The following is a 112,404-nucleotide window of genomic DNA, read 5'->3' as shown; positions in this document are numbered from 1 at the left end:
CGGCCGCTGACGCCGCCAAGGCGATCGAAGCTGCCCATGACGCCTTCAAGGAATGGCGCCTCGTGCCCGCCCCCAAGCGCGGCGAGCTCGTGCGCCTGCTCGGCGAAGAGCTGCGCGCCGCCAAGGCCGATCTCGGCCGCCTCGTTTCCATCGAAGCCGGCAAGATCACGTCCGAAGGCCTCGGCGAAGTGCAGGAAATGATCGACATCTGCGATTTCGCCGTCGGCCTCTCCCGCCAGCTCTACGGCCTGACGATCGCCACCGAGCGCCCCGGCCACCGCATGATGGAAACCTGGCATCCGCTCGGCGTCGTCGGCATCATCTCGGCCTTCAACTTCCCGGTCGCCGTCTGGTCGTGGAACACGGCGCTGGCGCTGGTCGCCGGCAATTCCACCGTCTGGAAGCCCTCTGAAAAGACCCCGCTCACCGCGCTTGCATCGCAGGCGATCTTCGAGCGTGCGCTAACCCGCTTCGGCGAAGCCCCGGCAAACCTGTCCCAGGTCCTCATCGGCGACCGCGCCATCGGCGAAGTCCTCGTCGATCACACCAGGGTCGCGCTCGTCTCGGCCACCGGCTCCACCCGCATGGGCAAGGAAGTCGGCCCGCGTCTCGCAAAGCGTTTCGCCCGCTCGATCCTCGAACTCGGCGGCAACAATGCCGGCATCGTCTGCCCCTCCGCCGATCTCGACATGGCGCTGCGCGCCATTGCCTTCGGCGCCATGGGCACCGCCGGCCAGCGCTGCACGACGCTGCGCCGCCTCTTCGTGCATGACAGCGTCTACGACCAGCTCGTGCCGCGCCTGAAGAAGGCCTATACCAGCGTTTCCGTCGGCAACCCGCTGGAAACCTCGGCCCTCGTCGGCCCGCTGGTCGACCGCCAAGCCTTCGACGGCATGCAGAAGGCTCTCGCAGCCGCCAAGGCCGAAGGCGGCGCCGTTACCGGCGGTGAGCGCGTCACCGAGGCCGGCAAGGAAACGGCCTATTACGTCAAGCCCGCCATCGTCGAAATGCCGAAGCAGGCCGGCCCGGTTCTCGAAGAGACCTTCGCGCCGATCCTCTACGTTATGAAATATTCCGACTTCGACAAGGCGCTGGAAGACCATAACGCGGTCGCCGCCGGCCTCTCCTCGTCGATCTTCACGCTGAACGTCCAGGAAGCCGAGCGCTTCCTCTCGGTCGACGGCTCGGATTGCGGCATCGCCAACGTCAACATCGGCACGTCCGGCGCGGAAATCGGCGGCGCCTTCGGCGGCGAGAAGGAAACCGGCGGCGGCCGCGAATCCGGCTCCGACGCCTGGAAGGCCTATATGCGCCGCGCCACCAACACCGTGAACTATTCAAAGGCCCTGCCGCTCGCCCAGGGCGTCTCCTTCGATATCGAGTAAGCCGATATGAACAACCAGACCAAGATCGAGGAGGCGGGCTTCCAGCCCGCCTCGCGCATCGCCGCCATCGGCGTCTCAAAGATCCTGCAGATCGGCGCCCGCGCGAGCGCCATGAAGAAGGACGGCCTGCCGGTCATCATCCTCGGCGCCGGCGAGCCCGATTTCGACACGCCGGACAATGTGAAGGAAGCCGCCAAGGCCGCCATCGACCGCGGCGAGACGAAATACACCGCGCTCGACGGCACGCCGGACCTCAAGAAGGCGATCGCCGAAAAATTCCGGCGCGAAAACAACGTCGACTACGCGCTCGACGAAATTACCGTCGCGACCGGCGCCAAGCAGATCCTGTTCAACGCCTTCATGGCGACGATCAATCCGGGCGACGAGGTGATCATCCCGACGCCCTACTGGACCTCCTATTCCGACATCGTGGAAATCTGCGGCGGCGTGCCGGTGCTGATCCCCTGCGACGCAGAAGCCGGCTTCCGCCTGAAGGCCGACCAGCTCGAAAAGGCGATCACGCCGAAAACCCGCTGGGTGCTGCTGAACTCGCCGTCCAACCCCTCGGGCGCCGCCTACAGCGAGGCCGACTACCGCCCGCTGCTCGACGTGCTGCTCCGGCATCCGCATGTCTGGCTGATGGTCGACGACATGTACGAGCACATCGTCTATGACGGCTTCCAGTTCGTCACCCCCGTCGCCATCGAGCCGCGCCTGAAAAGCCGCACGCTGACGATCAACGGCGTCTCGAAGGCCTATGCCATGACCGGCTGGCGCATCGGCTATGCCGGCGGCCCGAAGGCGCTGATCAAGGCCATGGCGGTGATCCAGAGCCAGGCGACCTCCTGCCCCTCCTCCGTCAGCCAGGCGGCTTCGGTCGAAGCGCTCAACGGCCCGCAGGACTTTCTGAAGGACCGCCAGGCGAGCTTCAAGCACCGCCGCGACCTCGTCGTCTCGGCGCTGAACGCCATCCCCGGCCTCGCCTGCCGCACCCCGGAAGGTGCCTTCTACACCTTCTCCGGCTGCGCCGGCGTGATCGGCAAGACGACCCCCAACGGCAAGCGCCTCGAAACCGACAGCGACTTCACGGATTATCTCCTCGAAGATGCCCACGTCGCCGTCGTGCCCGGCTCCGCCTTCGGCCTCTCGCCCTTCTTCCGCATCTCCTACGCCACGTCGGAAGCGGAACTGACGGAAGCGCTGAAGCGCATCGCGGACGCCTGCGCAAAGCTCGCCTGAGCCGCGAGCCACAAAAAACCCGCCAGCAGCCCGTCTGCGGCGGGTTTTTCTTTGCGCCAAGCCATCCCGCTTGACCCGATCCCTTGACCCAGGCCCTGGGGCCGGCCCCATAGAAGGGCGGTCCATGACAAGCGAGGTGATTCGTGCGCAATTCCGCTCCCCACCTGAACCCGTCCGAGGCGGCAAGACGGCTCGGCATATCGGCAAAGGCCCTGCGGCTCTACGAGCGCCACGGACTGCTTGCGACGCCGCGCACCGCCGCCGGCTGGCGCGCCTACGGCCCCCAGGAAATGGCCCGGGCCGATGAAATCGCCACTCTGCGCAAGCTTGGCCTCAGCCTCGCCCAGGTCAAACGGGCGCTCACCGGCGATGCCGACAGCCTCGACCTGGCGCTTGCAACGCATCAGGCCCATTTGGAACGCCAGCTTCATCAGATCGCCGAAACCGTCAGGACCGTGCAGGCGACGCGCGCGAGCCTTGCCGCCGGAACAGCGCCCGCCATGACGATCGCAGGCTTGCTGCCCAAGGCGACGATTGCGCTGGATCTTCCCTGGCCCTGGGGCGGCGAGCGCTTCGAACTCCCGCACCCCAAGCCGATCACCTACATCACCGGCCCGCTCGGAAGCGGCAAGACCCGGCTGGCGCACGCACTGGCCGAAACGATCCCGCACGCCGCCTTCATCAGCCTCGATCGGCTGGACGATGGTTGCGCGGCCGCGATGGCGCGGCTTGAGGCCGATCCGGCGCTGAAAGCCCGGCTCGAGCCGATCCTCCTCTGGCTCGCCGAAGAAGGCGCGACCGTCTCACCGGCCCTGACGGCACTGCTCGTCACCCTTGAGGCCGCCAAGACTGCCACGCTTGTCATCGACATGGTCGAGCAGGGGCTGGACCAGGCCACGCAGGAGGCGGTGCGATCTCATCTGCGCAACCGGCGTTTTGACGGACCGCCGCTGTTTCTGCTCACCCGGTCGTCCTCCATGCTCGATCTCGACGACATGACGGCCGATGAAAGCATCCTGTTCTGCCCGGCCAACCACGACGTGCCCTTCCTCGTCGTACCCCATGCCGGCGCGCGCGGCTACGAGGCCGTGGCCACTTGCCTCGCGACACCCGCCGTCCGGTCGCGGACGGAAGGCGTCATCGCCTGGCGGCCGAATGTCGCCTGACCGCAAAAGAAAAAGGGCCTCTTGTGAGGCCCCATTTTTATGGTTCGCGCCCTTGCCGGGCGTCTCTCTTCCCCGCGGAGTATGCCGCAGATGAAAAAACGCCCCGGACGATGCCGGGGCGTCTGAAAGAGGCTTTTCGGCTCAGGCAGCGCGGGCGCCGTGGTTTTCCTGGGCGTAGTAGTGGCCGAAACGGTTGGCGAGGAAGGCTTCAAGCGCAATTTCTTCCTGGCGAACGAAACCTTCCGCGCGCAGCGTGCCGTCGGCGAGCATGTCGAGCACGGCGCAGATCGAGCCGGCCGTCGTGATCTGGATGGCCGAATGCAGGACGCCGGCGATCGGCGCGCTGTAGACCTTGTTGGCATAGGTTTCCTGGATCAGGCGACCACCCTTGCGGCCCGAGACGGTCACGAACACGATGACGACGTCCTGCGTGGTGGTCGGCAGGGCGTTTTCAAAGATGTCCTTGAGCACTTCGCGGCGATGGCGCAGGCCGAGGTCGTTCAAGAGCGCCTTCATGATGGCGGCGTGGCCGGGATAGCGGATCGTCTTATAGTTCAGCGTGCGCACCTTGCCCTTCAGCGATTCGCAGAGCGTGCCGAGGCCGCCCGACGTGTTGAAGGCTTCATAGGTGACACCGTCGAGCGAGAACTCTTCGCGCTCTTCGAGGGCCGGAACCTCGATCAGCGCGCTTTCGACGATCGCCTCGCAGGGCTCGATATATTCGTTGATGACGCCGTCCGTGCTCCAGGTGAGGTTGTAGTTCAGAGCATTGGAGGGGTACTGCGGCAGCGCGCCGACGCGCATGCGCACGCTTTCGAGCGAATCGAAGCGGCTGGCGAGGTCGTTGGCGACGATGGAGATGAAGCCCGGGGCCAGGCCGCACTGCGGAATGAAGGCGGTCTTGGCGGTCTCTGCGATACGCTTGACCTGGCGGGTGGATTCGACGTCTTCCGTGAGGTCGAGATAGTGCACGCCGGCAGCGGCAGCCGCTTCGGCGATCGCGACCGTCAGGTGGTACGGCGCGGCGGAAAGCACGGCGAACTTGCCGGTCAGCAGGTCCTTCATGGCGGCAGCGTCGGCGATGTCGACGACCTTGGTGGAGACAGCAGCGTGGCGCTCGACGGCGGCCAGCTGCTCGTCCGAACGGTCTGCGACGGTGACGCTGTAATCCCCGCTGTGAGCCAGCATGCGCGCGATGGTCGAGCCGATCTTGCCTGCGCCGATGACGACGATGTCCTTCATGTGATTTCCCTCCGGCATGAATTGATGCGCTTATTTTGCCGGCGGGAGGTGTCGATTTAAAGCGCCATATCTGGCATAATACATCATCGATATCGGCAGAATGACGACGGATATGAGCATAACGACGCTAGCCGCCAAGGATCGCGAGCTTCTCGCCATCCTCAGCGAAAACGCCCGCGAGCAGACCGCGACCATCGCCCGCAAGCTCGGGCTGTCGCGCACGACCGTTCAGGCAAAGATCGACCGGCTGGAGCGCGACGGCGTGATCGCCGGATACGGCGTCAAACTCTCCGACGCCTACGAAAGCGGCATGGTGAAAGCCCATGTGCTCATCACCATCGCGCCAAAAACGCTCGCCCGCATCACCACCGAGCTGCACGCCATCTCCGCCGTGCGCACGCTGCACTCCGTCAGCGGCAGCTTCGACCTGATCGCAATCGTCGAGGCCACATCAATCGCCGAACTCGACCACCTGATCGACCGCATCGGCGAAATCGAAGGCGTGGAACGCACGCTGTCGTCGATTATTCTTTCGACGCGAATTCGGCGTTAGGCAATGCCATAGGCCTAAACCTCCAACAGAGGCCCACCACCTCTCCTCCGTCATCCTCGGGCTTGACCCGAGGATCCATGCCACAAACTCAAGGCGTGCCGTGGCGCGTGGATCCTCGGGTCAAGCCCGAGGATGACGGAGGGGGTGAGTTTGCCTTCACATCACTGCCGTCAGGCGATGAACCGCTCCGGCCGATACGGACCGATATTGATGACCGTGCGCTCGCCCAGCATCTTCTCCGCCAGCACACGGCCGGTGATCGGCCCCAGCGTCATGCCGTGATGGGCGTGGCCGAAGGCGAACCAGAGGCCGGAATGGCGCGGCGCCTTGCCGATGATCGGCATCATGTCCGGCGTGCAGGGGCGGCAGCCCATCCACGGCTCCTCGTCGCGCCGCTCGGCGAGCGGGAAGAATTCGCGCGCCACCTTTTCCGCCCGGCGCAACTGCACCGGCGTCTTGCGCGTATCGCGCTTGGCGAATTCGGCACCGGTGGTGAGGCGAATGCCGCGCTGCATGGGGGCCAGGAAATAGCCGCGCTCGGCATCGAGCACCCAGTTGTTGAGATGCGCGCCCTCTTCCGCCCCGTAATGCATGTGGTAGCCGCGCTTGACGGCGAGCGGGAAGCGATAGCCGAGCTTGCGCGTCACCGTATCGGCCCAGGGGCCGAGCGCCACCACGACCTCCCTGCCTTCGAGCGGGCCTTCGGGCGTCGCGATGCGCCAGCCCTCGCCTTCCAGCACATGTTCGATCGTCGCCGCGTCACCCGACTGCAGCGTGCCGCCGAGCGACTGGAAATAGGCGAGGTAGCGCTTCATCAGGCTCTGCGGATCAAGGATCGACCAGGGATCGGTCCAGCGCAGGCCGCCGGTCAGCTCCGCGCGGATGGAGGGTTCGGCCGCAGCCACCTCCGCCGTCGTCAGCTTCTGGTGGTTGACGCCGAAATTGGCGGACAGCTTTTCCGCATCCGCATAGGCCGCGTCACGCGCCTTCTCCGTGCGAAACACCTTCATCCAGCCGTCCTTGCGGATGAGATCATCCGCACCGGACGCGGCGATCAGGTCGGCATGTTCGGAAATTGAGTTCTCGATCAGCGGCGCATAGAGATGCGCGATGCTCTGGTGCTGGCGGAAGCCGGAATGCCACCAGTAGCGCGCCAGGAACGGAATGATGCCGGGAATGGCCGACGGATGGTAATGCGCATCGATCGTATTGTTCAGCGCATAACGAAACAGCGCGCCGAAATCGTGCGGGAAACCATAGGGGAAGACGCCCTCGCGCTGGATCAGGCCGGCATTGCCGTAGGAGGTCTCTTCCGCGGCACCGCGGCGATCGACGAGCACCACCGACTTGCCGCGCCGTGCCAGATGGATCGCGGTCGAAATGCCGATCACGCCTGCGCCGAGAACAATGACATCCGTCTTCATGTGCTGCCCCTAGTCCACATTCACGTCCCTGATCCATTGCATGGCCCGAATGCGGGATGCAAGCCGCTTGCTTGCGGCAAAGCGCCTTGACGCAGGCGGCCGGGGCGATAGCCTCGCGCCACGACGAGAGACCCGAAAGGACACGGCATGCGCTTTGGCACGGCAAGCGAACTCTGGCGCTACCCGGTCAGTTCGCTGACGGGCGAAAGGCTGGAAACCGCCGAGCTCGACGACACCGGCATTGCCGGCGACCGGCAATGGGGCCTCTTCGACGCGGACAGCGCCGCGGTGGCCGCGCCGGAAACCGAACGGCGCTGGCGACCCGTCCCGGGCCTTCAATCCCGCTTGGGCGCCGATGGCCCCGAGATAAGCCAGGACGGCACGACATGGCATCCCGTCCCCTCGCCGCCCGCCGACAAGACGGCGTCGGATCATCTCGGCTTTCCCGTCCGCTTCCGGCCCTTCGGCGAGGCGGACGCCGCACCCCGCTACGACCGCGGCCACCTGCACATCCTCACCACCGCATCGCTGGCCCACCTGCAAGCCCTGCTGCCGACGGCGATCATCGACACCAGGCGCTTCCGCCCGAACATCCTGGTGCAAACCGACGACAACGACATCGATTTCATCGAACAACGGCTGATCGGCAAAGCGCTGCGGATCGGCGACGCGACCGTCGAAATCACCGAACCCTGCACCCGCTGCGCCTTCACGGCGCTCGGACAGCCCGGCATCCCCTTCGACAAGGATGTCCTGCACACCATCGCCAAACATGGCGGCGGCGGTTTCGGGGTTCTGGCGAAGGTGGTCGGCCCGGGCCGAATAAGCCGTGGCGATGCCGTGACCGTCGACTAGGTCACCGACTGCCCGGCAAGCCGCAGCAGGTTCTCGATCGCCGCCCGCTCGAAGCCGCCGATGCCCTCGGAAATATCGGCCTTGATCGCCGCCGCCACGGCATCCTCGTCGCGCTTGCGCAGCGCCTCGATGGCTTCCACATGTCGATCGACGAAATAGAGCTGTGCCACATGTTCCATGGCGATGCCGAGGAAGGGGCCGAGCTGGAGCCAGATGCTCTCCACCATCGGCATGATCACCTGCTCGGGATTGGCGCTGTAGAGCGTGCGATGGAATTCCTGGTTCAACAGCAGCGCCGTCGCATTGTCCTTGCGCCTAATCGCCTCGTCCTGCGCCTTGTCGATCTCGGCCAGCCGGTCGATGCGGCGCTCGGTGATATGCGGCACCGCGCGCCGCGCCGCATGCTGCTCCAGCACGGAACGCAGCGAAACAAGCTCGCCGAACCGGTCCGCCGTCATACGCGGCACCATGATGCGGCGGTTGTCGAGCACCCGCAGCGCCCCTTCGGAGCTCAGCCGGCGCAGCGCCTCGCGCACCGGCGTCGGGCTGCTTTCCATGGCTTCTGCAATGCCGCGGATGGTGAGCGATTCGCCCGGCCGGATCGAGCCCACCATGATCGCCTGACGAAGCCGACGATGCGCATATTCATGCGTCGTCATGCCGTCCGGCCGGTCCAGCGGCTCAAGCGCCAAATTGCCCAATCCATCCCTCCTGTCACCGGCTTGCGGATGTTATCCTATCCCTCGAAACAGGTTCTAGCAGCTTGACCGACGACAAGAAAGTGTGCATATTTTCGAAATGTGATCACAAAAATAATTATGTGATATGGAAAAAACGATGACCCCGAGCGAAGAATCCAACTGGCTGATCACCGCCGACGGCGTGGAGAGCATTCAAGCCGTCGTCTGCGACCTGAACGGCATCCTGCGCGGCAAGCGCGTGCCCGTCGGCCAGGCGGAAAAGGTGCTGAAGGGCGGCATCCGCATGCCGCTGTCCATCGTCGGCGTCGATGTCTGGGGCGAGGACATCGTCGGCTCCAGCCACGTCTTCGCCTCGGGCGACATGGACGGCATCTGCGCCGCCACCGGCCGCGGGGCTCTTCCGGTCAGCTGGACGCTGAAACCGTCCGCCGTCGTGCCGCTCTGGCTGTTCAAGGAAAACGGCGAGCCCTTCCTCGCCGACCCGCGCCAGGCGCTCGCCAACATCGTCCGGCAATATCACGAGCTCGGCCTTCGCCCCGTCGTCGCCTCCGAGATGGAATTCTACCTGATCGACGCCGAGCCCGACCATGCGCAGCCGCCGATCTCGCCCTATACCGGCAAGCGGCTGGATTCCGACGCCATCCTGTCGATCGACGAGCTCGACGATTTCGGCCAGTTCTTCTCCGATGTCTATGCGGAATGCGAGCGCCAGAACGTGCCGGCGGATTCGGCCGTCGCCGAAAACGGCATCGGCCAGTTCGAAATCAATCTCATGCATTCCGACGATCCGTTGAAGGCCGCCGACGACGCGCTGTTCTTCAAGCGCATCGTCAAGGGCATCGCGCGCAAGCACGGCTTTGCCGCCACCTTCATGGCGAAACCCTACGGCATGCGCTCCGGCTCCGGCATGCACATGCATTTCAGCCTGATCGACGCCGACGGCAACAATGTCTTCGACGACGGCAGCGCGGAAGGCTCCGACATCATGAAACACGCCGTCGCGGGGCTCACGCGCGGCATGGCGGAATCGACGCTGCTCTTCGCGCCGCATTTCAACTCCTACCGCCGCCTGCGCCCGGACACCCACGCGCCGACCTCCGTCTCCTGGGGCTACGAGAACCGCACCGCCGCCATCCGCATTCCCGGCGGCAGCAACAAGGCGCGCCGTATCGAGCACCGCGTCGCCGGCGCCGACGCCAATCCCTATCTCGTCATGGCCGGCATCCTGGGTGCAGCCCTCGTCGGCATCCGCAACAAGTGGGAGCCGCCGGCACCGGTCTCGGGCCGCGCCTATCTCTCGCAATTGCCGCGTATCCCCTCGGAATGGGGTTCCGCCGTCACCGCCTTCGAGAACGGCTCGATCGTCTCCGAAATCTTCGACGCGGATCTCCGCTCCATGCTGATCGCCTGCAAGCGGCAGGAAATCGCCGGTTTCGCCGAACAGGTGACCGACTTCGAATTCAGCGCCTACCTGGAAATCGTCTGATGGCCACGAATGAATCCTATGCCGGCAACGGCACCTATCCCGACAGCTACTACGCCGCCTCCCGCAACATCGTGCGCACGCCGAAAGTACTCGAAGGCGCGGTGACCGCCGATGTCGCCGTGCTCGGCGCCGGTTATTCCGGCCTCTCGACCGCCATCCACCTTACCGAAAAGGGCTACAAGGTCGTGGTCGTCGAAGGTGCCGGCATCGGCTGGGGCGCGTCGGGCCGCAACGGCGGCCAGATCGTCAACGGCCTCAATGCCAGCCTCGACACCATCAAGCGGCGCTACGGCGACCAGGCCGGCGCCTTCGTCGGCGGTCTCGTGCAGGAAGGCGGCAAGATCATCCGCCGCATCGTCTCGCAATATGACATCGATTGCGACATGAAGGTCGGCAACATCTACGCCGCCTATACGCCCGCCCATATGAAGGACCTGGAGCACAAGAAGGCGCTCTGGAAGAGCTATGGCATGGACGACCACCAGATGCTCGACAAGGCGGCGATCCGCAAGCTCGTCAACACCGACGCCTATGTCGGCGGCATGCTGGACACGACCGGCGGCCACATGCACCCGCTCAACCTCACGCTCGGCGAGGCGAAGGCGCTGGAATCGCTCGGCGGCGTGATCTACGAACAGTCGCCCGTCACCCGCGTCGAGCACGAGGCCGAAAAGCCGGTGATCCATACGGCCAGGGGCAGCGTGACGGCCAATGTCGCGGTGCTCTGCGGCAATGCCTATCTCGGCCATGTCGTGCCGAAGCTCGTCTCGCGCGTCATGCCGGTCTCCACCCAGATGGTCGCGACCGAGCCGCTCGGCGATCGCGCCGACGCGCTCATCCCCTCCGACATGTGCGTCGAGGACGTGCGCTACATCCTCGATTATTTCCGCCTGTCGGCCGACAAGCGCATGATCTTCGGCGGCGGCACCGTCTATGGCGGCACCGACCCCGCCGACGTGCGCGCAAAAATCCGCCCGAACCTCGAAAAGGTCTTCCCGTCGCTGAAGGGCGTGAAGATCGATTATGCCTGGAGCGGCAATTTCGCCCTCTCCTTCTCCCGCGTGCCGCAGATGGGCAAGATCGGCAAGAACACCTATTTCGCCCACGGCTACAGCGGCCACGGCGTCACCGGCTCCCACCTCTTCGGCCGCATCCTCTCGGAAGCCATCGACGGCGACCTCTCCCGCTTCAGCCAGTTCGAAAAGCTCCCGTGGATCCCCTTCCCCGGCGGCCGCATGTTCCGCGCCCAGTATTCGACCATCGGTTCCTGGTGGTATCAGTTCAAGGATGCCTTCGGGCTGTAGTCAGCGTAGATACCCCCCTCTGCCCTGCCGGGCATCTCCCCCACAAGGGGGGAGATCGGCAAGAGGCCTGAACAGCGCCCAAACTCTACCCTCTGTGATGGGCGGGACGTTGCTCCATCCAATCTCCCCCCTTGTGGGGGAGATGGCCGGCAGGCCAGAGGGGGGTTCTCCGCACCATTCCGAAAAATTTACCCTCCCCATTTTCCCCATCCCCAAAACCTCGCCTATCCTGACCATCCTTCCGCCGCCGGACGGATCGCGTAACGTGTCGATGCGGGCGGGAGGAGGCGCTTTCGTGGATGGCCGGTACGTGCGGCAGCAAGCGGAAGAGGCGTGGGACGCGCTGTGGGGATAATCACCCTGTGGCGTGAAAGGCTTCCCCCTTCCCCGGGTCGCGGGGTCGGTTTGGGTCCGCCATGCAAGCATTGCCGGCGCATGCCCCCGAAAAGTGCGTCAGCGGTTTTCGGACAAGGCGCATGCGAAGACAGTGTGCAGCGAAGCTTTCACCACGCCTGAAGGAGGCGAGACCACCTCCGAAGAACGCCTGGGGCCGCGCGAAAGCGAAGCCACCAAACTCCAATTCCCAGAGGCAACGCTTTCGCGCGGTTCTCCGGACTGGATATTTTATGAACCCGGTGGGCACCCCTGCGGGCCGTCCCGCCATGCGCGGAAGGACGGCCATGCGGAGGCGGATATCACCCCATGCGCTCGGAAGCGTAGGAGCCGGGGCTCGGCGGGAAGACGATGGTCTTGTTGCCGTTCATGAACACGCGGTGGTGGATATGGGCGTGCACCGCGCGCGCCAGAACCTGGCTCTCCACGTCGCGGCCGATCGAGACATAATCTTCCGCCGACTGCGCATGCGTGATGCGCGCGACGTCCTGCTCGATGATCGGACCTTCGTCGAGATCCTCGGTGACGTAGTGCGCCGTGGCGCCGATCAGCTTCACGCCGCGCTCGAAGGCCTGCTTGTAGGGGTTGGCACCCTTGAACGACGGCAGGAACGAGTGGTGGATGTTGATGATGCGGCCCGACATCTTCTTGCAGACGGCATCCGACAGCACCTGCATGTAGCGGGCGAGCACGATCAGTTCGGCACCGGACTGCTCGACCACTTCCATCAGGCGGGCTTCCGCCTGCGGCTTGTTCTCCTTGGTCACCTTGATGTGGTGGAAGGGGATGTCGTGGTTGACGATGACCTTCTGGTAATCGAAGTGGTTGGAGACGACGCCGACGATATCGATCGGCAGCGCGCCGATCTTCCAGCGGTAGAGCAGGTCGTTCAGGCAATGGCCGAAGCGCGACACCATGAGCAGCACCTTCATGCGCTCGTCGCTGTCGTTGAAGCGGTAGGTCATCGCGAATTTCTTGCCGACGGCGGCAAAACCGGACTTGATCTCCTCTTCCGACACGCCTTCCTGCGACAGGAAGGTGAGGCGCATGAAGAACAGGCCCGTCACCAGGTCGTCGAACTGCGAACTGTCGGAGATATAACACCCCTTCTCGGCGAGGTAGCCGGTGATCGCGGCGACGATGCCGCGGGTCGATTGGCAGGATACGGTCAGCACATGGCTCTTCATCGGTTCCATCTCGCGTTCGGCCGATGCTGGGGCAAGCATCGGCGATCCCCTTCTCATGCGGCCGCACAAGCGGCATGGCGCATATTTCAGGCCGCTCGCGCCAGCGCAAGCCCCTGCAATGACGAGAAGCTACGCCGCCTCTTGCAAGGAATCCCTCCGGTTCGCGACATCCAATGCGTCGAAAATGCCAAGAGGCCGGCCCTCGCCTGTTTGCGACGCCGGGAAAGGCTCCGCCATGAGGGGTGCGGCGCGCCGATTCTTTCAGCAATGCAAGGCCGCCGAAAATCCATCTGGACACTATTATGGACACATGTTCTATAAAATGGACAGATTCGACAGGAGCCCGCCATGCATCTTTCCATGTGGACCTACCCCTGGGACATCCAGGACCAGGGGCTGGAGGCCTTTGCCGCCGAGCTTTCCGGCCGCGCCGGCCTCAACACGGTGAGCCTTGCGACCTCCTACCACGCCGGCCGCTTCCTGCAGCCGCGCAGCCCGGCGCAAAAGGCCTATTTCCCGGAAGACGGCACGGTCTATTTCCGCCCGGACGAAACGCTCTGGCAGGGCAAGACCATCCGCCCGCTGATGGCGCAAAACGTCGCCGAACGAGGCGATATGCTGGCGGCGCTGACGGCAGCGCGCGAAAAAAACGGCCTGAAGGTCTCGTGCTGGACTGTCTGCCTGCACAACAGCCGCCTCGGCATGCTGCACCCGAACCACGTCACCCGAAACGCCTTCGGCAATGCCAACTATTACAATCTCTGCCCGTCGAGCCCGGCCGCACGCGACTATGTCGTCACCCTCGTGCGCGACATCACCACCAGTTACAAACCCGACATGCTGGAACTCGAAAGCCCGAATTTCATGGGTTTCGCGCACGAATATCACCACGAAAAGGACGGCGTCGGCCTCAATGCCGAGGACGATTTTCTGCTGTCGCTCTGCTTCTGCGACCATTGCACCGCGCGCGCCGAAAAGGCGGGCGTGCCGGTGGAAGGCGCCCGCAGGACGGTCGCCCGCTTCATCGCCGAACTCTGCGAGCGCGCCGTGCCGGAGAAACAGTTCCCGGATTTCCCCGAAGCCGGCATCGACGCCTTCCGAGATCACCCGGACCTGCACGCCTTCCTCGCCTGGCGCAGCGAGCCGGTGACGAGCCTGATCGGCGAGATCAAGGCGGCGGCCGACCCCGCCACCCGCATCGTGCTGATCGACCTCAAGGACGGCTGGCTCGGCGGCGTCGATCTTCAAGCCGTGGGCAAACTCTGCGACGGCGCGATCCTCTGCTGCTACGACATGATGCCGGAGGCTGTCGGCGACGTCATCCGCACCGGCCGGGCCGCCCTCGGTGCGGATAAATTCCTCGGGCTCGGCCTGCGCATCTTCTATCCCGAGGTCGGCGAGCCGGCGATCCTCGCCGCACGCGCCAAGGCCGCCGTCGACGCGGGCGCCGATGGCGTGAATTTCTACAATTACGGGCTCATCCCGGCCAAACGTCTCGACTGGGTCAAGGAGGCCGTCGACGCAATCAACCCATGATCGGCTCGGCGACCTGGATCAGGCAATCGCCGGCCTGGCTGTCGCAATGCAGGCGATGGGAGATGACGATGCCGCCTTCGGCAAAGTGCAGCGCCTCCTCCGCTTGCTCCAGCCGTTCGAGATCGTGATACCAGCCGGCCAGATCGCCCGCCGAAACCACAGCCCCCAGCGCCACCGCCGGCTCGAACCAGCCGCGCCGGCCGGCATAGATGCCCTGGCTGTGGCGGGAGAGCGAAAGCAGTTGCAACGCCGCCGGCGCCGGCAATGGAGCCCGCGACAGAACCGGCGCTTCGACAAGGCCGAGCGCCACCAACAGCCGGTCGATTGCCGCCGCCGTGAAGGCCATGGTCTCCGGCGTCACCGTGCCGCCGCCGCCGAATTCGCCGGAAAGGCCGATCGTGCCGGCCCGGCCGGCAGCGCCCATCGAGGTCGGCGCCGTCGGCCCGTTATCCGCGATGAAGGCATGCGAGGCCCCCATCGCCCGCATCAGCGAAACCGAGCGCTCGAAACGCGCGGCATCCGCCTGCCGCTCGATCAGCGTGCAGGGCAGGTGCGCCATGGACGTGCCGCCCGAATGCAGGTCGAGCACCACGTCATGCGCCGGGAAAAGCGTGTGTTCGAGGAAATGCGCCATCCGCGCCGTCGGCGTGCCGGCCGGATCGCCGGGAAAGGCCCGGTTGAGATTGCCGCCGTCGAAGGGCGAGCAGCGTTTCGCCGCCATCACCGCCGGCAGGTTGGCCATCGGCAGGATGGTGATCGCACCGTGGATCTTGTCGACATCGAGCAAGCGCATCAGCCGCCCGAGCTGGAGCTCGCCCTCATACTCGTCGCCATGGTTGCCCGCCATCAGCAGCAGGCTCGGCCCTGCGCCGTTCTTGAGGCGCAGGATCGGAATGCGGATCTGATAATAGGGCGAACGGTCGACCGAATAGGGAATGGCAAGATGACCGGCCTGCCGGCCATCCTGCGCAAAATCGATCGGATTGACGATGCCGCTATGCATTTACGTCTCCAGTCAGAGGGCGGCGACGGCGGTCATTTCGACGCGCAGGTCCGGGTCCGCCAGCCGCGCCTCGACGCAGGCCCGTGCCGGCGGGTTTTCCGGGTCAATCCAGGCATCATAGACGCCGTTCATCGCCTCGAAATCGACGATCGCCGGCAGGAAGACATTGACCGCAAGCAGCTTCGAGCGATCCGTGCCGGCTTCCTTCAGGAGCGCGTCGATCTTGCCGAGCACGTCGCCCGTCTGGCCCTCGATGCCGGCCTTGCGGTCTTCCGCGACCTGGCCGGCAATATAGACGAGCCCACCGAAGCTGACGGCCTGGCTCATGCGCGAGCCCTTCTGGTAGCGTTGGATCATAGGGGAATTCCTTTCTGCTTGGGAAGATCAGCCGAAGCTGGTGAGATAGGCCGTCGTGACCGTGTGGTCGGGGTCGAGGCCGTAGAGAATGGCGTGCCGGTCGAGGCAGGTGCAGGGATGCGAGATGCCGAACTCGACCACGTCGCCGACACGGACGTCGTTGCCGGCAAGCTGCACGAAGGCATGCTGGTCGTTGAGGCGCAGCACCTCCGCACCGGTGAAATCGCCAAGCTGCGCACCCTCGCGATAGAGCGCGAGCGGCCGCGGCAGGCCCTGGTCGATCGCGACATCGCGAAGCCCCATGCCGCAGATCGCCAGTCCCGGCTCCGGCAGGGAGAGGACTTCCGCCCAGACCCGAAGCGCCGGCTGAAAGCCGTGCGCGGCCGAGATCGTTTCCCCACCGATGCGGAAACCGCCGCGATCATCGAGGCCGGCAAGCCCACGCTCATAGATGCCGTGATCGTGGAAGAAGATCGCCCCGCTACGCAACACCAGACGGCAGGTAGGATCGGCCTCAACGGCGGCGCCTAGCCCGGCGACCACCCGGTCAAAAAAGACCGAGCCGCCGGCCGTCAGCAGAAGCGGGTGCTCCGGGCCGATGCGGGCGCGGACCCGCGGCAGGAAGGCCGCGGTCATCGCCATCAGCGCATCGATCCGGCGCAGGGTTTCCGCCGCATCCGCCGTGGCGGCAGCGCCTTCATAAGCGGCGATACCGCTAAGCCCGAAACGGGCCGTCTTGGCCGTGAGGATCGCGTCAAGGATAACGCCCGCAGCGTCGAGGCTGCGCGCACCGGCGCGGCCAGCACCAAGCTCTACCAGCAGCCCGAGCGGCGGCAGGTCCTGCCGTTCCTGCCAGGCCGCCCGCAAGGCTTCGACGAGGGCAACGGAATCGACGAAGATGTGCACCTCCGCATCGGGACAGGCGGCAAGCATGGACGCCAGCCGGCGCGCCGCAGCGGTGCTGCCGATCTCGTTGGCGAGGATCAGCCGGCGCTGGCCCGCCTTCAGCAGCACGGCGGCTTGGCGGATATCGGCAACCGTCGTGCCCCAGGCGCCGGCGGCGATGAGAGCATCGGAAACAGCCACCGACATCGGCGTCTTGGCGTGCGGCGCGATTTCGACGGCGTGATCCTTCACATAGGCCATCATCAGCGCGACATTTTTCGCAAAAGCCTGCCGGTCGAGCGAGATCAATGGCAATGCCATCACCCCGTCATAGGGCTTCCACCCCTGCCCACCGATCGCATCGAGCGGCAAGGGCGCGTGACCCGGCGGAAAGCCGCGGATACGGTCGTCGATCAAGGGGCCGGTCGTTTGGAAGTCAGACATGCATTTCTCCTCTGACCGCCTCGGCAATTCCGAGGCGGTAGGTATCGTTGGCGGTCGCGAAGAACAAAGCGCGTTGCTCCGCAAGCGAGAGGGAAGCGGCCACCGTGTGGAAGACGCCGTAGACCTCGTCGAAGGAGGCATGCAGGCCGGCGACCGGGAAATCGCTGGCGAACATCGCGCGCGCCGGGCCGAAACAATCGATGCAATGGTCGATCACCGGGCGAAGGCTTTCGAGCGTCCAATCATTGTCATAGGCCACGAGATCGGAGATTTTCAGCCGCACATTCGCTTCCCGGCCGAGCGCCCGCAGGCCATTGCGCCAAAGGGCCATGCCCATGTCCGTGCGATCGATCGGGCTACCACAGTGATTGAGCACGAAAGGCGTTTCCGGGAAGGTGCGCACGAGGTCGAGCGCCTCCTCCATCTGCCAGGGAAAGAGCATCAGGTCGAAAACGAGGCCGAGGCGGGAGAGATGAGCAAGCCCCGCCCGCCAGGCGGGATCGACCATGCGATGGGCGCGTGGCGCAAAGCTCTTAGCCGGGTCCGGATGCCAGCTGACGATATCACGGATGCCGACGACGTTGGGATTTGCCGCTTCGGTTTCCAGCAGGCGTATCGCATCCGGGCCATCGAGGGGAACACGGGCGACGTATCGGTGGGCAATGCCGGTGCTGCGGTCGAGGCCATCGAGCCAGCGGCTTTCCTCTAGCGGATGCGCATCGGACCAGCCGGCTTCCACATGCACGGTGGCAACCACGTTCTGGCGAACCGCATCGGCTCGATAGTCCTCGATGCCATAGTTGCGCAGGATCGGCGCGAGGTCGCCGGTGGCCTTCGCCTTTTCGAGCCAGGGATGGCGCTCCAGCGAAAGGTCCCAGAGGTGATGGTGCGGGTCGATCACCGGGCCGTCATAACGTGCCGTCATCGCCGCGCCTCGCGGCCGGAGATGAGGAGAAGCGCCAGGATCAGCGTGCCGAACATGATCGACCGCCAGCCGGGCGAGGCATTGACGACGGTGATGAGGGCGGTCGTGGTGACGAGCAGAATGGCGCCGGGAATGGTGCCGGCATAGGTGCCGCGCCCGCCGAGGATGGAAGTGCCGCCGAGCACGACGGCGGCAATCGACGTCAGCAGATAGGGATCGCCGATGCCGACGTAGCCCTGCCGGTTCATGCCGAGCACCAGAATGCCGGCGAGCCCTGCGAAGAAGCCCGACAGCGCATAGAGGATCAGCGTGTTGCGCGTGACGCTGACGCCGGAAAGCCGGGCGGCCAGCGGATTGGCCCCAAGCGCCAGGAAACGCGCGCCGATCGGCATGTGGTGGATGAGCAGCAGCACGACGGCCGAGACGACGAGCCACAGGATGACGCCGGCCGGGATGCCGAGCGGCCGTGCTTGGCCGAGCAGGATGACGGCCGGATTGCTGACGGTGACCGCACTGCCGCCGGCGACGATGACGAGCAGGCCTTGGAGAAAGGTCGCCATGGCGAGCGTCATGATAATGGGCGGCACGCGCAGATAGGCGGCGCCCGCACCGTTGAGGAAGCCGATGCCGGTGGCAATCGACAGCGCCAGAACGATGCCGACGAGGCCCGTCGGATCCCAGGCGGGCGAGATCAACGGCAGCAGGATCGCCGTGACGGTGATGACGGCGCCCACCGAGAGATCGATGCCGCCCATCAGGATGACGAGCGTCTGGCCGGCGGCCGCGATGCCGATGACGGCGGCAAGCTCCAGCAGGTAGCGCAGATGGCCATAGGCGCCGAAGCCGCGCAGCGTCAGGCTTGCAACGAGCCAGACGAGTGCCACCAGCAGGAAGGTGAGCAGCGGCGGATTGCGGAACAGGGATTTCACCGCGTTCATCGCCTCGCCCTCCCCTTTGCAAGAAGTTCCGGCACCGCGACGGCGCCGACGATGATCAGGCCCTGCGCGATATATTGCGCGACCGGCGGGAAGCCGAGGAAGAACATCACGTTGATCATCACCGAGAGCAGCAGGCTGCCGCAGATCGCGCCGCGCATCGTGCCCTTGCCGCCAAGAAAGCCGACGCCGCCGAGCACGGCCGCGGCGATGGAATTCAGCGTGAAGGGTGTGCCGATGACCGGATCGCCCGACCCCGTCTGCGCCGCGACGAAGAGGCCGGCGAGGGCCGCCAGCAGGCCGGACAGGGCGAAGGCGACGATCTTCACCCGCTCGACCGGTACGCCGGAACGAAACGCGCCGATCGGGTTATCGCCGGCCGCGTAGATGCCGAGGCCGAGCGGCGTCGCGAGAAACGCCTTCCAGGCGAGAACGATGACGACGAGCAGCAGGAAGGCGACGGGCGTGTGGCCGGCGAGCGTCGTCGACAGCCAATCGGGAATGAAGCCGCCCGGACGCGGCAGCAGGATGAGCGCGACGCCGGTGATGATGAAGGAACCGGCAAGCGTGACGATGATCGCCGGCAGCCGGAGATGGGCGACGATGGCGCCGGTAATAGCGCCGATCACGAGACCCGCGAAGGCGACGGCGAGAATGCCGCCGGGCACGCCGAGCGCGGTGCCCATCGTGGTCGCGGCGATCACCGCGCCGAAACTGACCAGCGGCCCGATCGCCAGCGTGATGCCGCCGTTCAGCATCAGGAGCGCCTGCGCCATGGTTACGAGCGCCAGCGGGAACCAGTTCTGCGTGAACTTGGAAAAGCCGCCGACGGAGAGAATGCCCGGAAAGAGCACCACATACAGAATGAGGAAAGCGGCGACGACCAGATAGAGGCCGCCGAGGCTGCGATTGCGCCGGCGCTGGATGGCGCCATAGAGCCAGCCGGAGGATGAAAAAGCGCTCATGCGGCAGCTCCCTGCGTGTTGATGCCCATGGCCGCGCCGACGATCGCCTCTTCGCTGATCGCCGCGCCCGAAAGGCTCGCGGCAACGCGGCCTTCGCGCAGCACCACGACGCGGTCGCAGAGATGCACGAGCTCCGGCGTATCGGAACTGGCGAGGATGACGAGCCGACCTTCGGCGGCGAAGGCGCGCAGCATCAGGTAGATTTCGCGCTTGGTCTCGATATCAACGCCGCGTGTCGGGTCGTTGAGCAGCAGCACGGATGGATCGAGCGGCAGCCATTTGGCAAGCGCCACCTTCTGCTGGTTGCCGCCCGAAAGCGCCTGAACCGCGCGGTCGACGTCGCCCTTGATGGTTAGCCGGCGCGCCAGATCGGCGATCAGCCCGGCCTCCGCACCACGATCGCGAAAGCCGCCCCGGGCAAGCCGGCCGAGCGAGGGGAGGATGAGGTTGGAAGCGATGGAATGGCGCAGCACCAGCCCCTCATGCTTGCGGTCCGCCGGCACATAGACGATGCCCGCGGCATTCGCCTCGCCGACATGGGCGGGCAGCGCGGCTTTGCCGGAAACTTCGGCGCGCGACGACTTGGCGGGAATGGCGCCGTAGAGACCGAGCAGCAGGTCTTCCTGCCCCTGCCCGACAAGCCCGCCAATGCCGACGATCTCGCCGGCGCGGGCGGAAAAGCCGATATCGCGCACCAGGCCCGCCGAAAAATTCTCCACGCTGATGCGCGTAGCACCAGGATTGGCGGCGGGGCGCGGCGGGAAGAGATCGCCGGTCTCGCGGCCGACCATCAGGCGCACCAGCCCCTCGCCGTCGATGCCGGCAAGCGACTGGTCGGCTGTGACGCCGCCGTCCTTCAGCACCGTGACATGGGAGCAGAGCGCCTGCACCTCATTGAGGCGGTGGGAAATATAGAGAAGGGCCGTGCCGCGATCGCGCAGCGTCCCGATCAGCCGGGCGAGAATGCCGGCCTCATGGGCGGAGAGCGAGGAGGTCGGCTCGTCGAGGATGAGCACGCGGGGTTTGCGGAACAGCGCCTTGGCGATCTCCACCATCTGGCGGCGGCCAAGGGCCAGGTCCGCCACCGGCATGTCCAGCGGCTCGGTGAGGCCCACCATATCGCAGACCTCCCGCACGCCGCGGTGAAGCGCCCGGTAATCGATGAGGCCGAACCGGCGCGGGAAGGCGCCAAGCCCGATATTTTCGGCGATCGACAGGTCCGCCGTGAGGCTCAGCTCCTGCTGCACCACGGCGATGCCGGCCGCGCGCGCGCCGGCCGGGCTGAAACGCCCGACCGGCTTGCCATCGACGGAAATCGTGCCGCTATCCGGTTGGAGGGCACCGGAAAGCAGGTTGATCAGCGTGGATTTCCCGGCACCGTTCTCGCCCAGCAGGGCATGCACCCTGCCGGGGTGAAGGGCGATATCGACGCCCTTCAGAACGGGATTGCCAAAAAATCCCTTGAACACCTGCCGGGCTTCCAGCAGGGGTTTTTGCTCCGTCATCACGGCATCCTTCACGCGAATTACTCTACCCGATTATTGGGCCAGCAGCTTGTCGAACAGCGCCTTATCGTAATCCGAGTAGATATAACCGTCGGCCGGGAAATCAGCGGCGCGGGCGAGATAACCATCGATCGTGCTGTCGTCGATGACCGGCAGCGGCACCTTGATGAAGGCCGGTACGTCCTTGCCTTCAAGCGCCTGCACGGCCGTATAGACCGAAAGCGCGCCAAGCCAGTTCGGCTGCATCGTCGCCCAGCCCTTGAGGCCCTTTTCTTTCCACAGCTCCAGGAACTGGCGGGCATTCTCGCCGCTCGTCGGCACCTGCTCGCGGCCCTGGCGATCGAAGGCCATGACGGAGCCGGCCGAAAGAGCGCCACCGAGCGACAGCACGCCGTCGATTTCCGGATTGGCGAAGAGCAGGCTGGTCATCGCTTCCTGCGCGGGCGCGACGTTGTATTCCGTGTTCGTCTCGGTGATGACTTCAAGGCCCGGATTAACATCGAGCACCGGCTGCGCGCCCTTGCGGCGATCGTCGCTGACGGAAATGCCGGCCGGGCCGTTCATGATGATGATCTTGCCCTTGCCGCCGAGCTGGTCGACCATCCATTTGGCGGCAGTGGCGCCCCATTCGTTGGAATCGGTGTTGATCTTCGCCGTCACCTTGTCCGTGTTGACGAGACTGTCGAAGTTCACGACGGCGATGCCCTTGTCGCAGGCGTCCGAAATCACGCGGTCGAGCGCGTTGGAAGAGCCGGCGATAACCACGATGGCATCGACATTGGCGTCGATCATCGACTGGATATGCTGGATCTGCGTCTGCGCATTGCCCTGCGCGTCCGTGATCATCAGGTCCTTCACGAGGCCGGCCTTCTTCAGCTCCTCCACTTCGGCCGAAATCGTGCCTTCCGTCTGCTTCATCCAGGTCGGCACGGAGTAGATGTTCGCCCAGCCGACCGTATAGGGCGCCTTGCGGTCACCCTTGATGCAATTGGCGGCGGCAGACGCGGTGCCGGCGGAAAACACAAGGAGCGCCGTGGCGGCGGCAGCGCCCGCGAAAAGGCGGCGGCTGTTCTCAAGATTGTTCATTGTCGATCCCCTTTTTGTGCGGCAGCAGGAACGGGCTTGCCATCCGTCTTTGTCCAATATAGCGTACATATGATCTAAATACTGGACGACGCGATCTTATGCCGTTTTTTCCGCCTCGCAAGAGGGGTGCGGAAATTTCGCTCTGCGGGACCGCAGTGGCGCGGATTGACAGATGTCGCGGGCGGCGTGAGAAGCTTCGACGGCAAAAAGACAGGGACCGACGGGAATGGATGCAGTTCTGGATGAAGCAGCCGGCAAGCGCGCCCGCGGTCTCGACCGCGCCTTCGAGATCCTCGATTTCCTGCGCCAGAAGCGCCAGGCGCTGAAGCCGAACGAGATCGCCGCACAGATCGGCGCGCCGCGCTCATCGGTCTACGAGCTGGTGAACCTGCTGCTTCGCAACGGCATTCTCGAATTCACCGGCGGCGAAGGCCGCGTCTATCTCGGGCGCAAACTCTATTTTCTCGGCGCGGCCTACGAGAACCATTTCGACTTCACCCGCGAATGCGAGGCGGTGCTGGAACGGCTGGCCGACGAGACGCGCGAGACGGCGCAGTTCTGCATGCTGGACGGCAACAAATACACCGTCGTGCGCATGCGCGAGGGCGCCCGGCCCTTCCGCATCTCGACGGATATCGGCCAGTCCGTGCCGATCCCGTGGACGGCCTCGGGCCGCCTGCTCGTCGCGCATCGGACGGATGAGGACATTCTCGCTTTCATCCCGCCGCAGGATTTCCGCCTGCCGGGCGGCGAATGGCTCGATCCCCAGCACTTCCTCGCCGAAGTGCGCCAAGCCGAGCGCGAAGGCTTTTTCACCTTCAACAGCATCGTCGACAGTTTTACCCACTGCTTCGCGGTGCCCGTGATGGATGAAGAAGGCCACGCGGCCGCCACGCTCTGCCTCGTCACGCCGCGTGATGATGGCCTCGCGAACCGGGACCGCTATCTCGCCCGCCTGAAGGAGGCTGCAGCCAGCCTCAACCACGCGCCGACACGGCCGAAACGGGGTTGAGGCTCAAGTCTCGGATTGGTTGGATAGCCAGCTATCGATTCCAAAAGCCGCGGCGCGTCCTGTGGCAAAACAGGCCGTGAGCAGGTAGCCGCCGGTTGGCGCCTCCCAATCGAGCATCTCGCCGGCGACGAACACGCCCGGCAGCGCCTTCAGCATATAGGCCGGGTCGATCGCATCGAAGCGGATGCCACCGGCCGACGAAATCGCTTCGGCGATCGGCCGGGGCCGCACGAGGCGGATCGGCAGAGCCTTGATCACGGCTGCCAGCGCCTCCGGCGTCATGGCGGAAACATCGGGAAAACATTCGCGTAGCAGCGCCGCCTTGACCCCATCGAGCGCCGCCCCCTTGCGCAGCCGGCTGGAAAAACTCGCCTTATTGCCTTGGCGCGCAAGATCACCGGCAAGGCGCGCGACGGTCCGCCCCGGCGCCAGATCCAGCATGAGCGTCGCCGTCCCGTTCTGCTCCAGCGCATCGCGCAAGGCGGCAGCATGGGCATAGATTAGGCTGCCCTCCACGCCCGTGTTCGACACGACGAACTCGCCGGGAATGGTGCCCGCCGCCGAATGCGCCGTGACACCCTTGACCGGCGCCCCGGCAAATCTTTCGACGAAGAACGCCGACCAATCCACGTCGAAGCCGCAATTGGCGGGACGCAAGGGCGCGATCCCGACACGCCTGTCCGCAAGTGTTTCGACCCAGGCCGCATCCGAACCAAGCCGCGGCCAACTCGCGCCGCCGAGCGCCAAAAGCACCGCATCGAATTCCATCGTCGTCATGCCTTCCGGCGTCTCGACCAGAAGCCCCTTCGACGCAAAACCGAGCCAGCGGTGACGCACGCGGATATCGACGCCCTGATTTTCCAACCGCGCCCGCCAGGCGCGCAGCAGCGGAGAGGCCTTCATCACGGTCGGAAACACCCGGCCGGACGTGCCGACGAAGGTCTCCGTGCCGAGTCCGAGCGCCCAGGCCCGCAGATCCTCCGGCGTGAAGGCATCGAGCGCCACGCGCAGATGCTCGTTCGCCGCGCCAAAACGGGTGACGAAGCGCTCATAGGCTTCCGAATGGGTGAGGTTGAGGCCCGACTTGCCAGCGAGCAGAAATTTGCGCCCGATCGTCGGCATTGCCTCCAGCACGGTCACCGCATGGCCCCGCGCCGACAGCATTTCTGCCGCCATCAGCCCGGCCGGCCCGCCGCCGACGATCCCGATGCGCCGCTTGTCCATTCCGCGTCCCGCCTTGAAAACCCTGGCCGTCCTCATAAATCGTCTGCAGCGGCTCCGCCAGCCGTGTATGGTCGCGCGAGACGTGAAGGAGACGGACATGGACATCAAGCGCAACGGCACCAGCCCCTCGACGCCCGGCCCGGCGGATTATTTCACCGGCAAGGTGCGCCTCGACACGCCCTTCAAGGCGGAAGCCCCTGGACGCGCCGGCGGCGCAATCGTCACCTTCGAGCCGGGTGCCCGCACCGCCTGGCACACCCACCCGCTCGGCCAACTCGTCATCGTCACCGCCGGCCTCGGCTGGGCGCAGCGCGAGGGCGGGCCGATCGAGGAAATCCGTCCCGGCGACGTCGTCTGGTTCCCGCCCGGCGAAAAACACTGGCACGGCGCCACCGACAGGACAGCCATGACCCATATCGCCATCGCCGAATCGGAAAACGGTTCGCCGGTGACCTGGCTGGAGCAGGTGACGGACGAGCAATATCGCGGCACGGCCTGACGGTCAGGGCGCCGCGTATTTGCGCGTGAAGGGCACGCCGTTGAACGTGTGCGTGCAGCAGGCGCAGCGCGGCTCCATATGCTCGACACGCAAATCCGGATCGACCAGCCGCAGCCGGTTTTCGGCATCGACGAAGAGCCCGCTGTAATAAGAACTTTCGCCGATCCGCACGAAGGGCTTTTTCTCCGCCTCCGAGCGCGCCACCATCCAGGAGATCGGCTCGGCTTTGTCGAGCCGCGCCACCGCCTCAGCATGCACACCATCCCAGTCCTCGCCGACCCGCGAAAGCAGGAATTTGAAGAGCGGCGTATAGTCGAGCCCGTGGCGCTGCCCGCTGCGCATCGCGCCCTCATGCACGCGATCCTCCCGCCGCCGCGACCAGCGATAGTCGCCGCCCGAGCCGTGGTGCACACCACGGGTCCGCGTGTTGACGCGTCGATAAAGCGGTTTCTCTCGCTGCATCCGCGCTTCCGATCAGGCTAGTCGCTCGGATTCATAGCGCAAACGGTCGCAGGCGTCAGCCCGGAACGCCCGGCGCCTCATGCCCGGTCTGGGTGACATATTCGACGTAACCACCCGGATATTGATGTACGTCGTCGCCGTTGAGTTCCAGCACGCGGTTCGACAAGGCGCCGAGGAAATGGCGGTCGTGCGAAACGAAGAGCATGGTGCCCTCATATTCCCCCAGCGCCTTGATCAGCATTTCCTTGGTGTCGAGATCGAGGTGGTTCGTCGGCTCATCGAGGATCAAGAAGTTCGGCGGATCGAACAGCATTGCCGCCATCACCAGCCGCGCCTTCTCGCCGCCGGAGAGCACCCGGCACCGCTTCTCGACATCGTCGCCGGAAAAGCCGAAGCAGCCGGCCAGCGTGCGCAACGGCCCCTGCCCGGCGCGCGGAAACTCCGTTTCCAGCCACTCGAACACCGTCATCTCGCCATCGAGCAGATCCATCGCATGCTGTGCAAAATAGCCGACCTTGACGCTCGCCCCGATCGTCACGCTGCCCGCGTCCGGCGTCGCGGCCCCGGCCACGAGCTTCAGCAGCGTCGATTTGCCGGCCCCGTTGACGCCCATCACGCACCAGCGTTCGCGGCGGCGGATGAGAAAACTGAAGTCCTGGTAGATCGACCGGCTGCCATAGGCCTTGTGCACGTTCTTGAGGTTGACCACGTCCTCGCCCGAGCGCGGCGCCGGCTGAAACTCGAACATCACCGTCTGGCGCCGGCGCGGCGGCTCGACGCGCTCGATCTTGTCGAGCTTCTTCACCCGGCTCTGCACCTGCGCAGCGTGCGAAGCGCGCGCCTTGAAGCGCTCGATGAACTTGATCTCCTTGGCGAGCATCGCCTGCTGGCGCTCGAACTGCGCCTGCTGCTGCTTCTCGTTCTGCGCGCGCTGCTGCTCGTAGAAACCGTAGTCGCCGGAATAGGTCGTCAGCGACCCGGCGTCGATCTCGATGATTTTCGTGACGATGCGGTTCATGAACTCGCGGTCGTGCGAAGTCATCAAAAGCGCGCCGTCATAGCCCTTCAAAAATTGCTCCAGCCAGATCAGGCTTTCGAGATCGAGATGGTTGCTCGGCTCGTCGAGCAGCATGATATCCGGCCGCATCAGGAGAATGCGGGCCAGCGCCACGCGCATCTTCCAGCCGCCGGAAAGCTTGCCGACGTCGCCGTCCATCATCTCCTCGCTGAAGCTCAGCCCCGCCAGAACCTCCCGCGCCCGGCTCTCCAGCCCATAGCCATCGAGCTCCTCATAACGCGCCTGCACCTCGCCGTAGCGCTCGATGATCGTGTCCATCTCGTCGAGCCGGTCCGGATCGACCATCGCCGCCTCAAGTTCGTGCAACTCCGCCGAGACCGTGCTCACCGGCCCCGCCCCGTCCATCACCTCGGTGACGGCACTGCGCCCCGCCATCTCGCCGACATCTTGGCTGAAATAACCAATGGAAACGTTCTTCTCGACCGAAACCTGCCCCTCGTCCGGCTGCTCCTGGCCCGTGACCATGCGGAACAACGTCGTCTTGCCGGCCCCGTTCGGCCCGACCAGCCCGATCTTCTCCCCCCGGTTCAACGCAGCGGACGCCTCGATGAACAGGATGCGGTGGCTGTTGGACTTGCTGATATTCTCGATGCGGATCATGGAAAAACGGGCCTCGTCGTGTCCCGCGCCCTATGCCATGACGCAGTGCACAAAGTCCATGCTATCGCTTGCCTGGCGCATTTACGCATTTCAAACGGCCGGAACACCGCTTTACACCAAAAGCAAAATGAGATGCTATCAGTTCTCAACCAAGGAGCGAGGAGGTTGATAAATTATGCAGAGCCCCAATAGTGATCGGAACGCTGAGCGCCTCTCACTTGTCGACCAACTTCACCAATTCAACCGTAAGGAGCGCTATTGGCTCCTTCGAAATGCGCTGAACAAACCGCATGACGACTGGCAGCTTGCGGAATCGTTTCTCAGGCGCCTTTACGAGATCACCAAAATCGAGATCCCAGTTTCTGCGTGGTGGGCCATGGATTATCATATCGACTGGCTTTTCGCGGCGCTGCTTCTTGATCGTCTAGGCTCGGACGGTTCATCCTCTTTTCCCAACCCTGAAGTACAAGTTAGCGGCGGCACACCGCACAGGCTGATTAGAGGAACTCAGGAAGATTTTGATCTTGTTATCGCCTTTGAACGCACGATTCTTCTTATCGAAGCAAAAGGCGTGACGAGCTGGGGCAGCCAGCAAATGGCCAGCAAGCGGCAACGACTTTGGGATTGGTCGGAATTGTCCGAGAGAATTGCGCCAGAGCCCCTCGACCGTCCTGTTGAAATCGTGATGGTTCAGATATCACCTAGGCCGCCTCAAAAGCTTAAGCCCCTCGAATGGCCGAGCTTTCTTAAATTAAATAATGGAGCTCCGTTCTTTCTGTCACTGGACCTCACCGCCGCCCCAAGCATGTTCATCACACCAGAACGAAGCAGCGATGGTGCAGAATGGCATCTAAGAAAGGATGCGCGCCGGAATTGATCGGAACTTAATGGCGCTTATTGGTTATGAGCCAATGACTCGTTTTCCGATTGAGGAGCGCGAGGGTGGGATTTGAACCCGCGATACCCTTGCAGGTATGCCGCATTTCGAGTGCGGTGCATTCGACCACTCTGCCACCTCTCCGCATAGTCGGTCGGCGCCCTTCGACGCGGGGCGGTTAATAGCGGTGAAATTCTGGGTTGGCACCGAAGTGGACGAAAGCTGATGTGGCCGAAGCGTGCCGGCGAGAGCCTCAGCCAATCCTCGTAGACGCAAGCTCTCCTACCGTTTCACAACCACGCAGTCAGATGCTGGGACAGTTTGCTCCAATGAGAGCGCTCTTATCACCTTGACGGATGTATCGCCGCTCTCCTACTCAAGTCCATAGGAGACTCGGATATGAACATGATTGTCGACCTTCGGTCACTCAGAAAGGATGCTGGGCTTCGCCAGGCGGAGCTAGCTGAAAAGTTGGGGATCACTGTTCGAGCGCTGGCGCGACTCGAGAAGGGCCTGGAGCCCATAGAGAGCGACCTATGCAGTCGGTTGATACAGGTATTCAAATTCGCATCTGCTGCCGAGCTTGACCATCATATGAGACCGATGGAGTTCGGCGAAGGATATGTAACACGCCGTGCCGACACCGATGTAATCCTCGATCGCCAGAGCGTGATCGACGTAGGCAAACTTCCTGTTCTCGACCTCTTCTGTGGTATTGGAGGATTCTCCTCGGGTTTTGAGCAAACCAACAGGTTCCAAGTCGTCGGAGGCGTCGATCTACTTGGTGATCGGCTAGATACCTTCCGCGCCAATCATAAATCTGCGGTGTCGTTCGGTGGTGATATCCGCAACCTATTGATGGATGACATCTACGACAGATGCCCAATTCCTCATATCGTAATTGGTGGCCCGCCTTGCCAAGGATTTTCATCAATACGGCCATTTCGGAATGTCTTGCTACACGATCCTCGTAATAATCTCGCGGAGGAGTTCTGTAGAGTAGTCGCCGGCTTGAAACCCGAATGGCTTGTTTTCGAGAATGTAGTCGGTCTTTTGACGCATGAGGGAGGTAGGACATTTTCTGCATTGTTCGAAGCATTCGAAAGCCTGGGCTACAGAGTCGAAGCCAAGATTCTTAATGCCGCTAACTTTGGCGTGCCGCAGCGACGAGAGCGCCTGATACTTGTCGGTAACCGCCGTAATAAGAGATTCCGATGGCCAGAACCTACGCACCGATTGGCAGGGCAGCGGAGTATGGCCGGGAAACACCCGAAGCTCTCTCGATCATCGGCGACTCCCAGCGAAACCACGACAGCGATCACTGTCGCGGATGCCATATTCGACCTTCCTCCTGTCAAATCCGGAGAGCAATGCAGTCAATATTCGCACAATGAGAAAGCGTCGGATTACGCTCGCCGGATAAGGGATCATGCAACCGAGCTAACGTTGCACGAGGCGACGTCTCACTCCGAGAAAATGCTACAGATAATAAGACACGCTGGAGAGAACATCTTCGCCCTGCCACCAGGGCTGGTCACGAGCGGATTTAGCTCCTGCTACAGCAGATTGTCGTCGCACGAGCCAAGCGTCACGCTTACTGTAAATTTCGTTCATCCAGCATCTAATAGATGCATACACCCACAGCAGGACCGTGCGCTCACTCCACGCGAGGGCGCTAGGTTGCAGAGCTTCCGTGATACCTTCGAGTTTCGTGGCACGAGAGCGCAGACCGTGAAGCAAATCGGTAACGCTGTGCCGCCGCTGCTTGGAAAAGTAATAGCGCAAGCGATCCTCGAAAGTGACTAGGATCCCGCCGCAACCAACTCGGAGTAATTACTGAAAGTCCTGCTCTTGCGCGTAAATGGAGCACGCTCCAAGTCGACATAAACCACCTTCAAGGCCAGCATTCCTTCAGAATTGACGACTGCTGTTTTCCCTGAATCTCCAGCGGTATTGCTAATGTTGAAATGGTTCTCGGCGAGATAACCACATCGGATTTCCCAAACATATGCTGTTGTGCCGCGGTTCTGTTTACCCATTGTGAAAGTTCCATTCCTGTCACAGAGCACGTAGCGGCAAGTTAGGTAATACCCTTCTTTCGCCAAGTGCCCCTTAGGCTTATTCCCCTCCAGAGCCATTTTGATCTCAATATTGGGAAATTTCAGCGGATCATTACTCAGCAAGTCAGGATATTTATGAGGTCCGTTTCTTCGCAAAGCACCTTCAGAATTCTGTGCAACTGCGCCACCTAAAATGTTCCCGATCATAGATGATAAATTTGCTAGCTCGACGGTTTCACTAAGAGGAAAGCCGCCTGCTTCGACAAGAGTATCATCGATTGAATCTAATATTTTATATAAGTCGCCTACAGCCTTCTTCAGTATCCCGTGGCCCAGGCCGACTTCTTCGAGAAGCCCCCCATTCGCAACTAAGCCGTCTGCAGTCCTGGCCATTTAGCACCCTCATAAAAGGGGCTGAGAGTGACCGATTCGGCGCATACTGGTCCACCGCGAATTTCCCGTCACGCGATACTTTTTGTGGACTTCACCAAACCCCTGGGTCTGGTGCTTTTGACGCGAGGACTTGCATTGGCTGGCGTGCCGATCTCAGACATCGCTTTGCAGCACCAACTATGCCAAGCGCGCCAGCGAGTCTCCCTGTCGACTTCGACATGCTATTCGATCCGGGCGTCGCGTAGAACACGAGCCAGCGTTTTCGGGTGGACCTGATACCTCGCAGCCACCTCAGAAATCGGCTCCAGGTCGATCTCGACAGCGTGCTTTGCAGCGTGTGTCTGCACTTCGGTCATTGACGGGCGACGTCCGATACGAGATCCTCGCGCTCTGGCGGCTTCCATCCCCGCCTTGGTGCGCTCGCTAATGATGGCTCTTTCAAATTCTGTCATCGCCCCCATCATATGGAAAACCAGCCGTCCGCCGGATGATGACGTATCGGTGCTCTCGGTCAGCGATCGGAAGTCGCAACCTCGCTTCGAAAGTCCGTTCACTGTCTGGATGAGGTCGACAAGGGATCGTCCAAGCCGGTCGAGGCGCCAAATGACGAGCATGTCACCCCTCTTGATTTGCCTGAGAGCTTTGAGAAGACCTGGACGCTGGAAGTCTGCACCGGAGAGTCCATGGTCGGTGAAGATCGCCGAGCAACCAGCTACCTTCAACGCAGCAGTCTGCATATCGAGGTTCTGCTCGACCGTTGATACACGGGCATAACCGACCAGCTTCATCTTCAATATCCTCGCGCTCCGATAGCTGCTAAGCGATTGACATAAAAGAACTTTTGTCCGATAGAGGTCAGCTGTAAATGCTGATCCGGTCGCGTCCTATGGTTTCAAGGGTTTCCGGAGAAGCTCCATTTAATGGCCGACAGAGCGAAAAGGTTCCCTTTCGCTCTCACCCACGTTCACGGACAAGAAGAGCATGGACCTTACATTGATAATCTTTGTCTCGGGACTGATCTTCGGCGGCGCGTGCTCAATCCTGGCAGCGAACAAGAATCGCGATTCATTGGGCTGGTTTGCGTTGGGGTTTTTCTTCAGCTTGGTGGCTCTGATCGTGATTGCCGCGTTATCGCCTACGGTGACGACGTCGCCAGACGATCAACATAGATCGAAACGGCGCGGAAAAGAGAACGGTTTCGCTTCCAATCCTGCGGACCCGGAGCGGCCTTGGCTCGGCTGACCAAACGCCACTGAGTGAAAACTCTAAACTCCAGAAGAGTTTTCGCTTCTCGAATGGCATTAGAAACACTCATGGAAAGGATTTCCCGTCCGGGAAGAGGAGGTTCCGTTGTCTATTATGTTATTCTTACTAAGTAAGTATATAGTAATAGACAGTGAACGGACGGGAAGGGAATTCGCTTCCGGGCGATTTCTCTCAGGGGAGCTCACCAGCCGGCTTCTCGCTCCTTTGCAGCGACGCTTCATCAGCAGCGTTCGGTGCAAGCCCTGAGTCAACCTTGCTCGATTGGTGGCTTGCTACGGCTCATGTGTTGAGGAGCAGCTATCTCTGCGAAACGTCTTGTCCCGCAGAGACGCAGCCGGGCGAATCTATGCCGCAGTGACCGGCAGCTGCTTCAGTTCCTCCTCCAACAACAACCAATCAGTGCTCGGCCTGTTGGTGCTGCGCGCCTTGTTAACCCACCATCCAGTCGGTGCGCGGGGATCTCCATTCGCCTTCGTCAGATAGTTGTCGATATGCGCTGCAACTGCCCGAGCCGCACCGCCGTAGCTGCCGCTCTTCCGCGCCCAGATCTGATATTCGTGACCGCATACCCGCTTCATCAAATAGTGGAACTGATTCGGGAAGAAGCTTTCATCATCCCATAGATGCCAGCAGATCTGGTGAAGAGAAACGTAGTTATGGCCAAGCGCGCGCCAATTGAGATCACCGGTTTCCAGGTAGCGACCGAGCTGCTTCCAAAAAAACGCCCGGTAGTCGGCCATCAGCTCCTCGGGAACCGGAATTTCATGCATGTTCATCTAGGTATCTCCTCATGCTCTCTGAACATGTGCCTTATAGCGGCAGGGTCGCTGGGATGCCGCAGGTCGTGAGCGACCTCAGAATGTTGTGAAATCTGTTGATATGAAGCTCGCCTGGACGCTAAACGCCGGTTAGCCGCCGACCCCAGGAGCCGAACATGAACTATCCAAAACCAGTCGCGTTTCTGTTCGCCTATGTGCCAAAGATGCCGACGTCCGTTGAGGAGTGGAGCCGGATCAGCGCGTTACGAACGCAATCCGCGATCTTACTTCAATTTGCCCGCAAGATGGGCTTCGAGCCGCCGGATAGGATGCCAGCAGTAACAACCTATCGACACGCAATGTTCACCCGGAGCGCGATCTTCGAACGAGCATCCGCCCAAGCGCGAAGCTACAATACTGCATTATGGGTTGCTGACCTGTGGCAGCTTTTACGTATGACCAGCTCCGGGAATGTAACGAGAGTTCTGGAGGACTTGGACAGGCTGGATATTGATGTTCTTGATTGCCTTACCGGAAAAAAATGGAAGGAGTTCGCGGCAGCGGAACGCGTCGTGCTGGTTCGGGAAGCGTTGTCGCGTAGAATGGTTTCGTCGATATCGTTACCTTCCGAAACTGACCGGAAAGCGCAAGCGCCTGACATCCACAATGCGTTGAAAGGCGCATCCGCCAATAGAAGAAAGGCGGAACGGCGTGCAGAACAGTTACGTCCGGTCGTGGATAAATTCAGAGCCGCGCTTCCTCCCGACCAAGTCCTAACGCCATCTATGTTAATGCGTCACTTGAATGATAAAGGCGTAATGCCGGAACGTGGAAGAGCTTGGTCGCTTAACAGCTGCAAGAACCTTCTGCGTCGATTGCAAATCACCGAGGAGTGAAAACTCTAAACGCCGGAAGAGTTTTCACTTCTCAAATCGCATTAGAAGCACGCATGGGGAGGATTTCCCGTCCGGGAAGAGGAGGTTCCGTTGTCTATTATGTTCTTCTTACTTGATAAGTATATAATAATAGACAGTGAATGGATGGGAACGGAAATTTGCTTCCGGGCGATTTCTCTCAGGGGAGCTCACCGGCTGGCTCCGGTCAACCTAGCAATCAGTTTACATTTCGCCTAACGGAAGCAGCCTGACCTCAACCTCATGCGTTTGGCCAGTGTTTAATGTCTAATTGCGCTGACGCACGAAGGTTTAGACCGAGATCGCTGGCTCAGGAGGTTAGAGCGACCGGATCATCGCCAGCACCGAGAGCATCCCCATCAAGACGATTGATTTTTTCTAGGACTTCGATGTGCGCTGTGCGAGCTTGAGGTCCAGGCCCCTCTTCGTCCAGGCGCAGGAGGCTACCCGGCACCGGGTTGATGCCGACAGAAAGACAGCGCCTTTCCGCCCATCGTCCATCTACTGCACGGGCTAATGAGATCTGAAAGCCACTAGATCGAAAAGGAGCTCAGATCGTTTGCCCGAGCGGCCCCACAATGCGCCGTCGCTTCATGCATCAAGCATGTCATCAGATGAGCGCGGATATGTTTTCGACGCTGGCAACCAAGGCGTTCCGGCGGTGTCAACGCAGTCCAGGTCTGCCTATTCAAAACAATTTCGGTTGAGTGGTTTGTGGTTGCCCTCGTTGGAACCGAGTAGAACGCCGAATACAACTCAGGAGAGTCGAGCGACCTTTGCATTAACGACGAAAACGCTGCTTTTCGATCTTACTGTCAAGTTAATGTAAACTTAGCGTCAAGGTCGGGCAGTATTCTGAGCGATTTTTGGCTTACACGACAAGGTCGGACACAACTTTAAATAGGTATTTTTCAAGGTCCAGGTGCCCCGACCTTTACCTATATTGCGCTTGGAAGCGATTTAGGTAAAGGTCGGGTAAGGTGATTAGGCTGTAAACTTAAGCGAGCAACGAGATCGTCGGCGCTGAGATGAGTGTAACGCTTCAGCATTCTTAATTCTTTGTGCCCTGATATGCTGCTGACTTCGATCATGTTCAGCCCCCGTTCGAACAAGCGGCTGACACCCTCGTGGCGTAAATCGTGGAAGCGGAGACCCTTTATCTCGACTCGTTTCAGAAGACGACGCCAGACCTGCTCAAGGGATCCGGCGGTCATAGGAAAGACCAGGAGTTCATCTACGCCAGCACGCGCCTTCCATTCAGTTAAGGCATCGAACGCTCTTTGTGAAAGCGGCACCTCTCTCCCAGACCCGTTTTTGGTCATCATCAAAGTGATCACACGACGATTGTGCGAGATGTCGCTCCATCGCAAACCCAGGATCTCGCCACGACGCATTCCGGTTTCGATCGCCACGATGATCAGCGTCCTGAAAAACGAGATCTTCCCGCCATCGCACCCGTCGAGCAGGCGTTGCTCCTCGTCGCCTGTCAGACGTCGGCTACGCTCATTTCGAATGATCGGTCGACGCACGAGCTTGACGACATTCTTCGCCAACGGCATCCCCCAGTCCCGGGTTGCGACCTCAAGAACATGGCTTAGGATCGCCATCTCGCGAACGGTCGTAGATGGAGCTACGGACTGAAGTCGTTCGTCGCGAAACGACGCGATGTCTTGTTGGCTTAAGCCTATCAATGTTCGGTGCGAGAGGTCATGGCGACGCAGCACATCAATCCGCTGGTCCTCTTGAACAGCGCCGCGCTTTGTCGGGGTGATCTCTCGCTGGTAACGCTCGAGGAGCTCGCCCAGCGTGGTGGTCTCGAGAATCTTTGTGTCCGGCGCCATGCCAAAGCGATCGACCTGCGTCTCAAGATCTCGTGCCCACTTCTCGGCATCTGCTTTGCTGTCGAAGCTCTTAGCCCGCGGCTTCATTCCCCGACGGCGCACCTGTGCCTGCCAGCGTCCCCTAAGTTTTCTAATTGTTGCCATCTCAATCTCCGTTAATGATCAAGACGATGCGTAGGATGCCCCGAAGAGGGGGCCAAGGATTATCCCAGCACGCGCGGAGTAAGCAACTAGCCTCACTCCAAAGTTGATTTGTCAGTTTCTATAAACCCTTGTTACTTCGGAGCCAATGTAGTTCTATGTCGTATTAAAGACTGATTCCAATTGCCTTGAGCACCTATGCCAATGACATCCCAGCCGCCGCCCCTGCTTTCGCTTTCTCTCAACTCATTCATCAGAATTTACGCCATGGATCCGGCTCGCCAGATCTCGGAAGTTTTACGTCGCGTCCAGCAATCTAGCGGGTATGATTTTTATAGAACTTTGAACTTAGCTATTTCCGCTCACATCAACAGTAAATCTCAAGATGAGATTGCTTACATATTGAATAATTCATCAAGACCTGACGAAATAAGCTATAATAAAGCTGCATTTGACGCATTTGAGAAGAAATTCGGAAGCAAAAAGAAGCTAACAAAGTTTAAGAAAAAAGGATCCTTGAAACTAGCAGATGGAAGAATCGTTATAAATGTATCACCCATCTTCATGGTAGAAACGACGGCATCGATGGATGTCTACCACATCTGGGCAATTCAAAACCCCAAGATGGACAAATCAAAAGCAAATTGCGCTTGTTATGTATTGGAGCAAGCGTTCAAAAAGACAGCGCCGAACTATCAATACAAACTTTTCGACGCCACTTCTTCGAAGACTTATTCTGGATCAAGCAATACTACTGGTTTAGCCGTATCGAGTGTGGCCGACAATATGGCAAGCTGGATTGAGAATAGCTGAAATGAGAAAGCTGTTCATATTCGGAAACGGCCTAGGGATGGCGCTTGCGCCAGACGCATACAATCTAAATTCCGTTATGACGTCGGCTTGGGATAACGAATACCTCACGGATACGCAGAAAAAGCTTATTCTGGCATGTCTTCCAGATGACGTTGGCAAGCCGACATCCGAGGAGCAGTTGGCGAAACTGCAAGAAATAGTGGGGGCTTGCGAGGTTCTGCTCGGGATAAGGCCAGTAGCGTTTGGCCATTGGCTGTCTCCGCACGGTCAAGAATTCCCAAACGCTGTCCATCAGTTCGCATTCGAAGTTGCTAAGCAAATGTTCTTGGCGAGGCACAAACAGGGAAGCCAGGCTGGTGAACCGTTCCGTCTACCTACAGACTTCGTGCAGAGCCTAATTAAGAAGGTCGAGGAGACTCAGTCTCACGTAGCGACATTGAATTATGACGGTCTTCTTTCGTCAGCATTTGAGGTGGCTGGCGTATTAGGTGAGGGGAAAATGCTGCGTGATGGCTTCGTCGATCAAAAATTCGATACGAGAAATCTGTTCCGACATCGCGAAGAAGGAGGTTGGTATCTTCACCTCCACGGCTGCCCGCTATTTGTCGACCGGGAGAAATCGAAACCCTCCAAACTAGCGGCATCATCTCTTACAAGAAATCTCGGTCAGCTGAAGCATGTTGGACGCCACATTGTGCTTACTCACGTCACCCATAAAAGGACGATCATCGCCGGATCAGAAATTTTGAGCACATATTGGGAATTCTTAAAGCGAGCTCTGGATGAAAGCCAGGAGATCGTTATTTTTGGCTACTCGGGAAACGATACTCATCTAAACCAACTGATCGCGCAGAAACGCGGCGATAAACCGGTGCGAGTCGTTGAATGGCTTGGTGCTGGGTATGAAGATCTCCGGGGCCCTTTCTGGGCAGCCCAACTCGGCGGTCCTGTCAAGTTGACATTAAAAGAAGATGTCTTGAACTTCGCCGACTGGTAAGAGCCAAAAATGAAAGTCGAGGAACGCTCCCTCGTGCCGAGAGTGTGGCCCTAGCCAGTTTCGTCACCGGCATCAGAGCCCAGAAAAATTCAGCAGATTGCGGGGAAACCTTACGGCCGCAGGACCAAACTGGCGGAGAGGGTGGGATTTGAACCCACGATACCCTTGCAGGTATGCCGCATTTCGAGTGCGGTGCATTCGACCACTCTGCCACCTCTCCGCATAGTCGGTCGGCGCCCTTCGACGCGGGGCGGTACATAGCGGGTGTGGGACGGGCTTGCAAGGGGGATCGCCCGAGGAATGTTCATCTATTTGTCACGGTGACGGAAATTCCCTTGACAGTTTTCATCGCCTCACCTATTGCGCAAGGTGCAGTGGCATAGGTCTCACTTGTGCCGCGACGCTGGTTCTTTGTGCCATGCCTTATTGGTATTCTGCAAGGAACCGCATGAGCCGGTGATGCGCCAATGCATCGCCATTCCGAGCGACTGATAAAAAGACGGCCTTGCCTTGACGGGCAAAGAGCCGGCACGAACATGAAAGGATATAAAATGTTCGCAGTCATCAAGACCGGCGGTAAGCAGTACCGCGTGGCCGCCAACGACGTTCTGACGATTGAAAAGCTGTCGGGCGACGCTGGTGCAAAGATCGAATTCACCGAAGTGCTGATGGTCGGCGTTGGCGCCGATGCCACGATCGGTGCGCCCTTCGTCGAAGGCGCCATCGTGACGGCCGAAGTCGTCGAGCATGGCCGCGCCAAGAAGGTCATCGCCTTCAAGAAGCGTCGTCGCCAGAACTCGAAGCGTTCGCGTGGTCATCGTCAGCACAACACGACTGTCCGCATCATCGACATCGCAGCCGCCGGCAAAGCGAAGAAGGCTTCCAAGAAGTCTGAACCCGCCGCCGAAGCAGCAGCCGAATAATCCGGACAGGTAAAGGAGAACTCCCATGGCACACAAGAAAGCTGGCGGTTCCTCGCGCAACGGTCGCGATTCCGAGTCCAAGCGCCTTGGCGTGAAGAAGTTTGGCGGCGAAGCCGTCCTCGCAGGCAACATTATCGTCCGCCAGCGTGGCACGCAGTGGCATCCCGGTGCCAATGTCGGCCTCGGCAAGGATCACACGATCTTCGCACTTACGGCTGGCAATGTGAATTTCCGTACGAAGGCCAACGGTCGCGTTTACGTGTCTGTCGCCCCGAAAGCGGAAGCAGCGGAATAAGCCGGTAGCGCTCTAAAACAGCCGGCGTCTCATTGACCCGGCTGACGCTACAGGTTCAGGCCTGAAGAAAAAAGGGGAGATGGGGCAAGACCCATCTCCCCTTTTTGCTCTGGAGGACTGAGCCATGCAGACCGAATTGTTGCGGGACGACCAATCAAGGTCTCCCAAGGAAAGGCTGAGGCCTGAACGGCCAAGGACCGATTGCCCGATCTTACTGTCGCCGCGGCTCGTCATGAGAGCCCCGCACGAAGACGACATCGACGCCCTTGCCCATCTCGCCAACAACGCCAATATCGCCAACATGGTCGCCCGCATGCCCCACCCCTATACGGTGGCGGATGCCGCCGATTTCGTGCGACGCACACGCGCCGGCGCGATTGGCAAGTGCGTCTATGCCATTACCAAAGCCGACAACGGCGCCTTCCTCGGTTGCTGCGGTATCGAGCCGCATGAGGACGGACGCACCGTCGAGCTCGGCTATTGGCTGGGCGAGCCCTACTGGAACCAGGGTTATGTCACGGAGGCGGCCCACGCGCTGATCGACATGGTCTTCCGCACCCGCGATGTCGAGCAGATCGACGCGCGGTGCCGGGTCATGAACATCCCCTCGCGGCGCGTCATCCAGAAGTGCGGCTTCCAGTTCCAGGCGACCGGCATGGTGCAGAGCCTCTCGGTCGGCGGCATGGTTCCCGTCGAATGGTACAGGCTCGACCGCAAGACCTGGGTCTCGCTGAAGAGCTGGGGAGGCATGCGATGAACGCGATGCAGACCCCGATGAACGTCGAGCGCAGCACCGGCCCCGGTGCCTGCCCGACCATCACGACCCCGCGCCTGGCGCTGCGCCCGCACCGCATGTCCGATGCGGATGCGATCGCGCAGTCGCTCAGCGATTTCCAGGTCTCGCGCATGCTGGCCCGCGTGCCCGCACCCTATGACCGGCAGGATGCGAGCGAATGGCTTTCGATCGCAACCACCGATCTCTACGAGGGCTGGGCGCTCGCCATCACGGCGGGAGACGACGTGCATATCGGCTGCGTCGCCTTCGAGCGGCGCGGCAAGGGATGGGAACTCGGCTACTGGCTGAACCGCTTCTATTGGGGGCGGGGCTATATGAGCGAGGCGGTGCATGGGGCGACGGCACGGTTCCTCATGCGCATGCCGGGCACGGATATCCGCTCGGGCATCTTTGCCGACAATCTCGCCTCGCTGAGAGTGCAGGAAAAGACGGGCTTCCGCATCACCGGATGCAGCGACGTGTTCAGCGTCGCCCGCGGTGCCATGGTTCCGCATATCGAAACGCGGCTAGAGCCGGGCGATTTTCGCCCAGCGGCGCCGAGACGCTAAAACAGATCGGGGCGGAGTGATCCGCCCCGTTTTCTTACGAAAGCTCGAACCAGACGGGCAGGTGGTCGGAGCCGAAGGCGGTCTCGTCGACCCAGGCATCCGTCAGCCGTTCGACAAGGCCGTGGCTGAGGAAACAATAATCGAGGAAGAGGCGGTCGGCGTGGTTCTTGGGATCGATCCAGCTGTAGCTTGCGGCGTGTCGCTTGCCGAGGCCGGCCAGCGCATCGACCGGATGGGTGGCGCGAATCTGGCGGCCGTAGAGCGCGTCGACGCTGCCCGCCATTTCGTCATATTCCGGCGATTCCGGCACCATGTTGAAGTCGCCCATCAGCACGTAGTCCTCCGGCACCGGCGGTTCGGACAGGCCGAATTCGTGCGCACCGGAAATCGCGCCGCCCTCGAAACCGTAAAGCTGGGCGCGATCCTTGAGAGTGCGGATCTGCGCGATGCGCTCGTCGCGGTGGACATGGTCGAGATGCGTGGAATAGACGCGGATGGTGCCCTTCGGCGTCGCGATCACCGCTTCGGTGGCGCCGCGCTGCAGGTTCAGCTTGTCGAGCGTTCGCGTGCGCGGCAGGAGGATCGTGCGGGTCGAGAGGATCGGCCAGCGCGAAAAGATCATGTTGCCGAACTGGAAACGGCGGTTGACCGCGCGGCCCTGCTCGATCGCCGAGCCGGCATCGAGATCGCAGGCCGCGCCGAAGACGGAATAATGCGTGGCGAGCAGCGTCTGCAATTCCGCGACCATGTCGACATGGCCGTTGCGGTGAAAATTGCGGGTCACCTCCTGAAGCGCGATGATATCGGCACCGTGAATGCTGGAGACGATGCGCGGCAGGTCGAACCGATCGTCGAGACCGATGCCATACTGGACGTTGTAGCTGACGAATTTCACGATAGTCTTTGACCTCTCAGGCAAGCGGCTATATCGAAGACGGCACTATTAGAAGACGAGAAAAGCGAACGGCGAGCCGATGAAATTCCTGGACGAAGCAAAAGTCTATATCCGGTCCGGTGACGGCGGGGCAGGGGCTGTCTCGTTCCGTCGCGAAAAATTCATTGAGTTCGGCGGGCCGGACGGCGGCGACGGCGGGCGCGGCGGCGACGTGTGGGTGGAGGCCGTCAACGGCCTCAACACGCTGATCGACTTCCGCTTCCAGCAGCACTTCAAGGCTGCGACCGGCACGCACGGCATGGGCCGCAACCGCACGGGCGCCAATGGCGACAGCGTGACGCTGAAGGTGCCGGTCGGCACGCAGATCTTCGAGGAAGACAACGAGACGCTGATCATCGACATGGTCACCGAGGGCCAGCGCTTCAAGCTTGCCGCCGGCGGCAATGGCGGCTTCGGCAACACGCATTTCAAGTCCTCCACCAACCAGGCGCCGAACTGGGCCAATCCGGGCCTGGAGGGTGACGAAAAGACCATCTGGCTGCGGCTGAAGCTGATCGCCGATGCCGGCCTCGTCGGCCTGCCGAATGCGGGAAAATCGACCTTCCTCGCGACCTGCACGCGCGCCCGGCCGAAGATCGCCAACTATCCCTTCACCACGCTGCACCCCAACCTCGGCGTCGCGACGATCGACGGCGGCGAATTCATCCTTGCCGACATTCCGGGCCTCATCGAGGGTGCGCATGACGGCATCGGGCTCGGCGACCGCTTCCTCGGCCATGTCGAGCGCACGCGCGTGCTGCTGCACCTCGTCTCCGCGCAGGAGGAGGACGTCGCCAAGGCCTACAAGACGGTGAAACACGAGCTGGAAGCCTATGGCGGCGGCATCACCGACAAGCCGGTGATCGTGGCGCTGTCGCAGATCGACCTGCTCGACGAGGACGAGTTGAAGAAGAAGACCAAGGCGCTTCAGAAGGCGAGCGGCCAGAAGCCGTACCAGATTTCTGCCGTTGCCGGCGTGGGCATGACGAGCACGCTCCGGGCGCTGCGCGACATCATCGTTGAAGCGAAGAATTCCGGATCCGACGACTGAGATGACGAGACACCGCAAACCGCTCGGAAAATACCGCCGGATTGTGATCAAGATCGGCTCGGCCCTGCTCGTAGACCGGGCGAGCGGCCTGAAAAAGGCATGGCTTGATGCCATGTGCCAGGACATCGCCGCGCTGAGGGCCGGCGGCACCGAGGTGCTCGTCGTCTCCTCCGGCGCCATTGCGCTCGGTCGTTCCGTGCTGAAAGTGCCGTCGGGTGCCCTGAAGCTGGAGGAAAGCCAGGCGGCGGCGGCAGTCGGCCAGATCGCGCTGGCGCGCGCCTGGTCGGAAAGCCTTTCCACCGACGGCATCGTCGCCGGCCAGATCCTGCTGACGCTCGGCGATACGGAAGAGCGGCGGCGGTATCTCAATGCGCGCGCGACGATCAACCAGTTGCTGAAGCTCGGCGCCGTGCCGATCATCAACGAAAACGACACGGTCGCGACGACCGAAATCCGCTACGGCGACAACGATCGCCTCGCCGCCCGCGTCGCCACCATGACGGGCGCGGACCTGCTGGTGCTGCTCTCCGATATAGACGGGCTCTATACGGCCCCGCCGCATCTCGACCCCGACGCACGCTTCCTCGAAACGATCGACGCAATCACGCCGGAGATCGAGGCGATGGCCGGCGGCGCCGCCTCGGAATTGTCGCGCGGCGGCATGCGGACGAAAATCGATGCCGGCAAGATCGCGACGGGCGCGGGCTGCGCCATGATCATTGCGTCGGGCAAGGTCGATCATCCGTTGCGGGCTGTCGAGGAGGGGGCGCGGTCTTCGTGGTTTGCGCCCGCGGGTTCGCCCGTCACGGCGCGAAAGACATGGATTGCCGGGCAGTTGCAGCCGGCGGGACGGCTCGAAATCGATGCCGGTGCGGAAACGGCGCTCGCCTCGGGCAAAAGCCTGCTGCCGGCCGGCGTGCGCGGCGTCTGGGGTTCGTTTTCACGCGGCGACACCGTCTCGATCTACGGCGCGAACGGGCGCGAGATCGCCCGCGGGCTTGCCGGCTATGATGCCGACGAAGCGCGCCTGATCGTGGGGAAAAAATCGGCGGAGATCGCCGCCATTCTCGGTTATGCCGGCCGTGCGGCCATGGTGCACCGGGACGACCTCGTGGTGACCGGCCGTTCGGCAGCGCCGCTTGCCGAGGCGGGAAGGGATGTGAGCCATGCTTGACCAGGCCAAAAAAACCGACATCGACAGCCTGATGGCCGAGATCGGCCGCAACGCCCGTGCCGCCGCCCGGCCGCTGGCGATTGCGACCGCCGAGCAAAAGAACCGCGCGCTCGAAGCGATGGCGGCGCAGATCTTCGCGAACCGCGACGCCATTCTCGCCGCCAATGAAATCGACCTCGCCAATGCCAAGGAAAGCGGCGTCGCCGCCTCCTTCATCGACCGGCTGACGCTAACGGCCGAGCGCATCGAGGGCATCGCCGCCGCGATCCGCGATATTGCGGACCTGAAGGACCCGGTCGGGGACGTGATCGCCGAATGGGACCGCCCGAACGGCCTGCATATCGAGCGCGTGCGCACGCCGCTCGGCGTCATCGGCGTCATCTATGAAAGCCGGCCGAACGTGACGGCCGATGCCGGTGCGCTGTGCCTGAAGGCCGGCAATACCGTGATTCTGCGCGGCGGATCGGACAGCGTGAATTCATCGCAGGCGATCCATTCCTGCCTCGTCGCGGGCCTGAAGGCTGCCGGCCTGCCGGAACATGCGATCCAGTACGTGCCGGTGACGGACCGCGCCGCCGTCGGCGCCATGCTGTCCGGCCTCAATGGCGCCATCGACGTCATCGTGCCGCGCGGCGGCAAAAGCCTCGTCGCCCGCGTGCAGAGCGAGGCGCGCGTGCCGGTTTTCGCCCATCTCGAAGGCCTGTGCCACATCTATGTCGACAAGTCCGCCGAGCTGGAGATGGCCAAAAGGATCGTCGTCAACGCCAAGATGCGCCGCACCGGCATCTGCGGCGCGGCGGAAACGCTGCTGGTCGACCGCGCCGTTGCGGACACGCATCTGGCGCCGCTGGTGGAGGGCCTGCGCGCCGCCGGCTGCGAGGTGCGCGCGACGGCGGAAATCCTCGTCCGCATTCCGGGTCTCATCGCCGCCACCGAGACGGACTGGTCGACGGAATATCTCGACGCGATCATCTCGATCACCCTGGTCGACGGCATTTCCGGCGCGATCGAGCACATCAACCGCTGGTCCTCCGCCCACACCGAAGCTGTCATCGCCGAGGACCCGGCGGTCGTCGAACGCTTCTTCACGGAAATCGACTCGGCGATCCTGCTGCACAACGCCTCCACGCAATTTGCTGACGGCGGCGAGTTCGGCATGGGCGGCGAGATCGGCATCGCGACAGGAAAGATGCATGCGCGCGGCCCCGTCGGCGTCGAGCAGCTCACCTCCTTCAAATACCGGGTGCGCGGCACCGGACAGGTGCGGCCCTGAAGTGACGCCGGACGCCATTGCAGACCGCTACCTGAAAATGCCGCATGTCGAAAAGGGCATGGCGGTCGGCCTGTTCGGCGGCTCGTTCAACCCGCCGCACCAGGGCCACGCGCTCGTCGCCGAAACGGCGCTGCGCCGCCTCGGCCTCGACCAGCTCTGGTGGATGGTGACGCCCGGCAACCCCCTGAAGGACCACCGGCAATTGGCGCCGCTTGCCGAGCGCATTCGCCTCAGCGAAGCGATCGCCCCCAGCCCGCGGGTGAAGGTGACGGCCTTCGAAAAACGCCTCGGCCAGAGTTATACGGCAAAGACCCTGGAGCGCGTGCAGGCGCTGAACCGCGGCGTCCACTTCGTCTGGATCATGGGCGCCGACAATCTCGGCACCTTCCACCGCTGGCAGAACTGGCAGAAGATCGCCTGCACCTTCCCGATCGCCGTCATCGACCGCCCCGGCTCGACGCTCTCCTACCTCTCCTCGCGCATGGCAAAAACCTTCGACTATGCGCGCGTCGACGAGGAGGATGCGATGAGCCTTCCGGGCCGCCGGGCACCGGCCTGGACCTTCATCCACGGGCCGCGTTCGGCGCTGAGTTCGACCGCCTTGCGCGACCGCGCGGCTGTAGAGAAAACCATCCCTCAGAAGTGACGTCTTGAAACTGGCATGCATTGATGCCTACATTTACACTGTACCGGTTAGGTAATGCCGGTACGAGACGTGCTGTCCTGTTACCCAGAAAGGAACGAACCTGACAACAGTGCACGCAAAGGGAAGCGCCCGCAGCGTCTTCTCGAAAGGCCCGGGACGTGGCGACGATGCCGCCGACCGCGCGCTTCAACTGGTCCTCGCAAGCCTCGAGGACTCCAAGGCAGAAGATATCGTTACCATCGACATTGCCGGAAAATCAGCACTGGGCGACTACATGGTAGTCGTGTCCGGACGCTCGAACCGTCACGTCATGGCGATTGCCGATCACCTCATCTCCGATCTCAAGGACGAAGGCCTGGGCAATGCCCGCGTCGAAGGCCTGGAGGCTGGCGACTGGGTGCTGATCGACGCAGGCGATATCATCATCCACGTGTTCCGGCCGGAAGTCCGGGAGTTCTACGCCATCGAACGGATGTGGGCGACTCCCGAGATCGAGGACGGCACCGTCCATTAACAGACGCCGGACGCCTGTCCGGTGAGGAAAAGCGGGTGCGCGGCTTGAGCGCACTCACGAACGGACAGGGTTTGGGCGATGCGGGTTGGACTTTTCGCGGTTGGACGGCTGAAAGCCGGCCCTGAGAAGGATCTTGCGGCCCGCTATCTGGACCGTTTCGCCAAGGCCGGCCCCGCCATCGGCCTGGAGCTCGGCAAGCTTGTCGAAGTCGGCGAAAGCCGCGCCGGCAATGCCGAGACGCGCAAGCGCGAGGAAGCGGTCCTGCTGGAAAAGGCGCTGCCCGACGGCGCCGTGCTGATCCTGCTCGACGAGCGCGGCAAATCGCTCGATTCGCCCGCATTTGCCGACCTGATCGGCAATTTCCGCGACGGCGGAAAACGCGACCTGATGATCGCGATCGGCGGCGCCGACGGGCTGGACCCCGCGCTCTACAACCGTGCCGACGCCACGCTCTGCCTCGGCAAGCTCACCTGGCCGCACCAGCTCGTGCGCATCCTGCTCGCCGAACAGCTCTACCGCGCCGTCACCATCCTCTCCGGCCACCCCTATCACCGCAGTTAGAGCAGTTCCGCGTTTCTTCGAATCGCGAAAACGCTCTCTTTCTTTGTTTTTACGCAATTCCGGACGCAAAACCGCTGCACACTTTTGCTGGAATTGCTCGACGCGCAATCGTCACGCAAGGCTGAGCGCTTAGGGTGGCAGAGGCCGTATTTTTGGCACGGTTTGTTGGCCAAGTGTTTTCCGGCAGCGGGATTTCTTGGCGAAACCGCCAAATCAGCATAGAGCGTTGGAGGAACGGACGTTCGGGAGACGATGAGGAAAGCCGGCACAGTCAATCCGGGTGAGGGGGTCAGTCGCCTGCTGCGACCGGCCCTGCTTTCGGCCGTCCTGTCGCTGGTCCTTGTTTCCCAGCCCGTTGCCGCCGAGCCCGTCGAGGGAAATGTCGCGCTGGAAAAGACCGGCTCGCTGCCGAAGGTCGAGCCGGATCCGGCCGCCGCCCTCGCCCTTCGCCGCGACAGCACGCGCCGCGAGCTCGAAACGCTGTCCCAGTCCATCACGGTTTCGAGCGAGAAGACGAAGGAGCTGGAAGCCGAGATCGCCACGCTCGAAAAATCCCGCCAGAGCCTGCGCGATGCCATCGTCAAGTCCGCCGCGATGCGCAAGGACATGGAAAACAAGATTCTGGCCGGCGAAAAGCGGCTGGAAGGCATGCGCGAGCGCGAAGCGGGCGTGCGCGCCTCGCTGCACGAGCGGCGTGGGCTTTTGGCGGAAGTTCTCGCCGCCCTCCAGCGCATGGGCCGCAACCCGCCGCCAGCGCTGCTCGTCAAACCCGAGGATGCGCTCTCCTCCGTGCGCAGCGCCATCCTTCTCGGCGCCGTCGTGCCCGGCATCCGCAAGGAGACCGAGGAACTCGTCGCCGATCTCAAAGAATTGATGGACGTCAAGACGGATATCGACCGCGAGCGCACCGAGCTTGCCCAGGCGATGTTGCTGCGGGTCGAGGAGGAAAAACGCTCCGAACTGCTGGTCGCCCAGAACGAGGCGCTGACGGCCACGAACAGCCGCACATTGGCCGCGGAACGCCGGCGCGCCGAGGAACTCGCGGCCCGCGCCACCAGCCTGGAAGGCCTGATCGGCAGCCTGGAGCGCGACATCGGCTCCGTGCGCGATGCGGCCGCCCTGGCCCGCACCAAAGAAGAGGAACGGCGCAACCAGACGGACGCCGAACGGGAGCGGGCGAGGGCGCTCGCGCGCGACTCGGTGCCCGACAAAAACCGCATTGCTCCGGCATATGAATTCTCCGAACTGCAGGCAAAACTGGACTTTCCCGTGGCCGGCGACGTTCTGCGCCAATTTGGCGAAGCAGACGGCACCGGCCATGATTCGCAGGGGCTGACGCTCGCCGCAAATCCCGGCGCGCTGGTCACCGCCCCTTCGGATGGCTGGATCGTCTTTGCCGGCACGTTCCGCAGTTACGGGCGCATGATCATCCTGAATGCTGGGGAGGGCTACCATCTTGTGCTCTCCGGCATGGACCGGGTGAGCGTGCGAGAGGGTCAATTCGTCGTGGCGGGAGAACCACTTGCCGTGATGGGTGAAAAAAGGGTCGCGAGTGTCAACGCTTTGACGCTGGAAACAGACAAGCCGACACTTTACATTGAATTCCGAAAGAACGGAAAACCGGTTGATTCCCGGCCATGGTGGTCCGCAAAAAATTCTGGAAAGGCACGCAATGATACGTAGGGCTTCACTTGTGATCGTCGGTGCACTGATGGGTGCGACCGCCATGAGCGTCATCAACACGGCGACATTGCCTGCCGAAGCTGCCGGCTCGTCAACTTATCGTGAGCTCTCCATCTTCGGAGACGTCTTCGAACGCGTGCGCGCGCAATATGTGACGCCGCCGAAGGAAGACCAGCTGATCGAGAATGCCATCAATGGCATGCTCACCTCGCTCGACCCGCATTCGTCCTACATGAATGCCAAGGACGCCGACGATATGCGCACGCAGACGCGCGGCGAATTCGGCGGTCTCGGCATCGAGGTCACGATGGAGGACGAGCTCGTCAAGGTCATCACCCCGATCGACGACACGCCGGCCGCCCGCGCGGGCGTTCTCGCCGGCGACTTCATTGCTAAGATCGACGGCGCGGACGTGCGCGGCCTGAAGCTTGAAGAAGCGGTCGAGAAGATGCGCGGCGCGGTCAACACGCCGATCAAGCTGACGCTGATCCGCAAGGGTGCCGACAAGCCGATCGAACTCACCATCATGCGCGACATCATCGCCGTGCGCGCGGTCAAGTCCCGCGTCGAGAACGATGTCGGTTACCTCCGCGTCATCTCCTTCACGGAAAAGACCTATGACGACCTCGAAGCCGCGATCACCAAGATCAAGGAAGAGGTTCCGGCCGACAAGCTGAAGGGCTACGTGCTCGACCTGCGCCTCAACCCGGGCGGCCTTCTCGACCAGGCGATCAACGTCTCCGACGCCTTCCTGGAGCGCGGCGAGGTGGTCTCGACCCGCGGCCGCAACGAGGACGAAACCCGCCGCTTCAACGCGACGCCGGGCGACATCACCGACGGCAAGCCGGTCATCGTCATGGTCAATGGCGGCTCGGCCTCGGCGTCGGAAATCGTCGCCGGCGCGCTGCAGGACCTGCGCCGCGCCACCGTGCTCGGCACGCGGTCCTTCGGCAAGGGCTCCGTCCAGACCATCATCCCGATGGGCGACGCCGGTGCACTGCGCCTGACGACGGCGCTCTACTACACGCCATCCGGCAAATCGATCCAGGGCACCGGCATCACGCCGGACATCACGGTCGAACAGCCGCTGCCGGCCGAGTTGCAGGGCAAGCTGGAAGCCGCCGGTGAATCCAGCCTGCGCGGCCACATCCAGGGCCAGAGCGAAACGCAGGAAGGCTCGGGCTCCTCGGCCTATGTGCCGCCGGAAGCCAAGGACGACCTCCAGCTTCAGTATGCGCTGGAACTGCTGCGCGGCCAGAAGACGGACAAGGCCTTCCCGGCCAATCCGGAAAAGGCAGAGCTGAAGAAGTAAGCCGCTTGCTCCTGGCCCGTCACCGCACGGGCCAGGATTTCTTCTTGCACCTTCCGGCCAGCACGGACTGACCTTGGGCACAGACATTCACGCACCTCTCGGCCAGGACCGCAAGGCAAGGCCAGGACCGGCAGGACCGTCGCGGTTCTCCGCCGGCAATGTCGTGTTTGCCGTGGCGATCGCCGGCATGCTCGGCTTTTCCGGCTGGACCGCGCTCGCGCCGACGGGCCTGCGCACCGCGCCCGCGGAAGAACTCTCCTCCGAGACGACGACTGATACCAGGCCCGACCAGAAGACGGCCGAGGCGAAGGACGGCGTGCCCCGGACGACCGGCCTTTCCGGCGTGCGCGTCGAGGAGACATTGACCGACGACGGCAATGTCGTGCGCAAATACACGCCGGGCGCACGCGACGGCACCGGCCCGCTCATCATCGAGGCCAATCGCATCGGCCAGGATGCGCGCTCCGCCGCCTTCCCGAACGAAGACCTGCTGGAAGAGACCTCCGATGGCAAGATTCCGGTCATCGGCCTCGACGGCACGCGGCCGATGGACCAATACGCCCGGCCATGGTCCGGCGCGCGCGGCACGCGCATCGCCATCGTCGTCGGCGGGCTCGGCCTCAGCCAGACGGGTACGCAGCGCGCGATCCGCGAGCTGCCCGGCGAGGTGACGCTGGCCTTTGCCGCGAGCGGCAACAGCCTGCCGCGCTGGATGCAGGAGGCGCGCCGCAACGGCCACGAGATCCTGCTGCAGATGCCCCTGGAACCCTTCGACTATCCGCAGAACGATCCCGGCCTCTACACGCTGCGCACCGATCTCGGCGAGACGCAGAACCTTGCCGAACTGCACCGCGCCATGGCGCAGATCACCAACTATACCGGCATCGTCAATTTCATGGGCGGGCGCTTCCTTTCCGATGCCGATGCGCTGGAGCCGGTGATCCGCGATGTTTCCAGCCGTGGCCTGCTCTTCCTCGACGACGGCAGCTCCGCGCAGTCGCTGTCGGGAACGATCGCCGGTGCCGTCGAGGCGCCGCATGCCTTCGCCGACCTCCAGCTTGACGCCGACCTTTCCCGCGATGCGGTGCTGAAGAAACTCGACGAGCTGGAGCGCATCGCGCGGCGCAATGGCACGGCGATCGGCATGGCCTCGGCCTTCGATGAAAGTGTGGACGCGATCCGCGAATGGTGCGAGGAAGCGCAGGGCCGCGGCATCGAGATCGTCGGCGTCGCGTCGCTTGCAGCCGTTCCCGCCAAAAAATAGGAAGTTTCGATGGGCAAGGATAAGGACAAGGTGGTTCGGGCCGAGGACCTGCCCTACCGCCCCTGTGTCGGCATCATGGTGCTGAACGCGGACAGCAAGGTCTGGGCCGGCCGGCGGATTCCCGTCGGCAATTCCGAATATGACGGTTCGCCGCAGCTCTGGCAGATGCCGCAAGGCGGCATCGACAAGGACGAGGACCCGCTGGCCGCCGCCCACCGCGAACTTTACGAGGAAACCGGCATGAAGAGCGTCTCGCTCCTCGCCGATGCCGGGCGCTGGATCAACTACGACCTGCCGGCCCAGCTGATCGGCATCGGCCTCAAGGGCAAATATCGCGGCCAGACGCAGCGCTGGTACGCCTTCCGCTTCGAGGGCGACGAAAGCGAGATCGCCATCAACCCGCCGCCGGGCGGCCACGAGCCTGAATTCGACGCCTGGGAATGGAAGGCGATGCAGGACCTGCCGGGGCTCATCGTGCCCTTCAAGCGCAAGGTCTACGAAGAGGTCGTCGCCGCCTTCACGCACCTGGCGCCCTGAAACAAACTCGCCCCATCCTCGACGTCATCCTCGGCCTTGAGCCGAGGATCCATTTTTCGCCAAGAGGCGTGGATGCTCGGGTCAAGCCCGAGCATGACGAGAGAGAGGTTTGCGGCATTCTGGCAAGCAAACAAAAATCCCCGGCAAGGCCGGGGATTTTCCATTCCGGATGGCGCGGATGCGCCCTTATTCGGCTTCGTTTGCCGGTGCGGCGTTGAGCTGGCCGTATTTTTCCTCGCCGAGCTTCTTCAGAAGGTCGATCTGGGTTTCGAGGAAGTCGATATGGCCTTCCTCGTCGATCAGCAGCTCTTCGAAGAGCTTCATGGTGACGTAGTCACCGGCGTCATGACAGATGTCGCGCGACTTCTTGTAGGCCTTGCGGGCGTCGTATTCGCCGGCGAGGTCGGCTTCCAGCACTTCCTTGACGTTCTGGCCAATGCGAAGCGGTGCGACGGTCTGGAGGTTGGGGTGGCCTTCGAGGAAGATGATGCGGGCGACGAGCTTGTCGGCATGCTGCATCTCTTCGATCGACTCGGCACGCTCCTTCTTGGCGAGAAGCGTGTAACCCCAGTCCTCCAGAAGGCGGTAGTGGAGCCAGTACTGGTTGACAGCACCCAGCTCGAGATAGAGCGCTTCGTTAAGCTGCTCGATGACTTTTTTGTCGCCTTTCAAGGTCCGCTCTCCTGTTTTCTTCATGGAATTGTTTGAGGCGGATCATGAAATCAAATATCTCGTCGTCCGTCGAGTGGCGGCCGGCGTGGTACTGCTCGGTTGTGCGGATGATGATGTCGACGACGTTGGGGAAACAGCCGCAACAGCGGCCCCGCTTCTGCATCGCGTGATAGACTTTTGCAGGCACGATGAGCTGCCAACAGTCCTCGTCGAGGAGCTCGTTGATCACGTCGACAATTTCACTATCGGTTATGAAGTTGCAGCTGCAAACCAGCATTTCGTCTTGCCTGTCATACGCAAAGCACTGAGTTTCCGGCATTAAGCAAAAGGCGACCTTTGCTGTCAAGAATGAACAGGTCAGCCTTGCTGACTCATGAATTTAGAGTCATTCTAAACTTGATTATAAATATCGTCTTTTCAGAGGGTTACAGTTCGGTGACATGCCAAAAACGCTTCGAACGGTGCGGCAAACTGACCGATCACATTTTATTGCAAAAGTCGCTTTCGACCCAGATTTTCCCGAAACCCTCCGATTCCGTCCCCTGCCGGCCCAAACGTCGAATCGTCGCGCGAACCGCCCCATTTACGCATAGGATGCAGGCGGGGCATGCAAATTCGACCCTCGAAAAACGCTGGAAATCGTCTATATGACGGGCAAAGGAGAGCCCATGGCCCGCATAGACCAGACCGATGATTGGCGGACGCGCCACGCCCCGACGATCAGCGCGTTCGAATCGCTGGCGCTCGAAGCCTATGGCCACCTGCCGGAAGAGTTCCGCGCGCTGACCGGCAATCTCATCATCGAGATCGCCGAGTTCCCGAGCGACGACGTCTTCGAGGACATGGCGCTCGAAACACCCTTCGACCTGCTCGGCCTGTTCGAAGGGCGCGGCATCAGCGAACGCTTCACCGTCGAGACCGGCGAAATGCCCAACCGCATCACCCTCTACCGCCGTCCGATCCTCGATTACTGGGCAGAGAACGAGGAAACGCTGGGCGACATCATCACCCACGTCCTCATCCACGAGATCGGCCACCATTTCGGCCTGTCGGACGACGACATGGAACGCATCGAGGCCAGCGCCGAGATCGCGGCGGGCTGAGGCTGACGACGTTTATCGACCGACGGCGCCCCACCCACGACGTCATCCTCGGGCTCGACCCGAGGATCCACACGGCACCCTGGCCATGGATGGTCGGGTCAAGACCGACCATGACGGAGTAGAGGTGGGGGAGTGGCGGCGCCGCGTTTTGTTTCGCGCTTACTGCTCCGAAAGCTTGATGTCCGGCGTGTATTCCTTGCCCGGCACGTCCTTCACCACGGCCTGGCCGCACTGCATCAGCTTCGTTTCAGCATTGTAGGCATAGGTCGGCGAGCCGTGCAGGTCCCAGCCCTTGTTCAGCGCCAGCGTCACCTTGTGGCAGAACGCGGCATCGTCGGGGCCGGTCAGGAAGCGGTAGACTTTCATGCTTTCTTCTTTCTCTCGTTGATCAGGTCGGCCTTGGCGAGCACGCGCCCGGCCTGTTCGGCATGGAGTTTCTCGACCATGCGGCCGGCGAGCTCGACGACGGCCTTGCCGGCATTTTCCGGCGCGTCGAAGGCCGCGACAATGGCCAGCGCCTCGGCGGCTTCCGCCTCCGTCACGCCAAAAGCCTCGTTGGCGATGGCGATCTGGGTCGGGTGGATCAGCATCTTGCCGTCGAACCCCATCTGGCGGCCCTGCCGGGCTTCCGCTTCAAGGCCGTCCGTATCGGAAAAATCGTTGAAGACCGCGTCGATGACGTCGAGCCCCGAAGCGCGCGCCGCCACCACGACCTGAAGCAGCAGCGGCACGAGGAAGGGGCGGCCGGGAATATCGGCAATGCCGGTTTCCTTGCGCAGGTCGTTGAGGCCGACGATAAGGCAGTCGAGCCGGCCGCCATGGGTGCGGCCCGTCTCGGCGATTTCGGCAAGGTTGAGCAGGCCGGCGGCCGTCTCGACCATCGCCCAGAGCCGCGGCCCCTCGTCGGCACCCGCCTCGGACAGCCAGTCGGCGACGGTGAGCACGTCCTGCGGCGCCGAAACCTTCGACAACAGCAAAGCATCCGGCATGCAGTCCAGCACCGCTTCGAGGTCGAGCGCGCCGTCCGATCCGTCGAGCGGATTGATCCGGATGACATGTTCGTGAGCCCCAGACCGGTCGAGGCCCTGGAAATGGGCGACGAGGGCGGCCCGCGCCTCCGCCTTCTTCTCCGGCAGCACGGAATCCTCGAGGTCGAAGATGATCGTGTCGCAGTCGAGCGTCGCGGACTTGGCGAGCGCCCGAGTGTTTATAGCGGGAACGCTCAGCACCGAGCGGCGGAGAGCGAGCGGATGGTGGTGCGGTGTCCTGTTCATCCGTCCTTTTTGCCGCGCTTTGTCGCAGCCGGCAAGCACTACCGGTTTCGGCCTTGCAATGGACAAAATCGACCCCCACATTCTTCTCTACAGAAAGGGCAAAATCCCATGCAGCGCATACGCTCCATCGTCTTCACCGTCCTCACCATGCTGATCGCCGGCGCGACCTTCCTGTTCGCCGCCTCGCTCGGCCTTGCCATCGCCGGCATCGTCGCCGTGCTGATGCTCGGCAGCATGCTCGCAGGCAAGCTCCAGCCCCGTCCGGTTCGGGCAACGGCCCGCGCGCGCAACGATCGCGCTGCGCCTGGCCAGCGCGAACCGCGCATCTGGAACGACGGCCGCGGCACGATCATCGATCTCTAGGCCGCATCCCCTCCTTCAAGAGGCACCGGGCGCAGACCGCGCCCGGCTTTTGCGTCTGGTCGCCCGGCCGTTCGGAAGATTCTCCTTCAAATTCCGGGAAAACTGATCTAAACGCTTGGCGAAACCGACATCACCGTATTCCGAGGGTCTCCGCATGGAAAAGTTCGTCAAGCTGACCGGCGTCGCCGCGCCGCTTCCCGTTGTCAATATCGACACGGACATGATCATTCCCAAGGACTACCTGAAGACCATCAAGCGCACCGGCCTCGGCAAGGGCCTCTTCGCCGAAGCGCGCTTTCATGAAGACGGCAGCGTCAACGAAGATTTCGTGCTGAACAAGCCCGCCTACCAGAACGCCACGATCCTCGTCGCCGGCGACAATTTCGGCTGCGGCTCCTCGCGCGAACACGCGCCGTGGGCGCTGCTCGACTTCGGCATCCGCTGTGTCATCTCGACGAGCTTCGCCGACATCTTCTACAACAACTGTTTCAAGAACGGCATCCTGCCGATCGTCGTCAGCCAGGACGACCTCGACAAGCTGATGGACGATGCGAGCCGCGGCTCGAACGCCATCCTGACCGTCGATCTGGAAGCCCAGGAAATCACCGGTCCCGACGGCGGCCGCATCACCTTCGACATCGACGCCTTCCGCCGCCACTGCCTGCTGAACGGCCTCGACGACATCGGCCTGACGCTGGAAAAGGCGACCTCGATCGACAGCTACGAAAAGCAGACCGCCTCCTCGCGGCCCTGGGCCTGAGACGATGCGCCGGCTGATCTCGTCCGGCTCGCCGTTCGAGGTGAAGGCCGGCTATTCGCGCGCCGTCGTCCAGGGTGACTGGTGCTTCGTCTCCGGCACGACCGGCTATGACTACACCACCATGACCATGCCCGAGAGCGTCGAAGAGCAGACGCGCCGCTGCCTCGCCACGATTGGCGAGGTTCTGGAGGAGGCCGGCTTCTCCTTCGCCGATATCGTGCGCTGCCACTATTACGTGACCGACGCCGCCTTCGCCGACCGCGTCTTTCCGATCCTCGGCGAGACCTTCGGTCGGATCCGCCCTGCCGCCACCATGATCGTCTGCGACCTGATCCGGCCGGAAATGCTGATCGAAATCGAAGTCACGGCGCTCCGGCAAAACTGAAACGCCCGCGCAAAAATCTTTCGCCCCGGCGATTTTCCTTGAACGGAAGTTGCGCTAAGAAGCGCGCGACCATTCCATGACATCAAGGAAAATGCCATGACAGCGCGTACCCTCCTTCTCCTGCCCGGCGACGGCATCGGCCCGGAAGCCATGGCGGAAGTCCGCAAGATCATCGCCTATATGAACGCCGAACTCGGCGCCGGTTTTGAGACCGACGAAGGCCTCGTCGGCGGCTCGGCTTACGACGCCCATGGCGCGGCGATCTCGGAATGCGACATGGAGAAGGCGCTTGCGGCGGATGCCGTGCTGTTCGGCGCCGTCGGCGGCCCCAAGTGGGATGACGTTCCTTATGAAGTCCGCCCGGAAGCCGGCCTGCTGCGCCTGCGCAAGGACCTAAAGCTTTTCGCGAACCTGCGCCCGGCGATCTGCTACCCGGCGCTCGCCAATGCCTCCTCGCTGAAGGCCGAACTCGTCGAGGGCCTCGACATCCTCATCGTGCGCGAACTCACCGGTGGCGTCTATTTCGGTGAGCCGAAGGAGATCATCGATCTCGGCAACGGCCAGAAGCGCGGCATCGACACGCAGGTCTACGACACCTACGAGATCGAGCGCATCGCCGGCGTCGCCTTCGAACTCGCCCGCACGCGCGGCAACCGCGTCTGCTCGATGGAAAAGCGCAACGTCATGAAGTCCGGCGTGCTTTGGAACCAGGTTGTGACCGAGACGCACAAGCGCGCCTATTCCGACGTGCAGCTGGAGCACATGCTGGCCGATGCCGGCGGCATGCAGCTCGTGCGCGCGCCAAAACAGTTCGACGTCATCGTCACCGACAACCTGTTCGGCGACATGCTCTCCGACGTCGCCGCCATGCTGACGGGCTCGCTCGGCATGCTGCCGTCCGCCTCGCTCGGCGCGCCGGATGCCAAGGGCCAGCGCAAGGCGCTCTACGAGCCCGTGCACGGCTCGGCACCGGACATTGCCGGCAAGGGCATCGCCAACCCGATCGCCATGATCGCCTCCTTCGCCATGTGCCTGCGCTACTCGTTCAACATGGTCGCGGAAGCCGACAACCTCGAAAAGGCGATCGCCGATGTGCTCGACAGCGGTGTGCGCACCGGCGACATCATGTCAGAAGGCAGCCGCCAGGTCGGCACGACCGAGATGGGCGACGCCATCCTCGAAGCGTTCAAGAAGCTCTCGGCCTGAGACTGATATCTTCGCTGAAAAGGCTCCCGGCGCAGGCGCTTCGGGAGCCTTTTTCGTTTGCGCTCCCTTGAAATGCCGGGTTCCGCCAACACATGGAAGCGACGCTGTTTTCAAAGGATGACCATGAACCGATCGTTTGCGACCTCCTCGCTCTGGATCCTCGCCACCACCGTGCTGCTCGTTGTCGCCCTCGTGCCCTTCGATCCGCTCCTTTCACAGCGCGCCCAGGGCCTTCCGGGCGGCGTCGTCACCTTCAACGAGCGCATCACCGATTTCGGCACGTTCAGCTGGATGATCTATGGCTCGGGCCTGGTCGTCATCCTCGCCTATATCGTGCACCGGGTCAGCCGCAACGAGACGCTGGCGGGTCGCGCCCGCACGGCGCGGCGGCTGTCGCTCTATTTCCTCGTGACGATCGGCGCGACGAGCGCGCTGGTGCATCTCTTCAAGCTGATCGTCGGGCGCGCGCGGCCGGAACTCTTCTCCGAACTCGGCGCCTACAGCCTGACGCCCTTCGCCTATGACAATCTCTATGCGAGCTTCCCGTCCGGCCATTCTGCCGCCGTCGGCTCGTTCTTTGGCGCCTTTTCCATGCTCGCGCCGCGGCTGCGGCCGCTCTTCCTCGTCGGCGCGCTGATGATCGGCATCTCCCGCGTCATCGTCGGCGCGCATTATCCAAGCGACGTCGCCGCCGGCCTGCTGCTCGGCCTCTGGACCGCCGTCGCCACCGCTTTCGTCTTCGCCCGCAGGGAATGGCTCTTCCGCTTCAACGAGCACGGCTGGCCGCTGCCGAAAGCCTTGTTGCCGCCCAAGCCCCAATAAAGAACCCGGCCCGTGTTGCCACGAGCCGGGTCCGCCATGAACAATCGGAAGGGGGAGATCAATCCATGGCGTGGATGTCGCGGTCCTTGGTTTCCGGCAGGAACAGGAGACCGATGACCAGCGTGATGCCGGCGAACACGATCGGATACCAGAGGCCATAGTAGATATCGCCCTGGGCAGCGCTCATCGCGAAGGCCGTTGCCGGAAGCAGGCCGCCGAACCAGCCGTTGCCGATATGGTAAGGCAGCGACATGCCGGTGTAGCGGATGCGGGTCGGGAAGAGTTCGACCAGCAGGGCGGCGATCGGGCCGTAAACCATCGTGACGTAGATCACGAGGACCGTCAGCACGGCGATGGTCATGATCCAGTTCACGTTTGCCGGATCGGCAACCATGGTGAAGGCACCACCCTTGTCGACCGTGTAGACCGCCATCTCAGTGACGCCGGCGGCTTCTTCGGCCGTCAGCAGCTTGGCGGTGACGAGATCGGCAGCCGGCGTCGTCGCCTTCTCGCCAGCGCGGATGGCAGCGGCGTCGAGTGCGAGTTCCGGGTTTGCCGCGACGAAAGCATCCAGCTTGGAGTCCGGCACCTTGATCGCACCGCGCACCAGCGGGTAACCACCGGCCTGCAGGGCAAGGTTGGTTTCCTTCTGGAAGGCGGCGTCGAGCGCCTTGGCCTGGTCGGCCGAAGCGATGGCGTCGTAGCTGTTGATCGTCTTGTCGCCGATCTGGACGGTCGCAGCCGTGCCGGCAGCCGCCGTGGTGACGACGTCATAGGGCACCGAGTTGCGGGTCAGGAACGACGTCGCGATATCGCACGAGGTGGTGAACTTCGCCGTGCCCGTCGGGTTGAACTGGAACTTGCAGTCGCCCGGGGCGGCGGTGACCGTCGCGCGGATCGATTCCTGCGCCTGAGCGAGCGCCGGGTTGCCGGCCCAGGTCATGGCCTTGAACAGAGGGAAGTAGGTGAGCATGGCGAGCAGCAGGCCGGCCATGATGATCGGCTTGCGGCCGATCTTGTCCGACAGCCAGCCGAACAGCACGAAGAAGCCGGTGCCGATGAGCAGCGAGCAGGCGACCATGATATTGGCCGACTGGCCGTCCACCTTCAGCACGCCGGTCAGGAAGAACAGCGCGTAGAACTGGCCGGAATACCAGACGACGGCCTGGCCGACGACGGCGCCGAAAAGCGCGAGCAGCGCGATCTTGGCGTTGCGCCACTGGCCGAAGGCTTCCGTCAGCGGTGCCTTGGAGCCCTTGCCTTCTTCCTTCATCTTCGCAAAGGCCGGCGATTCGTTCATCTTCAGGCGGATCCAGACGGAAACGCCGAGCAGGATGGCCGAAAGCAGGAACGGAATGCGCCAGCCCCATTCGGCAAAGGCTTCCTTGCCGAGAATGAACTGCACCAGCAGGATGACCACCAGCGAGAGGAACAGGCCGAGCGTCGCCGTCGTCTGGATCCACGAGGTGAAATAACCGCGCTTGCCGTCCGGGGCGTGCTCGGCGACGTAGGTCGCGGCACCGCCATATTCACCACCGAGCGCCAGGCCCTGGAGCATGCGCAGGATGATCAGGATGATCGGAGCGGCGATGCCGATGGTGGCGGCACCGGGCAAAAGGCCGACCACGAAGGTCGAGAAGCCCATGATCAGGATGGTGACGAGGAAGGTATATTTGCGGCCGACGAGGTCGCCGAGGCGGCCGAACACCAGCGCGCCGAACGGACGCACGAGGAAGCCCGCAGCAAAGGCCAGAAGCGCGAAGATGTTGCGCGTCGTTTCCGGATACTGGCTGAAGAAGGTGGCGCCGATATAGATCGCCAGTGAACCGTAAAGATAGAAATCATACCACTCGAAGACTGTGCCGAGCGAAGAGGCGAAGATCACCTTCTTCTGCTCGCCGGTCATGGGCGTCGATTTGGCCGCGCCCACTGTCGAAACATTTGCCATTTCATTGTCCTCCACAAAAACGGCGTATCGGGCAGCCCATGATCGTCCGGAGTTTCTCCCTTAAAACCCAGGACAGGGTGCGCCTGATTGGAAGGATGGCAGAAAAAGAACTGTGACAGCAGCGCTGCTTTGGGCTTATGACTTTGGGTGTACGACTTTGGTCGAAGATGAGACGTCTTCGCCGAAGCGCCGCTTTGCGCATGCGCAAGGCTTGACTCTTCGTGAGATGAGCGTATTCAGCACCCACGCAAAGGAACCGCCATGTCCCGCCTTGGTCTCACCATCGCCAGCATGATCGATCCGGCCTTCAACGCCGGACGGGTTCGCCATTGCGCATCCATTTCCAAAACAACGGCCAAAACGACGACGAAAACCGTCTGACGTCTCTGGCCCACCGCTCTCTCCCCGGTATGGCCGGGGACCGAAACCCGCGTCGAGGCCGGCGGGTTTCCCTCCAGAACCCGCGGAGAGACAGAGAAAGAGAGCATGAGTATGGGTTTCAAGATCGCAATCGCCGGCGCGACCGGCAATGTCGGCCGTGAAATGCTGAACATCCTGGCCGAGCGCGGCTTCCCGGCCGACGAAGTCGTCGCCCTTGCTTCCAGCCGTTCGCTCGGCACCGAAGTCTCCTTCGGCGACAAGACGCTGAAGGTCCAGAACCTGGAAAACTACGACTTCTCCGACACGGATATTTGCCTGATGTCGGCTGGCGGCACGGTGTCCCAGAAGTATTCGCCGAAGATCGGCGCCAAGGGCTGCGTCGTCATCGACAATTCCTCGGCCTGGCGCTACGACGCCGACGTTCCGCTCGTCGTTCCGGAAGTGAACCCCGACGCGATCACGATGTTCACCCGCAAGAACATCATCGCGAACCCCAATTGCTCGACCGCCCAGCTCGTCGTCGCGCTGAAGCCGCTGCATGACCGCGCCACGATCAAGCGCGTCGTCGTCTCGACCTACCAGTCCGTCTCGGGCGCCGGCAAGGAAGGCATGGACGAGCTCTTCCAGCAGACCCGCGCCGTCTTCGTCGCCGATCCGGTCGAATCAAAGAAGTTCACCAAGCGCATCGCCTTCAACGTCATTCCGCACATCGATTCGTTCATGGAAGACGGCTACACGAAGGAAGAGTGGAAGGTTCTGGCCGAGACCAAGAAGATCCTCGACCCGAAGATCAAGGTGACCTGCACGGCCGTGCGCGTGCCCGTCTTCATCGGCCATTCCGAATCGGTCAACATCGAGTTCGAAAACGAGATCACGGCGGACGAGGCCCGCGAGATCCTGCGCGAGGCGCCGGGTTGCCAGGTCATCGACAAGCACGAGAACGGCGGCTACATCACCCCGTACGAATCGGCCGGTGAAGACGCCACCTACATCTCGCGCATCCGCGAGGACGCGACCGTCGAAAACGGCCTCAACATCTGGGTCGTTTCTGACAACCTGCGCAAGGGCGCCGCGCTCAACGCCATCCAGATCGCGGAACTGCTCGTCGCCCGCGGCCTGATCAAGGCGAAGAAGCAGGCTGCCTGATCACGGGAGCGGACGGTAAAATTGGAGTGTTTCCGCGTTTCTGGCAAATGTGGCAACGTTCCGGTAACCAATTTTAAATAAAAGTCCCGGTTGTTCCGTTTGAGAACGATCGGGACTTTGCTTTGAACCATGCCGGCGGACAGGCCGGAACGGCTTCACGGCAAGGTGCGATGACAGGAACGGCGGGGCATGGCATGCTCCCGCAGCGGAATTTGACTTAGATCACGGGGTTTTTCATGGGCATGACACGGAGCGTGGCCAAGGTGCTGGCCGCAATGATCGCCACGGCAGCGGTGCCGGCGGCGGCTGAAGCTGCCAAGTGCGGCAACGATGCAGGCGGTTTTCCGGCCTGGGTAGAGGCATACAAGGACGAGGCCGCCGGCCGCGGCATCAACCGCGCCACGCTGGACAAGGCATTCGCCAATGTCAGCTATGCCCGCGCGACGATCCGCGCCGACCGCGGCCAGAAGAGTTTCAAACTCTCCCTCGAACAGTTCATGCAGAAGCGTGGCGGCCAGGCGATCATCCGCCGCGGCAAGGGCCTGAAGAAGCAGAACGCGGCGCTGTTCGAGCGCATCGAGGGCCGCTACGGTGTGCCGGCCGGCCCGCTCTTGGCCATCTGGGGCATGGAAACCGGCTTCGGCGGCTTCCTCGGCAAGGAACACACGATCTCGGCCGTGGCGACGCTCGCCTATGACTGCCGTCGTTCGGAATATTTCACCAATCAGCTCAACGCCACGATGCAGCTCGTCCAGAAGGGCATTCTCTCGACGTCCGCACGCGGTGCTGCGCATGGCGAAATCGGCCAGACGCAGTTCCTGCCGGCGAACGTGCTGAAATACGCCGTCGACGGCGACGGCAACGGCCGCATCGACCTCGTCGGCTCGAAGGCCGACGCGCTCGCTTCCACCGCAAACTTCCTGCGCGGCCATGGCTGGAGCGCCGGCGGCGGCTACCAGCCGGGCCAGGGCAATTTCGGCGCCCTGCAGGGCTGGAACGCGGCCAGCGTGTACCAGCGCGCAATCGCCATCATCGGCGCGGAAATCGACGGCGAATAATCGCCGGTTCCCTCTCTTTTGTCATGGTCGGGCTTGACCCGACCGTCCAGCCGCGGGTGCCGCGTGGATCCTCGGGTCAAGCCCGAGGATGACGTTGGAGAATGAGGTGAAGCTATCGGCAAGTTAGAACCCGGCGGGAAACCAGGCCGGGTTTTTCTTTACGTGCCGGGGCGCACGAAATCGCCGGTCTTGGCGTCCATGATCCAGAGTTCGCCGGTCGAAATGTCGAACCACGAGCCGTGCAGCTGGAGGCGGCCCTTTTCTTCCAGGATGCGCACGCAGGGGAAGGTTCTGAGATTGGCGAGCGAGTTGCGGATCGAGACGCGCTCGAGCGCGCGCTGGCGTTCCGCTTGCGTCAGGAGTTCGGCGCCTTGGATCTGTTCGGCGACGGGCCTCAGCATGCCCATCCACTTGCCGATGAAGTCGCCGGGCGAGAGCGGCTCGGCATCGAGCGCAAGCGCTGCCGAAATGCCGCCGCAGCGGCCATGGCCCATCACCACGATGTCGCTGACCTTCAGCGACTGCACGGCGAATTCAAGCGCCGCCGACGTCGAGTGGTACTGCCCGTCCGGCTCATAGGGCGGCACGAGGTTGGCGACGTTGCGGATCACGAAGAGTTCGCCCGGTCCGCTATCGAAGATCGTCTCGGGTGCTGCCCGGGAGTCACAACAGGCAATCACCAGCGTCTTCGGCTTCTGGCCGGTCTCGGCCAGCGCCCGGTAGCGCGCCGACTGTTCGGCATAACGGCCGGACATGAAATTGCGGTAGCCATTCAGAAGACGGTCGGGAAAGCTGTTCATGGTGTCAAAATACCCCCGTGCAAACGATCTGCCGGATGAGGCCCCATCCGGATGTGCATAAACCACTCCGCACGGGATGGCGCAAGACGATTCAGGGCCGTTTGGTCTGCGCCGGATGCAGGAGGCGGCGCATGTGCACCATGGCCATGGGCGTGGAAATGCTGCCGGCATCCTGTTCCAGCGTCAGCTCGTCGGCACCGCGCTTGGCGGTGCGCGCGACGATCTCGAAAACGCTGGCCGTCGCCATCATCAGCGCCCGTTCTTCCGCCAGGCCTTCCATCAGCCGGGAGAGGAAGATCGCCGAAAGCAGGTCGCCGGTGCCGTTCGGCGGATTGGGCACGAGGCGGTGTTCCGCCAGAAGCGCACTGCGCCCGGAGAGATACAGATTGCCCGTGCTGCCCGCCATCAGCGGCAGCGAAGAGGTGACGAGCATGCGCGACGGCCCGAGCGACAAAGCCGCCTCCATCACCGCCGCATTGGTTTCAAGCGGCGCGCCGGAAAGCCAGGCCAGCTCGAACCGGTTGGGCGTGGCGATCGAGGCGAGCGGGATCAGCCGGTCGCGGATCGCCACCGCCGTTTCTTCCGCGATATAGAGGCCGCTCTCATCGCCGCAGACCGGATCGCACATATAGAGAAGGTCCGGATTTTCCGCCTTGAGCCCCGAAACGAGGCGCGCCACGGAAGCCACCTGCGCAGCACTGCCGAGGTAACCCGACAACACCGCCTTCACCTCGCCGCGCCAGGGCGCGCGCAGAAGGTCGGAGATCATCGCGTCGAAATCTTCCGCCGAGATCGCCACGCGGGTCGATTTTCCGTGTCCCGGATGCCAGGGCAGGATGACCGTCGGCAGCGCCCAGACCGGGTGCCCGAGCGTCTCGAGCGCGAAGACGGCGGCGCGGTTGCCGACCGTGCCGCGCACCACATGGCTCGAAATCACGATGACCGTGCCCTTGTCGCTCTCGTTCATAAGCCGGCTCCCTTTCGTCCCGTCGAGTGATGACAAGGGGGTCCAAGCCTGTCAACGCCTGCCCTGCCGTTCGCCCCTTGCGTGACACCGCCGATCGCCCCGCATGACCGGTTTGTGACGTCTTTTCGTCAAAAAAACAGGAATTCCTGGGCGAAACGACAGTGTAACTGACCTATTCCGGACAAAATCGATTGAATTTTCTCACGATTCCACAAATTTCGTCGCAGGTATTTTTTCTTCTGCTAACGTCCGGCCATCGGATTCGAGGGAGAATTCCATGGGTGCCCGGACCAACGTGAAACGAGAAAAACACATCGAAGCCGCAAAGGCTGCTGCTGCCGCCCTCGGCGCAAAGACACTGAACCCCGACATCCTGTTCGGGCGTGCCAGCAAGGACGACATCGAGCTCTATACCGGCCCGATGCTGGCGGTTGCCGCCGCCCATGCCATGGCCGAAATCGAGGCCTGGGACGGTGCCACGCCGCGCGTTACTGTCACCACGCTGCCGGAGGTTCGCCCGGAGGGCGAGCCCGTCTCCGTGCTCTCGGTCACCGACCGCAACCAGCCGTTCCTCTACGATTCGGTGATGGGCGAAGTGACGAGCACGCACCGCGACATCCATCTTGCGGTCCACCCGATCCTCGTCGTGAACCCCGGCGAAACACCGAAACTCTTCTCGCCGGATGAGGAAAGCGACCCGTCGCACCGGGTCAGCCATATCGAGATCCACCTGTCGGAACTGGCACCGGGCGAAGCCGCCTCGCTCGTCGAGCGGGTGAACACCGTGCTGAACCAGGTTCACCAGGCCGTCGACGACTGGCCCGCCATGGTGGAAAAGCTCGACAGCGCCATGGCCGACATGGAGCGCTACGCCAAGGCCAAGGCCGACAAGGATGAAGCGCTCGCCTTCATGACCTGGCTGCGCGGCAACAACTTCACCTTCCTCGGCATGCGGGAATACAGCTATTCCGGCAAGGGCGAGCAAGCGACCGTGGAGCGCGGCGGCGAAGGCCTCGGCATCCTGTCCGATCCCGACGTGCGCGTGCTGCGCCTTGGCAAGGACGCCGTGACGACGACGCCGGAAATCCTCGAATTCCTCGAAGGTCCGGACTTCCTGATCGTCACCAAGGCCAATGTGAAATCCCTCGTGCACCGCCGCGCCTATATGGATTATATCGGCCTGAAGCGGTTCAACGAGAAGGGCAAGGTGATCGGCGAACTGCGCATCGTCGGCCTCTTCACCTCCACCGCCTATACGCATGCCGCCGGCCAGATCCCGCTGCTGCGCTCCAAGGTGGCTGATGTCGTCGAGCATTTCGGCTACGACCCGAAGAGCCATTCCGGCAAGATGCTGATCAACACGCTGGAATCCTACCCGCGCGACGATCTCTTCCAGATCGACACCGGCCTTCTCGCCACCTTCTGCGAGCAGATCAACGAATTGTCCGACCGGCCGCGCATCCGCGTGCTGCCGCGCATCGACCGTTTCGACCGCTTCGTCTCCGTCATCGTCTACGTGCCGCGCGAACAATATGATTCCGACGTGCGCGAAAAGATCGGCAACTATCTGAAGTCGGCTTACGATGGCCGCGTCTCCGCCTATTACCCGGCTTTCCCGGAGGGTGGGCTTGCCCGCGTGCACTTCATCATCGGCCGCTCCGGCGGCAAGACGCCGCGCATTCCGCAGCCGAAGCTGGAACAGGCCGTGCGCGAGATCGCCACACGCTGGACGGACCGCTTCGAAACCCTCTCCGGCGGCGATGGCCTGCGCCTCGTCACCGACCGCGGCTACCAGGAGGACTTCACGCCCGCCGAGGCCCATGCCGACCTCGCCCTCATTTCGACGGCGACGCCGGACAACCCGATCCGCATTTCCTTCTACCGCAAGGCCTGGAACACCGACCTTAGCACGGTCGAGCTGAAGATTTTCCATGCCGGCGAACCCGTTTCGCTGTCGCGCCGCGTACCGCTGCTGGAAAACCTCGGTTTCAACGTCGTCAGCGAACAGACGCACGACCTCACGGTCGCCGGTTTCGACGGTGAACAGCGCCGGGTCATCCTGCACGACATGGAGCTCAAGCACCGCGACGGCATCGAGATCAATCTCGACAAGCTGAGCCCGATGCTGGAGGAAGCGTTTCTGGCCGCCTGGCATGGCGAGGTGGACGACGACGCGCTGAACCGCCTCATCCTGACCGCCGGCATTTCCGCCCGCGAAATCATGGCGCTGCGCACCTATTCGCGCTACCTGCGCCAGACCGGCATTCCCTATTCGCAGGGCTATATCGCCGATACGCTGAACAAGTACCCGCCGATCGCCGCCAACCTCTTCCGCCTGTTCAAGACCCGCCTCGACCCGAAATTTTCGGATCGCCAGCGCGAGAAGAAGACCGGCGAGACCGCCACGGCGATCGAAGAGGCGCTCGCCAACGTGCCGAGCCTCGACGAGGACCGGATTCTGCGCCGCTACGTCAACGCCATCCAGGCAACGCTGCGCACCAACTATTTCCAGCGTGACTCCGACGGCAAGCCGCGCAAGACGCTGGCGATCAAGCTCGATCCGAAGGCGCTGGACGGCCTGCCGGAGCCGCGGCCCTTCCGCGAGATCTTCGTCTACGGCGCCGAGGTGGAAGGCGTGCACCTGCGCTTCGGCAAGGTCGCCCGCGGCGGCCTGCGCTGGTCGGACCGCGCACAGGACTACCGCACGGAAGTGCTCGGCCTCGTGAAGGCGCAGCAGGTCAAGAACTCGGTCATCGTGCCGGTTGGCGCCAAGGGCGGCTTCTATCCGAAGCAGCTTCCCGCCGGCGGCAGCCGCGACGCGATCTTCAAGGCGGGCACCGAGGCCTACAAGACCTATATCCGCACGCTGCTCTCCGTCACCGACAACATCGTCGGCCAGGACGTCGTGCCGCCGGCCGATACGGTCCGCCTCGATGGTGATGACCCCTATTTCGTCGTTGCCGCCGACAAGGGCACGGCAACCTTCTCCGACACGGCCAATGGCCTCGCGCAGGAAGCCGACTTCTGGCTCGACGACGCCTTCGCGTCGGGCGGCTCAGCCGGCTACGACCACAAGAAGATGGGCATCACCGCCCGCGGCGCCTGGGAGACCGTCAAGCGTCACTTCCGCGAGATGAACATCGACATCCAGAAGACGCCCTTCACCGTCGCCGGTGTCGGCGACATGTCGGGCGACGTCTTCGGCAACGGCATGCTGCTCTCGCGAAAAATCCGGCTCGTGGCCGCTTTCGACCACCGCGACATCTTCATCGATCCGAATCCGGATACCGATACGTCCTTCGCCGAGCGCCGCCGCATGTTCGCTTTGCCGCGCTCCAGCTGGCAGGACTATGACCGCTCGGTGCTCTCCAAGGGCGCGATGATCATTCCGCGCACGGAAAAATCCGTGACGCTGACGGCGGAAGCCATGGCCGTCATCGGCATCGACAAGGCCAAGGCGACGCCGTTCGAGATCATGACGGCGATCCTGAAAGCGCCGGTCGACCTGATGTGGTTCGGCGGCATCGGCACCTATATCCGCGGCCAGAACGAGACGGACGCGGAAGTCGGCGACCGCGCCAACGACCCGATCCGCATCGTCGCCGACGATCTTCGTGCAAAAGTGATCGGCGAGGGCGCGAACCTCGGCGTCACCCAGCGCGGCCGCATCGCCTTCGCGATGAAGGGCGGGCGCTGCAACTCGGATGCCATCGACAACTCGGCCGGCGTGAATTCGTCGGACGTCGAGGTCAACATCAAGATCGCGCTCGCCTCCGCCATGCGCGACGAGCGGTTGACACGCGCCAAGCGCAACGTGCTGCTCGCCTCGATGACGGACGAGGTGGGCCACCTCGTGCTGCGCAACAACTACCTGCAATCGCTGGCGATTTCGCTGACGGAAAAGCAGGGCGCCGCCAACCGCGCGCCGCTGACGCGCCTGATGGACCGCTTCGAGGCCGCCGGCCAGCTCAACCGCAAGGTCGAGACGCTGCCCGACGACCGCACGGTCGCCGAGCGCTACCAGGCCGGCAAGCCGCTGACCCGGCCGGAGATCGGCGTGCTGCTCTCCTATGCCAAGCTCGTGCTGTTCGACGAGCTCGTGCATACCGGCCTGCCGGACGAGCCCTATTTCGAGCCGACGCTGATCAGCTACTTCCCGGCGAAGATGCAGAAGACCTATGGCGACGACATCCGCTCGCATCGCCTGCGGCGTGAGATCATCGCGACGATCCTCGCCAACGAGGTGATCAACCGCGGCGGCCCGGCCTTCATCAACGCGCTGACCGACGGCACCGGCTTCGGCCCGGCGGATGCCGTGAAGGCCGCCGTCATCGCCCGCGATGGTTATGGCCTCGCAGCCCTCTATGCCGGTGTCGACGCGCTCGACACGCTGGTGGCGGGTGCCGTTCAGAACGAACTCTACGAGGAGATCGGCCGCATCTACGCCACCGTCACCAGCCTGCTGCTGACGACCGGCGCCGTGTCCGGCCCGCTGGACCAGGCGGTGCACAAGCTCAAGCAGGCGCTGAAGCAGTTGCGCCCGCAGCTCTCGACGCTGATCTCGGAAGCGGCCGGCGACGAGGCGCGCCGCAAGGCCCACGCCTATGAGGACGAGGGCGTGCCGGCGGACCTGGCGGAGGAGATCGCCACGCTGTCCATGCTGACCTTCGTGCCGGAAGTGATGCTGATCGCATCGGCGACCGGCGACACGCTCGGCAAGACGGCGCAGACCTTTGCCGGCATCAGTGCGGCGCTCAATATCGGCCGGCTGCTTTCCGCGGCAAGCCGCATCCCGACCGGCGATCTCTACGAGTCGCTCGCCCTGCAGCGCAGCCTCACCGACATCGCCAATGCCCGCCGGGACCTGGCGAGCGTCGTGCTAACCGGCCACAAGGGCGACAAGGCGCCGCTTGCGACCTGGCAGCAGGCCGACAAGGAGCGGCTTGCCCGCGTGACGGCGAACCTCTCCGCGCTGACCGAGACGGGCGAAGCCACGCTCGCCAAGGTGAGCGTCGCCGCCGGCATCCTGAGCGACCTTGCACAGGCACGGTCGAAGTGACAAAGTCCCGTGCCGGCTGATGGAGCGAAGGCTCCGTTAGCCGGCATCGGATGGGCGCACAGTCGTCGCCCCCGCGAATTGGAGGGGCGATGACGATCGCGACGGAAAGCCGGGAGCCGCGCACAAGCCGGGCCGGCATCACGGGCTGGATGCTGTTCGACTGGGCGGCGCAACCCTTCTTCACGGTCATCACCACCTTCATCTTCGGCCCCTACCTCGTCTCGCGCCTGACCGAGGACCACGCCGCCGGCCAGGCGGCCTGGAGCTACACGCTCACCCTTTCCGGCATCCTGATCGCGCTGCTCGCGCCCATCATGGGCTCGATCGCCGACGCCTCCGGCGCCCGCAAACCCTGGATCGCCGTCTTTGCGGTGATCAAGATCCTGTCGCTCGCCGCACTCTGGTATGCCGCACCGGGCTCGGGCCTGCTGTTCGCCATGGCGATGATCGTGCTGGCGACCGTCGCGGCGGAATTCTCCATCGTCTTCAACGATTCGATGATGCCGCGCCTCGTGCGCCCAGAAGATGCCGGCCGCATCTCCAACATCGCCTGGGGCCTCGGCTATCTCGGCGGGATGATCGTGCTGATCGCCGTCGTCGCCCTTCTCGCCGCCAATCCCGAGACCGGCAAGACGGCAATCGGCATCGCGCCCCTCTTCGGCCTCGACGCTGCCGCCGGCGAGGATGCCCGCATCACCGGGCCGATCTCGGCGCTGTGGTATCTCGTCTTCATCCTGCCGATGTTCTTCTTCACGCCGGACCAGGAGAAAGGATTGCCGATCGCTGCTGCCGTGCGCGCCGGCCTCGCCGATCTTTCCGCGACACTCCGCGACCTCAAGAAGAAACCCGGCATCCTGCGTTTCCTCATTGCCCGCATGATCTACCAGGACGGCGTCAACGGCCTCTTGGCGCTGGGCGGCACCTTTGCCGCCGGCATGTTCGCCTGGCAGACCTTCGAACTCGGCATCTACGGCATCATTCTCAATGTGGTGGCAATCGGCGGCTGCCTCTATGCCAGCCGGCTGGACAAGCGGCTCGGCTCCAAGACCGTCGTGGTGATGAGCCTCGTCTGCCTGACGATCGCCACCGTCGGCATCGTCTCCACCGGCCCCGGCTTCACCCTCTTCGGCCTGATCCCGCTGCCGACCGCCGATTCCGGCGGGCTGTTCGCCACCGCTGCGGAAAAGGCCTACATCCTCTACGGCCTGCTGATCGGCGTCGCCTTCGGCCCCGTGCAGGCCTCCGCCCGCTCCTATCTCGCCCAGAGCATCCATCCGGACGAGGCGGGCCGCTATTTCGGCCTCTATGCCCTGTCCGGCCGCGCCACGTCCTTCCTCGCGCCGCTCTCCGTCGCCCTCATCACGACCGCGACCGGCTCCGCCCGCATCGGCATGATGGCGCTCATCGCCTTCCTCGTCGTCGGCTTCCTGCTCCTGCTGCGCACGCCCTATCCGGCCAACAAGGCCTGAAATGCAAAACGCCCCGCAAGCGGGGCGTCAGCTTCATGGCAACCTTGCCGCACCCACAACGTCATCCTCGGCCTTGAGCCGAGGATCCACGTCTCGTCCGCGGCGGTGGATACTCGGGTCGAGCCCGAGCATGACGGAGGAGGGGTTGCGGTTAACGCCGACGTTTTAAGCCCGGCGAAGAATCCGGCTCAATGCCGGAAGTGGCGCATGCCGGTGAAGACCATGGCGACACCGGCCTCGTCGGCGGCGGCAATCACTTCCGCATCACGCATCGAGCCGCCGGGCTGGATGACGGCCGTAGCACCCGCGGCAATCGCCGAAAGCAGGCCATCGGCGAAGGGTAGGAAAGCTTCCGAGGCGACCGCGGAACCGCGCGTCAGCGGCTCGGCAAGGCCCATCGCCTTGGCGGCGTCCTCGGCCTTCAGGCCGGCGATGCGGGCGGAATCGACGCGGCTCATCTGGCCGGCACCGATGCCGGCGGTCTGGCCGTCCTTGGCATAGACCACGGCGTTCGACTTGACGTGCTTGGCGACCTTGAAGGCGAACTTCATGTCCACCAGTTCCTGCGCCGTCGGCGCACGCTTGGTGACGACCTTCAGTTCGAGGTCCTCGACCATACCGTTATCCCGGCTCTGCACGAGCAGGCCGCCAGAGACCGTCTTGGCGGACAGGCCGGGCGTGCGCGGATCGGGCAGGGCGCCGGTCACCAGCAGGCGAAGGTTCGGCTTGCCGGCGATGACCGCACGCGCCTTCTCGTCCGCATCCGGCGCGATGATGACCTCGGTGAAGAGCTTGACGATCTCTTCCGCCGTCTCGCCATCCAGCGTCGAATTGAGCGCGATGATGCCGCCGAAGGCCGAGACCGGGTCGCAGGCGAGCGCCCTTGCATAGGCATCCTTCAGCGTCTTGCCGGTGGCGACACCGCAGGGATTGGCGTGCTTGATGATCGCGCAGGCCGGGCCGTTTTCCGGCAGGAACTCGGCAACGAGCTCGAAGGCGGCGTCGGTGTCGTTGATATTGTTGTAGGAAAGCTGCTTGCCCTGCAACAGCGTCGCCGTCGCGACACCCGGGCGGTTCTCGCCGGTGACGTAGAAGCCGGCCTTCTGGTGCGGGTTCTCGCCGTAGCGCATCTCTTCCTTCAGCACGCCGCCGAGCACGCGATGGCGCGGCATGGCGATGTCGAGCGCTTCGGCAAACCAGTTGGAGATCGCGGCGTCATAGGCCGCCGTGCGGGCATAGGCCTTGGCCGCGAGACGCTGTCGAAAGGCGTAGGAGGTCGAACCGTCGGCGAGTTCCTCGATGAGGGCAGGATAATCGGCCGGGTCGGTGACGATGGTCACATAGGCGTGGTTCTTGGCGGACGCGCGGATCATCGCCGGGCCGCCGATATCGATGTTCTCGACGGTCGTCGGATAATCGCCGCCCTTGGCGCGCACCTCTTCGAACGGGTAGAGATTGATGACGGCGAGGTCGATCGCGCCGATGCCGTGCGCCTTCATCGCCTCGACATGCTCCGCATCGTCGCGGATCGCCAGCAGGCCGCCATGCACGGCGGGATGCAGCGTCTTGACGCGGCCATCCATGATTTCCGGAAAGCCCGTGACCTCGGAAACGTCGGTCACCGCGAGGCCGGCATCGCTCAGCGCCTTGTGCGTGCCGCCGGTCGACAGCAGCCGCACGCCCTTTTCGGCCAGTGCGCGGGCGAGATCGACGATGCCCGCCTTGTCGGACACGGACAGCAGCGCCGTGCGGATGGCGACGCGATCGGGGGCGGGAATTTTCTTGGAAATGACGGCCATGGGGCGCTCCGTTCTGCGGCCCGGGAGGGGAGGGGCCGGATGGTATGCGCCCCGTTATCACAGCCGCGCCCGCGAGAAAACCGCGAAACGTCCTGACCTCTCAGCGTTGTCGCGCCAGCGACCATTGAATTTCCGCCATCCTGGCCAGCGGCATGGTGAGCGTCAGCTGGCGCGAGGCGCGCACGCCGGAAGGATCGGCGAAAAACACGTCCTCCTCCTCTTCCACCGGCACGTCGACGCAGGTCAGCGCCCAGGCCTCGCCATCCACCGCTATGAGCCGCGTCTCGTTGGCGGAGACCCGGTAGAGCTGGATGGTCGGGTGGATGTGGAAACGCACCACCGCCGTGCCCTTCTCGATGGCGCCATCCGGGTCGCTCGGCTTGTAGAAACGTTCGCGGCCGCGAATCTCACTGCCCGTCGCCGCGACGAGGATGTCGCGCTCATAGAGCAGGCCGAAGCGCTTGAGGTAGCCGTCATGCGTCGCCGTCACGCTGTCGGCGCCGGACTGGCGCTCCGCGCGCGACACATCGACCTTGGAAATACCGCCGACGACGATCGGCCCGATGAAGCGCGAGGTGGAGATGCGTGCGGAAGACGTGTCGTTGAGCGTCGCGACCGAATGGGCCGCCGTGGTGCGCGACAACTGCCGCAGCGCCTCGCCGGCAAACCGCGGCCGGCCGGAATTGACGATGAAGCGGTTCTTCCCCGACGACATTTCCAGGGACAGCGCGCCAGCAGCGGCCGTGGCCGAGAGATCGACCGAGCGCGGCACGCCGGTATCCATCAGCACGACCGTCTCCTTTACCGCCAGGCGATCGTAATTGCTCGACGGCAGCGCCTTGAAGGGCGCCCCGCCGGTCTCGTCGTAACGCAGCGCCGACATCAGCTCGTGCGCCAGCGTATAGGTCGCGCCGTTGAAGAGCGCGAGTTCGCCGCCCTGGTGGCGGAAGAAGCGCAGCGCGGGATAGATTCGGTCGATGGAGGGAATGAGCTGCGCCGGCATGTCGTGGCCGAGATTGACATAGGTCTGGCGCAGCGGCAGCAGGTCGAGCAGCACGTCGAGCGCTGCCCGCGGATTGCGCGAGCAATGGCCGCCATCGGGAAGGATCTGCCGGTCGAGCTCCTCGTCGAGATGGCGCGCCGCCTTGCGCATGCGTGAGGGGGAGGCCGGCATGGCGATGGAGGCCATGGCGAGCGCGATGCGCACCCGAAGCCGCGGCTCGCCGTCGCGCGTCGTATCGGCGACGTGGCGAAGGTAGCGCACCTGGAAGGCAAGGCTCTTCAGGAAGCGGCGATAGAATGGGTAATCGGCATCCTTCAGCACGACCGGCGAATGGGACAGCCAGGCGATGATGCGCTGTGCGGCGACATCGGGCCGCCAGGCCAACCCGCCGATGTAGCGCCCGTGGCTCTGCAACCAGTCGTCGACGATGAAGCGGGCCGTCAGCGCCGCCTTTTCCGGATCGACCAGGCGCATATGGCGCAGCCAGCCGAAGGAATGCAGGCGGACGGCGAATTCTTCCGAGGGAAGCTCCAGCGCGAAGGGTGATTCGCCCTCGCATTCGAGAATGCGCCCGGCGAGCGGAAAGCGCCCGCCGACGATTTCTTCGCCGGCAAAGAGATCGGCCGGATGCAGGTCCGTCGGCGCAACGATCAGCCGGTCCGGCGTGCCGCCGGAAAAGCGCATGGCGCTGATTCGTCCCAAGGCAAGCCTGCGCGAGAAACGGCGCCAACCCTCACGCATATACAGATAGAGTAGCCGCTGCCTGTCGGAAAGCTGCATGGTTAACGAATGCCTCCTGAACCTATAGGTAGGCTGAGGAGGCAAGCGGCGTCAATTCATCGACTGCTGATGGGCTGTTGATGACTTCGGAAGCATTTCGGGTCGATTTTTCCAGCTTAGAGCGTTTTCCCGCAATTCCGGACGCAAAACCGCTGCCCACTTTTGCTGGAATTGCTTTAGCCGCCATGGCTGAGCCGTACGGCGTAAAATCCGTCCACGCCGCCGGCACGCGTGTCCGTCGCGGGCAGCATGGCGGGCGTGGTGCGGAATTCGCCGCGGGGGGAAATCGCCGCTTCCAGGCCCGGCCAATCGGCGGCATCGACAGGATCGATGCGCCAGGCCGGATTGTCGGCGAGAACGCGGGTGATCATCTCCTCGCCCTCGATCGGATCGAGCGAGCAATTGGAAAACACCAGTTCCCCGCCGGGCTTCACCAGCGTCAGCGCATGGCGCAGCAGGCGCTCCTGCAACCGGGCAAGCTTTTCGATATCCTCCGGACCCTTGGTCCAGAGCACATCGGGATGGCGGCGGATCGTGCCGGTCGAGGAGCAGGGCGCGTCGAGCAGCACGGCGTCGAACAGTTCGTCCGGCCGATAGTCCGCCATATTGGCTTCCACCACGGTGGCGGAAAGACCGAGACGCTCCAGATTGCCGGCGAGCCGCTTCAGGCGGTTGGCGGACTGGTCGAGCGCCGTCACCACGGCACCCGCCGCGGCAAGCTGCGCGGTCTTGCCGCCCGGCGCGGCGCAAAGATCGGCGACACGCTTGCCGGCAAGGTCGCGGAAGAGTTTTGCGGGCAGGCTGGCCGCCGCATCCTGCACCCACCATTCGCCCGCCTCGAAACCTTCCAGCGCCGGGATGGCGCCCGAGGCGACGGGCAGGCGGACGGAGCCGGTGGGCAGCACGAGGCCGCCAAACCGCGCGGCCCAGCCGTCCGGATCGGATTTGACAGTGAGGTCGATGGTGGAGGCTTCGAGCAGCGCATCGTTGATGCGCGCGGTGTGCTCGCGGCCGTAGATGGCGACGAGACGCTCATGGAACCAGGGCGGAATGACCGGGACCGTGCGGGTCGCCGTCAGATGCGAGGCCTTTTCGCGTGCCAGGCGCCGCAGCACGGCGTTGGTGAGGCTGGCGAAGCGGCGGTTGCGCGGGTCGATCTGGGCCTGCTCAACCGCGAGATCAACGGCGGAATGATCCGGCACGTCGAGATAGAGGATCTGCGCGGCGGCGACCGTCAACACATGGTGCAGCGCACGCGCACCCTCCGGCAAGGGCGTGCCGACCAGCGTGTCCATGATGGCATCGATACGCGGCAGGTGGCGCAGCGCCGTGTTGAGGATGGCGCGGACCAGGGCGCGATCGGCATCGTTGAGCTGACGGTAGGCCGGATTGCCGTTTTCGAAGTCGAGCATACCGTCGAGCGGCGTCCTGCGGTCCACCACGGCGGCAAGAATCTTGGCGGCGGCCTGGCGGGCGCGCAGGCCCGGCTTTTCCGGGTAGCCCGCATCCACCTCGGGCGCCTTCGGCCCGCGGCCGCCGGCATTGCGTTTCGGATGCGCTCTGTGTTTCGTTCTGTCGTCGTTCAAGACCAGGGACCTTTGGGTGGTTCGGAACCACCGCGTCCCCAGCCCGTCGTCGGAACGGAGCGCGATTTGCGGACGGGATTATCAGCCCGGACCGGCTCCGTCGAGCGCGCTTGCATGCCGCGGGCCATTTCCTCGAGCGCGGCGATGCGGTTTTCCGTGTTCGGATGGGTCGAAAACAGGTTGTCCATGCGCTCGCCCGACAGCGGATTGATGATGAACATATGCGCGGTCGCGGGATTGCGCTCGGCATCATCATTCGGCACACGGCCCGCCGCGACGGCGATCTTCTTCAGCGCAGAGGAAAGCCACAGCGGGTTGCCGCAGATCTCCGCGCCGCGCTTGTCGGCCGAATATTCGCGCGTCCGGCTGATCGCCATCTGCACCAGCATGGCGGCGAAGGGCGCGACGATCATCGCGATCAGCACACCGATGAAGCCGAGCGGATTGTTGTTCTCCCGGTTGCCGCCGCCGAAGAACATGGCGAAGTTGGCGAGCATGGAGATCGCGCCGGCAATGGTCGCCGTCAGCGTCATGGTCAGCGTGTCGCGGTTCTGGATATGCGCCAGTTCGTGCGCCATCACGCCCGCCACCTCCTCGTAGCTCAGCGCCTGGAGAAGGCCGGTGGAAGCGGCGACGGCGGCATTCTGCGGGTTGCGACCGGTGGCGAAGGCGTTCGGCTGGTCGCTATTGATGACGAAGACGCGCGGCATCGGCAGGCCCGCCCGCTTGGCGAGGTCGCGCACGATGCCGTAATATTCCGGCGCGGAGCGCTCATCGACCTCCTTCGCCCCGTACATGGACAGAACCATGCGGTCGGAATTCCAGTAGGAGAAAAAATTCATGGCGATCGCGACGAGAAGCGCGATCATCATGCCGCCCTTGCCGCCGATGAGCAGGCCCACGCCCATGAAAAGCGCCGTCATGAAGGCGAGAAGCATGGCTGTGCGAACGATGTTCATACGGTTACGGCTCCTGTTGGGTCTCTTGGCCCGGTTGCTCTTCCCCTGTTGTCAAGGGAGTGTTTCACGTGAATCAACGCTTTCCACAGCGTCGTCACGCTTCTATATGATGGTAAGCGAACAGGAATTCTTCAATATCCGGGAAGGATGCCGATTTTCATGCAGAACGACAACGACAATCATTCGGACGGCCGCAAAGTGCTTCCGCCCGCAGCCCAGCGCGCCCTCCAGGAAGCCGAGGAACGGCGCAAGGCCGAGAAAACCGCCGAGCCCGCTCCCGAAATCGGAGGCCGCGGCGGCGCCGACCCGGCGCGCTTCGGCGACTGGGAAATCAAGGGCAGAGCGATCGATTTTTGAGAGGTAGAATCCGGCTCAGGATAATGTGGCTCTCACCGGAGCCAGCTACCTCTCCCTCGCCATGGTCGGGCTTGACCCGACCATGCACCCCACCCGCCGCATGGATCCTCGGGTCAAGCCCGAGGATGACGGAAGAGGGGAGGAGACAATTTTCCTGCAAACAACCATTCAACGAAAACGGCGGCCTGAGGCCGCCGTTTTGTTTCATGCCGGTTGGTTCGTTCAGCCGGCGGCCTTGTTCTGCCGGTTGGCGATCAGGTCGTCCACGACGGCCGGATCGGCGAGCGTCGAGGTGTCGCCGAGCGAACCGAAATCGTCCTCGGCGATCTTGCGCAGGATGCGGCGCATGATCTTGCCCGAGCGGGTCTTCGGCAGGCCGGGCGCGAACTGGATCTTGTCCGGAGTCGCGATCGGACCGATCTCCTTGCGCACATGCTTGACGAGGTCCTGGCGCAGCGCATCGTTGCCCTCTTCGCCGGCCATCAACGAGACGTAGCAATAGATGCCCTGGCCCTTGAGGCTGTGCGGATAGCCGACGACGGCGGCTTCCGAGACCAGATGGTGCGAGACAAGGGCCGATTCGATTTCCGCCGTGCCGAGGCGGTGGCCGGAAATGTTGAGCACGTCGTCGACGCGGCCGGTGATCCAGTAATAACCGTCCTCGTCGCGGCGGCAGCCGTCACCCGTGAAATATTTGCCCTTGTAGGTCGCGAAATAGGTTTCGACGAAGCGCTTGTGATCGCCGTAGACGCTGCGCATCTGGCCCGGCCAGCTATCGGTGATGCAGAGATTGCCGTCCGCGGGACCTTCCAGCACATTGCCCTCATTGTCGACGAGCTCCGGCTTGATGCCGAAGAAGGGACGCGTCGCGGAGCCGGGCTTCAGGTCCGTCGCGCCCGGCAGCGGGGTGATCAGGATGCCGCCGGTCTCCGTCTGCCACCAGGTATCGACGATCGGCGAACGGCCTTCGCCGACGACGTTGTAATACCATTCCCAGGCTTCGGGGTTGATGGGTTCGCCGACCGAGCCGAGCAGGCGGATCGATGAGCGCGACGAGCGTTTCACGAAGGCATCGCCGGCGCCCATCAGGGCGCGGATGGCCGTGGGCGCGGTGTAGAAGATGTTGACCTTGTGCTTGTCGACCACTTCCCAGAAGCGGCCGGCATCCGGAAAGTTCGGTACGCCTTCGAACATCAGCGTGGTCGCGCGGTTCGCCAGCGGGCCGTAGACGATATAGGAATGGCCGGTGACCCAGCCGACATCGGCGGTGCACCAGTAGACGTCGCCGTCCTGATAATCGAAGACGTATTTGTGCGTCATCGAGGCATAGACGAGGTAGCCGGCGGTGGTGTGCAGCACGCCCTTCGGCTTGCCGGTGGAGCCCGACGTATAGAGGATAAAGAGCGGATCTTCCGCCTTCATCTTTGCCGGCGGACAATCGCGCGGCACGGTCAGCACTTCCTGATGGTGCCAGATGTCGCGGCCGGGCGCCCAGCCGGTCTTGCCGCCGGTGCGGCGCACGACGAGAACCTTGTTGACGATGACGTGCTGCTTGGCGGCGATGTCGATCGCCGTATCGGTGTTTTCCTTGAGCGGGATCGGCTTGCCGCCGCGCACGCCCTCGTCGCAGGTGACGACGAAGGTCGATTCGCAGTCAACGATGCGGCCGGCCAGCGCATCCGGCGAGAAGCCGCCGAACACCACGGAATGGATGGCGCCGATGCGCGCGCAGGCGAGCATCGCATAGGCCGCTTCCGGGATCATCGGCATGTAGATGGTGACGCGGTCGCCCTTCTTGACGCCGTGTTTCTTCATCACGTTCGCCATGCGGCAGACGTGCTCGTAGAGTTCGTTATAGGTGATCTTCTTGTCGATATAGGGATTGTCGCCTTCCCAGATGATGGCGACGTCGTCGCCATGCGCCTTGAGGTGACGATCGATGCAATTGTAGGAGACGTTGGTGATGCCGTCCTCGAACCACTTGATCGGGACCTTGCCGTTGAAGGATGTGTTCTTGACCTTGGTATAGGGCTTGAACCAGTCGATCCGCATGCCGTGTTTGTCCCAGAAGCGCTCCGGGTTCTCGACGCTCTCGCGATACCATTTCTGATAGGTATCGTTGTCGATCAACGCACGGTTTTTCGCGGATTTCAGGACCGGATAGGTCTTTGCGGACATTCATGCCTCCCTTGACTGCGCATGCGCGGGAAGCCGCATTCTCCTTCGGCCCCGCACCTCCTGCGCCATACATATCAGGTCAAATCACCCGGGCAATTAGACAAAGGTCATTTGTCTCTTGAAGAATTGCATTTCTGCGACAGTGGCGTTATAGAGGGCCGAATTCCCGGAACATAGTGGTTAACTACCCCACGACCCGCGACACCGGCGCGGACGGACAGAAGGACTATATGCATGGCTCAGCAGCTCCTCATGCCAAAGGCGACCGCGGTCTGGCTGGTCGACAACACGGCGCTGTCGTTCGACCAGATCGCCACATTCTGCAAACTGCATCCGCTTGAAGTGAAGGCGATCGCCGATGGCGAATCGGCCCAGGGCATCAAGGGTCTCGACCCGATCTCCACCGGCCAGCTTTCCCGCGAGGAGATCGCGCGTGCAGAAGGCAACCCCTATCACAAGCTGAAGCTTTCCGAACCGAAGGTCCGCGTGCCGGAATCCAAGCGAAAGGGCCCGCGTTACACGCCGGTCTCCAAGCGCCAGGACCGCCCGAACGCCATTCTCTGGCTCGTGCGCAACCATCCGGAACTGAAGGATGCGCAGATCTCGCGTCTCGTCGGCACGACCAAGTCGACGATCGAGCAGATCCGCGAACGCACCCACTGGAACTCCGCCAACCTCGCGCCGATGGACCCGGTAACACTGGGCCTGTGCTCGCAGATCGACCTCGACCTCGAAGTCGAACGCGCCTCGAAGGGCCGACCGCTGCCGACCGCCGCCGAACTCGGCGCAACGCTGGAAGCCGCCCGCGAAACGGAAAAGCTGCCCTACAGCACCGATGTGGAAGAGGAGAAGGAAATCGACGCCGATGCCGTCTTCGCCAAGCTCAAGTCGCTGAAGTCGGCAACGCCGGACGAGGACGAAGACGAGCGCTTCTAAGCGCCGCTTCATCGTGGATCATAAACCGGTCGCCCAAAGCGGCCGGTTTTTTATTTGGGAACCTACCAGCCCCACAACGTCATCCTCGGGCTCGACCCGAGGATCCACCGGCTTGCTCGACGTGCTGGATGGTCGGGTCAAGCCCGACCATGACGGAGGAGAGGTATGTGGTCGCCGGAATCCCTAGCCGATCCGGCGCGTCGACAGCGCCTCGGCGATCTCGTCGAGAATGGCCGGATCGTCGATCGTCGCGGGCATCTTCCAGTCCTGCTTGTCGGCGATCTTCTGCATGGTGCCGCGCAGGATTTTTCCCGAACGCGTTTTCGGCAGCCGTTTCACGCAGAGCGCCGTCTTGAAGGCGGCGACCGGGCCGATGCGCTCGCGCACCAGCGCGATCACCTCCTGCTCCACCAGCGATGATTCACGTGAAACACCGCTCTTCAAAACCAGGAAGCCCGCCGGCAACTGGCCCTTCACCGCATCGGCGACACCGATCACCGCGCATTCGGCGACATCCGGATGGCTGGCGCAGACTTCTTCCATCGCCCCGGTCGAAAGACGGTGGCCGGCGACGTTGATGATGTCGTCGGTGCGCGACATGATGAAGACGTAGCCGTCCTCGTCCACATAGCCGGCATCGGCGGTCTTGTAATAGCCGGGGAACTCGGCAAGGCAGGTGGTGTGGAACCGCTCGTCGGCATTCCAGAAGGTCGGCAGGCAGCCCGGGGGCAGGGGGAGCTTGATGGCGATGTTGCCGAGCGTGCCCGACGCCACCTCGTGGCCCGCATCGTCCAGCACATGCAGCTCGTAGCCCGGCATCGGCACGGTGGGCGAGCCGTGTTTCACGGGCAGCCGGTCGAGGCCGAGCGGGTTGCCGACGATCGCCCAGCCCGTCTCCGTCTGCCACCAGTGATCCACGACCGGCACGCCGAGCACGGCTTCCGCCCAACGGATCGTCTCCGGATCGGCGCGCTCGCCCGCCAGGAACAGCGCCCGCAGGCTGGAGAGGTCATGCCGTTTCACCAGCAGTCCCTCCGGATCCTCCTTGCGGATCGCGCGGAACGCCGTCGGCGCGGTGAAGAGCACGGAGACCTTGTACTCCTCCACCACCCGCCAGAAGGCCCCGGCATCCGGCGTGCCGACCGGTTTGCCCTCGTACAGCACCGTCGTGCTGCCGTTCAGAAGCGGCGCATAGACGATGTAGGAATGGCCGACGACCCAGCCGATATCGGACGCCGCCCAATAGACTTCACCCGGCTCCACGCCGTAAAGCGCGCGCATCGTCCAGGCGAGCGCCACCATATGCCCGCCATTGTCGCGGATGACGCCCTTGGGCTGGCCGGTCGTGCCGGATGTGTAGAGGATATAGAGCGGATCGGTCGCGGCGAGCGCCGCGCAGGGGATTTCCCGTCCCGCAGCCCGCGCAGCCTCCAGCGCCGCTCCGAGATCGACATCGCGCGCGTCGTGAAGCTCCGCGGCCAGCTCCGGCCGTTGCAGCACGAGGCAATGGTCCGGCTTGTGCCGCGCCAACGCGACCGCCGTATCGAGCAGCGGCTTGTAGGCGACCACCCGGTTCGGCTCCACGCCGCAGCTTGCGGTGACGACGAGTTTCGCGGTGGAATCATCGATGCGCGCCGCCAGCTCGCTTGCGGCAAAACCGCCGAAGACCACCGAATGGATCGCCCCGATGCGCGCGCAGGCGAGCATCGCGAAAATCGCCTCCGGGATCATCGGCATGTAGAGAATGACCCGGTCGCCCTTTACGACACCATGATCGGCCAGCACCGCTGCCATGGCATTCACCTGCGCGAGCAGGTCGGCATAGCTGTAGCGTGCCTTGCGGCCCGTCACCGGACTATCGTAGATCAGCGCCGCCTGGTCGCCGCGTCCCGCGGCCACATGCCGGTCGACGCAATTGTGACAGGTGTTGCCCACGGCATCCGGAAACCAACGCCCATAGACGCCCTGGGCGCCATCGAAAATTTCTACCGGCTCCGTGAACCAGTCGATCGCCCGCGCGGCCTCCGTCCAATGCGTCCTGTGGTCGTCCTTCCAGGCTCGGTAGGTTTCGGCATAAGTTTTCGGCATCGTTTCCTCCCACCCGACCGCGAAACGGCCGGTTTCTCCTTGGGAGAGAATAGGGAAGGGCGCGCGATGCGCAAAGCCAGACGAAAGCCTGAGACGGCAAGGCCGCCGTCTTGCGCTTCGTCAAACCGGAGGCGCGGTCAGCGCGTCCCGAAGATCGCCGAGCCGACACGCACGCTCGTTGCGCCGAGGCCGATGGCAACGTCATAATCGCCCGACATGCCCATCGAGAGCTTTTCGAGACCGCAGCGTTCGGCGAGTTTCGCCAGCAGCGCGAAATGCGGCCCGGGATATTCGTCTGCCGGCGGAATGCACATCAGTCCCTCGATCGAAAGGCCGAGTTCGTCGCGGCAGAGGGCAACGAAGGCAACCGTATCGTCCGGCGCAATACCGGCCTTCTGCGGCTCAAGGCCCGTATTGACCTGAACATAGAGCCGCACACTGCGTCCCTGCCGCGCCATTTCGGCGGCGATGGTGCGGGCGATCTTCTCACGGTCGATCGTCTCGATGACGTCGAACAGCGCCACGGCCTCGGCCGTCTTATTGGATTGCAGCGGACCGATGAGGTGCAGTTCGATATCTGGCGTTTCCGCGCGAAGACCCGGCCACTTGCCCTCGGCTTCCTGCACGCGGTTCTCGCCAAAAACCCGCTCGCCGGCCTCAATGGCCGGACGGATGGCGTCCGCATCAAAGGTCTTCGAGACCGCGACCAGCGTCACCGCCTGCGGCTCCCGGCCGGCCTCGCTGGCTGCCTTGCGCATCCGGTTGCGAACGTCTTCGAGACGGTCCTGCAGGTCCATGGTCATTCTCCCTTCGGCATCATGCTCCGGACCTAGCCAAAATGGCGCCGCTTGCCAAGCCGCGGGCGATGCGACACAGCCCCGCGGAGCCCACAAAACTTGACGCTTCGGCGGTTTCATGATGAAGGTCTCGCCACTATATTCGCATGGGCGAACCGCCCTCCAAGACTCCCAAAAGACTTCCGGAACATCAAAGACATGGCCACCGAACGTTACAATCCGCGCGATGCCGAACCCCGCTGGCAGGCAAAATGGAACGAAGAAAACGTCTTTCTGACCAAGAACGACGATCCGCGCGAAAAGTATTACGTGCTTGAGATGTTCCCCTATCCGTCGGGCCGCATCCACATGGGCCATGTGCGCAACTACGCCATGGGCGACGTGGTTGCCCGCTACAAGCGTGCCCGCGGCTTCAACGTGCTGCACCCGATGGGCTGGGACGCCTTCGGCATGCCCGCCGAAAACGCCGCCATGCAGAACAAGGTGCATCCCAAGGGCTGGACCTACGAAAACATCGCGACGATGCGCGGGCAGCTGAAATCCATGGGCCTGTCGCTGGACTGGTCGCGCGAATTCGCGACCTGCGACGTCGAATATTACCAGCGCCAACAGCACCTCTTCCTGGATTTCCTGGAAAAGGGCCTGGTCTACCGCAAGCAGTCCAAGGTGAACTGGGACCCGGTCGACCACACGGTTCTCGCCAACGAACAGGTGATCGACGGCCGCGGCTGGCGGTCCGGCGCGCTGGTCGAACAGCGCGAACTCACCCAGTGGTTCTTCCGCATCACGGATTTCAGCCAGGACCTGCTCGATTCGCTGGACACGCTCGACCAGTGGCCGGAAAAGGTCCGGCTGATGCAGAAGAACTGGATCGGCCGCTCGGAAGGCATGCTGATCCGCTGGGAGATCGCCGAAAGCGCCGGCCTCACGGGCGAAAAGGACGTCACCGTCTACACGACGCGTCCCGACACGCTGTTTGGCGCCTCGTTCCTGGCGATCTCCGCCGACCATCCGCTGGCCAAGGATGCCGCCGCACAGAACCCCGAGATCATGGCCTTCTGCGAGGAATGCCGCCGCGCCGGCACCTCGCTGGCCGCCCTTGAAACCGCCGAGAAGAAGGGCATGGACACGGGCATCCGCGTTCGCCATCCCTTCGACGCCAGCTGGGAACTGCCGGTCTATGTCGCGAACTTCGTGCTGATGGACTACGGCACGGGCGCCATCTTCGGTTGCCCCTCCGGCGACCAGCGCGACCTCGACTTCGCCCATAAATACGACCTGCCGGTCGTGCCCGTCGTCATGCCGAGGGATGCCGACGCTGCGAGCTTCGCGATCGGCGACGAGGCCTATGTCGGCGATGGCGTGATGATCAATTCCCGCTTCCTCGATGGTCTCAGCACCGAAGATGCCTTCGAGACCGTGGCGAACCGCCTGTCGGCCGCGACCCTCGGCAATGCGCCGCAGGGCGAGCGCAAGGTGAATTTCCGCCTGCGCGACTGGGGCATTTCGCGCCAGCGCTACTGGGGCTGCCCGATCCCGGTCATCCATTGCGACGATTGCGGCGTGGTTCCCGTGCCCAAGGCCGACCTGCCGGTGAAGCTGCCGGACGACGTCACCTTCGACAAGCCCGGCAACCCGCTCGACCGGCACCCGACCTGGCGCCACGTCGCCTGCCCGCATTGCGGCAAGGACGCGCGGCGCGAGACGGACACGATGGACACCTTCGTCGATTCGTCCTGGTATTTCGCCCGCTTCACCGCGCCCTGGGAAAACAACCCGACCGATCCGGCCGCTGCCAATGCCTGGCTGCCGGTCGATCAATATATCGGCGGCATCGAGCACGCGATCCTGCACCTGCTCTATTCGCGCTTCTTCACCCGCGCCATGCAGGTCTCGGGCCATCTCGACGTCAAGGAGCCCTTCAAGGGCCTCTTCACCCAGGGCATGGTCGTGCACGAGACCTATAGCCGTGGCGAGGGCGCCAAGCGCGAATGGGTGACGCCCGCCGAAATCCGCATCGAGGAACTGGACGGCAAGCGCCGCGCCCTGCACCTCGAATCCGGCGAAGAAATCGCCATCGGCTCGATCGAGAAAATGTCGAAGTCGAAGAAGAACGTCGTCGACCCGGACGATATCATCGCCTCCTACGGCGCCGATACCGCCCGCTTCTTCGTGCTCTCCGATTCCCCGCCGGACCGCGACGTCATCTGGTCGGAAGCCGGCGTCGAAGGCGCACACCGCTTCGTCCAGCGCGTCTGGCGCCTGGTGTCGGAAGCTGCCGTCGCCCTGAAAACCGCCGAAAGCCGTCCGGGCACAGAGGGCGATGCGCTCGCCGTCTCGCAGATCGCACACAAGACGCTGAAGGCCGTGCAGGCCGACTACGACAAGCTCGCCTTCAACAAGGCGGTCGCGCGCATCTACGAATTCGTCAACGCGCTTGCCGCCCCGCTGGCAACCGCTGCCGCCGGCAAGGCCTCGACCGAGCTCGCGTCCGCGCTGTGCGAGGCCGTCGGCATCCTGATCCGCATCGTCGCGCCCATGACCCCGCATCTCGCGGAAGAATGCTGGCGCGAGATCGGCGGGGCCGGCCTCGTTGCCACATCCGGCTGGCCGGCCTACCAGGACAGCCTGGTCGCCGACAACGAGGTCACGCTGCCGGTGCAGATCAACGGCAAGAAGCGCGCGGATTTGACAATCGCCCGCGATGCGGACCAGAGTGCGGTCGAAGCGGCCGTGCTGGCGCTCGAAGCCGTCCAGGCCGCGCTCGCCGGCCAACGCCCCAAGAAGATCATCGTCGTACCGCAGAGGATCGTGAATGTTGTTGTCTGACGGAACCGGCCTCTCGCGGTTTGCCAAGGCGCTTGCCGGCCTCGCCATCCTCGGCGCGCTCGCCGGCTGCCAGGTGCGGCCGCTCTATTCCACGGGAAGCGGCACGGAAGGCAAACTCGCCTCCGTGTCGATTTCGGAAGCGAACGACCGCGTGGAACAGAAGGTTCGCAACGACCTGATCTTCCTCCTCGCCGGTGGTGCCGGCGAGCCGCAGAACGCGATCTATCACCTCGAAATGAACGTCACCGTGCGCAACATCGGCGTGCTCATCGACGTTGCCGACGATATTCCCCGCGCGGGCCGCATCGTCGTCGCGGCAGACTATAACCTCGTGAAGACCGACTCCGGCGAAACGCTGGCCTCCGGCAAACGTTCGTCCGTCGCGCTGGTCGACTTCCCGGTACAGGAATTCGCAAAGCTGCGCGCCGTGCGAGATGCGGAAAACCGCGCCGCACGCGAACTGGCAGAGCTGATCCGCGCAGACGTCGCTTCCGCTCTCGGCCGTCGCTGAGCCGGCTATGGCAGAGGTCAAGTCGCACGAATTCGATGGTTTCCTGAAGCGGAAGCCGCTGCCTGTGGGGCTTTTCCTCATCTACGGTCCCGACCGCGGCCTGGTTTCCGAGCGCGCCGCGGCACTCGCCGCCAACAGCGGTGTCGACCTTGCGGACGCTTTCTCCGTCGTGAAACTCGACGCGAGTGAAATCGGCAACCAGCCCGGCCGCCTGATTGATGAGATGAACGCCATCGGCCTCTTCGGCGGCGATCGTCTCGTCTGGATCCGCAATGCCGGCAGCGAAAAAGGCCTTGCCGACGCGCTCGAAATCCTCGCCGGCATGCCCACCTGCCCTTCGACCCTCATCATCGAGGCCGGCGACCTGAAGAAGGGCGCTGCGCTGCGCAAGGCAGCCGAAACGAGCAGCCAGGCCGCCGCCATCGCCTGTTACGCCGACGACGGACGCGCCTTGCAGGCCCTCATCGACCAGGAACTCGCCACCGAAGGCCTGCGGATCTCCCCCGCTGCCCGGGAACGCCTGGTGGAAACGATCGGCGGCGACCGGCTGGCCTCGCGCAATGAAGTGCGCAAGCTCGCCCTCTATTGCCGCGGCAAGGAGCTGATCGAGGAACAGGATGTCGAGGACATTGTCGGCGACGCCAGCGCGATTTCGACGGACGACGCCATAGATGCGATCCTCAAGGGTGACCGCGACGGTTTCATGCACGCCATCCAGAAGATCGTCTCCTCCAAGACACCGATCTTCCTCGTCCTGCAAGGCTGCCTCAGACAATTCCAGCTTCTGGAGCTGATGCGTGCCGAAATGGATGAAAAACGCGCGCCCGCAGCGCAGGCCATGGCGACACTCGGCCGCCATCTTCATTTCCGGCGCAAGCCGATCATCGAAAATGCGCTGAAAACCTGGGCCGGCCCCGCAATCCGCCGTGAAACCCAGCGCCTGCAAGCCGCCATCCTGCAAAGCCGGCAACGCCCGGCATTGGAAGATACGATCGCCATGCAGACCATGCTGGCAACCGTCCTTCAATCGGCTCGGCGCTGAATCCGGCTAAGGAATTTTAGCGCCGTTCCAGAAGCCGGCAGATTTCCTCAAGCTGTTCCAGCGTCTTGTAGGCGATGCGCAGATGGCCGCCGCTGCCCTTGTGGTTCACGGATACATCGAGACCGAGAACGTCGGACAGCGTGCGCTCCAAGGCGAGCGTATCGGCATCCTTCTCATCCTTACGCGCGTTCTGGCCATGGTTGGGATCGGTCTGCGCCTTGATATCGTTCTGGGCAAGCCGCTCCGCATCGCGCACCGACATGCCCTTCGCGACGACCGCCTTGGCCAGCGCAATCGGATCCGACGTCGGGATGAGCGCGCGCGCATGACCGGCGGAAAGCGTGCCGGAGGCGAGCATTTCACGCACCGGCTCCGGCAGCTTCAGCAAGCGAAGGCTGTTTGCCACGTGGCTACGGCTCTTGCCGATGATTTCGCCGAGATCGTTCTGCGTGTAACCGTGGTCGGCGATCAGGAGCTCATAGCCCATCGCCTCTTCCAGCGGATTGAGATCCGAACGCTGGACGTTTTCCACGATTGCGATTTCCAGCGCCGTACGGTCGTCCACGTCACGAATGATGACCGGGATCTCGATCAGCCCGGCGAGCTGCGCCGCCCGCCAGCGTCGTTCCCCAGCGATGATCTCAAACCGGTTGTCGGCAATGGTGCGCACGACGACCGGCTGCACGATACCGTGCTGCCGAATGGACGACGCCAGGTCCTGCAGCTCCGACTCGTCGAAATAACGCCGCGGGTTGCGCGGGTTGCGACCAACGAATTCGATCGGCACTTCCCGGTCCGGATTGAGCGCCGGGCGTGCGCCGACATCGGCGGCCGGAAGCTGGTCCATTTCGCCGATCAGGGCTGCAAGGCCGCGGCCGAGACGCCGCTTTGAGTTGTCATCATTCATCGGTTCTACTCACGGATACTGAATTCAGGCCGCCTTACGCTGCCTCTCACGCTGGATCACCTCGGAAGCAAGCTGAAGATAGGCCTGGCTTCCGGCGCATTTGAGGTCGTAGAGGATCGCCGGCTTGCCATAGGACGGCGCTTCGGAGACCCGCACATTCCGCGGAATGAGCGTGTGATAGACCTTCTCGCCGAGATGCGTGCGCACGTCGTTGACGACCTGTTGCGCCAGATTGTTGCGCGAGTCGAACATGGTGAGCACGATGCCCTGGATATCCAGGCGCGGATTGATCGTGCGGCGTACCTGATCCACCGTCTCAAGCAACTGGCTGAGACCCTCCAGCGCAAAAAACTCGCATTGCAGCGGCACCAGAACGGAATGCGCGGCAGCAAGGGCGTTCATCGTCAGGAGATTGAAGGACGGCGGGCAATCGACGAGCACGTAAGAGTAAGACAGCGCCTCATCGGAGGCCAACGCGCGCTTCAGACGGAAAACCCGATCATTTTGCTGCGCGATTTCCATTTCGACGCCGAGCAGGTCCATGGTCGACGGAATAATCGAGAGGTTCGGCACGGCCGTCTGCAAGACCGTCTCGGCAACACCGTGGCTGCCGATCAAAAGATCGTAGGAGGAAAACTCGCGGTTCCGACGATCAATACCGAGACCTGTGCTGGCATTGCCCTGGGGATCCAGGTCGACGATCAACACGCGCTCGCCAATCGCGGCCAGCGCGGTCGCCAGATTGATTGCGGTCGTCGTTTTGCCGACGCCACCTTTCTGGTTTGCAATGGTAATGATTCGGTTCTTTTCGCCTGCCATGGACATCCGCCGATCACTAAATTGTTCGCGAGAGCTTCGAAAGTTCGAGCACAACGGAATCCGGCTCGACAATGCTGGCATGTTTTACCAGATCGAATCTCCACCGACCAAGCGCTTTATCGATCTCCCGCTGGTAATCCCGGCCTTTGTGAAGAAAAAAACGTAAATCGGCATTCCGCTCCGCCCATGGCAGTCCGAAATCCATCAACAGGTCGAGGTCGGCAAGAGCGCGAGCAGAGATGGCATCACAATGCGCAATCGCCGCCGACGCGTCCTCGATGCGAATCGCGTGGACGGATGCACGGGCGCCGGTCTCCAGGATGGCGGTGCGCAGGAAAGCGGCCTTCTTGTTGTTGCTCTCGACGAGATGAACCCAGCCATTCCCTGAACCAGCGAGCATAATGCCGGTAACGATCCCCGGAAAGCCCCCTCCACTCCCAAGGTCGACCCAGGTTCGAGGGCCGGGGCAAAGGGAATAGATCTGCACGCTATCGACAATATGGCGGCTCCACACCTCTGAAAGCGTGGATGGCGCAACCAGATTGATGGCCTTCGCCCACTTCTGGAAAAGCACAACAAAGGCGTTCAACCTGTCCACAGTTTCACGTGAAACATTCAGACCATTCAGTTCCGACGGCAGACGGTTCATGGGTGTGCAACTCGTTGGACCGGTGCAGGGAGGCGTTTAAGATAGGCGAGCAAAAGGGTAAGCCCTGCAGGCGTCATACCGTCAACACGTGCGGCCTGAGCGAGATTCGAAGGCTTCGCCACCGCCAGCTTCTGCCGCAGTTCGATGGAAAGGCCAGGCAAAGTGCTGAAATCGAAATCGTCCGGAATTATCCGTCCTTCCTCGCGTCGCGCCTCCGCAATGTCTGTTTCCTGACGGTTCATATAGACGGCATAGGCTGCTTCAATCTCGATGGCGTCCCGAATGCGCGGCGAAAAGCGCCCGAGCTCAGGCCACACCGCGGCAAGCCGCGCGTAATAGATATCAGGATAGGCGAGTAGCTCATAGGCGTTGCGACGCACACCGTCCTGATTTATCTTCAAGCCGTGACCCGACGCCTCATTCGGCGACAATTTGAGATCGTGGAGCTGCTCGCGAGCCAATCCCATATCTTCGGACCATTGGCTAAACCGTTGCTCTCTTTCGGTGCCTACAATACCCAAATTTAAACCAACGGGGGTCAGACGAACATCCGCGTTGTCGGCGCGCAGAGAAAGACGATATTCCGCGCGTGAGGTGAACATACGGTAGGGCTCGGTAACACCGCGCGAGGTGAGATCGTCGAGCATAACGCCGATATAACTTTCGGTTCGGCTGAAGATGTGGCCGTCTATACCCGAAGCGCATCGCGCAGCATTCAAGCCGGCGACAAGCCCTTGTGCCGCGGCTTCTTCATAGCCGGTCGTTCCGTTGATCTGACCCGCCAGGAAGAGACCGGGTTGCCGCTTGACTTCCAGCGTGGCCGACAATTCGCGGGGGTCAACGTGATCATATTCGATCGCATAACCCGGTTGCAGGATCGTAACCCGTTCCAGGCCCGGGATCGTGCGAATAAAGGCATCCTGCACGTCGGCTGGGAGGGATGTGGAAATGCCATTGGGATAGACGGTGTCGTCGTCGAGACCTTCGGGCTCCAGGAAAATCTGGTGGCCGTCGCGTTCGCCGAATTTGACGATCTTGTCTTCGATCGATGGGCAGTAGCGGGGACCGACGCCTTCGATCTGACCGGAATACATGGCGGATTTGCCGATGTTTTCCTCGATAATACGGTGGGTCGCTGGCGTGGTTCTCGTCACGCCGCATTCAATCTGCGGCGTAGTAATACGATCCGTCATTAAGGAGAACGGCACAGGATCTTCGTCCGCCGCTTGGCGCCCTACGGCATTCCAATCAATGGTGCGGCCGTCAAGCCGAGCCGGCGTGCCGGTCTTCAGACGCGCCAACTTGAATCCGAAACGTTCAAACGTCGCAGAGAGTCCAAGTGACGGTTCTTCGCCCACGCGGCCGGCCGGAATCTTTTCGTTGCCGATATGAATGAGGCCCCGCAAGAACGTGCCAGTGGTGATAACAACCGCGCTACAGCCAAGGTGGCGGCCGTCCTTCATCACTACGGCACCGATCGTACCATTCTTGATTTCGAGATCGAAGGCATCGCCTTCGATCACGTCCAAGCCAGATATCGCCGCGATTTCGGCCTGCATGGCCTCGCGGTAGAGTTTTCGGTCGGCCTGAGTTCGAGGACCGCGGACTGCCGGGCCTTTGCGCCGGTTCAACAAGCGAAACTGGATGCCGGAGCGGTCTGCCACTCGCCCCATTAAGCCATCCAGGGCATCCACCTCGCGAACGAGGTGGCCTTTTCCGAGACCACCAATCGCCGGGTTGCAGGACATGACGCCGATCGTCGCCGCCTTGTGTGTGACCAAAGCCGTCTTGGCGCCGGCGCGGGCAGCCGCTGCGGCAGCTTCGACACCCGCATGGCCGCCGCCGACCACGACAACATCATAGTTCTTTATCATTGTCATGTTGGACCTACCTGTTTCACGTGAAACGCTCAAAGCGACTCGTGTACGTTGTGCTGTTTCACGTGAATCATTTGCCTATGCAAAATTCTAAGAAAATGACGTCGAGTAGATTTTCTACATCGACACGCCCTGTTACGCGACCGAGAGCTTGTCCTGCCAAGCGAAGATACTCCGCTTGCACGTCCAAACCCGATCCCCCAGCACCCAAAGCGAGTTGTACCTGCTCCCGAGCCATGGTGAGGTTTAGCGCGTGCCTCTGTCGGGTCGGAAGTGCTAGAGCAGCGCCGGCCTCAAGATCCGGCAGATGCCGACTGAGGAGATCCAGTAGTTCTGGTATGCCTTCACCTGTCCGTACGGAGATAATAACATCGGCATCGGATTTTGGCCAAGAAGCATCTCGCGAGTCAGCCTTTGTCTGGACGCGGATAATGGGTACGTCATAGCCTTGAACAAATTCATGCCAATCCGGTTTGTGCGCCGCAGACAATAAAAGGACCAGATGAGCTTCGGCCATCGAAAGCTGCGTCCGGCGAATGCCTTCTCGTTCCACAATGTCATCGGTTTCACGCAAGCCGGCGGTGTCGTAGAATCGTACGGCAAAGCCTGCAAGATCGAGATCGACGTGCAGGACGTCGCGTGTGGTTCCCGGTACGTCAGTGACAATCGCGACGTCTCGTTTTGCCAGGTAGTTCAGCAGGCTCGACTTTCCGGCATTTGGCGCGCCGACGATGACGACTTTTAGTCCGTCTCGCACGATTTCTCCAGTTCGGGCTTCTGCAAGATGGTTAAGGATTTCTTGATCGAGTTTCTGCATGTCGTGCCAGATTTGATTTGCGACAGACCCGGGGACGTCGTCCTCGTCAGCGAAATCCAGTTCGGCTTCGATCATCGCGCGCGCATGCGTCAGACGTTTCGCCCACGAATCGTAGAGTCTGGAGAGGCCCCCGGACGCCTGTTCGGCGGCGAGGCGGCGTTGCATTTCGGTTTCGGCGGCGATCAGGTCGGCAAGGCCCTCGACCTCGACCAAGTCCATGCGGCCATTCAAGAATGCGCGGCGGGAGAATTCGCCGGCTTCGGCGGCCCGTAAGCCTTCCATGCCCGCCAAAGCGGCCAGAATGGCTTTTACGGTCGCGCGTCCGCCGTGAATCTGGAGCTCGGCGCAATCTTCCCCGGTGAATGAGTTTGGTGCTGGGAAAAACAAGATGAGGCCATCATCTAGTTTTTCGCCGTTGCGGTTCCGAATCGATTGCAGCGATGCCCGCCGCTCCGGCGGAATACGCCCACACAAAGACTGGATCGCCTGGGCGCTCGCGGGGCCGCTGAGGCGGATCACGGCGACACCGGAGGGCAAGCCGCCGCTCGACAGCGCGAAGATCGTATCGGAGGTGTTCATATGTTCAACATTCCGGGTACGAATCGATTCTTCTGTTTCGGGAAAGAATCGATTTTCTCTCGTGAAACGAAAATGGTCCCGTCTTGCAACGGGACCATGCGGTTAAGCGAAAATGAAGACCGAATTAGGTGTTCATCGAGTCGAAGAAATCGCCGTTGCTCTTCGTCTGCTTCAGCTTGTCGATCAGGAACTCGATCGCATCCGTGGTGCCCATTGGGGAAAGGATGCGGCGGAGAACGAAGATCTTCTGGAGGTCCTGGCGCGGAACGAGCAGGTCTTCCTTGCGGGTGCCGGACTTGAGAATGTCCATTGCCGGGAAGATGCGCTTGTCGGCGACCTTGCGGTCCAGCACGATTTCCGAGTTGCCGGTGCCCTTGAACTCTTCGAAGATCACTTCGTCCATGCGGCTGCCGGTGTCAATCAGCGCGGTCGCGATGATCGTCAGCGAGCCGCCCTCCTCGATATTACGGGCGGCGCCAAAGAAGCGCTTCGGGCGTTGCAGGGCGTTGGCGTCGACACCGCCAGTCAGGACCTTACCCGACGACGGAACGACCGTGTTGTAGGCGCGGCCGAGGCGGGTGATCGAATCGAGCAGGATGACGACGTCACGGCCGTGTTCGACGAGGCGCTTTGCCTTTTCGATGACCATTTCGGCGACCTGGACGTGGCGCGTCGCGGGTTCGTCGAAGGTCGAGGAGACGACCTCGCCCTTCACCGAGCGCTGCATGTCCGTCACTTCTTCCGGCCGCTCGTCGATGAGCAGCACGATGAGATAACACTCCGGATGGTTTGCCGTGATGGAATGGGCGATGTTCTGCAGGAGAACCGTCTTACCCGTGCGCGGCGGCGCGACGATCAGGCCGCGCTGGCCCTTGCCGAGCGGTGCCACGAGATCGATGACGCGCGGCGAGAGGTCCTTCGAGGTCGGAATTTCGAGTTCCATCTTGAAGCGCTCGTTCGGGTAGAGCGGCGTCAGGTTGTCGAAATGCACCTTGTGACGGATCTTTTCCGGATCGTCGAAATTGATCGTGTTGACCTTGAGCAGCGCGAAATAACGTTCGCCTTCCTTGGGGCCGCGGATCGGGCCTTCGACCGTATCGCCGGTCTTCAACGAGAATCGGCGGATCTGGGAGGGCGAGATGTAGATATCGTCCGGACCCGGCAGATAATTCGCATTGGCGGAGCGCAGGAAGCCAAAACCGTCCTGCAGCACTTCCACGACGCCTTCGCCGATGATTTCGACCTCTTGCTCGGCCAGCATCTTCAGGATGGCAAACATCAATTCCTGTTTGCGCATCGTGCTCGCGTTTTCGACCTCAAGCGATTCGGCAAAGGCGAGGAGATCGGTCGGAGTCTTGTTCTTGAGGTCTTGTAGCTTCATTTCGGCCATGAATGGTCCATGCTGGTGGTCGTCGGGATGGGAAAAGGCGTGCGGGTCAAGGACGAACTGCGCGGGGTCCGGTGCAGTCCACTGAACGAAGTCACATGCCACGAGAGATGAGATGCGCGGAAAATAGCTGTTCCGGTCGATGCTCGCAAGGGGGCTTGGGAATTTCGTCGGTTTTGTTGCAGACGGCCTCAGAACGGTTTGACGACGACGAGCACGACGATGAGGATCATCAGGAGCGCCGGCGCCTCGTTCCAGAACCGCCACTGCCGGCCGGTCTTGGTGTTGCGGTCTTCGGCGAAGGCCTTTACGGCGCGGCCGTAATATTGGTGGACGCCGGTCAGGAGCACGACGAAGGCGAGCTTGGCATGCAGCCAGCCGCCCTGGAAACCGTAAACCGACCAGGCGAGATAGAGGCCGAGCAGCCAGGCAAGGCCCATCGCGGGCTGCATGATGACCCGGTAGAGCCGCCGTTCCATCACCTTGAAGGTTTCCGACTGGGCGGAACCGGCGGGCGCATCGGTGTGGTAGACGAAGAGGCGCGGCAGGTAGAGCAGGCCCGACATCCAGGAGATGACGGCGATGATATGCAGCGCCTTGATCCACAGGTAGAGATCATCCGGCGGATAGGCAATCAGGACGACCGCTAGCAGGGCGAAAAGCGTCAGCGCGACGGCGGCGCGCAGCCGCGCGCGGCGCCCGGCGCTCTCGCCCGTCTGCTTCTCACTCACCGGGCTTCTCCACGCACCCGCGCCACGAGGCGGGCGACGTTTTCGGGATCCGCCTGCGGCGTGATGCCATGGCCGAGATTGAAGATCAGCGGGCCGTTTCCGAGGGCTTGCAGGATGGCGTCGATGCCGTCGTCAAGCGCCGCACCGCCGGCAACGACCCGCATCGGATCGAGATTGCCCTGGACGGGGCCGTCCTTCTGCAATTCGGCGGCGACGGAAAGCGGCACCGACCAGTCGAGGCCGATGGCGTCCGCGCCGGTCTGCTGCCGGTAGGATTTCAGGAGCAGGCCGGCACCCTTGGCAAACGCGATGATCTTGGCCTGTGGGCGGCGGGCTTTGACCGAAGCGATGATCCGCTGCACCGGGCGCACGGCGAAATCGGCGAATTCCCGCTCGCCGAGAACACCGGCCCAGGAATCGAATATCTGCACCGCATCGGCGCCGGCATCGATCTGGGCGACCAGATAATCGGCCGAGAGTTCCGCAAGCACGTCGAGCAGGCGTGCGAAGGCGCGCGGCTCGCGATAAGCGAAAAGCCGGGCCGGCGCCTGATCGGGCGTGCCATGACCGGCGATCATGTAGGTCGCAACGGTCCAGGGGGCGCCGCAGAAGCCGAGCAGCGCCGTTTCCTCGGGCAGGGCCCCTCGGATGCGAGAGACCGCGTCCATGACCGGCTGCAGGTGATTTGCGACAGTGTCGCCCTTCAGGGCCAGGATGCCATCGACGTCGATCGGATCGAGCCGCGGGCCGTGGCCCTCTTCGAAGCGGACATTGCGCTTCAACGCATCCGGAATGACGAGGATATCGGAAAACAGGATCGCCGCATCGAAGCCGTAGCGCCGGATCGGCTGGAGCGTCACCTCCGTTGCCAGCTCCGGCGAATAACAGAGATCGAGGAAACTCCCTGCCCGTGCGCGCACTTCTCGATATTCCGGCAGGTAACGCCCAGCCTGGCGCATTAGCCAGAGGGGAGGGGGAGAGACCGTCTTGCCATTCAGCACATCGACGATCTTCCGGCTTTTCACTGACACCGCAGGGTTCTCCCAATAAAGAAATAATCTCTTTTAAGAAGGTTTCTATTTCTTAGAGTCGGTGACTATCAAGGATTAAATCCTCTCCACAGGAAGCCGACTTCCGCACACAGGCACCGGAAAAGTTCGTGGCTGTACGATGTTTTCGGCGGCAAAACAGGGAAAACCGGATTCCGTTCATAGAATCAAAACGATCTGGCGGCGCTCGAAAAAGCCTTCCTGTGGATGAGTTGTGGAGAAGCGCGACACTTTGCCCGTCGGTGAGTCTTATCCACATGGCCGTCCGATCCCTCTCCCCCTTTGCGCCATTTGTGGATAAATCGGCACTTGTCCTCTTGCCTCCGGACCCCTCCCGTTCTTAGCTCCTGGCTGTCCCGGTTCATCAACAGGGGGCGGAGGATATTGTGGAAAGCACCAAAAACTACTTCCATCTCCACCTGATTTCGGACTCGACGGGCGAGACTCTTATTGCGGCCGGGCGCGCGGTGGCGGCGCAGTTCCAGTCCTCGCAGGCGCTCGAACATGTCTATCCGCTGATCCGCAACCGCAAGCAGCTCATGCCCGTGCTCGATGCCATCGATGGCGCGCCGGGCATCGTGCTCTACACGATCGTCGACCGGGACCTGTCGCAGATCATCGACCAGCGCTGCCGGGAGATGGGCGTGCCCTGCGTCTCCGTGCTGGAACCGGTGATCGATCTGTTCCAGTCCTATCTCGGTGCGCCGTCGCGGCGCCGGGTGGGCGCGCAGCATGTAATGGACGCGGATTATTTCGCGCGCATCGATGCACTGAATTTCACGATGGACCACGACGACGGGCAATTGCCGGCCGATCTGGACGAGGCGGACGTCATTCTTGTCGGCATCAGCCGGACGTCGAAGACGCCGACGAGCATCTATCTCGCCAACCGCGGCATCAAGACGGCGAATGTGCCGATCGTGCTGGGCGTGCCGCTGCCGGACCGGCTGTCGAGCGCGACCAAGCCGTTGATCGTCGGCCTGATCGCCACGACGGACCGGATTTCCCAGGTGCGGCAGAACCGGGTGCTCGGCCAGGCGCAGGGTTTTCGCGGCGAGGATTATGTCGACCGGGCGCAGATTTCCGAAGAGCTGAAATTTGCGCGCGCGCTCTGCACGCGCAACAACTGGCCGATCATCGATGTCACCCGCCGCTCGATCGAGGAAACCGCGGCGGCCATCGTTGCTCTTCGGCCCAAGCTCCGCTAACGCGGGGCGCACAATGGAGATCTCTCGATGACGCCGCTGATCCTCGCCTCGCAAAGTCCCTTCCGGCGCATGCTGATGGAGAATGCCGGGCTGGCCTTCGAAACGCGGGCGGCCGAGATCGACGAGCGTGCGGTGGAAGCCGCGCTCGCCGTGCGCAATCCCACACCGCCCCAGGTCGCCGAGGCGCTGGCGATCGAAAAGGCGCAGGATGTCGCGCGCCGCTGTCCGGGCGCTCTCGTCATCGGTTCGGACCAGACGCTTTCGCTTGACGGCCGGGTGTTTCACAAGCCGGCGGATATGGCCGAGGCGACGTCGCATCTGACGGCCATGTCCGGGCGCACCCATGCCCTGAACTGCGGCATCGCGCTGGTGCGGGATGGTCAAACCCTCTGGAGCCATGTCTCCATCGCGCATCTCACGATGCGTCCGCTGTCGGCGCCTTTTATCGATCGTCATCTTGGGCGGGTCGGCGAGCGGGTTCTGGCGAGCGTCGGCGCCTATCAGCTCGAAGGGGAGGGCGTGCAGCTTTTCGAGCGGATTGACGGCGATTATTTCACCATTCTCGGCCTGCCACTGCTTCCGTTGCTGGCTAAACTTCGCGAACTCGGTGCCATCGATGCATGATTCACGTGAAACATTCACCCGCCATGCCTTCGTCACCGGCTATCCGGTCAAACATTCCCGCTCGCCGCTGATCCACGGGTACTGGCTGGAAACGCTGGGTTTGGCGGGCTCGTATACGCGGCAGGAAGTGAAGCCGGAGGATTTTGCCGGCTTCCTATCCCGGTTGAAAAGCGGTGAATCCGGCTTCGTTGGCGGTAACGTGACCATCCCGCACAAGGAGCTGGCGTTTCGCCTGGCCGACAAGCCGGATGCGTTGAGCGAGGAACTCGGCGCCTCGAACACGCTCTGGCTCGAGGAGGGCGCGCTGCATGCCACCAACACGGACGGCTTTGGTTTCCTTGCCAATCTCGATGCGACGGCGCCGGGTTGGGACAGGACGGACCGGGCCGTCATTCTGGGTGCGGGTGGCGCCAGCCGGGCGATCATCCAGGCGGTGCGTGACCGGGGTGTCGGCGAAATCCATGTGGTGAACCGCACCGTCGAGCGCGCTGAGGAGCTGGCCGCCCGTTTCGGGCCGAAGGTGCACGCCCATGCCATGCCGGCTTTGGCCGAAGTCTCGACGGGCGCCGGGTTGTTCGTCAACACGACCTCGCTCGGCATGGACGGCGAGGCGGCGCCGGATTTCGACTTCTCGCCGCTGGCAGGCGGAGCGGTGGTGACGGATATCGTCTATGTGCCCCTGATCACGCCGATCCTTCGCCAGGCGGCGGAGCAGGGTTTTGCCACGGTGGATGGTCTCGGCATGTTGCTGCACCAGGCGGCGCCCGGCTTTGAAAAATGGTTCGGCACGCGGCCCGTCGTCGATGCGGCGCTGCGCCGGCTGATCCTTGCCGACATGGAGACGCATGCATGATCGTGCTCGGCCTCACAGGATCGATCGGCACGGGCAAGTCGACGACCGCGGCGATGTTCCATGATCTCGGCGTGCCGGTGCACGATGCGGATGCGACGGTGCACGACCTCTATCGAAGCGAGGCCGTCGCCCCCGTCGCCGCGCATTTTCCGGAAGCACTGAAGGATGGGGCCATCGACCGCAAGGCGCTCTCTGCGGTTCTGGCGCAATCGCCCGAGCGGTTCCGCGAGCTGGAAGCGATCATCCATCCGCTGGTGCGGGCGCGGGAAAAGGCCTTTCTCGATGCCGAGCGGCAGAAAGGCTCGGCGCTCGTCCTGCTCGATATCCCGCTGCTCTACGAAACGGGCGGCGAGGCGCGGGTCGACAAGGTCGTCGTCGTGACCTGCGATCCGGAGACCCAGCGCCAGCGCGTGCTCGCCCGCCCCGGCATGACGGAGGAAAAGTTCGCGCTCATCCTGTCGCGGCAGATGCCGGATGCGGAAAAGCGCCTCCGCGCCGATTTCCTCATCCATACGGACGGGGGGCTTGAAGCGGCGCGCAAACAGGTGGAAGAGGTAATCAATACCCTGAAGGAACGGCACTGATGCGCGAGATCATCTTCGATACGGAAACGACCGGCCTCGACAGCAAGCTCGACCGCGTCATCGAAATCGGCGGCGTCGAACTGGAAAACCATTTCCCGACCGGCAAGACCCTGCACCTCTATGTCAATCCCGGCGACCGCAAGGTCCATCCCGATGCACTCGCGGTGCACGGCATCACGGACGAATCGCTGAAGGACAAGCCGGTCTTCGCCGACGTTGTGGAGGCGATCCTGGACTTCTTCGGCGAGGCCCGCTGGGTGGCGCACAATGCCAACTTCGACATGGGCTTTATCAATGCCGAGCTCGACCGGCTCGGCCGGCCGCCGATCCTGCAGGAGCGGGTGACGGACACGCTGGCGCTGGCGCGCCGGAAACACCCGATGGGGCCGAACTCGCTCGATGCGCTCTGCCGGCGCTACGGCATCGACAATTCGCACCGCACGCGCCACGGCGCGCTGCTCGACTCCGAACTGCTGGCCGAAGTCTATATCGAGATGATCGGCGGCCGGCAGGCGGCCCTTGGCCTCGGCTCGGCGGAAAGCGGCCGCAAGACGCTTGTCGAGACGGAAGACGAGGTCATCCAGCCGCTCGGCGTGCGGCCGAAGCCGCTGGCCCCAAGGTTGACCGAGGAAGAGCGCGCCGCCCATGCGGCCATGGTCGCCACGATGCGCGACAAGGCGATCTGGGCGAAATACGAAGCCTGAAGCCAAAGCGAATCAAAAGAAACTCGGCAAAGAAAAACCCCCGGCCACTGGGTAGCCGGGGGTTTTTCCTTTGAAGTCGATGGGGCCTTAGTTGGCCTGAACCTTCGCCTTGACCTGTTCTTCGGCCATGCGCTGGGTGAACATCTGTGCGAAATCGATCGGGTCGATCATCAGCGGCGGGAAGCCGCCGTTGCGGGTCGCGTCGGAGATGATCTGGCGGGCGAAGGGGAAGAGCAGGCGCGGGCACTCGATGAAGAGCACCGGCAGCATGTGTTCCTGCGGGAAGCCGGTGACGCGGAAGACGCCGCCATAGGCGAGCTCGGCGTTGAACAGCATCTTGTCGCCGTCCTTGGCCTCTGCGTTCAGCGAGAGGATGACGTCGAAGTCCGTTTCCGACATCGGGTTGGCATTGACGTTGACGCTGATATTGATCGCCGGGGCCTTGTCACGGGCCTGGAGCGACCGCGGTGCACCGGGGTTTTCGAAGGAGAAGTCCTTCACATACTGCGCCAGGATGTTGAGCGAGGGGCTCGCGGCGTTGTTCTCGGTTGCTGCGTCGGTCATGGAAAGATCCTCGGGGACTCTGGAAAGTCAGGCCATCTAGCATTTCAGCCCCGGCCTTACAACCCTGGGCCTTCCGCCCGCCCGCCCTTTGCCCTCAGGGCCGGTCGTCGCGCTGGAAGTCCGTTTCGTCGAGATCGATCGTGCGCTGCGGGCCGGTTTTCGGCCGGTTGTCTGGCCGGGTATCTTGCCGCGCGCCGCCGATATCGACCACGACGACGTTGCGCATCAGCCGGTTCCAGAGAAAGGTGCGCACCGGCGGCAGGAACAGCGCGAGGCCGACGATATCGGTGAGGAAGCCGGGGATCAAAAGCAGGATGCCGGCAACGACGATCATCGCCCCGTCGAGCAGCTCCTTGCCGGGCGCGCGGCCGGTCTGTGCCGATTGCCGCAGCCGTGTCAGCACGCCGAAACCCTGGATGCGCATCAAAACGATGCCGACGACGGCCGACAGTACGACCAGCGACAGGGTGGAAAAAAGCCCGATCCGCCGCCCGACCAGAATGAAACAGGCGATCTCCGCGAGCGGCAGCAGAAGAATGAAGAAAGGAATAAGAAGTCTCAGCATGCCCCGTAATCTCGCACAGATTCGCGCGTGCCGATACTGGCGGCACGGTTTCGGCCGCTTTCACGTCATCGCCATTTGAATGATCGGTCTTTGCGGACTATATGGGGAAGGAACAAGAAAAACCAAAACGGCTGCGGATCGATAATGGGCTCATTCGACTTTGTAACGATTTTCTTCCTGGTGGCTGCGGTTGTCATCTTCCTGCAGCTGCGCAGCGTGCTCGGCCGGCGTACCGGCAGCGAGCGCCCGCCGTTCGATCCGTACTCCAAGCGCGAGACCGTCAGCGAGGCTGATTCGGCCGATCGCGGCAAGGTGGTCACGCTGCCGCGGCGCGATGGCTCGGACGAAGAGGAAAATCCCTACGCCTCCGTCGATGGCTTTGCCGCCCCCGGCACGCCCCTCAACGAGCAGCTGCGCTCGGTGGTCAAGGTCGATCCTTCCTTCAACCCGAAGGAATTCGTCAATGGCGCCCGCATGGCCTATGAGATGATCGTCGTCGCTTTTGCCGACGGCGACCGCAAGGCGCTGAAGAACCTGCTGTCGCGCGAAGTCTACGAGGGTTTCGACGCCGCCATCTCGGAACGCGAGAGCAAGGGCGAGGTCGTGCGCTCCAGCTTCGTCGGCATCGAGAAGGCCGATATCGTCAGCGCCGAGGTCAAGGACAGCGAAGTCAACGTGACGCTGCGCATCATCAGCCAGTTGATTTCCGCCACCTATGACAAATCGGGTGCGCTGGTCGAAGGCGATGCGGAGACGGTGGCCGAGGTCAACGACCTCTGGACCTTCGCCCGCGATATCCGCTCGCGCGACCCGAACTGGAAGCTGATCGCCACCGAATCGGAAGGCTGAGCGGGGCCAAGCCATGGAGTATCGCCTGGTTCCGGCCCGGTTTTCGGCGCTTCCCGGCTGGGACGAGGACGACCCGACGCCGCTGATGGCGGCGATGGGCCGCTGTCGTGACCACATCCGTACCGTAAAACCCTACAAGACAGGCTCGCTCGGCATCACCGCCGGCGAGCTTTTGGTGTTGCTGGATGCAGCAGCGGCGGAAAAGCCGGAGGGTGCGGCGGCGGTGCGCGCTTTCTTCGAGGCGCATTGCGTGCCGTTCCTGATCGAGAAGGCGGATGGCTCCCCCGGTTTCGTCACCGCCTTCTACGAGCCGGAAGTGGCGGTGCGCGCCGCGCCGGATGCGGAATACCGCTATCCCTTCTATGCCCGGCCGGACGACCTGATCGATATCGACGACGCCAATCGCCCGGCCGGTTTCGCGCCGGGTTTTGCATTTGGGCTGCAAAAGGGCGGAGAGATCGTCGAGCATCCGGATCGCGGCGAGATCGAGCGCGGCTACCTCGCCGGCCGCGGGCTGGAAATCGCCTATGCGCGCTCCAAGGTGGATGTGTTCTTCGCCCATGTGCAGGGTGCTGCCCGTCTCGTCTATCCGGACGGCGCGATGAAGCGCATCACCTATGCGGGCAAGTCGGGCCATCCTTTCTCGCCGATCGGCAAGCTCCTGATCGATCGCGGCGAAATCGACGCGGCCACCGTCTCCATGGCCTCGATCCGCGACTGGCTGGCGCGGCATGAGGATCAGGTGGACGAGGTACTGTGGCACAACCGCTCCTTCATCTTCTTCAAGGAAGCCGCGGTCGACGATCCGTCGCTCGGGCCGATCGCCGCCGCCAAGGTGCCGCTCGTCGCCGGCCGCTCGCTGGCGGTGGATCGGCTGATCCACACCTTCGGCCTGCCCTTCTTCCTGTCGAGCGACAGCCTCACCCATATGGACGGCGGCAAACCCTTCCGGCGGCTGATGCTGGCGCTCGATACCGGCACCGCGATCGTCGGCCCGGCGCGCGGCGATATTTTCACCGGCTCGGGCGATGCGGCGGGGGCGCTGGCGGGCCATGTCCGCAATGCCGCGACCTTCCACATCCTCATCCCCAGGGCGGCGGCGGAGAGATACCTCCATGCCGAAGGATAAGGCGCTCTCCAGCGAAGACCGCATCCTCTGGGGCAAGGTGGCGCGCAGCACGCGGGCAATGCCGGGCAAGCTCGATGCCTTGACGGAGTTCGAGGCGGCCTTTGTCGAAAAGCCCGGGGCGCAGAAGCCGCCGGAGCCGGAACCGAAGAAGAAGCCCGGCAGGGCGGCCGACGGCATCGCGCTCACCCCGTCGCGCGACAAGGAGGTCCGGCACCACCCGATGGAGCGCCCGGTCAAGCGCAAGATCGCCAAGGGACATCTGGCACTGGAAGCGCGCATCGACCTGCACGGCATGATCCAGAGCGAGGCGCACGGCTTCCTGCTCGGCTTCCTCATCAAGGCGCATGAGCGGGGCCTGCGCCATGTGCTGGTCATCACCGGCAAGGGCACCTCGCTCGGCAGCGACGGTGCCTTGAAGCGCGCGGTGCCTCTGTGGTTTTCGCTGCCGGAGTTCCGTCCGCTGATCTCCTCCTACGAGCCGGCGGCGCGCAACCATGGCGGCGAGGGCGCGCTCTATGTGCGCCTTGCCCGTCATCCGGGGGAGAAGCGATGACGACACCTTTCGGCAAGGCCGTGCGGCACCTGCGTGACCGCAAGGGCGTCTCGCAGAAGGAGATGGCGCTGGCGCTCGGCGTCAGTCCGGCCTATCTTTCGGCGCTGGAGCATGGACGGCGCGGAACGCCGAGCTTCGATTTCCTCCAGCGCGTCGCCGGTTATTTCAACGTGATCTGGGACGAGGCGGAAGAACTTTTCCGCATTGCGCAGATTTCCGACCCACGCGTCGTGGTCGATACGGCCGGCCTTCCGCCGGAATATACGGCCTTTGCCAACCGGCTTTCGGCTGAAATCGGCAGCCTGCCGCCCGAGACGGTGCGTCGCCTCGCTGGCATTCTCGAAAAAGCATGCAATTCCCGGGCAAAACCCCGTTGATCCCCTGAATTCTGCCGTGTTTACCCCCTCTCTGATTTGGAACTTCAGGGCAAAATCCCTATATTCGCAAGATCCGGAAAGCCGTGATTCGCCGCGCTTCCCGCCTTCCGCGACAACCTGGAAAGACTTCTGAATGACTGACACACCCGAGACCGAAAACGGCCCGGCCGAGTATGGCGCAGATTCGATCAAGGTCCTGAAGGGGCTTGATGCGGTGCGCAAGCGCCCGGGCATGTATATCGGTGACACGGATGACGGTTCGGGTCTGCATCACATGGTCTACGAAGTCGTCGACAACGCGATCGACGAGGCGCTGGCCGGCCATGCGGATATCGTGACCGTCACGCTGAATGCGGACGGTTCCGTGACGGTAACCGACAACGGCCGCGGCATCCCGACCGACATCCACAAGGAAGAGGGCGTTTCGGCGGCCGAGGTCATCATGACCCAGCTCCATGCCGGCGGTAAGTTCGACCAGAATTCCTACAAGGTTTCGGGCGGCCTGCACGGCGTGGGCGTTTCCGTGGTGAATGCGCTGTCCGTCAAGCTGAAGCTGAAGATCCGTCGCGCGGGAAAAATCCACGAGATGAGTTTTACCCATGGCGTGTCCGACAGCCCGCTGGTGGTGACCGGCGAATGCGGCGACGAGACCGGCACGGAAGTGACCTTCCTGCCCTCGTCGGACACGTTCACCAACATCGAATTCGTCTATTCGACGCTGGAACACCGCCTGCGCGAACTCGCCTTCCTGAATTCCGGCGTGCGCATCCTGCTCACCGATCGCCGCCACTCGGATATCAAGCAGGACGAACTGATGTATGAGGGCGGCCTGGAAGCCTTCGTGCACTATCTCGACCGCGCCAAGAAGTCGCTGGTCTCCAAGCCCATCGCCATCCGCGGCGAAAAGGACGGCATCACCGTCGAAGTGGCCATGTGGTGGAACGACAGCTACCACGAGAACGTGCTCTGCTTCACCAACAACATCCCGCAGCGCGACGGCGGCACGCATATGGCGGGCTTCCGCGGCGCGCTGACCCGCCAGGTCGTTTCCTATGCCGATACGTCCGGCATCATGAAGCGCGAGAAGGTGACGCTGCAGGGCGAGGATTGCCGCGAAGGCCTGACGGCGGTGCTGTCGGTCAAGGTGCCGGACCCGAAGTTCTCCTCGCAGACCAAGGACAAGCTCGTCTCGTCCGAGGTTCGCCCGGTTGTCGAAAACCTCGTCAACGAGGCGCTCTCCACCTGGTTCGAGGAACATCCGTCGGACGCGAAAATCCTCGTCGGCAAGGTTGTGGAAGCAGCCGCCGCCCGCGAAGCCGCGCGCAAGGCCCGCGAACTGACGCGGCGCAAGGGCGCGCTCGACATCTCGTCGCTGCCCGGCAAGCTCGCCGACTGCTCCGAGCGCGACCCGGCAAAGTCGGAGGTCTTCCTCGTCGAGGGTGATTCGGCCGGCGGTTCGGCCAAGCAGGGCCGCTCGCGCGAAAACCAGGCCATTCTCCCTCTGCGCGGAAAAATCCTGAACGTCGAGCGCGCGCGTTTCGACAAGATGCTGTCCAGCCAGGAAATCGGCACGCTGATCACCGCGCTCGGCACGTCGATCGGCAAGGACGAGTTCAACGCCGACAAGCTGCGCTACCACAAGATCATCATCATGACGGACGCCGACGTCGACGGCGCCCATATCCGCACCCTGCTGCTCACCTTCTTCTTCCGGCAGATGCCGGAGCTGATCGAGCGCGGCCACCTCTACATCGCCCAGCCGCCGCTCTATAAGGTGGCGCGCGGCAAATCGAGCCAGTACCTGAAGGACGAGAAGGCGCTGGAAGAGTACCTGATCAATGCGGGCCTCGACGATGCGACGCTTGAGCTTGGCTCCGGCGAGGTGCGTGCCGGCCAGGATATCCGCGAGCTGATCCAGGATGCGCTGCGCCTGCGCACGCTGATCGACGGCCTGCATTCGCGCTACAGCCGCTCGATCGTCGAACAGGCGGCGATTACCGGGGCGTTGAACCTCGAACTCAGCCATGACCGCGACGCTTTTGCCGCCAAGGCGCAGGAGGTGGCCCGCCGCCTCGACCTGATCGCCGAGGAGACCGAACGCGGCTGGACCGGCTCGGTCGCGACGGATGGTGGCCTCCGCTTCGAGCGCATGGTGCGCGGCGTCAAGGAATTCGCCCATATCGACATGGCGCTGATCGGCTCGGCCGATGCCCGCCACATCGACCAGCTCTCGGCGCGCTTCCTGGACACCTACACGGTGCAGCCGGTGTTGCGCCGCAAGGACGGCCAGGTGGAAATCACCGGTCCGCGCGCCCTTCTCGACGCCGTCTTCGCCGCCGGCCGCAAGGGCCTGTCGATGCAGCGCTACAAGGGTCTCGGCGAGATGAATGCCGAGCAGCTCTGGGAAACGACGCTCGACCCGAACGTCCGCTCGCTCCTGCAGGTCAGGGTTCCGGATGCGACGGATGCCGACGGCCTCTTCGCCCGTCTCATGGGCGACGAGGTAGAGCCGCGCCGCGACTTTATCCAGGAAAATGCGCTGAGCGTCGCCAACCTCGACATCTGATCCCTAAAGAGCCGCCGAAAGGCGGCTCTTTCATTTTCGGGGTCAGGCGGAAAACCGGCCTTCGGAAATGAACTCTTCGACCGGCTTGCGCCCGCTCGGCACCTCGCGCTTCATCAGGTCCTCCGGCAGCGTCTCCTTCGGCGCGATCTTGCCGATGGCGACCGCCGCCTCCACGCGAAAACCTTCCGGAACACCCAGAACGTCCATGGCCTTCGCGCGGTCGATGCCGCCCATGCCGTGGGCGTGATAGCCGGCGTGGATGGCCTGGAGGGCGAGATAGGCCCAGGCAGCCCCCGTATCGAAGGCATGGGTATAGGCCGGGCGCATTTCGCCGTCGGCATTCTTGCGGTGGGTCTGGGAGATGATCACGGCGAGTACCGCGGCCTTGTCCGCCCAGCGGCGGTTGCCCTCGTCGAGCGTCTGGTAGATCGTCTCGAAGGCCTCGGTGCCGCGATGGCCGTAGACGAAGCGCCAGGGCTGGCCGTTGGCGGCCGAGGGCGCCCAGCGCGCCGCCTCGAACAGGGACAGCAGCGTCTCCTGCGGCATGGCCTCGCCGGTGAAGGCGCGCGGCGACCAGCGGTCGAGGAAAATGGGGTCGATGGCGTGATCCGCGGTGCGGCCGGTCTTTTCAGTCATTGCAGTCCTCGAATGTGGGTTTTTTCCGGGGCAACTCTAGACCCGGCGCCCGCCGGCGCGAAGCGGTAAAATCACCTCTCTGTCGCATTGTCGAACGGGGGGCGGAGGCAATATAACGCTTGGCGAACACGTCCAAAACGGCATCGCGAAATGGGAGATATCCGATGAGCTTCAAAGACCCGAGCCTGCTTCGCCAGGCAGCCCTGGTGGGCACCCGCTGGATCGAAGCGGATTCGAGCGGCATAGCGGTGAAGAACCCCGCGACCGGCGAACTCGTCGGCTACGTGCCGAAACTGGGCGCGAAGGAGACGAAGGAAGCGATCGACGCCGCCGCTGCCGCCCAGAAGGGCTGGGCCGCCCGCACCGCCAAGGAACGCTCGGCCGTGCTGCGCAAGTGGTTCGACCTGATGATCGAGAACAAGGACGATCTCGGCCGTATCCTGACGATGGAACAGGGCAAGCCGCTGGCGGAAGCCACCGGCGAAATCGTCTATGGTGCGAGCTTCGTCGAGTGGTTCGCCGAAGAGGCGCGCCGCGTCTATGGCGACATCATTCCCGGCCACCAGAAGGACAAGCGCCTCCTGGTGATGAAGCAGCCGATCGGCGTCGTCACGGCGATCACGCCCTGGAATTTCCCGAATGCCATGATCACCCGTAAGGCAGGCCCGGCCTTCGCCGCAGGCTGCGCCATGGTGCTGAAGCCCGCCTCGCAGACGCCGTTTTCCGCCATCGCCATCGCCATCCTCGCAGAACGCGCCGGCCTGCCCGCCGGCCTGTTCAGCGTCATCACGGGTTCGGCCCGCGAGATCGGCGCGGAGATGACCGCCAACCCGATCGTGCGCAAGCTCACCTTCACCGGCTCGACGGAAATCGGCGCCGAACTCTACAAGCAGTGCGCCCCGACCATCAAGAAGCTCGGCCTCGAACTCGGCGGCAACGCGCCCTTCATCGTCTTCGACGATGCGGACCTCGACGCGGCGGTCGAAGGCGCGCTGATCGCCAAATTCCGCAACAACGGCCAGACCTGCGTCTGCGCCAACCGCATCTATGTGCAGGATGCGGTCTATGACGCCTTCTCCGAAAAGCTCGCCACCGCCGTCGGCAAGCTGAAGACCGGCAACGGCTTCGACGAGGGCGTGGTGCTCGGCCCGCTGATCGACCAGTCGGCGCTGGAAAAGGTCGAGGAACACGTTTCCGACGCGCTGAAGAAGGGCGGCCGGGTCGTGCAGGGCGGCAAGCGCCATGCGCTCGGCGGCACCTTCTATGAAGCCACCGTCATCGCCGACGTGACGACGGACATGGCTGTCGCCCGCGAAGAGACTTTTGGACCGGTCGCGCCGCTCTTCCGCTTCCAGGACGAGGACGACGTCATCGCCCAGGCGAACGACACGGAATTCGGCCTCGCCTCCTATTTCTACGCCAAGGAACTGTCGCGCGTCTTCCGCGTCGCCGAAGCGCTGGAATATGGCATGGTGGGCGTCAATACCGGCCTGATCTCCACGGCGGAAGCGCCCTTCGGTGGTGTCAAGCTGTCCGGTGTCGGCCGCGAAGGCTCGAAATACGGCATCGAGGAGTTCATGGAAGTCAAATATGTCTGCCTCGGCGGCATCGCCTGAGCAGCATCCATTGTGAAGACCCGGCCGGCATCACGCCGGCCGGTTTCCGTTTTGAGAGGGAAAAGATCGTGGCAGCACCCAGAAACGCCTTCAAGGCAGCCCTTCGCGAGGGCCGGTTCCAGCTCGGCCTGTGGGTGGCGCTCGGCAGCGCCTATGCCGCGGAAATCCTCTCGGGCAGCGGGTATGACTGGCTGCTGATCGACGGCGAACACGGCCCGAACGACATGCCGCTGATCAGCGCGCAGATCGGCGCGCTGCGTCATTCGCCGAGCCACGCCATGGTGCGCCCGCCGATGGGCGAGGCCTGGCTGCTGAAGCAGCTGCTCGATCAAGGCGCGCAGACCTTCCTCATTCCCATGGTCGAATCGGCGGCCGAGGCGGAGGCGCTGGTGCGCGCCGTGCGCTATCCGCCCCATGGCATTCGCGGCGTCGGCGCCGGCCTTGGCCGCGCCAGCGACTTCAACCGTGTTCCGGATTACCTCGCGACCGCCAATGACGAAATCTGCCTGATCGTGCAGATCGAAAGCCGGGCCGGCCTTGCCGCGATCGACGAGATCGCCGCGGTGGAGGGCGTCGACGGCCTGTTCATCGGCCCGTCGGACCTCGCCGCTGACATGGGCCTGCTGGGCGAGCCCGGCGCGCCGGAGGTTCTGGCGGCCATCACCGATGCCTTCCAGCGCATCAAGGCGGCGGGCAAGGCGCGCGGCATCATGACCGTGTCGCTGCCGCAGGCCGAAATCTACCGCGATCTCGGTGCGGATTTCATGGCGATCGGCACCGACGTCACCTGCCTCGTCTCCGCGGCAGACGGCCTGCGCCGCCGTTTCCTCGGCGAGGAAAAGGCCGGAGAACGCAGCGGCTACTGAGCCGCCGCGATTGCCGTGAGCCTGGGCATCGGCACGTCCGGCGTCCAGGCCTTGAAGTCGACGATGCGGCGAACGAGCTTTTCCGCATGGTGGTTGGCGATCTCGCGCATGCGGTGCTCCAGGAACGGATTGTCGAAGCGCTCCAGCGTGGCCGCGACATAGTCTTCCGCCTGTTTGCCCAGACCCCTGGCAGCAAAGCCCGGAATCACCTCATCACGATAGATCGCAAGCAGCAGCTCCCGAACACCGGCATCGCCAAGGATCACTTTCACCGTCTCCTCCGCCGGCCGGTTCTCCTTCATCCAGATATCCGCCAGCACCGTATGGCCGAGATTGAGGATGTGCAGCTTGAGCTTTTCATAGGGCGTCAGGTCATCGACGACGAGAACGTTCGCGTGTCTGCACGGCACCGTCAGGCCCGGCTGGTTTTCAATCGCCCATAGCGCATAGGGCTCCGCAATCGCACCGGCGGGCTCGATGGGCTCCGAAACGATGCGATCGACCAGCGTATTCGCCCAGATCACCTTCTCCGATAGCCAGGCCGCGAATGAAGAATCCGGGTAACGATCGGCTTGCAGCCCGAGCACCAGCCGCTTCAGCACCTCGCCATTTCGCGAGATGAGTTCGCAGGGAAGCATGGTCAGTGGCCGTCCGCCCGCCTGAAAGCGGGCGTGCAGCAGCGCCAGCAACTTCCCCGGAAAGGACGCCGGCACCGTGCCGGCGAGATCGACTGGCCCGATCCTGTAGCCGGTATCGCCGGTATTGGAGAGCACGACCTCTGCTTCGTCGCAGAAGACGCGGATGACCTCGTCCCAGTCGCTCGCCGTCGAAAGCGTACGGGCGACGCTGGTGACGCGCTGTTCGCGGTTGATCTCCCGGCCGTCCTTGCGCCCGCGCACGATGACAGGAAAGCCGCCCGGTGCCGCAAGGGCCGCAAGCCGGCCGGCGCGCTCAGGCGAGCCCGTCGTCTGGACGACCGTAATGCGGCCAAGCGCTTCGCCCTTCTCCAGCGCTTCGCCGACGAAGAGATCCGCATGGGCCTGCAAAAAGCGGCTGGTTCCGAATTGCAGGATGGGTGTGCGCATGGCGGTCTCGTCAGTTGATGGATTGCAGCAGGGTTTCGCGCGCCGATTTCAGGTGGCGCCGGCAGGCATCCTCGATCTGTGCGGGATCGCGTGAGCGCAAGGCCGCGATATAGACGAGGTGTTCCTCCATCGCCCGCGCATTGCGCTGGCGGGCATTCGTCTTGTTCCACTGGTAGTGATAGTGGAAGACGATGGCGATGACGTCGTAGAAATCGACGATGAAACGGTTCTTCGAAGCCCGGTGCACCAGCAAGTGGAAGCGCTCGTCCAGCTCGGAAAAATCCAGGTAACGATTTTCGATGTCGCCCAGAATGGCGTGATGCACCGCCTCGATCGCATCGAGCTCCAGCCAGGCGGGATGCTCTGCCGGCAGGCGCGCGAAGGCGGCGGCCGAGCGCAGCTCGAACATTTCGCGCACCTCCGTCAGTTCCAGCGCGAATTCGCGGGTAAAGCCCTTCAGCACCCAATGGCTGTTCGGCCGCTTCTCGATGAGCCCGAAGCGGCTGAAACGGATGAGGAATTCGCGCACGCTGGTGGTGCCGATGCCGATCTCGCGCGCCAGTTCCAGCTCGTTGATCTGCATGCCCGGCTCCGCGCCGCCGGCGAGAATCCGGCGCATGAAGCTGCGCTCGATGATTTCGGAGAGCGAATCCGTCTCTTCCGTCGGAAAATAGTCGGAGGCGAGCGGCTTGCGCAGCACGATCTTGCGGCGCTTCTCCCAGGCGAGCAGCCCGACATCTTCAAGCCGGGTCAGGATCGCGCGCACGGTCGTGCGGCTGACACCGAGGGCAGCGCCAAGCTCGGGCTCCGAGGGCAGGCTTGCCGATTGCTCGAGCAGCTTGACGCAGCGATTGAAGGCGTCCTTGAAGACGTTGTTCTGTTTGGCCATGGGTGCCGCCGGTTCCTGGGATGTCGCGTCCCTTAATGGCTGATCGGGCAAATGACCAGGCGACCAGCCGCATCGCGTCCGCCCGTCGGCATCCTCCGTTTCCTCCTTCATGCATATTACCCATTGACGACGATCTGTCTATTGCCGATAAAAGACAAATGCCGGCGAAAGGACGCCGGCCGGGAGGATGCATGAAGACGCGGACCATCGGCAGGACGGGCCTGGCCGTGACCGAATATGGTTTCGGCACCGCAGCGCTAGGCGGGCTCTACCGGGCCTGCCCGCGTGATGCGGCGATGGTGACGCTCGATGCCGCCTGGCAGGAGGGCGTGCGCTATTTCGACACCGCGCCCTGGTATGGCTTCGGCCTGGCGGAGCGCCGCACCGGCGATTTCCTGCGCGACAAGCCGAAGGGCAGCTACGTGCTGTCCAGCAAGGTCGGCCGCATCATGGTGCCCGTCGCCGACGACAAGGTGCCGGCCTACGGCTATGTCGATCCGCTGCCCTTCGATGTGCATTACGACTATAGCTATGACGGCATCATGCGCTCCGTCGAACTCAGCCATGCCCGGCTCGGGCTGAACCGCATCGACATGCTCTATGTGCACGATATCGGCGTCT

105 protein-coding genes and 2 tRNA genes (2 of these 107 cut by a window edge) are annotated in these 112,404 nt (G+C 63.0%); 58 read left to right on the top strand and 49 right to left on the bottom strand.

What is annotated here, in order from left to right:
- From amaB to AC1RWL_RS17000, 3 genes are all read left to right on the top strand, one after another.
- Positions 1-1,385: the 3' portion of an L-piperidine-6-carboxylate dehydrogenase gene (amaB, locus tag AC1RWL_RS17010; RefSeq protein ID WP_493095523.1), read on the top strand. Its footprint begins 139 nt before the window's first position; 1,385 of the gene's 1,524 nt are visible here — the last part of the coding sequence; its start codon lies off the left edge, out of view; its stop codon occupies positions 1,383-1,385.
- 6 nt (positions 1,386-1,391) lie between these two features.
- Positions 1,392-2,624 (top strand): pyridoxal phosphate-dependent aminotransferase, encoded by a 1,233-nt coding sequence (locus tag AC1RWL_RS17005; protein WP_493095524.1) that lies wholly within the window; start codon positions 1,392-1,394, stop codon positions 2,622-2,624.
- 143 nt (positions 2,625-2,767) lie between these two features.
- The gene (locus tag AC1RWL_RS17000) at positions 2,768-3,790 is read left to right on the top strand and encodes a MerR family transcriptional regulator (protein ID WP_493095525.1); all 1,023 of its coding nucleotides are present in this window, start codon (positions 2,768-2,770) and stop codon (positions 3,788-3,790) included.
- Between the two features lie 141 nt (positions 3,791-3,931).
- Here AC1RWL_RS17000 and AC1RWL_RS16995 read toward each other — a convergent pair whose 3' ends face one another.
- Complete coding sequence (locus AC1RWL_RS16995) at positions 3,932-5,032, bottom strand: saccharopine dehydrogenase family protein (RefSeq protein ID WP_256119570.1); 1,101 nt, start codon at positions 5,030-5,032, stop codon at positions 3,932-3,934.
- 112 nt (positions 5,033-5,144) lie between these two features.
- Here AC1RWL_RS16995 and AC1RWL_RS16990 point away from each other — a divergent pair, with 112 nt between their 5' ends.
- Positions 5,145-5,585: an Lrp/AsnC family transcriptional regulator gene (locus tag AC1RWL_RS16990; RefSeq protein WP_256119571.1), complete on the top strand. Its 441-nt coding sequence runs from the start codon at positions 5,145-5,147 to the stop codon at positions 5,583-5,585.
- 170 nt (positions 5,586-5,755) lie between these two features.
- Here AC1RWL_RS16990 and AC1RWL_RS16985 read toward each other — a convergent pair whose 3' ends face one another.
- Positions 5,756-7,009: an NAD(P)/FAD-dependent oxidoreductase gene (locus tag AC1RWL_RS16985; protein WP_493095526.1), complete on the bottom strand. Its 1,254-nt coding sequence runs from the start codon at positions 7,007-7,009 to the stop codon at positions 5,756-5,758.
- 147 nt (positions 7,010-7,156) lie between these two features.
- On the opposite strand from AC1RWL_RS16985, the gene AC1RWL_RS16980 reads away from it, so the two are divergent.
- Positions 7,157-7,864, top strand: coding sequence for an MOSC domain-containing protein (locus AC1RWL_RS16980; protein ID WP_493095527.1), 708 nt, complete (start codon positions 7,157-7,159; stop codon positions 7,862-7,864).
- On the opposite strand, the gene AC1RWL_RS16975 is transcribed toward AC1RWL_RS16980, so the two are convergent.
- Positions 7,861-8,523 (bottom strand): GntR family transcriptional regulator, encoded by a 663-nt coding sequence (locus AC1RWL_RS16975; protein WP_256119583.1) that lies wholly within the window; start codon positions 8,521-8,523, stop codon positions 7,861-7,863. The two genes, AC1RWL_RS16980 and AC1RWL_RS16975, sit on opposite strands and share 4 nt — an antisense overlap.
- Before the next feature lie 178 nt (positions 8,524-8,701).
- Here AC1RWL_RS16975 and AC1RWL_RS16970 point away from each other — a divergent pair, with 178 nt between their 5' ends.
- Both AC1RWL_RS16970 and AC1RWL_RS16965 read left to right on the top strand, forming a co-directional pair.
- Positions 8,702-10,051, top strand: coding sequence for a glutamine synthetase family protein (locus tag AC1RWL_RS16970; RefSeq protein WP_256119574.1), 1,350 nt, complete (start codon positions 8,702-8,704; stop codon positions 10,049-10,051).
- Positions 10,051-11,355 (top strand): NAD(P)/FAD-dependent oxidoreductase, encoded by a 1,305-nt coding sequence (locus AC1RWL_RS16965; RefSeq protein WP_493095528.1) that lies wholly within the window; start codon positions 10,051-10,053, stop codon positions 11,353-11,355. Before AC1RWL_RS16970 ends, AC1RWL_RS16965 begins: the two co-directional genes overlap by 1 nt.
- Positions 11,356-12,050: 695 nt before the next feature.
- Here AC1RWL_RS16965 and purU read toward each other — a convergent pair.
- Positions 12,051-12,935 carry a formyltetrahydrofolate deformylase gene (gene purU / locus AC1RWL_RS16960; protein WP_492648819.1) on the bottom strand — a complete coding sequence of 295 codons (885 nt, stop codon included), beginning with the start codon at positions 12,933-12,935 and terminating at the stop codon, positions 12,051-12,053.
- Positions 12,936-13,283: 348 nt separating this feature from the next.
- On the opposite strand from purU, the gene AC1RWL_RS16955 reads away from it, so the two are divergent.
- Entirely contained in the window at positions 13,284-14,471 is a 1,188-nt protein-coding gene (locus AC1RWL_RS16955) for a hypothetical protein (RefSeq protein ID WP_493095529.1), read from the top strand.
- On the opposite strand, the gene AC1RWL_RS16950 is transcribed toward AC1RWL_RS16955, so the two are convergent.
- The 8 genes from AC1RWL_RS16950 to AC1RWL_RS16915 are packed head-to-tail and all read right to left on the bottom strand — an operon-like array spanning position 14,461 to position 22,576.
- Positions 14,461-15,474 (bottom strand): succinylglutamate desuccinylase/aspartoacylase family protein, encoded by a 1,014-nt coding sequence (locus AC1RWL_RS16950; protein WP_493095530.1) that lies wholly within the window; start codon positions 15,472-15,474, stop codon positions 14,461-14,463. The genes AC1RWL_RS16955 and AC1RWL_RS16950 overlap by 11 nt on opposite strands.
- Positions 15,475-15,486: 12 nt before the next feature.
- Complete coding sequence (locus AC1RWL_RS16945; protein WP_256120517.1) at positions 15,487-15,831, bottom strand: RidA family protein; 345 nt, start codon at positions 15,829-15,831, stop codon at positions 15,487-15,489.
- A 27-nt stretch (positions 15,832-15,858) separates the two neighbouring features.
- Positions 15,859-17,160, bottom strand: a complete 1,302-nt coding sequence (locus AC1RWL_RS16940) for an alanine racemase (protein WP_493095531.1) — start codon at positions 17,158-17,160, stop codon at positions 15,859-15,861.
- A complete protein-coding gene (locus AC1RWL_RS16935) occupies positions 17,153-18,085 on the bottom strand; it encodes an amidohydrolase family protein (RefSeq protein ID WP_493095532.1) in 933 nt (310 codons plus the stop codon). Before AC1RWL_RS16935 ends, AC1RWL_RS16940 begins: the two co-directional genes overlap by 8 nt.
- The gene (locus tag AC1RWL_RS16930; RefSeq protein WP_493095533.1) at positions 18,082-19,023 is read right to left on the bottom strand and encodes an ABC transporter permease; all 942 of its coding nucleotides are present in this window, start codon (positions 19,021-19,023) and stop codon (positions 18,082-18,084) included. Before AC1RWL_RS16930 ends, AC1RWL_RS16935 begins: the two co-directional genes overlap by 4 nt.
- Positions 19,020-19,985: an ABC transporter permease gene (locus AC1RWL_RS16925; protein ID WP_493095534.1), complete on the bottom strand. Its 966-nt coding sequence runs from the start codon at positions 19,983-19,985 to the stop codon at positions 19,020-19,022. Before AC1RWL_RS16925 ends, AC1RWL_RS16930 begins: the two co-directional genes overlap by 4 nt.
- Entirely contained in the window at positions 19,982-21,490 is a 1,509-nt protein-coding gene (locus AC1RWL_RS16920; protein ID WP_493095535.1) for a sugar ABC transporter ATP-binding protein, read from the bottom strand. Before AC1RWL_RS16920 ends, AC1RWL_RS16925 begins: the two co-directional genes overlap by 4 nt.
- 33 nt (positions 21,491-21,523) lie before the next feature.
- Positions 21,524-22,576 (bottom strand): ABC transporter substrate-binding protein, encoded by a 1,053-nt coding sequence (locus AC1RWL_RS16915; RefSeq protein WP_493095536.1) that lies wholly within the window; start codon positions 22,574-22,576, stop codon positions 21,524-21,526.
- Positions 22,577-22,802: 226 nt separating this feature from the next.
- Here AC1RWL_RS16915 and AC1RWL_RS16910 point away from each other — a divergent pair, with 226 nt between their 5' ends.
- Positions 22,803-23,588: an IclR family transcriptional regulator gene (locus AC1RWL_RS16910; RefSeq protein ID WP_439618569.1), complete on the top strand. Its 786-nt coding sequence runs from the start codon at positions 22,803-22,805 to the stop codon at positions 23,586-23,588.
- A gap of 3 nt (positions 23,589-23,591) precedes the next feature.
- Here AC1RWL_RS16910 and AC1RWL_RS16905 read toward each other — a convergent pair whose 3' ends face one another.
- The gene (locus tag AC1RWL_RS16905; RefSeq protein ID WP_493095537.1) at positions 23,592-24,812 is read right to left on the bottom strand and encodes a TIGR03862 family flavoprotein; all 1,221 of its coding nucleotides are present in this window, start codon (positions 24,810-24,812) and stop codon (positions 23,592-23,594) included.
- Positions 24,813-24,909: 97 nt separating this feature from the next.
- Here AC1RWL_RS16905 and AC1RWL_RS16900 point away from each other — a divergent pair, with 97 nt between their 5' ends.
- On the top strand, positions 24,910-25,311 hold the full coding sequence (locus AC1RWL_RS16900; RefSeq protein WP_493095538.1) for a (R)-mandelonitrile lyase: 402 nt from the start codon (positions 24,910-24,912) through the stop codon (positions 25,309-25,311).
- A gap of 3 nt (positions 25,312-25,314) precedes the next feature.
- Here AC1RWL_RS16900 and AC1RWL_RS16895 read toward each other — a convergent pair whose 3' ends face one another.
- Both AC1RWL_RS16895 and AC1RWL_RS16890 read right to left on the bottom strand, forming a co-directional pair.
- The gene (locus tag AC1RWL_RS16895) at positions 25,315-25,773 is read right to left on the bottom strand and encodes a hypothetical protein (protein ID WP_493095539.1); all 459 of its coding nucleotides are present in this window, start codon (positions 25,771-25,773) and stop codon (positions 25,315-25,317) included.
- Between the two features lie 55 nt (positions 25,774-25,828).
- On the bottom strand, positions 25,829-27,451 hold the full coding sequence (locus AC1RWL_RS16890) for an ABC-F family ATP-binding cassette domain-containing protein (RefSeq protein ID WP_493095540.1): 1,623 nt from the start codon (positions 27,449-27,451) through the stop codon (positions 25,829-25,831).
- 175 nt (positions 27,452-27,626) lie between these two features.
- Here AC1RWL_RS16890 and AC1RWL_RS16885 point away from each other — a divergent pair, with 175 nt between their 5' ends.
- A complete protein-coding gene (locus tag AC1RWL_RS16885; RefSeq protein WP_493095541.1) occupies positions 27,627-28,328 on the top strand; it encodes a hypothetical protein in 702 nt (233 codons plus the stop codon).
- A 56-nt stretch (positions 28,329-28,384) separates the two neighbouring features.
- Here AC1RWL_RS16885 and AC1RWL_RS16880 read toward each other — a convergent pair.
- A tRNA-Ser gene (locus tag AC1RWL_RS16880) sits at positions 28,385-28,474 on the bottom strand.
- A gap of 253 nt (positions 28,475-28,727) precedes the next feature.
- On the opposite strand from AC1RWL_RS16880, the gene AC1RWL_RS16875 reads away from it, so the two are divergent.
- On the top strand, positions 28,728-30,134 hold the full coding sequence (locus tag AC1RWL_RS16875; RefSeq protein ID WP_493095542.1) for a DNA cytosine methyltransferase: 1,407 nt from the start codon (positions 28,728-28,730) through the stop codon (positions 30,132-30,134).
- Here AC1RWL_RS16875 and AC1RWL_RS16870 read toward each other — a convergent pair.
- Together AC1RWL_RS16870 and AC1RWL_RS16865 are read right to left on the bottom strand one after the other, a co-directional pair.
- Positions 30,131-30,781 (bottom strand): hypothetical protein, encoded by a 651-nt coding sequence (locus tag AC1RWL_RS16870; protein WP_493095543.1) that lies wholly within the window; start codon positions 30,779-30,781, stop codon positions 30,131-30,133. The two genes, AC1RWL_RS16875 and AC1RWL_RS16870, sit on opposite strands and share 4 nt — an antisense overlap.
- 221 nt (positions 30,782-31,002) lie before the next feature.
- Positions 31,003-31,569, bottom strand: coding sequence for a recombinase family protein (locus tag AC1RWL_RS16865; protein WP_493095544.1), 567 nt, complete (start codon positions 31,567-31,569; stop codon positions 31,003-31,005).
- A gap of 193 nt (positions 31,570-31,762) precedes the next feature.
- Here AC1RWL_RS16865 and AC1RWL_RS16860 point away from each other — a divergent pair, with 193 nt between their 5' ends.
- On the top strand, positions 31,763-32,023 hold the full coding sequence (locus AC1RWL_RS16860) for a hypothetical protein (RefSeq protein ID WP_493095545.1): 261 nt from the start codon (positions 31,763-31,765) through the stop codon (positions 32,021-32,023).
- A 368-nt stretch (positions 32,024-32,391) separates the two neighbouring features.
- Here AC1RWL_RS16860 and AC1RWL_RS16855 read toward each other — a convergent pair whose 3' ends face one another.
- A complete protein-coding gene (locus AC1RWL_RS16855) occupies positions 32,392-32,823 on the bottom strand; it encodes a hypothetical protein (RefSeq protein WP_493095546.1) in 432 nt (143 codons plus the stop codon).
- A 158-nt stretch (positions 32,824-32,981) separates the two neighbouring features.
- Between AC1RWL_RS16855 and AC1RWL_RS16850 the strand changes: the two genes are divergently transcribed.
- Entirely contained in the window at positions 32,982-33,701 is a 720-nt protein-coding gene (locus tag AC1RWL_RS16850) for a hypothetical protein (RefSeq protein WP_493095547.1), read from the top strand.
- Between the two features lie 956 nt (positions 33,702-34,657).
- Here the strand turns inward: AC1RWL_RS16850 and AC1RWL_RS16845 are convergent.
- Positions 34,658-35,704, bottom strand: a complete 1,047-nt coding sequence (locus AC1RWL_RS16845; RefSeq protein ID WP_493095548.1) for a site-specific integrase — start codon at positions 35,702-35,704, stop codon at positions 34,658-34,660.
- A gap of 201 nt (positions 35,705-35,905) precedes the next feature.
- Between AC1RWL_RS16845 and AC1RWL_RS16840 the strand changes: the two genes are divergently transcribed.
- Complete coding sequence (locus AC1RWL_RS16840) at positions 35,906-36,514, top strand: hypothetical protein (protein ID WP_493158409.1); 609 nt, start codon at positions 35,906-35,908, stop codon at positions 36,512-36,514.
- Between the two features lies 1 nt (position 36,515).
- Positions 36,516-37,511: an SIR2 family protein gene (locus AC1RWL_RS16835; RefSeq protein WP_493095550.1), complete on the top strand. Its 996-nt coding sequence runs from the start codon at positions 36,516-36,518 to the stop codon at positions 37,509-37,511.
- A 130-nt stretch (positions 37,512-37,641) separates the two neighbouring features.
- On the opposite strand, the gene AC1RWL_RS16830 is transcribed toward AC1RWL_RS16835, so the two are convergent.
- Positions 37,642-37,731, bottom strand: a tRNA-Ser gene (locus AC1RWL_RS16830).
- Positions 37,732-38,062: 331 nt separating this feature from the next.
- On the opposite strand from AC1RWL_RS16830, the gene rplU reads away from it, so the two are divergent.
- From rplU to AC1RWL_RS16810, 4 genes are all read left to right on the top strand, one after another.
- Entirely contained in the window at positions 38,063-38,434 is a 372-nt protein-coding gene (rplU, locus tag AC1RWL_RS16825; protein ID WP_256120504.1) for a 50S ribosomal protein L21, read from the top strand.
- 25 nt (positions 38,435-38,459) lie between these two features.
- Entirely contained in the window at positions 38,460-38,729 is a 270-nt protein-coding gene (gene rpmA / locus AC1RWL_RS16820) for a 50S ribosomal protein L27 (protein ID WP_134648437.1), read from the top strand.
- Between the two features lie 124 nt (positions 38,730-38,853).
- Positions 38,854-39,486, top strand: a complete 633-nt coding sequence (locus AC1RWL_RS16815; protein WP_256120503.1) for a GNAT family N-acetyltransferase — start codon at positions 38,854-38,856, stop codon at positions 39,484-39,486.
- A complete protein-coding gene (locus AC1RWL_RS16810; RefSeq protein WP_493095551.1) occupies positions 39,483-40,073 on the top strand; it encodes a GNAT family N-acetyltransferase in 591 nt (196 codons plus the stop codon). The genes AC1RWL_RS16815 and AC1RWL_RS16810 overlap by 4 nt, the downstream gene beginning before the upstream one ends.
- 34 nt (positions 40,074-40,107) lie before the next feature.
- Here the strand turns inward: AC1RWL_RS16810 and AC1RWL_RS16805 are convergent, their stop codons facing one another.
- Positions 40,108-40,968, bottom strand: coding sequence for an endonuclease/exonuclease/phosphatase family protein (locus AC1RWL_RS16805; protein WP_493095552.1), 861 nt, complete (start codon positions 40,966-40,968; stop codon positions 40,108-40,110).
- Between the two features lie 79 nt (positions 40,969-41,047).
- Here AC1RWL_RS16805 and obgE point away from each other — a divergent pair, with 79 nt between their 5' ends.
- From obgE to AC1RWL_RS16755, 10 genes are all read left to right on the top strand, one after another.
- Complete coding sequence (gene obgE, locus AC1RWL_RS16800; RefSeq protein ID WP_435268994.1) at positions 41,048-42,058, top strand: GTPase ObgE; 1,011 nt, start codon at positions 41,048-41,050, stop codon at positions 42,056-42,058.
- Between the two features lies 1 nt (position 42,059).
- The gene (gene proB, locus AC1RWL_RS16795; RefSeq protein WP_493095553.1) at positions 42,060-43,232 is read left to right on the top strand and encodes a glutamate 5-kinase; all 1,173 of its coding nucleotides are present in this window, start codon (positions 42,060-42,062) and stop codon (positions 43,230-43,232) included.
- Positions 43,225-44,505, top strand: coding sequence for a glutamate-5-semialdehyde dehydrogenase (locus tag AC1RWL_RS16790; RefSeq protein WP_493095554.1), 1,281 nt, complete (start codon positions 43,225-43,227; stop codon positions 44,503-44,505). The genes proB and AC1RWL_RS16790 overlap by 8 nt, the downstream gene beginning before the upstream one ends.
- Positions 44,506-44,542: 37 nt before the next feature.
- Positions 44,543-45,151: a nicotinate-nucleotide adenylyltransferase gene (locus AC1RWL_RS16785; protein ID WP_493095628.1), complete on the top strand. Its 609-nt coding sequence runs from the start codon at positions 44,543-44,545 to the stop codon at positions 45,149-45,151.
- A 100-nt stretch (positions 45,152-45,251) separates the two neighbouring features.
- Complete coding sequence (gene rsfS, locus AC1RWL_RS16780) at positions 45,252-45,665, top strand: ribosome silencing factor (RefSeq protein WP_256120526.1); 414 nt, start codon at positions 45,252-45,254, stop codon at positions 45,663-45,665.
- A gap of 78 nt (positions 45,666-45,743) precedes the next feature.
- Positions 45,744-46,226 (top strand): 23S rRNA (pseudouridine(1915)-N(3))-methyltransferase RlmH, encoded by a 483-nt coding sequence (gene rlmH, locus AC1RWL_RS16775; protein ID WP_256120497.1) that lies wholly within the window; start codon positions 45,744-45,746, stop codon positions 46,224-46,226.
- Between the two features lie 252 nt (positions 46,227-46,478).
- A complete protein-coding gene (locus tag AC1RWL_RS16770; RefSeq protein WP_493095555.1) occupies positions 46,479-47,909 on the top strand; it encodes a murein hydrolase activator EnvC family protein in 1,431 nt (476 codons plus the stop codon).
- Positions 47,899-49,221 carry a S41 family peptidase gene (locus tag AC1RWL_RS16765; protein ID WP_256120495.1) on the top strand — a complete coding sequence of 441 codons (1,323 nt, stop codon included), beginning with the start codon at positions 47,899-47,901 and terminating at the stop codon, positions 49,219-49,221. The genes AC1RWL_RS16770 and AC1RWL_RS16765 overlap by 11 nt, the downstream gene beginning before the upstream one ends.
- Before the next feature lie 73 nt (positions 49,222-49,294).
- Complete coding sequence (locus AC1RWL_RS16760) at positions 49,295-50,485, top strand: divergent polysaccharide deacetylase family protein (protein ID WP_493095556.1); 1,191 nt, start codon at positions 49,295-49,297, stop codon at positions 50,483-50,485.
- A gap of 9 nt (positions 50,486-50,494) precedes the next feature.
- Positions 50,495-51,022: an RNA pyrophosphohydrolase gene (locus tag AC1RWL_RS16755; protein ID WP_493095557.1), complete on the top strand. Its 528-nt coding sequence runs from the start codon at positions 50,495-50,497 to the stop codon at positions 51,020-51,022.
- Positions 51,023-51,208: 186 nt separating this feature from the next.
- Here AC1RWL_RS16755 and bfr read toward each other — a convergent pair whose 3' ends face one another.
- Both bfr and AC1RWL_RS16745 read right to left on the bottom strand, forming a co-directional pair.
- A complete protein-coding gene (gene bfr / locus AC1RWL_RS16750) occupies positions 51,209-51,694 on the bottom strand; it encodes a bacterioferritin (RefSeq protein WP_256120492.1) in 486 nt (161 codons plus the stop codon).
- On the bottom strand, positions 51,660-52,013 hold the full coding sequence (locus AC1RWL_RS16745) for a (2Fe-2S)-binding protein (protein WP_256120525.1): 354 nt from the start codon (positions 52,011-52,013) through the stop codon (positions 51,660-51,662). The genes bfr and AC1RWL_RS16745 overlap by 35 nt, the downstream gene beginning before the upstream one ends.
- A gap of 349 nt (positions 52,014-52,362) precedes the next feature.
- Between AC1RWL_RS16745 and AC1RWL_RS16740 the strand changes: the two genes are divergently transcribed.
- Positions 52,363-52,797: a metallopeptidase family protein gene (locus AC1RWL_RS16740; RefSeq protein ID WP_069061576.1), complete on the top strand. Its 435-nt coding sequence runs from the start codon at positions 52,363-52,365 to the stop codon at positions 52,795-52,797.
- 159 nt (positions 52,798-52,956) lie between these two features.
- Here AC1RWL_RS16740 and AC1RWL_RS16735 read toward each other — a convergent pair whose 3' ends face one another.
- Both AC1RWL_RS16735 and AC1RWL_RS16730 read right to left on the bottom strand, forming a co-directional pair.
- A complete protein-coding gene (locus AC1RWL_RS16735) occupies positions 52,957-53,163 on the bottom strand; it encodes a DUF1737 domain-containing protein (RefSeq protein WP_256120491.1) in 207 nt (68 codons plus the stop codon).
- Positions 53,160-54,071 carry an HpcH/HpaI aldolase/citrate lyase family protein gene (locus AC1RWL_RS16730; protein WP_493095558.1) on the bottom strand — a complete coding sequence of 304 codons (912 nt, stop codon included), beginning with the start codon at positions 54,069-54,071 and terminating at the stop codon, positions 53,160-53,162. The genes AC1RWL_RS16735 and AC1RWL_RS16730 overlap by 4 nt, the downstream gene beginning before the upstream one ends.
- A 108-nt stretch (positions 54,072-54,179) precedes the next feature.
- Here AC1RWL_RS16730 and AC1RWL_RS16725 point away from each other — a divergent pair, with 108 nt between their 5' ends.
- From AC1RWL_RS16725 to AC1RWL_RS16705, 5 genes are all read left to right on the top strand, one after another.
- A complete protein-coding gene (locus tag AC1RWL_RS16725; RefSeq protein WP_256120489.1) occupies positions 54,180-54,434 on the top strand; it encodes a hypothetical protein in 255 nt (84 codons plus the stop codon).
- A 154-nt stretch (positions 54,435-54,588) separates the two neighbouring features.
- Positions 54,589-55,194: a 3-isopropylmalate dehydratase small subunit gene (leuD, locus tag AC1RWL_RS16720; RefSeq protein WP_256120488.1), complete on the top strand. Its 606-nt coding sequence runs from the start codon at positions 54,589-54,591 to the stop codon at positions 55,192-55,194.
- 4 nt (positions 55,195-55,198) lie between these two features.
- Positions 55,199-55,579, top strand: a complete 381-nt coding sequence (locus AC1RWL_RS16715) for a RidA family protein (RefSeq protein ID WP_493095559.1) — start codon at positions 55,199-55,201, stop codon at positions 55,577-55,579.
- Positions 55,580-55,675: 96 nt separating this feature from the next.
- On the top strand, positions 55,676-56,785 hold the full coding sequence (gene leuB, locus AC1RWL_RS16710; RefSeq protein WP_493095560.1) for a 3-isopropylmalate dehydrogenase: 1,110 nt from the start codon (positions 55,676-55,678) through the stop codon (positions 56,783-56,785).
- 123 nt (positions 56,786-56,908) lie between these two features.
- Positions 56,909-57,607 (top strand): phosphatase PAP2 family protein, encoded by a 699-nt coding sequence (locus AC1RWL_RS16705; protein ID WP_493095561.1) that lies wholly within the window; start codon positions 56,909-56,911, stop codon positions 57,605-57,607.
- Positions 57,608-57,665: 58 nt separating this feature from the next.
- On the opposite strand, the gene AC1RWL_RS16700 is transcribed toward AC1RWL_RS16705, so the two are convergent.
- Entirely contained in the window at positions 57,666-59,555 is a 1,890-nt protein-coding gene (locus tag AC1RWL_RS16700) for an MFS transporter (RefSeq protein WP_439626315.1), read from the bottom strand.
- A gap of 492 nt (positions 59,556-60,047) precedes the next feature.
- Here AC1RWL_RS16700 and AC1RWL_RS16695 point away from each other — a divergent pair, with 492 nt between their 5' ends.
- Both AC1RWL_RS16695 and AC1RWL_RS16690 read left to right on the top strand, forming a co-directional pair.
- Complete coding sequence (locus AC1RWL_RS16695) at positions 60,048-61,082, top strand: aspartate-semialdehyde dehydrogenase (protein ID WP_435269002.1); 1,035 nt, start codon at positions 60,048-60,050, stop codon at positions 61,080-61,082.
- Positions 61,083-61,318: 236 nt separating this feature from the next.
- Complete coding sequence (locus AC1RWL_RS16690; protein WP_256120483.1) at positions 61,319-62,140, top strand: lytic murein transglycosylase; 822 nt, start codon at positions 61,319-61,321, stop codon at positions 62,138-62,140.
- A gap of 158 nt (positions 62,141-62,298) precedes the next feature.
- On the opposite strand, the gene AC1RWL_RS16685 is transcribed toward AC1RWL_RS16690, so the two are convergent.
- A complete protein-coding gene (locus AC1RWL_RS16685) occupies positions 62,299-62,940 on the bottom strand; it encodes a carbonic anhydrase (RefSeq protein WP_439618588.1) in 642 nt (213 codons plus the stop codon).
- Between the two features lie 91 nt (positions 62,941-63,031).
- Positions 63,032-63,907: a pyridoxal kinase PdxY gene (gene pdxY / locus AC1RWL_RS16680; RefSeq protein ID WP_256120481.1), complete on the bottom strand. Its 876-nt coding sequence runs from the start codon at positions 63,905-63,907 to the stop codon at positions 63,032-63,034.
- A gap of 277 nt (positions 63,908-64,184) precedes the next feature.
- Here pdxY and AC1RWL_RS16675 point away from each other — a divergent pair, with 277 nt between their 5' ends.
- Both AC1RWL_RS16675 and AC1RWL_RS16670 read left to right on the top strand, forming a co-directional pair.
- The gene (locus tag AC1RWL_RS16675; RefSeq protein WP_493095562.1) at positions 64,185-68,966 is read left to right on the top strand and encodes an NAD-glutamate dehydrogenase; all 4,782 of its coding nucleotides are present in this window, start codon (positions 64,185-64,187) and stop codon (positions 68,964-68,966) included.
- Between the two features lie 89 nt (positions 68,967-69,055).
- Positions 69,056-70,435 carry an MFS transporter gene (locus AC1RWL_RS16670; RefSeq protein ID WP_256120479.1) on the top strand — a complete coding sequence of 460 codons (1,380 nt, stop codon included), beginning with the start codon at positions 69,056-69,058 and terminating at the stop codon, positions 70,433-70,435.
- 188 nt (positions 70,436-70,623) lie between these two features.
- On the opposite strand, the gene purH is transcribed toward AC1RWL_RS16670, so the two are convergent.
- The 4 genes from purH to htpX form a co-directional block, all read right to left on the bottom strand.
- Complete coding sequence (purH, locus tag AC1RWL_RS16665) at positions 70,624-72,234, bottom strand: bifunctional phosphoribosylaminoimidazolecarboxamide formyltransferase/IMP cyclohydrolase (protein WP_493095563.1); 1,611 nt, start codon at positions 72,232-72,234, stop codon at positions 70,624-70,626.
- Between the two features lie 100 nt (positions 72,235-72,334).
- Positions 72,335-74,017, bottom strand: a complete 1,683-nt coding sequence (locus AC1RWL_RS16660; protein ID WP_493095564.1) for a heparinase II/III family protein — start codon at positions 74,015-74,017, stop codon at positions 72,335-72,337.
- Between the two features lie 176 nt (positions 74,018-74,193).
- On the bottom strand, positions 74,194-75,603 hold the full coding sequence (locus tag AC1RWL_RS16655; protein ID WP_493095565.1) for an RsmB/NOP family class I SAM-dependent RNA methyltransferase: 1,410 nt from the start codon (positions 75,601-75,603) through the stop codon (positions 74,194-74,196).
- Positions 75,600-76,562, bottom strand: coding sequence for a zinc metalloprotease HtpX (htpX, locus tag AC1RWL_RS16650; RefSeq protein WP_256120476.1), 963 nt, complete (start codon positions 76,560-76,562; stop codon positions 75,600-75,602). The genes AC1RWL_RS16655 and htpX overlap by 4 nt, the downstream gene beginning before the upstream one ends.
- Before the next feature lie 159 nt (positions 76,563-76,721).
- Here htpX and AC1RWL_RS16645 point away from each other — a divergent pair, with 159 nt between their 5' ends.
- Complete coding sequence (locus tag AC1RWL_RS16645) at positions 76,722-76,919, top strand: DUF1674 domain-containing protein (RefSeq protein ID WP_256120475.1); 198 nt, start codon at positions 76,722-76,724, stop codon at positions 76,917-76,919.
- 222 nt (positions 76,920-77,141) lie between these two features.
- Here AC1RWL_RS16645 and acs read toward each other — a convergent pair whose 3' ends face one another.
- Positions 77,142-79,097, bottom strand: a complete 1,956-nt coding sequence (gene acs, locus AC1RWL_RS16640; RefSeq protein ID WP_439618597.1) for an acetate--CoA ligase — start codon at positions 79,095-79,097, stop codon at positions 77,142-77,144.
- Positions 79,098-79,331: 234 nt separating this feature from the next.
- Between acs and AC1RWL_RS16635 the strand changes: the two genes are divergently transcribed.
- Positions 79,332-80,033 carry a DUF1013 domain-containing protein gene (locus tag AC1RWL_RS16635; protein ID WP_256120473.1) on the top strand — a complete coding sequence of 234 codons (702 nt, stop codon included), beginning with the start codon at positions 79,332-79,334 and terminating at the stop codon, positions 80,031-80,033.
- Positions 80,034-80,216: 183 nt separating this feature from the next.
- Here AC1RWL_RS16635 and AC1RWL_RS16630 read toward each other — a convergent pair whose 3' ends face one another.
- Together AC1RWL_RS16630 and AC1RWL_RS16625 are read right to left on the bottom strand one after the other, a co-directional pair.
- Positions 80,217-82,121, bottom strand: a complete 1,905-nt coding sequence (locus tag AC1RWL_RS16630) for a propionyl-CoA synthetase (RefSeq protein ID WP_493095566.1) — start codon at positions 82,119-82,121, stop codon at positions 80,217-80,219.
- 137 nt (positions 82,122-82,258) lie between these two features.
- Entirely contained in the window at positions 82,259-82,918 is a 660-nt protein-coding gene (locus tag AC1RWL_RS16625; RefSeq protein WP_493095567.1) for a YggS family pyridoxal phosphate-dependent enzyme, read from the bottom strand.
- A 198-nt stretch (positions 82,919-83,116) separates the two neighbouring features.
- Here AC1RWL_RS16625 and leuS point away from each other — a divergent pair, with 198 nt between their 5' ends.
- Genes leuS through holA form a run of 3 tightly spaced genes read left to right on the top strand, consistent with a single transcriptional unit; the run spans position 83,117 to position 87,300 of the window.
- Positions 83,117-85,747 carry a leucine--tRNA ligase gene (gene leuS, locus AC1RWL_RS16620; protein WP_493095568.1) on the top strand — a complete coding sequence of 877 codons (2,631 nt, stop codon included), beginning with the start codon at positions 83,117-83,119 and terminating at the stop codon, positions 85,745-85,747.
- The gene (gene lptE, locus AC1RWL_RS16615; RefSeq protein WP_493095569.1) at positions 85,734-86,258 is read left to right on the top strand and encodes an LPS assembly lipoprotein LptE; all 525 of its coding nucleotides are present in this window, start codon (positions 85,734-85,736) and stop codon (positions 86,256-86,258) included. The genes leuS and lptE overlap by 14 nt, the downstream gene beginning before the upstream one ends.
- A gap of 7 nt (positions 86,259-86,265) precedes the next feature.
- Entirely contained in the window at positions 86,266-87,300 is a 1,035-nt protein-coding gene (holA, locus tag AC1RWL_RS16610) for a DNA polymerase III subunit delta (RefSeq protein WP_493095570.1), read from the top strand.
- Positions 87,301-87,316: 16 nt separating this feature from the next.
- Here holA and AC1RWL_RS16605 read toward each other — a convergent pair whose 3' ends face one another.
- From AC1RWL_RS16605 to hemE, 8 genes are all read right to left on the bottom strand, one after another.
- Positions 87,317-88,207, bottom strand: a complete 891-nt coding sequence (locus AC1RWL_RS16605; protein WP_492648666.1) for a ParB/RepB/Spo0J family partition protein — start codon at positions 88,205-88,207, stop codon at positions 87,317-87,319.
- Positions 88,208-88,231: 24 nt separating this feature from the next.
- A complete protein-coding gene (locus AC1RWL_RS16600) occupies positions 88,232-89,026 on the bottom strand; it encodes a ParA family protein (protein ID WP_435268971.1) in 795 nt (264 codons plus the stop codon).
- Positions 89,027-89,042: 16 nt separating this feature from the next.
- Positions 89,043-89,675: a 16S rRNA (guanine(527)-N(7))-methyltransferase RsmG gene (gene rsmG, locus AC1RWL_RS16595; RefSeq protein ID WP_493095571.1), complete on the bottom strand. Its 633-nt coding sequence runs from the start codon at positions 89,673-89,675 to the stop codon at positions 89,043-89,045.
- Positions 89,672-91,546 carry a tRNA uridine-5-carboxymethylaminomethyl(34) synthesis enzyme MnmG gene (gene mnmG / locus AC1RWL_RS16590; RefSeq protein ID WP_493095629.1) on the bottom strand — a complete coding sequence of 625 codons (1,875 nt, stop codon included), beginning with the start codon at positions 91,544-91,546 and terminating at the stop codon, positions 89,672-89,674. The genes rsmG and mnmG overlap by 4 nt, the downstream gene beginning before the upstream one ends.
- Before the next feature lie 76 nt (positions 91,547-91,622).
- The gene (gene mnmE, locus AC1RWL_RS16585; protein WP_493095572.1) at positions 91,623-92,948 is read right to left on the bottom strand and encodes a tRNA uridine-5-carboxymethylaminomethyl(34) synthesis GTPase MnmE; all 1,326 of its coding nucleotides are present in this window, start codon (positions 92,946-92,948) and stop codon (positions 91,623-91,625) included.
- Positions 92,949-93,072: 124 nt separating this feature from the next.
- Complete coding sequence (gene rho / locus AC1RWL_RS16580; RefSeq protein WP_256120463.1) at positions 93,073-94,338, bottom strand: transcription termination factor Rho; 1,266 nt, start codon at positions 94,336-94,338, stop codon at positions 93,073-93,075.
- A gap of 188 nt (positions 94,339-94,526) precedes the next feature.
- A complete protein-coding gene (hemJ, locus tag AC1RWL_RS16575) occupies positions 94,527-95,066 on the bottom strand; it encodes a protoporphyrinogen oxidase HemJ (RefSeq protein ID WP_493095573.1) in 540 nt (179 codons plus the stop codon).
- A complete protein-coding gene (hemE, locus tag AC1RWL_RS16570; RefSeq protein ID WP_493095574.1) occupies positions 95,063-96,097 on the bottom strand; it encodes a uroporphyrinogen decarboxylase in 1,035 nt (344 codons plus the stop codon). The genes hemJ and hemE overlap by 4 nt, the downstream gene beginning before the upstream one ends.
- A gap of 404 nt (positions 96,098-96,501) precedes the next feature.
- On the opposite strand from hemE, the gene AC1RWL_RS16565 reads away from it, so the two are divergent.
- Genes AC1RWL_RS16565 through dnaQ form a run of 5 tightly spaced genes read left to right on the top strand, consistent with a single transcriptional unit; the run spans position 96,502 to position 100,088 of the window.
- Positions 96,502-97,323 carry a pyruvate, water dikinase regulatory protein gene (locus tag AC1RWL_RS16565; RefSeq protein ID WP_493095575.1) on the top strand — a complete coding sequence of 274 codons (822 nt, stop codon included), beginning with the start codon at positions 96,502-96,504 and terminating at the stop codon, positions 97,321-97,323.
- Between the two features lie 27 nt (positions 97,324-97,350).
- On the top strand, positions 97,351-97,947 hold the full coding sequence (locus AC1RWL_RS16560; protein ID WP_493095576.1) for a Maf-like protein: 597 nt from the start codon (positions 97,351-97,353) through the stop codon (positions 97,945-97,947).
- Positions 97,940-98,800, top strand: coding sequence for a shikimate dehydrogenase (locus AC1RWL_RS16555; protein WP_493095577.1), 861 nt, complete (start codon positions 97,940-97,942; stop codon positions 98,798-98,800). The genes AC1RWL_RS16560 and AC1RWL_RS16555 overlap by 8 nt, the downstream gene beginning before the upstream one ends.
- The gene (coaE, locus tag AC1RWL_RS16550) at positions 98,797-99,384 is read left to right on the top strand and encodes a dephospho-CoA kinase (RefSeq protein WP_493095578.1); all 588 of its coding nucleotides are present in this window, start codon (positions 98,797-98,799) and stop codon (positions 99,382-99,384) included. Before AC1RWL_RS16555 ends, coaE begins: the two co-directional genes overlap by 4 nt.
- Positions 99,384-100,088, top strand: a complete 705-nt coding sequence (dnaQ, locus tag AC1RWL_RS16545) for a DNA polymerase III subunit epsilon (protein WP_493095579.1) — start codon at positions 99,384-99,386, stop codon at positions 100,086-100,088. Before coaE ends, dnaQ begins: the two co-directional genes overlap by 1 nt.
- Positions 100,089-100,175: 87 nt before the next feature.
- On the opposite strand, the gene secB is transcribed toward dnaQ, so the two are convergent.
- A complete protein-coding gene (gene secB / locus AC1RWL_RS16540) occupies positions 100,176-100,652 on the bottom strand; it encodes a protein-export chaperone SecB (protein WP_256120455.1) in 477 nt (158 codons plus the stop codon).
- 94 nt (positions 100,653-100,746) lie between these two features.
- Complete coding sequence (locus AC1RWL_RS16535; protein WP_493095580.1) at positions 100,747-101,217, bottom strand: FxsA family protein; 471 nt, start codon at positions 101,215-101,217, stop codon at positions 100,747-100,749.
- Positions 101,218-101,361: 144 nt separating this feature from the next.
- Between AC1RWL_RS16535 and AC1RWL_RS16530 the strand changes: the two genes are divergently transcribed.
- The 5 genes from AC1RWL_RS16530 (at position 101,362) to gyrB (ending at position 106,691) form a co-directional block, all read left to right on the top strand.
- The gene (locus AC1RWL_RS16530; RefSeq protein WP_256120453.1) at positions 101,362-102,066 is read left to right on the top strand and encodes a Tim44/TimA family putative adaptor protein; all 705 of its coding nucleotides are present in this window, start codon (positions 101,362-101,364) and stop codon (positions 102,064-102,066) included.
- Between the two features lie 13 nt (positions 102,067-102,079).
- Positions 102,080-103,195, top strand: a complete 1,116-nt coding sequence (mltA, locus tag AC1RWL_RS16525) for a murein transglycosylase A (RefSeq protein WP_493095581.1) — start codon at positions 102,080-102,082, stop codon at positions 103,193-103,195.
- The gene (locus tag AC1RWL_RS16520; RefSeq protein ID WP_493095582.1) at positions 103,182-103,748 is read left to right on the top strand and encodes a Smr/MutS family protein; all 567 of its coding nucleotides are present in this window, start codon (positions 103,182-103,184) and stop codon (positions 103,746-103,748) included. The genes mltA and AC1RWL_RS16520 overlap by 14 nt, the downstream gene beginning before the upstream one ends.
- Positions 103,745-104,125 carry a helix-turn-helix domain-containing protein gene (locus AC1RWL_RS16515; RefSeq protein ID WP_256120450.1) on the top strand — a complete coding sequence of 127 codons (381 nt, stop codon included), beginning with the start codon at positions 103,745-103,747 and terminating at the stop codon, positions 104,123-104,125. The genes AC1RWL_RS16520 and AC1RWL_RS16515 overlap by 4 nt, the downstream gene beginning before the upstream one ends.
- 133 nt (positions 104,126-104,258) lie before the next feature.
- On the top strand, positions 104,259-106,691 hold the full coding sequence (gene gyrB / locus AC1RWL_RS16510) for a DNA topoisomerase (ATP-hydrolyzing) subunit B (protein WP_493095583.1): 2,433 nt from the start codon (positions 104,259-104,261) through the stop codon (positions 106,689-106,691).
- 42 nt (positions 106,692-106,733) lie between these two features.
- Here the strand turns inward: gyrB and AC1RWL_RS16505 are convergent, their stop codons facing one another.
- Positions 106,734-107,327 (bottom strand): nitroreductase family protein, encoded by a 594-nt coding sequence (locus AC1RWL_RS16505; RefSeq protein ID WP_493095584.1) that lies wholly within the window; start codon positions 107,325-107,327, stop codon positions 106,734-106,736.
- Positions 107,328-107,491: 164 nt separating this feature from the next.
- Between AC1RWL_RS16505 and gabD the strand changes: the two genes are divergently transcribed.
- Together gabD and AC1RWL_RS16495 are read left to right on the top strand one after the other, a co-directional pair.
- On the top strand, positions 107,492-108,943 hold the full coding sequence (gene gabD, locus AC1RWL_RS16500; protein WP_493095585.1) for an NADP-dependent succinate-semialdehyde dehydrogenase: 1,452 nt from the start codon (positions 107,492-107,494) through the stop codon (positions 108,941-108,943).
- Positions 108,944-109,011: 68 nt separating this feature from the next.
- Positions 109,012-109,809, top strand: coding sequence for an aldolase/citrate lyase family protein (locus AC1RWL_RS16495; protein WP_493095586.1), 798 nt, complete (start codon positions 109,012-109,014; stop codon positions 109,807-109,809).
- On the opposite strand, the gene AC1RWL_RS16490 is transcribed toward AC1RWL_RS16495, so the two are convergent.
- A complete protein-coding gene (locus AC1RWL_RS16490) occupies positions 109,803-110,894 on the bottom strand; it encodes a mannitol dehydrogenase family protein (protein ID WP_493095587.1) in 1,092 nt (363 codons plus the stop codon). The two genes, AC1RWL_RS16495 and AC1RWL_RS16490, sit on opposite strands and share 7 nt — an antisense overlap.
- 10 nt (positions 110,895-110,904) lie before the next feature.
- On the bottom strand, positions 110,905-111,783 hold the full coding sequence (locus AC1RWL_RS16485) for a GntR family transcriptional regulator (RefSeq protein WP_493095588.1): 879 nt from the start codon (positions 111,781-111,783) through the stop codon (positions 110,905-110,907).
- Between the two features lie 191 nt (positions 111,784-111,974).
- Here AC1RWL_RS16485 and AC1RWL_RS16480 point away from each other — a divergent pair, with 191 nt between their 5' ends.
- On the top strand, positions 111,975-112,404 hold the beginning of the coding sequence (locus tag AC1RWL_RS16480) for an aldo/keto reductase (RefSeq protein ID WP_493095589.1). Its footprint extends 590 nt past the window's final position; the window shows 430 of its 1,020 coding nt (coding positions 1-430); the start codon lies at positions 111,975-111,977; its stop codon lies off the right edge, out of view.

Source organism: Shinella sp. GW821-FHT10F02 (assembly GCF_058809275.1).
Note: the sequence above shows the minus strand (reverse complement) of the source record. Positions and strands in the feature narration are given on the sequence as shown.

What these genes read in the sequence shown, in the direction of transcription:
- AC1RWL_RS17005 (WP_493095524.1), top strand. Translation starts at nt 1,392, where the DNA reads ATGAACAACCAGACCAAGATCGAGGAGGCGGGCTTCCAGCCCGCCTCG.
- AC1RWL_RS16995 (WP_256119570.1), bottom strand. Translation starts at nt 5,032, where the DNA reads ATGAAGGACATCGTCGTCATCGGCGCAGGCAAGATCGGCTCGACCATC.
- AC1RWL_RS16990 (WP_256119571.1), top strand. Translation starts at nt 5,145, where the DNA reads ATGAGCATAACGACGCTAGCCGCCAAGGATCGCGAGCTTCTCGCCATC.
- AC1RWL_RS16985 (WP_493095526.1), bottom strand. Translation starts at nt 7,009, where the DNA reads ATGAAGACGGATGTCATTGTTCTCGGCGCAGGCGTGATCGGCATTTCG.
- AC1RWL_RS16980 (WP_493095527.1), top strand. Translation starts at nt 7,157, where the DNA reads ATGCGCTTTGGCACGGCAAGCGAACTCTGGCGCTACCCGGTCAGTTCG.
- AC1RWL_RS16975 (WP_256119583.1), bottom strand. Translation starts at nt 8,523, where the DNA reads ATGACGACGCATGAATATGCGCATCGTCGGCTTCGTCAGGCGATCATG.
- AC1RWL_RS16970 (WP_256119574.1), top strand. Translation starts at nt 8,702, where the DNA reads ATGACCCCGAGCGAAGAATCCAACTGGCTGATCACCGCCGACGGCGTG.
- AC1RWL_RS16965 (WP_493095528.1), top strand. Translation starts at nt 10,051, where the DNA reads ATGGCCACGAATGAATCCTATGCCGGCAACGGCACCTATCCCGACAGC.
- purU (WP_492648819.1), bottom strand. Translation starts at nt 12,935, where the DNA reads ATGAAGAGCCATGTGCTGACCGTATCCTGCCAATCGACCCGCGGCATC.
- AC1RWL_RS16955 (WP_493095529.1), top strand. Translation starts at nt 13,284, where the DNA reads ATGCATCTTTCCATGTGGACCTACCCCTGGGACATCCAGGACCAGGGG.
- AC1RWL_RS16950 (WP_493095530.1), bottom strand. Translation starts at nt 15,474, where the DNA reads ATGCATAGCGGCATCGTCAATCCGATCGATTTTGCGCAGGATGGCCGG.
- AC1RWL_RS16945 (WP_256120517.1), bottom strand. Translation starts at nt 15,831, where the DNA reads ATGATCCAACGCTACCAGAAGGGCTCGCGCATGAGCCAGGCCGTCAGC.
- AC1RWL_RS16940 (WP_493095531.1), bottom strand. Translation starts at nt 17,160, where the DNA reads ATGTCTGACTTCCAAACGACCGGCCCCTTGATCGACGACCGTATCCGC.
- AC1RWL_RS16935 (WP_493095532.1), bottom strand. Translation starts at nt 18,085, where the DNA reads ATGACGGCACGTTATGACGGCCCGGTGATCGACCCGCACCATCACCTC.
- AC1RWL_RS16930 (WP_493095533.1), bottom strand. Translation starts at nt 19,023, where the DNA reads ATGAACGCGGTGAAATCCCTGTTCCGCAATCCGCCGCTGCTCACCTTC.
- AC1RWL_RS16925 (WP_493095534.1), bottom strand. Translation starts at nt 19,985, where the DNA reads ATGAGCGCTTTTTCATCCTCCGGCTGGCTCTATGGCGCCATCCAGCGC.
- AC1RWL_RS16920 (WP_493095535.1), bottom strand. Translation starts at nt 21,490, where the DNA reads ATGACGGAGCAAAAACCCCTGCTGGAAGCCCGGCAGGTGTTCAAGGGA.
- AC1RWL_RS16915 (WP_493095536.1), bottom strand. Translation starts at nt 22,576, where the DNA reads ATGAACAATCTTGAGAACAGCCGCCGCCTTTTCGCGGGCGCTGCCGCC.
- AC1RWL_RS16910 (WP_439618569.1), top strand. Translation starts at nt 22,803, where the DNA reads ATGGATGCAGTTCTGGATGAAGCAGCCGGCAAGCGCGCCCGCGGTCTC.
- AC1RWL_RS16905 (WP_493095537.1), bottom strand. Translation starts at nt 24,812, where the DNA reads ATGGACAAGCGGCGCATCGGGATCGTCGGCGGCGGGCCGGCCGGGCTG.
- AC1RWL_RS16900 (WP_493095538.1), top strand. Translation starts at nt 24,910, where the DNA reads ATGGACATCAAGCGCAACGGCACCAGCCCCTCGACGCCCGGCCCGGCG.
- AC1RWL_RS16895 (WP_493095539.1), bottom strand. Translation starts at nt 25,773, where the DNA reads ATGCAGCGAGAGAAACCGCTTTATCGACGCGTCAACACGCGGACCCGT.
- AC1RWL_RS16890 (WP_493095540.1), bottom strand. Translation starts at nt 27,451, where the DNA reads ATGATCCGCATCGAGAATATCAGCAAGTCCAACAGCCACCGCATCCTG.
- AC1RWL_RS16885 (WP_493095541.1), top strand. Translation starts at nt 27,627, where the DNA reads ATGCAGAGCCCCAATAGTGATCGGAACGCTGAGCGCCTCTCACTTGTC.
- AC1RWL_RS16875 (WP_493095542.1), top strand. Translation starts at nt 28,728, where the DNA reads ATGAACATGATTGTCGACCTTCGGTCACTCAGAAAGGATGCTGGGCTT.
- AC1RWL_RS16870 (WP_493095543.1), bottom strand. Translation starts at nt 30,781, where the DNA reads ATGGCCAGGACTGCAGACGGCTTAGTTGCGAATGGGGGGCTTCTCGAA.
- AC1RWL_RS16865 (WP_493095544.1), bottom strand. Translation starts at nt 31,569, where the DNA reads ATGAAGCTGGTCGGTTATGCCCGTGTATCAACGGTCGAGCAGAACCTC.
- AC1RWL_RS16860 (WP_493095545.1), top strand. Translation starts at nt 31,763, where the DNA reads ATGGACCTTACATTGATAATCTTTGTCTCGGGACTGATCTTCGGCGGC.
- AC1RWL_RS16855 (WP_493095546.1), bottom strand. Translation starts at nt 32,823, where the DNA reads ATGAACATGCATGAAATTCCGGTTCCCGAGGAGCTGATGGCCGACTAC.
- AC1RWL_RS16850 (WP_493095547.1), top strand. Translation starts at nt 32,982, where the DNA reads ATGAACTATCCAAAACCAGTCGCGTTTCTGTTCGCCTATGTGCCAAAG.
- AC1RWL_RS16845 (WP_493095548.1), bottom strand. Translation starts at nt 35,704, where the DNA reads ATGGCAACAATTAGAAAACTTAGGGGACGCTGGCAGGCACAGGTGCGC.
- AC1RWL_RS16840 (WP_493158409.1), top strand. Translation starts at nt 35,906, where the DNA reads ATGACATCCCAGCCGCCGCCCCTGCTTTCGCTTTCTCTCAACTCATTC.
- AC1RWL_RS16835 (WP_493095550.1), top strand. Translation starts at nt 36,516, where the DNA reads ATGAGAAAGCTGTTCATATTCGGAAACGGCCTAGGGATGGCGCTTGCG.
- rplU (WP_256120504.1), top strand. Translation starts at nt 38,063, where the DNA reads ATGTTCGCAGTCATCAAGACCGGCGGTAAGCAGTACCGCGTGGCCGCC.
- rpmA (WP_134648437.1), top strand. Translation starts at nt 38,460, where the DNA reads ATGGCACACAAGAAAGCTGGCGGTTCCTCGCGCAACGGTCGCGATTCC.
- AC1RWL_RS16815 (WP_256120503.1), top strand. Translation starts at nt 38,854, where the DNA reads ATGCAGACCGAATTGTTGCGGGACGACCAATCAAGGTCTCCCAAGGAA.
- AC1RWL_RS16810 (WP_493095551.1), top strand. Translation starts at nt 39,483, where the DNA reads ATGAACGCGATGCAGACCCCGATGAACGTCGAGCGCAGCACCGGCCCC.
- obgE (WP_435268994.1), top strand. Translation starts at nt 41,048, where the DNA reads ATGAAATTCCTGGACGAAGCAAAAGTCTATATCCGGTCCGGTGACGGC.
- proB (WP_493095553.1), top strand. Translation starts at nt 42,060, where the DNA reads ATGACGAGACACCGCAAACCGCTCGGAAAATACCGCCGGATTGTGATC.
- AC1RWL_RS16790 (WP_493095554.1), top strand. Translation starts at nt 43,225, where the DNA reads ATGCTTGACCAGGCCAAAAAAACCGACATCGACAGCCTGATGGCCGAG.
- AC1RWL_RS16785 (WP_493095628.1), top strand. Translation starts at nt 44,543, where the DNA reads ATGCCGCATGTCGAAAAGGGCATGGCGGTCGGCCTGTTCGGCGGCTCG.
- rlmH (WP_256120497.1), top strand. Translation starts at nt 45,744, where the DNA reads ATGCGGGTTGGACTTTTCGCGGTTGGACGGCTGAAAGCCGGCCCTGAG.
- AC1RWL_RS16770 (WP_493095555.1), top strand. Translation starts at nt 46,479, where the DNA reads ATGAGGAAAGCCGGCACAGTCAATCCGGGTGAGGGGGTCAGTCGCCTG.
- AC1RWL_RS16765 (WP_256120495.1), top strand. Translation starts at nt 47,899, where the DNA reads ATGATACGTAGGGCTTCACTTGTGATCGTCGGTGCACTGATGGGTGCG.
- AC1RWL_RS16755 (WP_493095557.1), top strand. Translation starts at nt 50,495, where the DNA reads ATGGGCAAGGATAAGGACAAGGTGGTTCGGGCCGAGGACCTGCCCTAC.
- AC1RWL_RS16745 (WP_256120525.1), bottom strand. Translation starts at nt 52,013, where the DNA reads ATGCCGGAAACTCAGTGCTTTGCGTATGACAGGCAAGACGAAATGCTG.
- AC1RWL_RS16740 (WP_069061576.1), top strand. Translation starts at nt 52,363, where the DNA reads ATGGCCCGCATAGACCAGACCGATGATTGGCGGACGCGCCACGCCCCG.
- AC1RWL_RS16735 (WP_256120491.1), bottom strand. Translation starts at nt 53,163, where the DNA reads ATGAAAGTCTACCGCTTCCTGACCGGCCCCGACGATGCCGCGTTCTGC.
- AC1RWL_RS16730 (WP_493095558.1), bottom strand. Translation starts at nt 54,071, where the DNA reads ATGAACAGGACACCGCACCACCATCCGCTCGCTCTCCGCCGCTCGGTG.
- AC1RWL_RS16725 (WP_256120489.1), top strand. Translation starts at nt 54,180, where the DNA reads ATGCAGCGCATACGCTCCATCGTCTTCACCGTCCTCACCATGCTGATC.
- leuD (WP_256120488.1), top strand. Translation starts at nt 54,589, where the DNA reads ATGGAAAAGTTCGTCAAGCTGACCGGCGTCGCCGCGCCGCTTCCCGTT.
- AC1RWL_RS16715 (WP_493095559.1), top strand. Translation starts at nt 55,199, where the DNA reads ATGCGCCGGCTGATCTCGTCCGGCTCGCCGTTCGAGGTGAAGGCCGGC.
- leuB (WP_493095560.1), top strand. Translation starts at nt 55,676, where the DNA reads ATGACAGCGCGTACCCTCCTTCTCCTGCCCGGCGACGGCATCGGCCCG.
- AC1RWL_RS16705 (WP_493095561.1), top strand. Translation starts at nt 56,909, where the DNA reads ATGAACCGATCGTTTGCGACCTCCTCGCTCTGGATCCTCGCCACCACC.
- AC1RWL_RS16700 (WP_439626315.1), bottom strand. Translation starts at nt 59,555, where the DNA reads ATGGCAAATGTTTCGACAGTGGGCGCGGCCAAATCGACGCCCATGACC.
- AC1RWL_RS16695 (WP_435269002.1), top strand. Translation starts at nt 60,048, where the DNA reads ATGGGTTTCAAGATCGCAATCGCCGGCGCGACCGGCAATGTCGGCCGT.
- AC1RWL_RS16690 (WP_256120483.1), top strand. Translation starts at nt 61,319, where the DNA reads ATGGGCATGACACGGAGCGTGGCCAAGGTGCTGGCCGCAATGATCGCC.
- AC1RWL_RS16685 (WP_439618588.1), bottom strand. Translation starts at nt 62,940, where the DNA reads ATGAACAGCTTTCCCGACCGTCTTCTGAATGGCTACCGCAATTTCATG.
- pdxY (WP_256120481.1), bottom strand. Translation starts at nt 63,907, where the DNA reads ATGAACGAGAGCGACAAGGGCACGGTCATCGTGATTTCGAGCCATGTG.
- AC1RWL_RS16675 (WP_493095562.1), top strand. Translation starts at nt 64,185, where the DNA reads ATGGGTGCCCGGACCAACGTGAAACGAGAAAAACACATCGAAGCCGCA.
- AC1RWL_RS16670 (WP_256120479.1), top strand. Translation starts at nt 69,056, where the DNA reads ATGACGATCGCGACGGAAAGCCGGGAGCCGCGCACAAGCCGGGCCGGC.
- purH (WP_493095563.1), bottom strand. Translation starts at nt 72,234, where the DNA reads ATGGCCGTCATTTCCAAGAAAATTCCCGCCCCCGATCGCGTCGCCATC.
- AC1RWL_RS16660 (WP_493095564.1), bottom strand. Translation starts at nt 74,017, where the DNA reads ATGCAGCTTTCCGACAGGCAGCGGCTACTCTATCTGTATATGCGTGAG.
- htpX (WP_256120476.1), bottom strand. Translation starts at nt 76,562, where the DNA reads ATGAACATCGTTCGCACAGCCATGCTTCTCGCCTTCATGACGGCGCTT.
- AC1RWL_RS16645 (WP_256120475.1), top strand. Translation starts at nt 76,722, where the DNA reads ATGCAGAACGACAACGACAATCATTCGGACGGCCGCAAAGTGCTTCCG.
- acs (WP_439618597.1), bottom strand. Translation starts at nt 79,097, where the DNA reads ATGTCCGCAAAGACCTATCCGGTCCTGAAATCCGCGAAAAACCGTGCG.
- AC1RWL_RS16635 (WP_256120473.1), top strand. Translation starts at nt 79,332, where the DNA reads ATGGCTCAGCAGCTCCTCATGCCAAAGGCGACCGCGGTCTGGCTGGTC.
- AC1RWL_RS16630 (WP_493095566.1), bottom strand. Translation starts at nt 82,121, where the DNA reads ATGCCGAAAACTTATGCCGAAACCTACCGAGCCTGGAAGGACGACCAC.
- AC1RWL_RS16625 (WP_493095567.1), bottom strand. Translation starts at nt 82,918, where the DNA reads ATGGACCTGCAGGACCGTCTCGAAGACGTTCGCAACCGGATGCGCAAG.
- leuS (WP_493095568.1), top strand. Translation starts at nt 83,117, where the DNA reads ATGGCCACCGAACGTTACAATCCGCGCGATGCCGAACCCCGCTGGCAG.
- lptE (WP_493095569.1), top strand. Translation starts at nt 85,734, where the DNA reads ATGTTGTTGTCTGACGGAACCGGCCTCTCGCGGTTTGCCAAGGCGCTT.
- holA (WP_493095570.1), top strand. Translation starts at nt 86,266, where the DNA reads ATGGCAGAGGTCAAGTCGCACGAATTCGATGGTTTCCTGAAGCGGAAG.
- AC1RWL_RS16605 (WP_492648666.1), bottom strand. Translation starts at nt 88,207, where the DNA reads ATGAATGATGACAACTCAAAGCGGCGTCTCGGCCGCGGCCTTGCAGCC.
- AC1RWL_RS16600 (WP_435268971.1), bottom strand. Translation starts at nt 89,026, where the DNA reads ATGGCAGGCGAAAAGAACCGAATCATTACCATTGCAAACCAGAAAGGT.
- rsmG (WP_493095571.1), bottom strand. Translation starts at nt 89,675, where the DNA reads ATGAACCGTCTGCCGTCGGAACTGAATGGTCTGAATGTTTCACGTGAA.
- mnmE (WP_493095572.1), bottom strand. Translation starts at nt 92,948, where the DNA reads ATGAACACCTCCGATACGATCTTCGCGCTGTCGAGCGGCGGCTTGCCC.
- rho (WP_256120463.1), bottom strand. Translation starts at nt 94,338, where the DNA reads ATGGCCGAAATGAAGCTACAAGACCTCAAGAACAAGACTCCGACCGAT.
- AC1RWL_RS16560 (WP_493095576.1), top strand. Translation starts at nt 97,351, where the DNA reads ATGACGCCGCTGATCCTCGCCTCGCAAAGTCCCTTCCGGCGCATGCTG.
- AC1RWL_RS16555 (WP_493095577.1), top strand. Translation starts at nt 97,940, where the DNA reads ATGCATGATTCACGTGAAACATTCACCCGCCATGCCTTCGTCACCGGC.
- coaE (WP_493095578.1), top strand. Translation starts at nt 98,797, where the DNA reads ATGATCGTGCTCGGCCTCACAGGATCGATCGGCACGGGCAAGTCGACG.
- dnaQ (WP_493095579.1), top strand. Translation starts at nt 99,384, where the DNA reads ATGCGCGAGATCATCTTCGATACGGAAACGACCGGCCTCGACAGCAAG.
- secB (WP_256120455.1), bottom strand. Translation starts at nt 100,652, where the DNA reads ATGACCGACGCAGCAACCGAGAACAACGCCGCGAGCCCCTCGCTCAAC.
- AC1RWL_RS16535 (WP_493095580.1), bottom strand. Translation starts at nt 101,217, where the DNA reads ATGCTGAGACTTCTTATTCCTTTCTTCATTCTTCTGCTGCCGCTCGCG.
- AC1RWL_RS16530 (WP_256120453.1), top strand. Translation starts at nt 101,362, where the DNA reads ATGGGCTCATTCGACTTTGTAACGATTTTCTTCCTGGTGGCTGCGGTT.
- mltA (WP_493095581.1), top strand. Translation starts at nt 102,080, where the DNA reads ATGGAGTATCGCCTGGTTCCGGCCCGGTTTTCGGCGCTTCCCGGCTGG.
- AC1RWL_RS16520 (WP_493095582.1), top strand. Translation starts at nt 103,182, where the DNA reads ATGCCGAAGGATAAGGCGCTCTCCAGCGAAGACCGCATCCTCTGGGGC.
- AC1RWL_RS16515 (WP_256120450.1), top strand. Translation starts at nt 103,745, where the DNA reads ATGACGACACCTTTCGGCAAGGCCGTGCGGCACCTGCGTGACCGCAAG.
- gyrB (WP_493095583.1), top strand. Translation starts at nt 104,259, where the DNA reads ATGACTGACACACCCGAGACCGAAAACGGCCCGGCCGAGTATGGCGCA.
- AC1RWL_RS16505 (WP_493095584.1), bottom strand. Translation starts at nt 107,327, where the DNA reads ATGACTGAAAAGACCGGCCGCACCGCGGATCACGCCATCGACCCCATT.
- gabD (WP_493095585.1), top strand. Translation starts at nt 107,492, where the DNA reads ATGAGCTTCAAAGACCCGAGCCTGCTTCGCCAGGCAGCCCTGGTGGGC.
- AC1RWL_RS16490 (WP_493095587.1), bottom strand. Translation starts at nt 110,894, where the DNA reads ATGCGCACACCCATCCTGCAATTCGGAACCAGCCGCTTTTTGCAGGCC.
- AC1RWL_RS16485 (WP_493095588.1), bottom strand. Translation starts at nt 111,783, where the DNA reads ATGGCCAAACAGAACAACGTCTTCAAGGACGCCTTCAATCGCTGCGTC.